This window comes from Anaeromassilibacillus sp. 1001302B_160321_C8, assembly GCF_015554745.1.
Lineage (GTDB): Bacteria > Bacillota > Clostridia > Oscillospirales > Acutalibacteraceae > Anaeromassilibacillus > Anaeromassilibacillus stercoravium.
Genome location: NZ_JADNJD010000001.1, coordinates 230,687 through 331,119, shown reverse-complemented (window position 1 = coordinate 331,119; position 100,433 = coordinate 230,687). Strand labels below are relative to the sequence as shown.

The 100,433-nt window shown below is 54.1% G+C and carries 80 protein-coding genes, 1 tRNA gene and 1 CRISPR repeat array (1 of these 82 cut by a window edge); of the genes, 24 read left to right on the top strand and 57 right to left on the bottom strand.

What is annotated here, in order from left to right; translation table 11 throughout:
- Positions 1 to 105 precede the first annotated feature (105 nt).
- Positions 106 to 918 carry a histidinol-phosphatase HisJ family protein gene (locus tag I2E77_RS01395; RefSeq protein WP_191362237.1) on the bottom strand — a complete coding sequence of 271 codons (813 nt, stop codon included), beginning with the start codon at positions 916 to 918 and terminating at the stop codon, positions 106 to 108.
- A gap of 448 nt (positions 919 to 1,366) precedes the next feature.
- On the opposite strand from I2E77_RS01395, the gene I2E77_RS01390 reads away from it, so the two are divergent.
- The 11 genes from I2E77_RS01390 to I2E77_RS01340 all read left to right on the top strand — a co-directional run bounded on the left by I2E77_RS01390 (position 1,367) and on the right by I2E77_RS01340 (position 12,192).
- Positions 1,367 to 1,636 carry an ACT domain-containing protein gene (locus tag I2E77_RS01390; protein WP_087232801.1) on the top strand — a complete coding sequence of 90 codons (270 nt, stop codon included), beginning with the start codon at positions 1,367 to 1,369 and terminating at the stop codon, positions 1,634 to 1,636.
- A 115-nt stretch (positions 1,637 to 1,751) separates the two neighbouring features.
- The gene (locus I2E77_RS01385) at positions 1,752 to 3,110 is read left to right on the top strand and encodes a PFL family protein (protein WP_087232798.1); all 1,359 of its coding nucleotides are present in this window, start codon (positions 1,752 to 1,754) and stop codon (positions 3,108 to 3,110) included.
- A gap of 299 nt (positions 3,111 to 3,409) precedes the next feature.
- Complete coding sequence (locus tag I2E77_RS01380; protein WP_087232795.1) at positions 3,410 to 3,721, top strand: hypothetical protein; 312 nt, start codon at positions 3,410 to 3,412, stop codon at positions 3,719 to 3,721.
- 4 nt (positions 3,722 to 3,725) lie between these two features.
- A complete protein-coding gene (locus tag I2E77_RS01375) occupies positions 3,726 to 4,784 on the top strand; it encodes a V0D/AC39 family V-type ATPase subunit (RefSeq protein WP_195450461.1) in 1,059 nt (352 codons plus the stop codon).
- Between the two features lie 3 nt (positions 4,785 to 4,787).
- Positions 4,788 to 6,734, top strand: coding sequence for a V-type ATP synthase subunit I (locus tag I2E77_RS01370; RefSeq protein WP_087232788.1), 1,947 nt, complete (start codon positions 4,788 to 4,790; stop codon positions 6,732 to 6,734).
- Positions 6,735 to 6,840: 106 nt separating this feature from the next.
- Positions 6,841 to 7,293, top strand: coding sequence for an ATP synthase subunit C (locus tag I2E77_RS01365; RefSeq protein ID WP_087232785.1), 453 nt, complete (start codon positions 6,841 to 6,843; stop codon positions 7,291 to 7,293).
- 42 nt (positions 7,294 to 7,335) lie between these two features.
- The gene (locus I2E77_RS01360) at positions 7,336 to 7,644 is read left to right on the top strand and encodes a V-type ATP synthase subunit F (RefSeq protein ID WP_087232783.1); all 309 of its coding nucleotides are present in this window, start codon (positions 7,336 to 7,338) and stop codon (positions 7,642 to 7,644) included.
- A gap of 29 nt (positions 7,645 to 7,673) precedes the next feature.
- On the top strand, positions 7,674 to 8,279 hold the full coding sequence (locus tag I2E77_RS01355) for a V-type ATP synthase subunit E (protein WP_207738153.1): 606 nt from the start codon (positions 7,674 to 7,676) through the stop codon (positions 8,277 to 8,279).
- A gap of 37 nt (positions 8,280 to 8,316) precedes the next feature.
- Positions 8,317 to 10,077, top strand: coding sequence for a V-type ATP synthase subunit A (locus I2E77_RS01350; protein WP_195450460.1), 1,761 nt, complete (start codon positions 8,317 to 8,319; stop codon positions 10,075 to 10,077).
- Between the two features lie 16 nt (positions 10,078 to 10,093).
- Positions 10,094 to 11,533, top strand: coding sequence for a V-type ATP synthase subunit B (locus tag I2E77_RS01345; RefSeq protein WP_087232777.1), 1,440 nt, complete (start codon positions 10,094 to 10,096; stop codon positions 11,531 to 11,533).
- Positions 11,534 to 11,565: 32 nt separating this feature from the next.
- Positions 11,566 to 12,192 (top strand): V-type ATP synthase subunit D, encoded by a 627-nt coding sequence (locus I2E77_RS01340; RefSeq protein WP_087232774.1) that lies wholly within the window; start codon positions 11,566 to 11,568, stop codon positions 12,190 to 12,192.
- Between the two features lie 172 nt (positions 12,193 to 12,364).
- On the opposite strand, the gene I2E77_RS01335 is transcribed toward I2E77_RS01340, so the two are convergent.
- Positions 12,365 to 13,621, bottom strand: coding sequence for an acetate/propionate family kinase (locus I2E77_RS01335; protein WP_087232769.1), 1,257 nt, complete (start codon positions 13,619 to 13,621; stop codon positions 12,365 to 12,367).
- Positions 13,622 to 13,834: 213 nt separating this feature from the next.
- Between I2E77_RS01335 and I2E77_RS01330 the strand changes: the two genes are divergently transcribed.
- Together I2E77_RS01330 and I2E77_RS01325 are read left to right on the top strand one after the other, a co-directional pair.
- Positions 13,835 to 15,034: a tRNA(Met) cytidine acetate ligase gene (locus tag I2E77_RS01330; protein ID WP_195450459.1), complete on the top strand. Its 1,200-nt coding sequence runs from the start codon at positions 13,835 to 13,837 to the stop codon at positions 15,032 to 15,034.
- Between the two features lie 78 nt (positions 15,035 to 15,112).
- Positions 15,113 to 16,042 carry a hypothetical protein gene (locus tag I2E77_RS01325; protein ID WP_087232763.1) on the top strand — a complete coding sequence of 310 codons (930 nt, stop codon included), beginning with the start codon at positions 15,113 to 15,115 and terminating at the stop codon, positions 16,040 to 16,042.
- Positions 16,043 to 16,111: 69 nt separating this feature from the next.
- Here the strand turns inward: I2E77_RS01325 and upp are convergent, their stop codons facing one another.
- The 6 genes from upp to I2E77_RS01295 form a co-directional block, all read right to left on the bottom strand.
- On the bottom strand, positions 16,112 to 16,744 hold the full coding sequence (gene upp / locus I2E77_RS01320; protein ID WP_087232760.1) for a uracil phosphoribosyltransferase: 633 nt from the start codon (positions 16,742 to 16,744) through the stop codon (positions 16,112 to 16,114).
- A gap of 95 nt (positions 16,745 to 16,839) precedes the next feature.
- Complete coding sequence (gene rpiB / locus I2E77_RS01315) at positions 16,840 to 17,283, bottom strand: ribose 5-phosphate isomerase B (protein WP_195450458.1); 444 nt, start codon at positions 17,281 to 17,283, stop codon at positions 16,840 to 16,842.
- Between the two features lie 24 nt (positions 17,284 to 17,307).
- A complete protein-coding gene (locus I2E77_RS01310) occupies positions 17,308 to 18,738 on the bottom strand; it encodes a transglutaminase domain-containing protein (RefSeq protein ID WP_191395251.1) in 1,431 nt (476 codons plus the stop codon).
- Positions 18,739 to 18,755: 17 nt separating this feature from the next.
- Positions 18,756 to 19,469 carry a tRNA (adenosine(37)-N6)-threonylcarbamoyltransferase complex dimerization subunit type 1 TsaB gene (gene tsaB, locus I2E77_RS01305; protein WP_087232751.1) on the bottom strand — a complete coding sequence of 238 codons (714 nt, stop codon included), beginning with the start codon at positions 19,467 to 19,469 and terminating at the stop codon, positions 18,756 to 18,758.
- Entirely contained in the window at positions 19,466 to 19,903 is a 438-nt protein-coding gene (gene tsaE, locus I2E77_RS01300) for a tRNA (adenosine(37)-N6)-threonylcarbamoyltransferase complex ATPase subunit type 1 TsaE (RefSeq protein ID WP_087233061.1), read from the bottom strand. The genes tsaB and tsaE overlap by 4 nt, the downstream gene beginning before the upstream one ends.
- Before the next feature lie 10 nt (positions 19,904 to 19,913).
- Positions 19,914 to 21,581, bottom strand: a complete 1,668-nt coding sequence (locus I2E77_RS01295; RefSeq protein WP_195450457.1) for a formate--tetrahydrofolate ligase — start codon at positions 21,579 to 21,581, stop codon at positions 19,914 to 19,916.
- A gap of 240 nt (positions 21,582 to 21,821) precedes the next feature.
- On the opposite strand from I2E77_RS01295, the gene I2E77_RS01290 reads away from it, so the two are divergent.
- The 4 genes from I2E77_RS01290 to I2E77_RS01275 all read left to right on the top strand — a co-directional run bounded on the left by I2E77_RS01290 (position 21,822) and on the right by I2E77_RS01275 (position 26,706).
- On the top strand, positions 21,822 to 22,442 hold the full coding sequence (locus I2E77_RS01290; RefSeq protein ID WP_195450456.1) for a stage II sporulation protein M: 621 nt from the start codon (positions 21,822 to 21,824) through the stop codon (positions 22,440 to 22,442).
- A 122-nt stretch (positions 22,443 to 22,564) separates the two neighbouring features.
- A complete protein-coding gene (locus I2E77_RS01285) occupies positions 22,565 to 23,266 on the top strand; it encodes a response regulator transcription factor (RefSeq protein ID WP_195450455.1) in 702 nt (233 codons plus the stop codon).
- Positions 23,241 to 25,334 (top strand): sensor histidine kinase, encoded by a 2,094-nt coding sequence (locus I2E77_RS01280; protein WP_195450454.1) that lies wholly within the window; start codon positions 23,241 to 23,243, stop codon positions 25,332 to 25,334. The genes I2E77_RS01285 and I2E77_RS01280 overlap by 26 nt, the downstream gene beginning before the upstream one ends.
- 214 nt (positions 25,335 to 25,548) lie before the next feature.
- Entirely contained in the window at positions 25,549 to 26,706 is a 1,158-nt protein-coding gene (locus I2E77_RS01275; RefSeq protein WP_087232737.1) for an FtsW/RodA/SpoVE family cell cycle protein, read from the top strand.
- 182 nt (positions 26,707 to 26,888) lie between these two features.
- On the opposite strand, the gene I2E77_RS01270 is transcribed toward I2E77_RS01275, so the two are convergent.
- The 19 genes from I2E77_RS01270 to thyX form a co-directional block, all read right to left on the bottom strand.
- On the bottom strand, positions 26,889 to 32,225 hold the full coding sequence (locus I2E77_RS01270; RefSeq protein ID WP_195450453.1) for an alpha-L-fucosidase: 5,337 nt from the start codon (positions 32,223 to 32,225) through the stop codon (positions 26,889 to 26,891).
- 231 nt (positions 32,226 to 32,456) lie between these two features.
- Complete coding sequence (locus I2E77_RS01265) at positions 32,457 to 33,080, bottom strand: DUF6514 family protein (protein ID WP_195450452.1); 624 nt, start codon at positions 33,078 to 33,080, stop codon at positions 32,457 to 32,459.
- 421 nt (positions 33,081 to 33,501) lie between these two features.
- Positions 33,502 to 33,585: transfer RNA gene (locus I2E77_RS01255), tRNA-Leu, on the bottom strand.
- 94 nt (positions 33,586 to 33,679) lie between these two features.
- On the bottom strand, positions 33,680 to 34,270 hold the full coding sequence (locus I2E77_RS01250) for a toprim domain-containing protein (protein ID WP_191362249.1): 591 nt from the start codon (positions 34,268 to 34,270) through the stop codon (positions 33,680 to 33,682).
- Between the two features lie 10 nt (positions 34,271 to 34,280).
- Positions 34,281 to 35,339, bottom strand: coding sequence for a DNA polymerase III subunit delta (gene holA, locus I2E77_RS01245; RefSeq protein WP_195450450.1), 1,059 nt, complete (start codon positions 35,337 to 35,339; stop codon positions 34,281 to 34,283).
- The gene (locus tag I2E77_RS01240; protein ID WP_195450449.1) at positions 35,339 to 37,528 is read right to left on the bottom strand and encodes a ComEC/Rec2 family competence protein; all 2,190 of its coding nucleotides are present in this window, start codon (positions 37,526 to 37,528) and stop codon (positions 35,339 to 35,341) included. Before I2E77_RS01240 ends, holA begins: the two co-directional genes overlap by 1 nt.
- A 59-nt stretch (positions 37,529 to 37,587) precedes the next feature.
- Positions 37,588 to 38,109, bottom strand: coding sequence for a phosphoribosyltransferase family protein (locus I2E77_RS01235; RefSeq protein ID WP_191362275.1), 522 nt, complete (start codon positions 38,107 to 38,109; stop codon positions 37,588 to 37,590).
- Between the two features lie 90 nt (positions 38,110 to 38,199).
- Complete coding sequence (locus I2E77_RS01230; protein WP_087230257.1) at positions 38,200 to 38,538, bottom strand: histidine triad nucleotide-binding protein; 339 nt, start codon at positions 38,536 to 38,538, stop codon at positions 38,200 to 38,202.
- A gap of 99 nt (positions 38,539 to 38,637) precedes the next feature.
- Entirely contained in the window at positions 38,638 to 41,268 is a 2,631-nt protein-coding gene (alaS, locus tag I2E77_RS01225) for an alanine--tRNA ligase (protein WP_191405613.1), read from the bottom strand.
- Between the two features lie 349 nt (positions 41,269 to 41,617).
- Entirely contained in the window at positions 41,618 to 43,219 is a 1,602-nt protein-coding gene (locus I2E77_RS01220) for a peptidoglycan D,D-transpeptidase FtsI family protein (protein ID WP_207738152.1), read from the bottom strand.
- Between the two features lie 72 nt (positions 43,220 to 43,291).
- Positions 43,292 to 44,356 carry an acyltransferase family protein gene (locus tag I2E77_RS01215; protein ID WP_191521056.1) on the bottom strand — a complete coding sequence of 355 codons (1,065 nt, stop codon included), beginning with the start codon at positions 44,354 to 44,356 and terminating at the stop codon, positions 43,292 to 43,294.
- Between the two features lie 21 nt (positions 44,357 to 44,377).
- The gene (locus I2E77_RS01210) at positions 44,378 to 45,613 is read right to left on the bottom strand and encodes a peptidase U32 family protein (RefSeq protein ID WP_195450448.1); all 1,236 of its coding nucleotides are present in this window, start codon (positions 45,611 to 45,613) and stop codon (positions 44,378 to 44,380) included.
- On the bottom strand, positions 45,610 to 46,899 hold the full coding sequence (gene mltG, locus I2E77_RS01205; protein ID WP_195450447.1) for an endolytic transglycosylase MltG: 1,290 nt from the start codon (positions 46,897 to 46,899) through the stop codon (positions 45,610 to 45,612). Before mltG ends, I2E77_RS01210 begins: the two co-directional genes overlap by 4 nt.
- Entirely contained in the window at positions 46,896 to 47,501 is a 606-nt protein-coding gene (locus I2E77_RS01200) for a 5-formyltetrahydrofolate cyclo-ligase (RefSeq protein WP_087230244.1), read from the bottom strand. Before I2E77_RS01200 ends, mltG begins: the two co-directional genes overlap by 4 nt.
- Positions 47,502 to 47,523: 22 nt before the next feature.
- Positions 47,524 to 48,066 (bottom strand): DJ-1 family glyoxalase III, encoded by a 543-nt coding sequence (locus tag I2E77_RS01195; protein WP_191362255.1) that lies wholly within the window; start codon positions 48,064 to 48,066, stop codon positions 47,524 to 47,526.
- 31 nt (positions 48,067 to 48,097) lie between these two features.
- Positions 48,098 to 48,991, bottom strand: coding sequence for a GNAT family N-acetyltransferase (locus tag I2E77_RS01190; protein WP_195450446.1), 894 nt, complete (start codon positions 48,989 to 48,991; stop codon positions 48,098 to 48,100).
- Positions 48,992 to 49,008: 17 nt separating this feature from the next.
- Positions 49,009 to 49,938: a DUF2156 domain-containing protein gene (locus tag I2E77_RS01185; protein ID WP_195450445.1), complete on the bottom strand. Its 930-nt coding sequence runs from the start codon at positions 49,936 to 49,938 to the stop codon at positions 49,009 to 49,011.
- Positions 49,931 to 50,608: a dTMP kinase gene (locus I2E77_RS01180; RefSeq protein WP_191362257.1), complete on the bottom strand. Its 678-nt coding sequence runs from the start codon at positions 50,606 to 50,608 to the stop codon at positions 49,931 to 49,933. Before I2E77_RS01180 ends, I2E77_RS01185 begins: the two co-directional genes overlap by 8 nt.
- Entirely contained in the window at positions 50,605 to 51,375 is a 771-nt protein-coding gene (gene thyX / locus I2E77_RS01175; RefSeq protein WP_087230230.1) for an FAD-dependent thymidylate synthase, read from the bottom strand. Before thyX ends, I2E77_RS01180 begins: the two co-directional genes overlap by 4 nt.
- Before the next feature lie 457 nt (positions 51,376 to 51,832).
- Between thyX and I2E77_RS01170 the strand changes: the two genes are divergently transcribed.
- Entirely contained in the window at positions 51,833 to 52,705 is an 873-nt protein-coding gene (locus I2E77_RS01170) for a YitT family protein (protein ID WP_087230227.1), read from the top strand.
- A gap of 150 nt (positions 52,706 to 52,855) precedes the next feature.
- On the opposite strand, the gene I2E77_RS01165 is transcribed toward I2E77_RS01170, so the two are convergent.
- The 14 genes from I2E77_RS01165 to cas10 all read right to left on the bottom strand — a co-directional run bounded on the left by I2E77_RS01165 (position 52,856) and on the right by cas10 (position 69,561).
- On the bottom strand, positions 52,856 to 53,155 hold the full coding sequence (locus tag I2E77_RS01165) for a Dabb family protein (protein ID WP_191405619.1): 300 nt from the start codon (positions 53,153 to 53,155) through the stop codon (positions 52,856 to 52,858).
- Positions 53,156 to 53,168: 13 nt separating this feature from the next.
- Positions 53,169 to 53,588, bottom strand: a complete 420-nt coding sequence (locus I2E77_RS01160; protein WP_087230221.1) for a PPC domain-containing DNA-binding protein — start codon at positions 53,586 to 53,588, stop codon at positions 53,169 to 53,171.
- Between the two features lie 90 nt (positions 53,589 to 53,678).
- Positions 53,679 to 54,896 (bottom strand): DNA polymerase IV, encoded by a 1,218-nt coding sequence (dinB, locus tag I2E77_RS01155; protein ID WP_191441869.1) that lies wholly within the window; start codon positions 54,894 to 54,896, stop codon positions 53,679 to 53,681.
- 143 nt (positions 54,897 to 55,039) lie between these two features.
- Positions 55,040 to 56,185: a toxic anion resistance protein gene (locus I2E77_RS01150; protein ID WP_191362260.1), complete on the bottom strand. Its 1,146-nt coding sequence runs from the start codon at positions 56,183 to 56,185 to the stop codon at positions 55,040 to 55,042.
- A gap of 20 nt (positions 56,186 to 56,205) precedes the next feature.
- Positions 56,206 to 57,375 (bottom strand): 5-bromo-4-chloroindolyl phosphate hydrolysis family protein, encoded by a 1,170-nt coding sequence (locus tag I2E77_RS01145; RefSeq protein WP_195450444.1) that lies wholly within the window; start codon positions 57,373 to 57,375, stop codon positions 56,206 to 56,208.
- A 201-nt stretch (positions 57,376 to 57,576) separates the two neighbouring features.
- A complete protein-coding gene (locus I2E77_RS01140) occupies positions 57,577 to 57,825 on the bottom strand; it encodes a hypothetical protein (RefSeq protein ID WP_195450443.1) in 249 nt (82 codons plus the stop codon).
- Between the two features lie 277 nt (positions 57,826 to 58,102).
- Positions 58,103 to 60,712 carry an ATP-dependent chaperone ClpB gene (clpB, locus tag I2E77_RS01135; RefSeq protein ID WP_195450442.1) on the bottom strand — a complete coding sequence of 870 codons (2,610 nt, stop codon included), beginning with the start codon at positions 60,710 to 60,712 and terminating at the stop codon, positions 58,103 to 58,105.
- Positions 60,713 to 61,256: 544 nt separating this feature from the next.
- A CRISPR array of direct repeats spans positions 61,257 to 61,560; the repeat unit is 33 nt; unit sequence GTTACAATCCACGCCCCGTTAGGGGACGGAAAC.
- Between the two features lie 847 nt (positions 61,561 to 62,407).
- Complete coding sequence (locus I2E77_RS01130; RefSeq protein WP_195450441.1) at positions 62,408 to 63,235, bottom strand: DUF6602 domain-containing protein; 828 nt, start codon at positions 63,233 to 63,235, stop codon at positions 62,408 to 62,410.
- Positions 63,223 to 64,008: a CRISPR system precrRNA processing endoribonuclease RAMP protein Cas6 gene (gene cas6 / locus I2E77_RS01125; RefSeq protein WP_191362263.1), complete on the bottom strand. Its 786-nt coding sequence runs from the start codon at positions 64,006 to 64,008 to the stop codon at positions 63,223 to 63,225. Before cas6 ends, I2E77_RS01130 begins: the two co-directional genes overlap by 13 nt.
- Positions 64,005 to 65,165 (bottom strand): type III-A CRISPR-associated RAMP protein Csm5, encoded by a 1,161-nt coding sequence (gene csm5, locus I2E77_RS01120; RefSeq protein WP_195450440.1) that lies wholly within the window; start codon positions 65,163 to 65,165, stop codon positions 64,005 to 64,007. The genes cas6 and csm5 overlap by 4 nt, the downstream gene beginning before the upstream one ends.
- Positions 65,162 to 66,133: a type III-A CRISPR-associated RAMP protein Csm4 gene (csm4, locus tag I2E77_RS01115; protein ID WP_195450439.1), complete on the bottom strand. Its 972-nt coding sequence runs from the start codon at positions 66,131 to 66,133 to the stop codon at positions 65,162 to 65,164. Before csm4 ends, csm5 begins: the two co-directional genes overlap by 4 nt.
- Entirely contained in the window at positions 66,111 to 66,791 is a 681-nt protein-coding gene (gene csm3, locus I2E77_RS01110; protein ID WP_195450438.1) for a type III-A CRISPR-associated RAMP protein Csm3, read from the bottom strand. The genes csm4 and csm3 overlap by 23 nt, the downstream gene beginning before the upstream one ends.
- Before the next feature lie 12 nt (positions 66,792 to 66,803).
- A complete protein-coding gene (gene csm2 / locus I2E77_RS01105) occupies positions 66,804 to 67,319 on the bottom strand; it encodes a type III-A CRISPR-associated protein Csm2 (RefSeq protein ID WP_087230194.1) in 516 nt (171 codons plus the stop codon).
- Positions 67,309 to 69,561: a type III-A CRISPR-associated protein Cas10/Csm1 gene (gene cas10, locus I2E77_RS01100; RefSeq protein WP_195450437.1), complete on the bottom strand. Its 2,253-nt coding sequence runs from the start codon at positions 69,559 to 69,561 to the stop codon at positions 67,309 to 67,311. Before cas10 ends, csm2 begins: the two co-directional genes overlap by 11 nt.
- A 1,226-nt stretch (positions 69,562 to 70,787) precedes the next feature.
- Between cas10 and I2E77_RS01095 the strand changes: the two genes are divergently transcribed.
- Positions 70,788 to 71,618 carry a hypothetical protein gene (locus tag I2E77_RS01095; RefSeq protein WP_237966629.1) on the top strand — a complete coding sequence of 277 codons (831 nt, stop codon included), beginning with the start codon at positions 70,788 to 70,790 and terminating at the stop codon, positions 71,616 to 71,618.
- Positions 71,619 to 71,851: 233 nt separating this feature from the next.
- On the opposite strand, the gene I2E77_RS01090 is transcribed toward I2E77_RS01095, so the two are convergent.
- From I2E77_RS01090 to I2E77_RS01080, 3 genes are all read right to left on the bottom strand, one after another.
- Entirely contained in the window at positions 71,852 to 74,257 is a 2,406-nt protein-coding gene (locus I2E77_RS01090; RefSeq protein WP_195450436.1) for an ATP-dependent helicase, read from the bottom strand.
- 117 nt (positions 74,258 to 74,374) lie between these two features.
- Complete coding sequence (locus I2E77_RS01085; protein WP_419761397.1) at positions 74,375 to 75,544, bottom strand: sodium ion-translocating decarboxylase subunit beta; 1,170 nt, start codon at positions 75,542 to 75,544, stop codon at positions 74,375 to 74,377.
- 89 nt (positions 75,545 to 75,633) lie between these two features.
- Complete coding sequence (locus I2E77_RS01080) at positions 75,634 to 76,005, bottom strand: OadG family protein (RefSeq protein WP_087230186.1); 372 nt, start codon at positions 76,003 to 76,005, stop codon at positions 75,634 to 75,636.
- Between the two features lie 294 nt (positions 76,006 to 76,299).
- Here I2E77_RS01080 and I2E77_RS01075 point away from each other — a divergent pair, with 294 nt between their 5' ends.
- Together I2E77_RS01075 and I2E77_RS01070 are read left to right on the top strand one after the other, a co-directional pair.
- Positions 76,300 to 77,142 carry an AraC family transcriptional regulator gene (locus tag I2E77_RS01075; RefSeq protein WP_191395226.1) on the top strand — a complete coding sequence of 281 codons (843 nt, stop codon included), beginning with the start codon at positions 76,300 to 76,302 and terminating at the stop codon, positions 77,140 to 77,142.
- A gap of 86 nt (positions 77,143 to 77,228) precedes the next feature.
- Positions 77,229 to 77,786: a DUF1836 domain-containing protein gene (locus I2E77_RS01070; RefSeq protein WP_191395225.1), complete on the top strand. Its 558-nt coding sequence runs from the start codon at positions 77,229 to 77,231 to the stop codon at positions 77,784 to 77,786.
- A gap of 99 nt (positions 77,787 to 77,885) precedes the next feature.
- On the opposite strand, the gene I2E77_RS01065 is transcribed toward I2E77_RS01070, so the two are convergent.
- On the bottom strand, positions 77,886 to 78,668 hold the full coding sequence (locus tag I2E77_RS01065; protein ID WP_087230339.1) for an exodeoxyribonuclease III: 783 nt from the start codon (positions 78,666 to 78,668) through the stop codon (positions 77,886 to 77,888).
- A gap of 506 nt (positions 78,669 to 79,174) precedes the next feature.
- On the opposite strand from I2E77_RS01065, the gene I2E77_RS01060 reads away from it, so the two are divergent.
- Together I2E77_RS01060 and I2E77_RS01055 are read left to right on the top strand one after the other, a co-directional pair.
- On the top strand, positions 79,175 to 79,690 hold the full coding sequence (locus I2E77_RS01060; protein ID WP_087230177.1) for a peptidylprolyl isomerase: 516 nt from the start codon (positions 79,175 to 79,177) through the stop codon (positions 79,688 to 79,690).
- A 139-nt stretch (positions 79,691 to 79,829) separates the two neighbouring features.
- Positions 79,830 to 81,569: an ABC transporter ATP-binding protein gene (locus I2E77_RS01055; RefSeq protein ID WP_191441352.1), complete on the top strand. Its 1,740-nt coding sequence runs from the start codon at positions 79,830 to 79,832 to the stop codon at positions 81,567 to 81,569.
- Between the two features lie 105 nt (positions 81,570 to 81,674).
- Here the strand turns inward: I2E77_RS01055 and I2E77_RS01050 are convergent, their stop codons facing one another.
- The 8 genes from I2E77_RS01050 to I2E77_RS01015 form a co-directional block, all read right to left on the bottom strand.
- Positions 81,675 to 83,030, bottom strand: a complete 1,356-nt coding sequence (locus I2E77_RS01050) for a sodium-dependent transporter (RefSeq protein WP_087230171.1) — start codon at positions 83,028 to 83,030, stop codon at positions 81,675 to 81,677.
- Between the two features lie 343 nt (positions 83,031 to 83,373).
- Entirely contained in the window at positions 83,374 to 83,796 is a 423-nt protein-coding gene (locus tag I2E77_RS01045; protein ID WP_087230168.1) for a MarR family winged helix-turn-helix transcriptional regulator, read from the bottom strand.
- A gap of 381 nt (positions 83,797 to 84,177) precedes the next feature.
- Positions 84,178 to 91,515 (bottom strand): Ig-like domain-containing protein, encoded by a 7,338-nt coding sequence (locus I2E77_RS01040; protein WP_195450435.1) that lies wholly within the window; start codon positions 91,513 to 91,515, stop codon positions 84,178 to 84,180.
- Positions 91,516 to 91,935: 420 nt separating this feature from the next.
- A complete protein-coding gene (locus I2E77_RS01035; RefSeq protein WP_087230162.1) occupies positions 91,936 to 93,006 on the bottom strand; it encodes a tetratricopeptide repeat-containing glycosyltransferase family 2 protein in 1,071 nt (356 codons plus the stop codon).
- A 111-nt stretch (positions 93,007 to 93,117) separates the two neighbouring features.
- The gene (locus I2E77_RS01030) at positions 93,118 to 94,794 is read right to left on the bottom strand and encodes an HD domain-containing phosphohydrolase (protein ID WP_195450434.1); all 1,677 of its coding nucleotides are present in this window, start codon (positions 94,792 to 94,794) and stop codon (positions 93,118 to 93,120) included.
- Positions 94,795 to 95,000: 206 nt separating this feature from the next.
- On the bottom strand, positions 95,001 to 96,551 hold the full coding sequence (locus I2E77_RS01025; protein ID WP_442858910.1) for an AMP-dependent synthetase/ligase: 1,551 nt from the start codon (positions 96,549 to 96,551) through the stop codon (positions 95,001 to 95,003).
- Entirely contained in the window at positions 96,511 to 96,903 is a 393-nt protein-coding gene (locus I2E77_RS01020) for a 4'-phosphopantetheinyl transferase family protein (protein ID WP_195450433.1), read from the bottom strand. The genes I2E77_RS01025 and I2E77_RS01020 overlap by 41 nt, the downstream gene beginning before the upstream one ends.
- Before the next feature lie 218 nt (positions 96,904 to 97,121).
- Positions 97,122 to 97,352 (bottom strand): acyl carrier protein, encoded by a 231-nt coding sequence (locus I2E77_RS01015; protein WP_087230153.1) that lies wholly within the window; start codon positions 97,350 to 97,352, stop codon positions 97,122 to 97,124.
- A gap of 341 nt (positions 97,353 to 97,693) precedes the next feature.
- Here I2E77_RS01015 and I2E77_RS01010 point away from each other — a divergent pair, with 341 nt between their 5' ends.
- A complete protein-coding gene (locus tag I2E77_RS01010) occupies positions 97,694 to 98,524 on the top strand; it encodes an undecaprenyl-diphosphate phosphatase (RefSeq protein ID WP_087230150.1) in 831 nt (276 codons plus the stop codon).
- Between the two features lie 186 nt (positions 98,525 to 98,710).
- On the opposite strand, the gene I2E77_RS01005 is transcribed toward I2E77_RS01010, so the two are convergent.
- The 4 genes from I2E77_RS01005 to I2E77_RS00990 all read right to left on the bottom strand — a co-directional run.
- Positions 98,711 to 99,055: a phenylpyruvate tautomerase MIF-related protein gene (locus I2E77_RS01005; RefSeq protein ID WP_087230148.1), complete on the bottom strand. Its 345-nt coding sequence runs from the start codon at positions 99,053 to 99,055 to the stop codon at positions 98,711 to 98,713.
- A gap of 59 nt (positions 99,056 to 99,114) precedes the next feature.
- The gene (locus I2E77_RS01000) at positions 99,115 to 99,384 is read right to left on the bottom strand and encodes a GIY-YIG nuclease family protein (RefSeq protein ID WP_087230145.1); all 270 of its coding nucleotides are present in this window, start codon (positions 99,382 to 99,384) and stop codon (positions 99,115 to 99,117) included.
- Between the two features lie 11 nt (positions 99,385 to 99,395).
- On the bottom strand, positions 99,396 to 99,962 hold the full coding sequence (gene thpR, locus I2E77_RS00995) for an RNA 2',3'-cyclic phosphodiesterase (RefSeq protein WP_087230142.1): 567 nt from the start codon (positions 99,960 to 99,962) through the stop codon (positions 99,396 to 99,398).
- Positions 99,963 to 100,162: 200 nt separating this feature from the next.
- A protein-coding gene (locus I2E77_RS00990; protein ID WP_191521067.1) for a hypothetical protein crosses the window boundary here: on the bottom strand, positions 100,163 to 100,433 show its 3' end. The gene runs 488 nt beyond the window's last position; 271 of the gene's 759 nt are visible here — the last part of the coding sequence; the start codon falls outside the window, past its right edge; the stop codon is at positions 100,163 to 100,165.

The following is a 100,433-nucleotide window of genomic DNA, read 5'->3' as shown; positions in this document are numbered from 1 at the left end:
CTTCACAGACAACAAGCCCTTTCGGTTGCTTGAGCAATTTCTTCAAAAATATTGTCTAACTTTTCGGGGTCACTTCAAATTGGGAAGGGCCCCCTGAAAATGTACTCATTCGATTGGAAGGAGCTTCGGCTCATGATGGGAATACAGGGCAAAATGGGTGAATCCAGCTTGGCGGATAAGCTTCATGCCCTCTTCCATCCCGGCGCCGACATCCGGCCAACGGTGTGCGTCTGAACCCAGCGTCACCAGTTTGCCTCCCAACTCATAATACCGCTTCACAATTTGCAAATTCGGCATGGTCTCCCCCAGCTTTTGGCGCAGGCCGCTCGTGTTGACCTCCAGCGCCTTTCCATTCTTAATCAGCGCTGTTAAGACCTCGTCAATCCGCCCCGATAACTGCACGTCGTCGATAGCCAAACCATGTTCGCCAACAATATACCGCCAAGGGTATGTCAAATGCGCAAGGGAATCAAACTTCCCCCACTCGATGGTTTCTAGAATCTCATCGAAATACTGATGCAGCGTCTTGGTAAGATCGACCTGGCTGTAGTCCAGCTCATAAAAATCCGGCATCCCTTGCACATTATGCACGGAGGCAAGCGTAAAGTCAAAATCGCAGGCATCGAGGATGTCCTCCGCCGCTTCTATGTTTTGCATGGGCTGCCCAAGCTCTATACCGGCGCGCACATGCAGCCGGCCATGGAAAACAGCCGAGGCCTTGCGTGCCTCGAAATACGATTGCCGGACAGAACGGTCGTATTCCTCTTCCTTGTATACGTTGCATTCACAGTGGTCTGTGATGGTCAAGGCATAAAGCCCCAACCGGCAGGCGCATTCACATAGCATCATGGTCGGGTCGGAAGCATCCGGGGAACAATCGCTATGGGTATGGCAGTCAGATAGGTACCGATATTTCATTGTCCAACTCACTTTCTAAACGATATTCTTATCTTTATGTTCACTAAGCAGAATCATCCGCCTTTTATTTGTATTCAGTCTATCATAGAACCGGCCTTATTTATAGATGAATCCTTCCCATTTTGCCGCTGGAAAACGCCGCCGATTTTAAACAGATTCCCCAAGGGTTGCACAAAAAAGTTGCTACAGCGTTAGATTTTACGCAGTTTTACCAGATATTCTGTTCAATGTTTCGATTTGTTTTGCCCCGCTTTCCATCCATGGATGTACCCCTTTGGCCCCTTTCCTGCACTCATACGCTCCTCGCAAAAAAGACAAACCGCCTTTCTTGACAGAAGATTTTTTTCCGTTCATAATGAGGACTGGAATTTGTATTATCCGGGCGATTTTATGCACCGGAGCATTTCTTAAAGACGGATCATAAAAATCAATGAGGAGGTTATCAGCAATGCGTGCAGTTATCACTGTAATTGGAAAGGATATGGTGGGCATTCTGGCCCGTGTTTCCTCCATCTGCGCAGAAAATAATGTCAACGTTGTGGAAGTGACCCAGTCCATCCTGCAAGACTTGTTTGCCATGATTATGATGGTGGACATTTCCAAGTGTTCGATCCCGTTCCAGGATCTGGTGGATGCGCTCACCGCGATTGGGGAAGGGATGGGCTTGACCATCCATGTCATGCACGAGGATATTTTCAATTCCATGCATCGGATTTGACCAGCATCGGGCATTTTACTTTTTACTAAATATATCGGTTTTCAAACCTGATGTTTTTTAAATCGGATTCATGATCATACGCCTTTTGAGAAAGAATAAGGAGTGATTCCCAAACATGCTCAATTCCCATGATATTCTCGAAACGATCAATATGATCGACAATGAAAATCTCGATGTGCGCACCATCACGATGGGGATTTCCCTCTTGGACTGCGCCGACAGCAACGTCACAGCCGCTTGTGACAAAATCTATGATAAGATCTGCCGCTATGCCGGGAACCTGGTCAAAACCGGCGAGGACATCAGCAAAGAATACGGGATCCCGATCATCCATAAGCGCATTTCCGTCACGCCGATCGCCATGTTGGCCGCCGCCTGCCCCGGAAGCAGTCCCGTGCATTTTGCAAAAGCGCTCGACCGTGCTGCAAAAACCACCGGGGTCAACTTTATCGGCGGTTATTCTGCCCTGGTACACAAAGGGTTTGGCCCTGGCGACTATGCTTTGATGACCAGCATTCCAGAGGCGCTCGCAGAGACTGAATTTGTCTGTTCCTCGGTCAATATCGGCACCACCAAAGCGGGCATCAATATGGATGCTGTGGAAAAAATGGGCGCCATCATCCGGGAAACAGCCGAGCGCACAGCGGACCATGACTGCATCGGCGCAGCCAAGCTGGTGGTATTCTGCAACGCCCCGGAGGACAATCCCTTTATGGCCGGCGCCTTCCACGGCCCCGGTGAACCGGACTGCGTCATTAACGTCGGTGTTTCCGGCCCCGGCGTGGTGCGCGCTGCGCTGGCCAAAGCCGGCGACTGCGACCTTTCCGGCGTGGCAGACATCGTAAAAAAGACTGCCTTCAAAATTACCCGCATGGGCCAGCTGGTTGCACAGGAGGCCTCCCGCCGCCTGTTTGTCCCCTTTGGCATTGTCGACCTATCCCTTGCCCCAACGCCGGCGGTGGGCGACTCGGTTGCACACATCCTGGAGGAAATGGGCCTGGAAAGCTGCGGCGCCCATGGCACAACCGCGGCGTTGGCGCTTCTGAACGACGCTGTGAAAAAGGGCGGCATCATGGCTTCTTCCCACGTGGGCGGCTTGTCCGGCGCGTTTATCCCTGTGACCGAGGACGCCGGTATGATCGATGCGGCCCGCTGCGGCGCGCTCTCCCTGGTCAAGCTTGAGGCCATGACGGCGGTTTGCTCTGTCGGCTTGGACATGATCGCTATTCCCGGCGATACCCCTGCCGAAGTGATCTCCGCCATTATCGCGGATGAAGCGGCCATCGGCATGGTCAACTCCAAGACAACCGCCGTGCGTCTGATCCCTGCGATCGGGAAAACGGCAGGCGACGAGCTCAATTTTGGCGGCCTATTGGGGGGCGGCCCCGTCATGGAAGTCAACCGGTATTCGCCTGCCAAATTTATCCATCGCGGCGGTCGGATTCCCGCGCCAATGCAAAGCTTAAAAAATTAAAAGTACCATGGGCAGTTTGAATAAAATAATTTGGAAACCTCGCTAAATCTTCCCCATCGGATTTGGCAAGATTACCGAAAATCATATTGAAAATGCAACTTGAAACGCTTATAATATAGCCGAAATCTTGCAGGAACCAAGTCGAAAATCTGCAAAATTTAAAGTGCTTTTGCCCGCAGTTCTGCCTATTTTGACAGCTTCGTACCGAGGGTGGCAAAGTAAGTGCAGAACTGTTTGTGCGTTTGTAGCCGGTTGATCCGGCTGAACAAATCAATCCGTTTGGAAGGAGGGGCACGGTCATGCAGGACATGATAAAAGAAATCGTCGATATGGACCGTAAGGCCAGGGAAATCACGGATGCCGCCCAATTGGAAAAAGTTAACTCCGAAAAAGAGGTGGCGGAACGCCGCGAACGGATCCGTGAAGAGTATCTTGCGCGCGCGCGTAAACGCATCGCTTTAAACGAACCGCAGGAACGCGCAGCTGCTGAGGAGGAATGGAAAAGCAAGGAGGCAAAAAACCGGGAATACTCGCAGCGCTTGGATGCGCTATATAAAGAAAAGGGCGACGAATGGGTGCGCACCCTCGTGGCCAGAGTGATTGGGGAGTGATTCCATGCTTTCCTCATTTGCTTCCAATGCCATCTTATCGAAGGCGCGCGCGATGTACGGCAAACGCCTCCGGGAAGAAAATTACCGGGATCTGCTGAACTGCAAAACGGTCAGCGAAGTAGCCGGCTATCTCAAAAACCGCACTTCCTACAGCGGCATTTTGGCAGGCATCAACGAGAACGAGGTCCATCGCGGCCAGTTGGAGGGCAAACTCCGGCAAAAGCTGTTCGAAGATTATGCTTCCCTCTGCCGTTATGAGCTCTCTGTTGGGGAACATTTTGCCGATTATCTGTTGGAACACGGCGAAATCGAACAGATTTTGCACAGCTTGATGTATCTTGACGCCGGGAACCCGGAGGAATACCTCTTCTCGCTCCCCGCTTTTTTGAACCGCCATACGCGCATCGACCTTTATGCGTTGGCCCATGTCAAGAACTATGAAGACCTGCTGAGCGCGCTCAGCCACACCCCTTACCGCAAGCTCATGGAACCTTTCCGGCCCGTTCCGGGCATACCGATGAACTACACAGGGATTGAGAACGCCCTGTATACCTATTTATACAACAGCGCGTTCGAGATCATCGACAAATACACCCATGGCCAAGCGGCCCGCCAGCTGCGGGAATTGTTCCAAACCTATATGGATTTGGTCAATGCAGCGCGTATTGTCCGGCTGAAGATGGTTTACCGCGAAAGCCCGGACTTTATCCGCAGCACGTTGCTTCCCTTTGGGACGCTCCATCCTCGCCTTCTGAATGAGATGCTAGAGGCAGAACCGGAAGCGGTCCTCGATGTCATGGCAAAAGCGCCCATTGGGAAACGCTGTAAAAAAGTGCCCCATACGTACATCGACCAGATGGCAGACCGGATGAAATATCTGACCTGCCGGCATGATATCCGTTTTTCTACGCATCCCTCCGTTGTGATGCTTTCGTATATCTTCCTGGCACAGATCGAGATACAGGATATCATCAATATTATCGAAGGTATCCGCTATCATTTGGCATCAGAAGAAATTCAAAAACTTCTCACGGTTGCTGATTTTTCAAGAAAGGAGGCGTGATGGTTGGCTGTACAAAAGATTAAGGTAGCGAGCATTATCGGGCGCATGGACGAATTAGACCATGTGACTATGATATGCGGCAAATCCTGCGTGTTCCATCCGGACAATTCCCTCTCTTTCTATTCGGACACATCCGGCTTTTCCCCTCTCAATGAGGAAAACCCGTACTCCACTCCTTTGCAGCAGTTGACGGACGCTGTAAAAGGCGCCCGCAAAAAGCTGGTGCTATTGGATGAGAAGGATATGGAGGGCATCCAGTACACGCGCGAGGAGTTGGACGCCTATGTTCGCCGCATAGCCACCTCCCTAGGCGACCTGCAAAAGGAACGCACCCAGGCGCAGCAAGAGGTGGAGCAATATACCCGTGAAATTGAACAGGTCAGCCATTTCGTCGGCATGGATTTAAACCTCGACGAAATCCGCAAATGCAAATTTATCAAAGTGCGTTTTGGATCTCTCCCGAAAGAGGGCTACGAAAAATTACAGGCCTATAAGCAGAATCCCTATGTCATCTTTTTCCCATGTACCAATGACAACCTTCATTATTGGGGCGTTTATTTCGCCCCGATTGACGTAGTCAGCGAAATAGACCGGATTTTTTCCAGCCTCTATTTCGAGCGCACCCGATTTATGGAATTTAAAGGCACGCCGGAGAGCAGCGCAGAAGCCCTGCGCGCCCTGCGCGACAAGGAGATCGAGCACATCCAGCGCGTGGATCAAAAAATTGACACGCTCTGGGCGCAGGAGGAAGCGGAGTGCCAGAAGGTCTTCTCCTTCCTAACGGAAAAATCCGTTTACTTTGGTATCCGCCGTTATGCCGCACGGTATAATGACAATTTCATTCTGACCGGCTGGGTCCCTGCAGACCACGAGGAGGACTTCCGGCATGCGCTCGACGGGTTAAGATCTGTGGAGTATACCTTTGAAGATGCGGAAGAGGAATTGAGCCACTCTCCGCCGGTCGCCTTGAAGAATAGGAAAGTCTTCAAGCCGTTTGAGTTCTTTGTGGATATGTACGGTCTTCCTGCCTATGACGAGGTGGACCCCACCCCCTTTGTGGCGATCACGTATGTGCTTTTATTCGGCATTATGTTCGGCGATCTCGGGCAGGGGCTGTGCGTGTCCATCGTAGGATGGCTAATGTGGAAATGGAAAAAGATGAAGCTCGGCAAGGCGTTGATCCCATGCGGCATCTCATCCGCCATTTTCGGGACCTTGTTCGGCTCGGTCTTTGGGTTCGAGCACGCATTGGACCCCCTCTACAAGGCGGTATTCGGCCTTGACGAAAAGCCCATCGAGGTTATGGAACCCAATACTACCAACCTGATTATCTATTCGGCTGTGGGCATCGGCATGTTGCTGGTGGTTGTCGCCATGCTCATCAACATCTATTCGAGCTTGCGCAGGCATCACTGGGAGAACGCGCTCTTCGGCCCCAATGGTTTGGCTGGACTGGTCTTTTACACAGCGCTGGTCGCCGGCTTTGGCGGGCAGCTTGTATTTGGCTGGCAGATTGTCAATACTGCTTATGTGCTCGGGCTGATCGTCCTGCCGATCGCGGTCATTTTCTTCCGCGAGATCCTCGGCGGCTTGGTGGAGCGCCGCTCCGATTGGAAGCCGGAAAGCTGGGGAAACTTCATCATGCAGAATTTCTTCGAGGTGTTTGAATATCTGCTCAGCTATGCGACCAACACCATGTCCTTCCTGCGCGTCGGCGCGTTTGTCCTGGTCCATGCGGGCATGATGCTGGTGGTGTTCACACTGGCGGAAATGACCAGCGGCATCGGCTATGTGCTGATCGCCATCATCGGCAATGTGTTCGTGATGGGCCTGGAGGGATTGCTGGTCGGCATCCAAGTGCTCAGACTTGAATTCTATGAGATGTTCAGCCGTTTCTTCGACGGGGACGGCCGTCCATTCAACCCGGTTGTGGTCCGCAGGGACGCCTAACGCGCACAGATTGCGTGTTCCCTCCCTGTTCGCCGAACGCCGTTCCTTTGCGGTCCGGCAAACATAAATTCCAAATCTACGAAAATTTCATTTGGAGGTATTTGTCATGACTATTCTGTTCTGTGTTCCGATTGTATTTCTGATTGTTTCCGTTGCATTTTCCATCCGTGCGGTCAAGCGCGGTAAAAAAACAAGCCGGGCGGTCGCTACGCAGCTCATTGCGTTCCTCGCCGTTTGCATCGTCACCTTTGCAGCGCCGATGATCGCTTCCGCTGCCCCAGAAGACAGCGAACCGGCGGCAGCCCCTGTTACTACCTCTGACACGGCCGCGGCCCCTGTGGACAACTCCAAGGGCTTGGGCCTGATTGCAGCGGCTCTGGTTACCGGTCTTGCCGGCATCGGCGGCGGCGTTGCCGTTGCAGCGGCAGCTCCGGCAGCAATCGGCGCGACCAGCGAAGACCCGAAGGCGTTCGGTAAATCCCTGATCTTTGTGGCTTTGGGCGAAGGTATTGCCCTGTACGGCCTGTTGATTTCCATCCTGATCCTGAACAAGGTCTAAGCGAAAAGCGCCCGATGCCATCGATAGAAGGAAGGGATTTACATGCGCTTTTATCTCATCAGCGATAACGTGGACACCCAAGTGGGCATGCGCCTGGCGGGGATCGAAGGCGTGGTGGTCCATGAGCCGGAGGAGGTCAAAAAGTCGTTGACCGAAGCAATGGCCATGGACGACGTGGCGGTCATCCTGATTACCGAGCGCCTGCTCCAATTGTGTCCGGAGATGATCTATGACCTGAAGCTCAAGGCCAAGCGCCCGCTGATTGTGGAAATCCCCGACCGGCATGGCAATGGCCGCACCAAAGATTCCATTACCCGCTATGTCCGCGAGGCCATCGGGATTAAAATTTAGGCCGCTTCCAGGCGAAATGGGGGTTTGACATGGCTATCAATTATAACGACGAAAAGATTGGAAAATTTTATCAGGCGATCCTCCATTATGGCGAAGAACAGCGCAAAAAAATTGAGGAAGAGGTCGCCGCTTTTAAGCAAAAGGAGCTCGACGAAGCAGAGATCGGCGTGCTCACCGAGGCTTACCACTTGATTCAAAAGGAAATGGCGCAGATGCGCAGCGGCATCGCCCGCGAATTGGCGCAGCGGGAGATGGACGGCCGCCGCGCTCTTCTGGAGCAGCGCCGCAAAATTATGGAGCAGGTGTTTTCCCGCGCGGCGGAGGAACTCCGCGCTTACACGCAAAAGCCGGAGTATGCAGCCCTGCTGCAAACCTATGCGCGCAATCTCTCCTCTGCGTTCCAAAAGGAAGGGACCGTCATCCTTCTGCGGAAGGAAGACACCCCCTATCAGCAGCAGATTGCCGAAGCCTTTGGGCAGCCCTGCCGCTTTGAAACCGATCCCACCATCCGGATCGGCGGCCTGCGCGCTTACAACAGCGCGATGGGGATCATGGCGGACGAAACGTTGGACGCCATGCTGGAGGACCAGCGCGGCTGGTTCGAAGAAAACTCTGGATTGACGCTGGCCGGATAACCGTTGCAGCTACAAGACGGAAAGGAATGATCCAAACATGAAAAATGAAACGGTCATATATGGCATCAATGGGCCGGTCGTCACCGTCAAAGCCGCGCAAAGCTTTTCCATGATGGAAATGGTCTATGTAGGAAAAGAACGTCTGGTGGGAGAGGTCATCGGAATCACCAGCGACTTCACCACCATCCAGGTCTATGAGGAGACGACGGGCCTCCGCCCGGGCGAACCTGTTGTAGGGACGGGAAGCCCGATGAACGTCACCCTGGGCCCGGGCATCCTCGACAATATTTTTGACGGCATCGAGCGCCCGCTGAAGGCGATTGAAGAGGAAAGCGGCGCGTTTATTTCGCGCGGCAGCTCTGTCCCCTCCCTGGATACCCAGCGCCAGTGGGATGTGACCCTCTCGGTCAAGCCGGGCGACCGGCTCAAGGGAGGCGACGTCTATGCCGAGTGCCCCGAGACGCCCATTATACGCCATAAATGTATGGTCCCGCCGCAGATCAGCGGCGTTGTTCAAAAGGTCGTGCCAAACGGGGCGTACCGTGTGAACGATACGATTGTCACCCTGCAGGACGACCAGGGAGCGCTCCATGAGCTCTCCCTGTGCCAGAAATGGCCGATCCGTGTTCCGCGCCCCGTTGCAGAGCGCCTGCGCACCGACGTCCCGCTGATCACCGGGCAGCGTGTCATCGACACCCTGTTCCCCATCGCCAAGGGCGGCACCGCGGCGATTCCCGGCGGGTTCGGTACGGGCAAGACGATGACGCAGCACCAGCTTGCCAAATGGTGCGACGCAGACATCATCATCTATGTGGGCTGCGGCGAACGCGGAAACGAGATGAGCCAGGTTCTGGACGAATTCTCCGAACTGGTGGACCCGAAGTCGGGCCGCCCGATGACGGACCGCACGGTGTTGATCGCCAACACGAGCAACATGCCGGTGGCAGCCCGTGAAGCCTCCATCTACACGGGCATCACGCTGGCGGAATATTACCGCGATATGGGCTATCACGTTGCAATCATGGCCGACTCCACCTCCCGTTGGGCGGAAGCCCTGCGCGAAATCAGCGGCCGTTTGGAGGAAATGCCCGCGGAGGAAGGCTTCCCCGCCTACCTGCCCAGCCGCTTGTCGGAATTCTACGAGCGCGCCGGTATGGCCAAGAACCTCAATGGGACCGACGGTTCCGTCACCATCATCGGCGCCGTATCCCCCCAGGGTTCCGACTTCTCGGAACCGGTCACCCAGAATACCAAGCGTTTCACCCGCTGCTTCTGGGCGCTCGACAAGGCGTTGGCCTACGCGCGCCACTATCCGGCCATCAATTGGACCCAGAGCTACAGCGAGTATTTCGGCGATCTGGACCAATGGTACACGGACCACGTGGGGGCGGACTTTGTCAAATACCGCAGGCGCATCTCCCATATCCTCCAGGAGGAAAGCCAGCTGATGGAGATCGTCAAGCTGATCGGTTCGGACGTCCTTCCGGACGACCAGAAGCTGATTATCGAGACGGCCCGCGTCATCCGCGTGGGATTCCTCCAGCAGAACGCCTTCCATGCGGACGATACGTTCGTCCCCCTGGAAAAGCAAATGCTGATGATGAAGGTCATCCTGCATCTCTACAAAAAGGCGAAACAGCTGGTCGCGGCCAGCGTGCCGATCTCCGGCATCCTTGCGAGCGGCTTGTTCGATAAGCTGGTCAAAATGAAATACGATATTCCAAACAACAAGCCGGAGATGTTCGACGATTATATCAAAGAAATCGACAAAACTCTTTCCAACATTGTAAACGCATAAGGAAGCAGGTGATAATATGATACTAGATTATATCGGTGTAAAGGAGATCAACGGCTCCTTGATCGTCCTGGACGATGTAGAAAATGCTTCCTTTGAAGAGGTGGTCGACATCCGCATGGATGACGGCACCATGCGGCAGGGCCGAATCGTACAGATGGAGGGCAAGCGCGTCGTCATCCAGGTATTTGAAGGGACGCGCGGCATTTCCCTCCAGAACACCCGCACACGGCTTCTGGGCCACCCGATGGAAATGCCCCTCTCCCCGGAAATTTTGGGGCGTGTGTTCGACGGCGCAGGCCGTCCGATCGACGGTTTGGGCGATATTTTCCCGCTCAAGCGCGCCAATATCAACGGCACCCCCATCAACCCGGTTTCCCGTATCTATCCGAAGAACTACATCAACACCGGCATCTCCACCATCGATGTGCTGATGACGTTGATCCGCGGGCAGAAGCTGCCCATCTTCTCCGGTTCCGGCATGAAGCACAATGAGCTTGCTGTCCAGATTGCACGCCAGGCGAAGATTAAAGACGCAAATGAGAACAACTTTGCCATCGTGTTTGCCGCTATGGGCGCCAAGAACGACGTGGCCGAATATTTCCGCCGCTCCTTCGATGAATCCGGCGTGCTGCAAAAGGTCGTTATGTTTTTGAACCTCTCCAACGACCCGATCATCGAACGTATCCTGACGCCGCGCTGCGCCTTGACCGTCGCGGAATACCTCGCCTTTGAGCTCGGCATGCACGTGCTGGTCATCATGACGGATATGACCTCCTATGCGGAGGCGCTGCGTGAATTCAGCTCCAGCAAGGGCGAAATTCCCGGAAGAAAGGGCTACCCGGGCTACTTATATTCCGACCTCGCCTCCCTGTATGAACGCGCGGGCATGGTGCGCGGCAAAGAGGGGTCCGTCACACAGATCCCGATTTTGACCATGCCAAACGACGACGTCACACACCCGGTCCCCGACTTGACCGGTTATATCACCGAAGGACAGATCGTTCTGGACCGCGCCTTGGACAACAGCGGCATCTATCCGCCGGTTTCCGTGCTGCCCTCCCTCTCCCGTCTGATGAAGGACGGCATCGGCGCCGGATATACGCGCGAGGACCACTCGGCGCTCTCCAACCAGCTCTTCGCCGCCTATGCCAAGGTGATGGACGCGCGCTCGCTGGCCTCCGTCATCGGCGAAGAGGAACTCTCCCCGACGGACAAAAAGTATCTGGAATTTGGCAAACGCTTCGAGGAGCAATATGTCAACCAGGGCTTTAACGAGAACCGCAGCATTGAGCAAAGCCTGGATCTCGGCTGGACGCTGCTTGCCACGCTTCCACGCGAGGAGTTGGACCGTGTGGACGATGAACTGCTCGACAAATACTATGAAAAGGCCAAAAAGCAGCTTGAAACAGAGGGAGAACGGGCGTCCCAGCCAGCGGCTGCGGGGCAAACCCCGTGATGCGGGGCTGATAAGGAAAAGAGGGCACCATTATGGCAAATCAAGTTGTACCAACCAAGGGAAACCTTCTGGCGACCAAAAAATCCTTAGAGCTCTCCCGCACCGGGTTTGAACTGTTGGACCGCAAGCGCAACATCCTCATCCGCGAAATGATGGCACTGATCGACCGTGCCAATGCCATTCAAGGGAAAATCGACCAGACCTATGAGGATGCTTATGCGGCCCTACAGAGGGCCAACATCACCCTGGGTATCTGCGGCGAACTTTCCCAGACGGTCCCGCTGGACGACGGGTTGAACGTCGCCTACCGTAGCGTCATGGGCGTGGAAATCCCCATGGTCTCCCTGACGCCACGCGAAATCCCGATCCCGTTTGGCCTGAACACCACCAACATCATGCTGGACGACGCTTACAGCAAATTTAACGAGGTCAAGCGGCTGACGGCAGAGCTGGCTGAGGTGGAAAACAGCGTCTACCGGTTGGCAGACGCCATTAAAAAGACACAGAAGCGCGCCAACGCCCTCAAGAACATCATGATCCCCCGCTTTGAGGAGACCGTGAAATTCATCACAGATGCGTTGGAGGAAAAGGAACGCGAGGAGTTTTCCCGCCTGAAAGTCATCAAAAAGCAGAAGGCCGGAAAAACCGAATCCGCATAAAAGAATGGCTGTCCCGGCGGTTTTTACCGGGGCAGCCGTTTTTGCATATTTCTGCGGCGAAGCAGCCATAGGGCCAAAGGAATTCGATAAAAAGCGGCGGTGTGATTCTCTCACGCCGCCGCTTTGCTGTATTTCTCATAAAAACGAATGGAACATTGCGCTTCAAACCGCTTTAGATGTCCTCTAGGTCAACAATGGTCTTGTCTTCTGTGGACGCATAGTTCAGCTTTTCCACGATCACCTTGGTATCGCGCGCAATGACCAGCTCCTCGTTGGTCGGGATGACGTAGACGGCAACCTGGGAATCAAACGTAGAGATCTTGCCTTCCTTGCCGCCGACCATCTCTTCGTTGCGCTCCGCATCGATCTTCAGGCCGAGATAACGCAGACCGCGGCAGATCGCATAACGGTGGTGCGGCTGGTTCTCGCCCAGGCCGGCGGTGAACACGATGGCATCCAAGCCGTTCATGGCCGCCGCATACGCGCCGATCTGCTTGATGATCTGATAGGCCAGCATATCATGCGCCAGAATCGCGCGCGGGTTGCCCTCAATTGCCGCCTTCGTCACGTCGCGGTCATCGCTGGAGATCCCGGAAATACCCAATAGGCCGGACTTCTTATTCAAGACTTCGTCCATCTGCTGAGGGGTCAAATTCTCTTTCTCCATGAGGAATGTGACGATGGACGGGTCCAAAGAACCGCAGCGCGTGCCCATCATAAAGCCGTCCAACGGCGTCAAGCCCATGCTGGTGTCGATAACACGGCCATCCTGGATTGCGGCAATCGAAGAGCCGTTTCCGATATGGCAGGTCACCATTTTGATGTCCTCCAGCGGCTGGTGCATCAAATGCGCGCAATGACGGCTGACATACCGGTGGGAGGTTCCGTGGAAACCGTACCGGCGGATACCGTATTTCTCATAGTACTCATAGGGGATGGCATACATATATGCCTTGGGCGGCATGGTGGAATGGAAGGAAGTATCAAATACCACGACTTCCGGAACATCTTCCCCAAATACCTTTTCGCAGGCAAGGATACCATCCAATTCCGGGCCGTTGTGCAGCGGCGCCAACGGAATCAGGCTGCGGATTCCCTGGATCACCTCGTCGTTGACCAAAACGGATTTGCGGAATTTGGAACCGCCCTGTGCAACGCGATGTCCAATGGCGCTGACTTCGTCCAAATTCTTGATGACGCCCACCTTGGGGTCGGTCAATGCCTGCGTAACATGCATAAATGCATCCGTGTGATCCTTCATGGGCACCTGCATCCGCTTGCCGCGGCCGTCGGACGTTTTATGAATAAAGATGCTGCCGTCCATACCGATTCTTTCGCAATTGCCCTTGGCCAGCATCCGCTCGCTGTCCATGTCGATCAGCTGGTACTTCAAAGAAGAACTACCGGCGTTAATAACCAAAACTTTCATTGGAAACCTCTCCTCCTGTTTTACAGCACACCGTCCCCAATGACAAGGGAGCTCCCTCCCGGACCGGCAGCGCTGCTCTTTTCATCCGATATTGTCGTTTGGATAAAACAGAAAAAAACGCTCTTCAACCAATTTTATGTTCAAATAACCTGACAATATGGTATTATTATAATAGTACAAGAATCGAACAAATTCAAGGAGTTTTCCAAGGAAATGCAGATTGCTGGAATGATTTGTGAATACAACCCCTTTCATTTGGGGCATCTTGCCCTCGTCGAGGAAACGCGCCGGCAGGGGGCCACGCATATTGTCGCCGTTATGAGCGGAAACTACGTGCAGCGCGGGGAACCGGCCCTGCTGGAAAAGCGTATGCGGGCCAAGCAAGCGCTGCGCTGCGGCGTGGACCTTGTGGTGGAACTCCCGCTTCCCTGGGCCATGAGCACTGCGGAAACATTTGCACGGGGCGGCGTCTTTTTATTGGATTGCCTGGGAGCAGACGTCATCAGCTTTGGAAGTGAATGCGGAAACGCAGCCCTTCTGATAAAAGCGGCAAAAGATTTGCTTTCTTCAGAATTTCCGCCGCTTTTGCGGGAAGAACTACAGAACGGATGTACCTTTGCACGCGCGCGGGAACGCGCCTTAGCGCGCTTGTCCGGCCCAGAAACCGCCGCAGTCCTGCAAACCCCCAACAACACTCTGGGGGTGGAGTATTGCAAGGCGCTCCTGTCCCAGTCCTCCCCCATGCGTGTGTTTACCATGCAGCGGGTTGGCGCTTCGCACGATTCCTTCACTAGCGACGCCGAAACCGCCAGCGCCAGTTATATCCGTTCCCTCGCAGCGGGAGGCATGGATTTTGCCCCCTATATGCCCGTCCCCGCAGCGGAAATCCTTCAAGCAGAATTGGATGCCGGCCATGCGCCCGCCTCCTTGGAGCGGATGGAACGCGCCATTCTGGCCAAACTAAGAACCATGGAACCGGAAGCTTTTGTCTGCCTTCCCGATATCAGCGAAGGGCTGGAAAACCGGTTGTATGCCGCGGCTCGAAAGGCCGCTTCCCTGGAAGAGCTCTATGCTTTGGTGAAGACCAAGCGCTATCCCCTGGCGCGGATCCGCCGGTTGGTTCTTTCCGCCTTTTTGGGGGTCACTAACGCGCTCACCCAGAGCTTTCCCCCTTATGTGCGGATTCTTGGCATGAATCCCCGTGGGGCGGAAATTTTACATGTATCAAAAATGACGACAAAACGCCCGATCATCGCCAATTCATCGGACATTTTATCTCTTGACAATATTGCGCAAAATGTGATTGAATTAGAGAGCCAATCCACGGATGTGTATTCCCTCTTTTTTCCAAACCCTTCCCCATGCGGGTTGGAATGGACTGCGGGAATATGCAAAGTGTGGGACAACATGTAGCTTCCTTTCCAGCATGATTCCGTCTCTTTTGTGGAGCTACCGCAAGAAGAAATTCCAATTTGAAGGACGTGTCATTCTTTGGATCTTAAGGAAATTGATTTCGAAAACTATGGAAAGTGCGTGCAGCTGTCCAATGGGGTCATTGATCTTGTGGTAACCATCGATTGTGGACCGCGCGTTGTACGCTTTGGATTTATTGGGAACGAAAATATTCTGTACAACGACTTGGATCGCAAATTTAAAGTGCAGAACGAATTTATGGACGATTACTATTCAGAAGGCGCTGCCTGTTATTTTTATGGCGGCCACCGGCTGTGGCTCGCCCCAGAACGGATGCCGGAATCCTACTTTCCAGACAACGACCCCGTCATCTACGCCCTGCTTCCCGACGGTGTGACATTTTCCTCTGCCAAACAGAAAAATAACGACGTGCAAACCCGTCTGGAAATTGTGATGGGGGATAATACCTCGGACGTCATGCTGGTCCACAGTGTAAAGAATTTTTCGAAAGAACGGCAGATGCTGTCTCTCTGGCCGATCACCATGGTGCGCGGCGGCGGCCTGGAAATCATCCCGCAGAACCGTGCCGATGAGGACGACGAACTCCTGCCAAACCGGGTGCTGACATTTTGGCCCTATACGGACCCGCGCGACGAGCGCCTCTATGTTGGCAACCGCTTCCTCACCCTACGGCACGACCCCTCGAACGGCCGGCCGCTCAAACTGGGCACAAACAATACGCTGGGCTGGGCCGCCTATGTTGACCGGACGTACACGCTTATCAAGCACTTCGTATACTCGGATGCCGCCTATCCCGATTACGGCAGCTCCTTCGAGACCTATTGCAATGGGGACTATCTTTCGATGGAAACCATGAGCCCGCTCTATCAGATCGAAGCGGGCGGCGCGCTCCGGCACGTGGAAAACCTTTCCCTGTTCCGCACCTACAGCGATGTGCATCCCACCGATGAAGACAGCATCCAGCACTATATTGAAAATTTGAAATAAAATACATTTCCATATAAAAACACCGGCAAGCTTATTGCTTGCCGGTGTTTCTTCATTTCTTCCTAAATATCAAAGCGTTCCAAAAATACGGTCGCCCGCGTCGCCCAAGCCAGGAACGATATAGCCGATCTCATTGAGATGATCGTCCACCGCTGCGCAATAAATCTGTACATCCGGATGCGCCTCAGACAGCGCCTTGACGCCCTCGGGCGCCGCAATAATGCACATGAATTTGATGCTCTTGGGATTGCTGCGCTTGACAATGCTGATCGCATCAATCGCAGATCCACCGGTCGCAAGCATGGGATCGAGGACGATCACATCGCGTTCCGTGATGTCCTGCGGCAGTTTGTTGTAGTATTCCACCGGCTGGAGCGTCTTGTGGTCGCGGTAGAGGCCGATATGGCCCACCTTAGCGGCTGGCACCATTTCCAACACGCCCTCCACCATGCCGAGGCCTGCGCGCAGGATCGGCACAAACGCCAATTTCCGGCCAGCGATCACTTTGGTGGTCGCCTCGCCCATCGGCGTCTCAATGTGTACTTCCTGGAGCGGAAGATCGCGCGTCGCCTCGTAGCACATCAGCATAGCGATCTCGCCCACCAGCTCGCGGAACTCTTTGGAACCCGTATTCTTATCGCGCAGGAAGGTAAGCTTGTGTTGAATCAACGGATGGTCCATGACAAAAACCTGATTTTCCATTTGTTTTCCCCCATTTATATTCTGTAATGAATAACGTCCTATAATTTTGCAAAGGGAAATTTTGCCGCAGGACGGCCCCTTTCCCTGCTATCCGTTTACAGCTCTCCGCGTTCCACCGCAGCGATCTGATCGACCCTTCTCTGGTGGCGGCCCCCTTCAAATCCGGTCGACAGGAAAATCTTTACAAACTCTACCGCCTTTTGCTCGTCGATCACCCGTCCCCCCATACAGAGGACATTTGCGTTGTTATGGCGGCGGGTCATCTCCACACAATAAGGATCTGCGCACACCGCCGCACGAACGCCCTGCACCTTGTTGGCCGCCATACTCATGCCAATGCCCGTACCGCAGCACAAGATCCCGAACTCGCCCTCGCCGTTTGCAACCCCATGCGCCACCTTGGAGGCGATGGGTACATAGTCGACCGACTCCGTATCAAACGTGCCAAAGTCCTTGCAGGCGATGTGATTCTGCTCCAAATAGTTTTTGATTGCGTCTTTCAATCCGACGCCGCCGTGATCGGCTCCTAATAAAATCATCAAATTCCTTCTTTCTATCGTTTCTCAGGCAACCCGGACCGAAAATTGCGGCACAGGCGTTCCCCCGTTTGGGGTCGCGTAAATGTAAGTCTGCGTCCCGGAAGCGTTTGCCGTAGCCGCAGCCGTAACCGCATAGATCGCATAGTTGCCGGAGGTTTTGGCCAATTTCACACCCACAATGCCATTCCCCGAACTGACATAGGGCAACACCAGGGGGCCAGAGCCATTATAGGTCAGTTTAAAATAGTAGGTCTGGCCGGGGTTCAAGGTAAGCTGTCCGGTGGTATCGCTCTGATAAAGGTCTCCCTGGACTGTCAATGGGAACCGCGTGCTTCTTCCGCTTTCAGCAATGATTTCAATCTCCGTGTTTCCCTGCTGGAGCCCCTCCAACAGGAAATAATACGAGCCGTCCGTCTCTGCGCGCAATAACTTCACGCGCGCAACATTGCTGTCCACCGGGCGGGCGACCACAATCTGGTTGGGCGAAGCGTTCACCTTGAACACATAGGTTGAACCCTTTTTACAAGTATACGAAGAGGTATCCACCGTCAACGCCGTATTCGAACGGTATTTTGTCTCCATCTGGGAGATGAACTGCCTCCAATCCATGTTATCCAAGATGGTGCTATAGGCCGGCGATGGCATGTGCTCCCAATTCCTGTGCTGGTTTTGGTTGTTTCCTGCCTTCATGTCGCTCGTCAACAGCATATCGACCGAATACCTGCCCGGCCGGTCCGGCGCGCTATCGTCCCAAGTGACGTCCACATGGTACCAGGTCCCGTCGAGCTGCACCGCGTTCCAGGCGTGGTTCATGGGGTCGCTCTCCACAATCGCACACGGGATCCCCAGCTGCTGCATCAGCAGCTCAAACGCCAGAGAGTATCCCTGGCAAACCGCCCGGCGGCTCACCAGCGCGCCGTAAGCGGTATAAGAACTTCTCGGAATAGTATCTGTCTGATAGTTTTCATAATCATAGGCACAAGTCAAAGCAAGATAATTATGTACCTGCACCACCTTTTCGGTCGCCGTCATATTCGGGTCGATACAGGAGAGCGCAGCCTGCATGGATTGGGTCAGCTCTTCCCGCATCGTCTGGACGGTCGCCGGGTCGTATGTATTGCGTGGGATCATATCGACAACAATCCCGCTCCGGTTGACATGGAACGTACATCCCTCAACATAGAAAAGCCAGGGGTCTTCCCGCAAGATCGCGTCGTACAGATCGGAAAACTCCTGCTCCGTCAGCCCGTATTGTCCTAACTGAACGGACTCGCTCATATTGGACAGGGCCTGATGGATCGCATCCTTTGCCTGATCCAGATTGCTTATAGAAACCTGTTGCACAACAGATTGTGGGGCAGCGGCCGGTATAGTTGCTGCGAACGCTGCTGGACTCCAGCTGGAGGTCAAAAGGACGGCGGCCAAAAGGGCGCTAACAATTGGCCTTTTCTTCATCTTTATCCCCTTTCCGGCTACATTTGGGCAGCCTGCCGTTTTTTCAGTTCCCGTTCGGCCTGCGGCATCCGCAGGTAAACAGGGGCCAAAGCCGCAGCAGTTAGGGTTTCTCCTCGCTCGAACAAGTCCTTTGCAACCTCTGCAACCCCCCAAGCGCGTTGGTACAAAAGGGGTTCCGGCGGCAATTTTGCGCCTAAAGCCTGCAATCGTTCTTTATTATAGCACAATTTTGCGCCGTCACCAACCAGAAACAGCGATTTTCCTCTTTGCATCTCCTCTAACTCTGCAGCAAGATCCTCAATCGAAATCGCGCGGTCCTCTGTCAGACGCGTGAGCGTTCCTCTTTCTGCCAGGAACAGCGCGTTATATACCTGCCCACACCGGGCATCCATCACCGCACAAACCAACCCCTCCAGGTGCGCTAGGTTGCGCGCCATGGCCTCCAACGTGGAAACCCCTGCACAGGGCTTCCCTTGGGCCATGGCAAGTCCCTTGATGCTGGCCACGCCGATCCGGACCCCGGTAAATGACCCGGGGCCCGCCGAAACAGCAAACAGGTCGATGCTTTCCAAGGGCACACGCGCACAGTCCAATACGCCGCCGATCATCGGCATTAACGTCTGGCTATGGGTCAAGCGTGTATTGGTGAAAAACTCCCCCAGTAGGCTGCCATCCTCCCAAATTGCTGCGGAGGCAGCCCCTGCCGAGGAATCAATTGCAAGAATCCTCAAAGAATCATCCCTTCCATGTTCAGTCCGTCGATCTGGAACACCCGCTCGTCTTCCGCCGCACCGCGCGAAATCGCAATGCGCACCGCGTTTTCCGGCAGGGCGTTTTCAATGTTTTCACTCCACTCAATCACCAACACGCCGCCGCATTCCAGATAGTCAAAAAAGCCGGTGGAATAGAGATCGTCCCAGCCGTCCACACGGAACATGTCAAAGTGATAGATGGGCAAGCGCCCGTGGTATTCATGTACCAGCGCGAAGGTGGGGCTGGAAACGCCCGCCTCCACGCCGAGTCCCCGCGCCAGGCCGCGCGTCAGGGCGGTTTTTCCCATGCCCATGCCGCCAAACAGCGCCAGCACCTCTCCCCCGGAAAGCCGTTGGGCGATGGCCTCGCCCAGCTTCTCCGTTTCCTCTGGGGAATGGGTCGTATAGGTCAAATTTCTCACCTCAGAATAAACCAGATATTTTTCCGGATGCATCCACATCGATCCGCTCCGCCGCAGGACGCTTCGGCAGGCCGGGCATCGTCATGATGTCCCCCGCATAAGCGACCACGAAGCCCGCGCCGTTGGAGAGGCGCAGGTCCCGGATGGTAATTTGGAACCCAGCCGGGCGGCCCAACAGCGCTGCGTTGTCCGAAAGCGAATACTGTGTCTTGGCGATGCAGACCGGCAGCGCATCGCCGCCGAGCGCTGCAATCTCCTTGAGCGCTTTCTCCGCCTGGGCTGTATAGGTAACCCCATCGGCGCCGTAGATTTCCTTTGCGATGGTTGCAATCTTTTCGCGCACGGGCAGATCGCCCGCATAAATGGGGTGGAAATTGGAGGGCTGCTCTGCGGCGGCGCACACCTTGCGCGCCAGTTCCATGCCGCCCTCGCCGCCCTTGGCAAACACCTCGCTGAGGGCAAAATCCGCGCCATTTTCCTTGCAATACTGCTCAATATATGCAAGTTCCGCATCCGTGTCCGAGTCAAAGCGGTTGATCGCCACGACCACGGGCACGCCATACTTGCGCATATTCTGGATATGCGCGCCCAGATTGACAATCCCCTTCTTCAGGGCTTCCAGGTTTTCGTTCCCGGTCTCCGCCTTGGGGACCCCGCCGTTGTATTTGAGTGCGCGGGCGGTGGCAACCACCACAACCGCGTTCGGGCGCAGCCCCGCCAAACGGCATTTGATGTCAAAGAACTTTTCCGCGCCGAGATCAGAACCAAACCCCGCCTCAGTGATGCAATAATCCGCCAGTTTCAACGCCAGGCGTGTCGCGCGCACGGAATTGCATCCATGGGCAATGTTCGCAAACGGACCGCCGTGCATAATCACCGGCGTTCCTTCCAGCGTCTGCACCAAATTGGGGTTGATCGCGTCGCGCAGCAACGCCGCCATGGCGCCCTCCGCTTTCAAGTCCTTCGCATATACCGGTTCGCCGTCCAGATTATACGCCACCAAAATGTTCCCTAGGCGTTCCTTCAAATCCGAGCTGTCGGCAGCCAGGCAGAGGATCGCCATCACCTCGCTGGCCACCGTGATGATAAAGCCATCCTCGCGCGGAATCCCATTCATCTTTCCGCCGAGCCCCACCACCACGTTGCGCAGGGCGCGGTCGTTCATATCGAGGCAGCGTTTGATCAGCACACGGCGCTGGTCGATGCGCAGCTCGTTCCCCTGCTGCATGTGATTGTCGAGCATGGCGCACAGCAGGTTGTTTGCCGAAGTCAATGCGTGCATATCACCGGTAAAGTGGAGGTTGATATCCTCCATCGGCACCACCTGTGCATAACCGCCGCCGGCCGCGCCGCCCTTGACGCCGAACACCGGCCCGAGGGACGGCTCGCGCAGGGCGATGACCGCATTCTTCCCGATCTTTGCCATTGCTTCGCCCAGCCCCGCCGTTGTGGTGGTCTTTCCCTCTCCCGCAGGGGTCGGGTTGATCGCGGTCACCAGGATCAGCTTTCCATCCTTTCGATCCTTGAGGCGGTTGTAAAGCGAGTCGTTCAGCTTCGCCTTAAACCGGCCGTACGGTTCCAGCTCTTCTTCCCGGATCCCAAGGGAAGCGGCGATCTCTGTGATGGGTGTCATCTTGGTCTGTTGAGCAATTTCAATATCCGTCAGCATTCCCATTCTCCCTTCAAATGACGCGGTATCTTCCGTTCAACCGCGCCTCCAAATCATAGAATTATCAAAATTATACCACAACCATGCAAGGGAGAAAAGGGATTCGCGAATTGTTTCGTGCGTCGACTTCTTTTTGGGATTATGTTATAATAAAACCTCGTACCGTCCGCGTAAGTTGCTGTTTCTTTTATTTTGGGTGGTACCTTCCCGTTCCAAACAACCAAAAGGAGGAGTTTTACGATGTGGATCGTCAGACAATACCAGGAAACCGGGCGGTTTTTCCGGAAAAAGCTGTTAAAGCTCTTTTTGATCCTGTGCATCTGCTTCGCCGGCCTTTGTGTGCTTTCCGGCATTTGGCTGGCCAGCGAAGAAGCGTTGTTAAACGAATTCGTCCAGCAAATCGCCGCTGGTTTTGAAGAAAAAGGACTTTTTGATGAAGGCGGTATCTCGTTCTTTACCCTCTTGCTCAACAATCTTTATGCAGCTGGGATCTCTATTTTAATCGGCTGCATTCCGTTTTTCTTTCTCACCATCCTCCCGCTTTTTTCCAACGCGGTGGTGTTGGGTGCGATGGGAGCACTTTACCAGACCACCGGCATCGGGATGGGGGCGTTTTTGATTGGGATCTTGCCTCACGGCATTTTGGAACTTCCGGCCCTTCTGGTTTCCTTTGCCCTTGGCCTGTATCTATGTTGGACGCTCTCCTACAAAATCTGCCTACAACGGGAGCGCTCGTTCCGGCTAGCGCTCAAAGAGGTGGGGCGTGCCTATCTGCTGATCGTCGTGCCGCTTCTCCTGGCGGCGGCGGTGACCGAAACCTATGTGACCCCTGTACTGATGGGGCTATGTTTAGGCGCATAGGAAAGTATTTTCGAAATGGTTATCCGTAAGATTTCTTTAAGAAATCCATTCCGTTTTTTGTAAGGATTCTCCCTTATCATGATAGACACGGAACATACTTTGGGTGAAAAGGATCTGAGATTATGAATGAAGGCAGTATTTTGGTTGTGGACGACGATCGGGAAATTGTCCGCTCCATCGCCATCCACCTGGAAAAAGAAGGATATTCGGTGCTATGTGCATACAACGGCTTGGAAGCGCTGGACATGGTGATGAGCCAGCCGGTCTGTCTGATTATCATCGACGTGATGATGCCCAAAATGGACGGCCTGTCCGCCATCATGAAGATTCGTGAAAAGCGCAACCTGCCCATCATCGTGCTCTCTGCCAAAAGTGAAGATACCGATAAAATTTTGGGGTTGTCCATGGGCGCGGACGATTATGTGACGAAGCCGTTCAACCCTATGGAATTGGTCGCACGCGTGCGTTCCCAGCTCCGGCGCTATACCAGCTTAGGGGACATCCATGCACAGCAGGGCAATCACGTGATTGTAAACGGGCGCCTGCGCTACAACACCGAGGAGCATATCCTCACCGCGGACGGCGAGCCGGTCAAGCTGACCGCCACCGAAACTAAGATCATCGACTTGTTTATGCGCAATCTCGGCCGAATCTTCCCCGCGGAGGAAATCTACCGCCGCGTTTGGAACGAACCTGCTTTTTCTGCCGAAAACACGGTGATGGTTCATATCCGGCGCATCCGCGAAAAGATCGAACTCAACCCGAAGGAACCCGAATATCTAAAGGTGGTATGGGGAATTGGATACAAAATTGAAAAAAAGTAAAGCAATCGTCAGCCTCATCAGTTTTTTCCTCAGTATGGGGATCTTGATCGCCACCGCCATATTCGGCATCTCTTTTCTGATGAACTATGATTATGCCATGCAGCAAATGAGCGATCTCAAACAAGAGGATTATCAGAATACCAATGCATTCCGGGCCGAACTTTCCCAGATGCTCAACCATATCCTGCACGTTATGGATACGCTGTCCTCTTCCGACACCGCCGCAGAGACGGAGCTGCAGGATTCCGTCTATTCCGATTCCGATGGAAATCGCTACTACTATTTTTCCGATGCCGACGATCCGTTCGGCCTGAACGCGGATACAGCGCGGAACCTGCTATATCAAATCGGAACAGCTTCCAATCGAACCGCCTATTCTAACGACACGGAGCACGAGAACCTCTATGAAGGCGATCTGCCGGAGGGATACAATTTCCGATTGATTTTCGACGGTAAAACCGTCTCCATCGAAAAGGACGGGGGCGCCGTCGATGTCTACGGGGACGGTTTTTACCGCAGCGACTCCGGCATGTGGAATGTGCCCGGATACGAAAACATGGCGGCCAACCCGGATTACGAGAATTTCCGCGTCTGCCTGGTCGCGCGCCAAATCCCTGTGGAGCCGGTGGACGGTTCCAGCGCGCTTTACGACATTCCCCAGCAGGGAAGGGAAACGCTTTTGTTCCTGCGCATCTGGTCTTGCATCATTGCTTTCTCTGCTATCCTGTTGGTTTTGGCGTTCCTTTGGCGAAAAGAGCGTCGGGAGCTGAGCCGCCGGATTGCCGCGCACACGGCCAACCTCTATTTCGAATGGAAGCTGGCGTTCGCCATCCTTGTGTTGTTCCTCACTACGGGGTTTGTCAGCGGTAGCATCCCGGGCAACGTGGTCTGTTTCCTGCTCTCCCTGCCCGGCTATTATCTGATTGCCATCGATCTACGCTATAACCGCGGGAGTTGGAGGCGCAATGTCATCAGCACCATGTTGCGTCGCCGGGCCGAGTACCGAAAAACGTTCGAGCAAAAGCTGCCCCTGGAACGCCGCCTGCTCGAACGCTGGGACGATTTTATCAAGTGTGAGGCGATCACGTTCAGCGTAGGATTGGTCCTCAGCATTTTTACGGTAGGGCTGCTGGCTCCGGTCACCATTGCACTCATGGTATATTTTGCATATCGTTATGGGAAGCTGCACCGCCAACTGGCGCAGGACCTTGGCCGCCTGACCACACAGATCACCTCTGTTCAGCAAGGCAAAAATACCGCATCCTTGCTGCTCCCGCAGGATTCCGATCTGCGGGAGGCCGCCCATGCCCTAAACGATATTGAGCACGGCGTAAACACCGCTGTGGAGGAACGTGTAAAGAGCGAGCGCATGAAGGTGGAGCTCATCACCAACGTTTCCCATGACATTAAGACGCCGCTTACCTCTATTATCAGCTACGTAGATCTGTTGAAACAGGAGGAGACGCTTCCCGACCATGTAAAGGATTACATCAAAGTTTTGGACGAAAAATCCCTCCGCCTGAAAAATATGATCCAGGATATTTTCGACGTCAGCAAGGCGGCCAGCGGCAACATGGAACTCCAAATGGAGCCGTTGGACCTTGGCAAGCTGGTGCGCCAAACGCTGGCCGATATGGACGAAGCGGTCCAGGCTTCCCAGCTCCTGTTCCGGGTGGATATTCCCGACCAACCGGTGACGATCACCGCGGACGGCGGGCGCCTCTACCGCGTATTCCAAAACCTGATTTCCAACGCACTGTGCTATTCGTTGGAAGGGACGCGGGTCTTTGTCTCCCTCACCGAGGCGGACGGCTTCGCCTGCGTCGCATTGAAAAACATCTCCCGGTATGAGCTCGATCCCAATGTGGATATTACAGAGCGCTTCGTGCGGGGGGACGCCGCCCGTACGACCGCAGGCAGCGGGCTGGGCCTCTCGATTGCCAAGAGCTTTACCGAAGCCTGCGGAGGGGAGTTTTCCATCCAAATCGACGCGGACCTTTTCACCGCACGAGTGACGTTTCCCCTCACGCCTCCCTCTATCGCATTACAAAAGCCATCCGAAGCCTAACCCAATCGGTTTCGGACGATCGTTTGCTGTATACGATGGATTTTCTGTAACGATTTGTTTATTGTGGATTCAAAAATGCTATGCTATAATAAACGCATAGCATTTTTATTTGCCGACTGCCAGAAGGATTCGCGGCTATGCCGCGATTTCTTTATATACGGGCCTCGCAGCTATGTACACGGGGCTATAGAGACATAATATAAGGGGTACACAAATGGAACGATTGGGAAAATCCTTTTTGGATTATTTTAAGCGGGCGGACAAGTTCCTTTGGCTGGTGATGCTCGCAATTTCTGCATATAGCTTATTGCTTTTGAAAACCGTCCCTTCCCCTGCGGGAAGGCGTTCGTACTTCGCCACCCAGCTGATTGCCATTCTGATCGGCTATATCGGCGCCTGGTTGATTACCCTCATCGATTACCGGGATTTATCAAACCTATGGTATATCATCGCGGGCTTCTGTATTTTCCTGCTGATCTATACGCACTTTTTCGGGATCGCGGTGCAAAATTCTGGCGGCATCAATGCACGCGCCTGGATCAGCATCCCCGGATTGGGGACCTTCCAGCCGTCCGAGCTGGTGAAAATCGGGTTTATCCTCACCTTTTCCAAGCATTTATCCGTATTAAAGGACCGCGGTTTATTGGAGCGCCCATTGCATGTAGTTCTCCTGGGCTTCCACGCTTTGATTCCGGTCGCGGTGATGTTCCAGCTGCAGGGAGACGCCGGTTCCGCCGCCATCTTTTTCTGCATGTTCCTGGCGATGAGCTTTGGGGCTGGCGTGCAGCTCCGCTATTTCATCGGGCTGTTTGCCGCCATCGGCGTGGCCTTTCCATTCGTCTGGAGATACCTGTTGGACGACTACCAGCGGGACCGCTTCACGATCTTCCTGCATCCGGAGAGCGACCCCACGGGCAAGGGCTTACAGCAGTTGCAGGGAAAAATTTCGATCGGCAGCGGGCAGTTGTGGGGTCGTGGCCTCTTCTCGCCGGATTCGCGCGTACAAAAGGGCAGCGTCCCTGTCCAACAGAGCGACTATATCTTCTCCGTGGCAGGCGAACAGCTTGGTTTTATCGGCTGCATGCTGATTATCGTACTGCTCTTTCTGTTGCTGGTGCGCACGATCCACATCGCGCGCCATGCCACGGAACCGCTCGGCAGCAGCATCTGCTATGGATTCTTTGGGATGATCGCTTCCCAGATGGCGTTTAATTTGGGCATGTGCCTCAACCTTTTCCCCGTGATGGGCGTCACCCTCCCCTTTTTCAGCGCAGGCGGTTCTTCCGCCGCATGCCTCTACTTTGGATTTGGCTTGGTGCAATGTGTCGCCATGCATAAGATCAATATGGACATTGTAAAGATCCACACATAACAATCGATCCAACGATACAAATCGAATTTACACCCGCACGATCCCCTATAACAAACAGAATCCCTGGTCCGGATATTGGACCAGGGATTTTGTTTTTATGCCCGGCTATCTGAAAGGATCGCCGTTAGAGCATGGAAATGAAACCATCAAAAGCACTTGTGGGAGTACCTGTATGCTGCGCTTTATCCAACGTGTACCACACAATGCATCTGCGGGTTCTGCCCCGGCAGCGTAGTATACACGCCGGTGCTACTTCCCGGGGCACCGGTCGCCCACACGCGGAAGTAGTAATCGTTGCCAATCTTTGCAACAAACTGCGTTTTCAACACATCTCCGTTGCCTACGGTAAAGCTGGGAACGGCTGTTGCACTTCCCATCACGGTCATCTTGAAGCAGTACGCGCTGCCTCTCTTTACCGTAAACGGAAGCGTTGTGTCAGAAACCACATACACTTGCGTCTGTGCCACTGGGATATTCGGGATAACAGGAGACGTTGTGGCTGTAGCCGTACCAGTTCCAGAGGTGCTGCCGGACGAAGAACCGCCGCTGGAGCCTCCCGAATGGGAACCATCGTGCTTTTTCGTCTCCAACTGCCCAACTTTCTCCTCGACGTCGTCATAAGCGCCGGCCACCTGTTGGGGCGTTGCTTCCGGATCGTCCAAAACTTGCTTTGCTGCATGCACGGACGCGTTCAACGCCTGGACGGAAGCCGCTGTATAGTCGCTCAAGTCCATCCCTTCCACCTGTGCGATCAGGTCCTTCAGCGCGTCCCGATCCGGGATTTTGCGCAGATCCTTGATTGCCTGGGTGAGCGCCAAAGCCGCCTCGTCGACCGCCTCCTGTGTGACATCGCCCGCTCCCTGTTCCAGGATCGCCTCCGCTGCGGCAAGCGCTTCTTGGAAAGCCTCCTGCCCTTCCGGACGATACTCGTCCATATGGAGGGAATTCGCATAATCGACCAGGGACTGCAAGCTGCTCAGGTCTGCCCGGAAGACCAGCCGATTCAGGGCGTCTTCCAAAGCCTGGTACGCTTCCTCGACGTCCGCTTTCAGAGCGTCTCCACCCTGTGCATAGACGTCCTGTGCGCTCTGGTACGCTTCTTCAAAGCCTTCGTAGCTGCTTTCGGTAAAGAGCTCGGGGTCAATCTCGGATGCAATCTCCAAGAGCTTTCCGAGGGAATCCACATCGCCCTTTTCAAATTCGAGATACTGAATCGCTTCGATCAGGCGTTTCCATGCCTCATTGACCTGCGCCTGCGTCGCCGCATCATCCTCATATACCTCTTGCGCCGCAGCCCGTGCCTCCAGGAAATTCTCCCTTGCCGTATCCGCAAGGCCAGCCAACTCTTCTTCCGTAACTGCATTTGCTACATCCAAAGCGGCCTTCAAAATGGTCTTATTGACCACCACAAATTGGAAATACAGCTTGGTATTTTCATTAGGCATGGTGACGGAGTACGTGAAACCGTCCGCCTCGAAGGGGACCGCTTCTCCATTGCAGGTAACCGCGCTGAATACACGGTCCACCGGCGTGAAGTGCAGCTGCAACGCTTCGTTCGCCATCACCTTTGCGCTGTAAACGCTGTCGCTATCTAGGATAACGCTTTCGACATTGCCCTCCACTTCCAATTCCGCGTTCTCATTCCACTGGACAAAGAAGAGGTGAGCGGATGGCTCCTGCTCAGGCTCCACAACCACGGTTGCCTCTGCCTGCAAATTTTCCGGGTTTTGCACGCCTTCCGGAAGCGTCAGGACGCCCGGAATCGTATAGGTGCCCGCCTCCGGCTGATAGCCGTCCTCTTCCCAGGCGACCGCCGCATCCGCCGTTGATCCATCGCTCAATGCAACTTCTACGGTTTCCGGCAGGTTCAGCTCTGCAAAGGGAGTCCCATAGGCGACGGTCTGCGGTTCCGGATTCGTCACAGAAATGACGGACAATTCCGGTTGTACAGCCGTAATCGTAAACTTGTCCAAATTGGCGGTGGACGTTTCATCGTTGTAGAATTTCAGACGGTCCACGCCCTTCTTGAGCTCGACCTGGATGGTCTGTTCGGCAAAGTTCGGATAGGTGTTTTCGCACGAAATACTGCCGGCGATGGTCTTGTCGAGGTTCTCATAATAGAGGACGTTCGGCGCTCCCGCCATGCAAGACAGCGTGATGTCATAAACGCCATCCGCGGGTACCTCCACCCAGAGGTTCAGCCATGCGTTGCCATGGTCGCCGCAATTGCCCAGCCAGCCGACGGCCTTCCCGCCGCTTGCATAGGAATTTTCCTCTACAAGGGCGCCCTCGCCGCCAAATTCCAGAAGCTCTGCTTCTACATGGACCGGTGTCACGTCCTGATTCAGGACAACGGGATTGTTCTCCCCGTAATGGTCCATCGCGCGGAAGGAAACTACAATCGTATGGTCTCCTGCAACGTCCTCAAACGTATAGGAGGAAACGGCACCGGCCGATTGGCCATCCACCAGGACGTCCGCCACCTCATAGCCGCGGTCCGCTGTCATCGCAAAGGTCTGCGAATCGCCTTCCTCCACAGAAACAGCCCCGGACGGAGTGATGGTCCCGTGCTCTTCCGCGGAAGCGGTGATGGTATAGGTGTTCGCCACCAGATCCTTGGCCGTGAATTCGAATTTATCCAGGTTCGGGCCCGCATGGGAGTCCGCTGTAATCACCAGTTCGCCGGCCCCGGGCTCCGTGATGACCAAATCAAATTGGATCTCCTTATAGGGTGCGCTGCTGTCGCCATAGACGCTCACCGAACCGCTTTGGATGTGTTCGCCGCTCCAATTGATGGTGTTCGCCGTCGCTTCGCTGAGGCGGCCGCTTTGGTAACGGCAGTTCACCGTATACGTGCCGGCATTGGGCGCCACATAGGGCAGCTTGATAACGTTGCCCGGCTCCATCCAGCCGACTTTCTTGCCGTTGCTCGCCCCGTCATCCTCTTCGATCCGCACATACTTATCCCCGGAGATGGGAACCAGCGTAAAGAACTCCGCCTCGGCCAATTTGGTGCCTTCGCTTGTTCTCGGCAGCACAAACGGGTCTTCCGCGGTATAGGCCGTGCGCGGCTCCAGCGCTTCCTGGGCATTCTGGAGGTTCGTCAAAGCCGTGCCGACCTGCTCGCCCGTCGCGTCCGGATTGTCATATACAGCCTGCGCTTCCTCGCGGGCCTGTGCAAAGGCCTCCCAAGTGGCGGGCGTATACCAGCCTTCGTTTTCTGCATTTGCGGCGTCAAGCGCCGTCTTGAGCGCATTCTTGTCGACAAGGTCGTTGTCCTTGATGATGACGTCTGCGCGGGTATTAAAGCCCAGAATGGCGCCGCCGCCCGGGTTGACGATCTCCGCATAGAAGCGAAGGTCCCCAGTCACTTCGGTGTTTTCGATGGCTTCCACCGTTACGGTCGCTGTATCCTGGCCGTCTTCAAAAGTGACAGTTTTGCTCACATCGTTGTAATGCCGTCCGTGGACAGCGGTGTCCGGTGCGGTTTGGAAATCGACGGTCACTTCCCCGTCCGTTCCGCCCACGCGCTTGATGGTGACGTCCTGTGTCCCAGCCTCGTTTACCGTATAGCTGGCCGGGTCAATCTCAAACATCCCTGCGCCCTGGTTGTCCAATACAAATGCAGCGTCCAAACCGGTCGCCTTATTCTTGCAGACCATGCGCACCGTATGCTCGCCATAGGGCAGGTCGTCCGTCGTATAAAGGATCTGTTTCAACGCCCGGTTGGGCTGGTATGCGTCGGGCGTAGCCACCAAATCCCCATCCACGTACACATCCATGGTCCCGTGGTTCGGGTCCTTCGTGCCGACGATCCATGCCTTGGTGCCGGTAAAGGTGAAGCTGGCTTCCGCACCGGGATTTGCCCACATACCGGTTTCGTTGACGCCGTCAATGGTCTCCAGATTCCAGTTGCCGCTCCGCGCAAATTCGCGGTCGTCGATCATCGACAACCCCTCGGGCATAACGGATTCCTGTTCAAACGCGCCCTCCGCTTTGAACACACCCACGTTTTCAATCAGCGGGACCGCCTGGGAACCGGTGATATTGATGCGCACCTGGTCGGCACGGACCGGTGTGCTGCGCACCAGGCGTTTTGCGCCGATGGTATAGCCGGAGCCAAACTCTTTCCAACCGGAATCGGTGTGTACGTCTACAGTAAATTCGGAGATTCGCTGTCCCAGCTTGATGTACTCCTCAATGGAGACGATGTCGAACAGCTTGGTCCCGCCCAGATCGATGGTAATGCTGCCGGTCGTCTGACCGTCATCCATGGTCCAATAGGTGTCTGCATCGTCGTCCAGGACATTGGACGCGGCGTAGTCCGGGCTATTCCCGCGCACAGCGGTGGCCTCTGCGGTTACGCCGTCCTGTTTGGTCAGATCGGTGCGGAACGTATCCCGGATGGTCTCCCCCAGTTCCGCCACGCGGTCGACGAAGTCCTGCGGCAGGACGCCCGTTGTATCCGGGGGCACATTGAGCAGCAGCGGCTGGCCGCGTCCCACCGATTTAAAGTAGATGTCGGTCAGCTCCTCCATGCTCTTTGGCTGTTTGCCGGATTTCCAGAACCAGCCGGAGGTCAGGGAGACGTCGCATTCGCCGATGCTCCAAATATCGCCGTTGGGGTCGCCGCTGTTCAAATAGGCCGCTTCATCGCCGCCGTACGTATCGTAGTAGTTCCTCTGGCGCTGCTGATCCAGCTTTGACCAGCAGGGGTCCCCCGCCTTGCCGGATTCATTGCCGATCCAGCGGATGGTGGAGCCGTACGGGCTGAACACCACTGCGCCGGGCTGGAGTTCCTCGATGAGGTCAAACCACTCCTGGAATTTGTAATGCTGGGCGGCGGCGCCGCTTCCCTTGGCGCCATCCATCCAAACCTCTACAAATTTGCCGTTGTTTCCATACTTCGGGTTTCCAAGCACTTCCCGGAGCTGATTCATGTAGTATTCGTTGTAATCGCCATTTGAATCCGTTTCCTCGTCCGTGCCGCTCCCGTATCCATAGGTGGGATTGTTGGCATCCCACGGGGAGAGATAGAAGCCCATGTCCATATCATACTTGGTGCATGACTTGGAGAGCTCTTCCAAAACATCCCCGGACTGTCCTCTGGCAGCCTGCGTTGCCTGGAAGTCGGTGCTGCTGGCAACGTCCTGCGTGGTGTAGTCGCTGTTCCAAAGGCAGAACCCATCGTGATGGCGGCCGATCATGATGATCCGCTCAAACCCCGCATCCTTCAGGGCCTTCACCCACTGGTCCGTGTCCAAGCCTGTTGGATGGAATACGTTTGGATTCTCCCGGCCGTTTCCCCATTCCACACCGGTAAACGTATTCACGCCGAAGTGGATGAACGCGGAAAGCTCTTCCTCATGGTACTGCAACTGCGTTTCCGTGGGGACGGGCCCCCAGGCCTCCGGGGGAGCCACATCATCCGCCGGCGCTGCCGATACAGGAAACGCCAACGGCTGCAAAGCCAGCATTGTGGCTACCAAGAGCGCCAGCCATTTCTTTACGTTTCTCACTCTTTCTCATTCCTTCCTTTTAAACGTTTAGCCTTTCGAATTTGCCATGCTGCCAAAAAGCTAACAAGTTGATTATAACATTTTCTATAATTTTCATCAAATAGTTCTCAAACAATTGTGTATATTATTGTATTTGTTTCTTGTACTTTTGCGGATTTTTCTCAATGATATAGTATGTTCGATATATGTGATTTTTTGAATAATGGAAGGATGAGAAATGTATTAGACTTTTTACCATTCATCGCCGCCCATAAAGTCCTCAAGAAGATCCATAAAGTTGTCATAGGAGACGAAATTCCGGTTCAATTGCGCCACGAAGCGTTCAACGGCCTTTCGGTCCGTTGAGAGGTCGGGGATCACTTTGACCCGTTCGGCACGCCCCATCGCGTAAAATGTAGCCTTTATCCCGTAAACCCGAAGCCCGCGATACATCGTATCTTGACACCTGGAAGAAATCACCTCATAAAAGCTGTGGCGGATCAAACGAAGAACCTGCGCCACCAGGGATTGGACATAACTGCTGTCCAATTCGATATTTACAACATCGTTCAGAACCTGTAGCAGCGCCCGGGCGGCAGAACGGTTCGGCTCCGGAAGCGCTGGCAAATAGACATTGTGCAGATACCCGTTCATCCTCTCTGAGGATGGAGCTGCCAACAATTCCGGCAAATCCATTTCCAACGCATCCGCAACGCGCAGGAGGGTATTTAGATTTGGATTGGCCTGGGCCCGCTCGATTTTTCCTACGGAGGAAGGCTGCATCCCCGTCAGATCCGCCAAGTCCTCCTGCGTCATGTGGCGGCGTTTGCGCTGCCGTCGAATATTCTCCCCAATAATGGCTCGGTAATCTTCCATACAATCTCCTCTTTCCTGAACGTATCGTAATCATACTATAAATCTGGAAGTTTCACAAAGTCATAAAAAACCTATTTGTGTCGAAAAGATTGTTTTTATGGAATGATTTCGGGTGCAGAAGGAGCATATGGGCGGGGCATTCGCATCGTTCGGTTCAATCTGGTGGATTTGCCCTTCGCTGGAGAATGGCATTCAGTAAAGGGACTGGTATTAAGAAAAATACATCGATCTGCTGTTTGAACAAATTGGCAATGAAAAAGCCGCCGGTAAACCCGGCGGCCTTTGGAGTTCCTATGACAAAATGGAAAGCCCATTTCTCTCTGTTGATCAAGTTTGCAAAATTGTTGATCAAAATGTTGATCGAACATAAAAAAAGAAACCTTAAAACCCAGCATTCATGCGGGTTTCAAGGTTTCAAACTTGGTGCGCGAGACGAGACTTGAACTCGTACGTCATAGACACACGCCCCTCAAACGTGCCTGTCTGCCAGTTCCAGCACTCGCGCATTCAGCGAAAATGATTATAGCATAGGTAACAAGAAAATGTCAAGACAAAATATCAATTTTTTTGCATTTTTTGGTCAATAGAATTCAGACACTCTACAATTCCTGCACCAGCTTATAGAATTCTTCATACCCCATCAAGCTGTTCAACACTTTGACCAGGGCATTGGGGGCCAAATGCTCCGGCAGCTTCAAGCGTTTCAACAGCGCCCGGCGCTTTTGTGCGCTGTTCTCCCCGCCGGAGAGCCCTGCCTCAAATAGGTCGGTCTTGGTAATCATCCGTTTGGGGCACGCCACTGGTTCCTGGCCGCAGGTGGCTCCCGCACGCTGCAACGCCTCCAAAATCACTTGGGCCGGCACGCCCTCCACGCCGAGCTTCCCCTCTTTGGAGGGTTTCTCTTTGCGTTTCTCCTTGCCGAACATATCCGGCACATAGGCATGTTTGATCTGTTCCGCCGGGATGGAACTGGAAAGATAATTGCGGATGACAAAGCCGGCCCCGTCGCTGTCTGTCAGGACCAAAATCCCGCGTGTCTCCGCCAACCGGCGGATCATGGCCATCTGCTCCGGATCTTTAAAAATCTGAAATCCATTGGTCTCGATAATGACACCGTCAATTAGGGAAGACAGTTTGATCTTGTCATACTTTCCCTCCACAATCACGGCCTCTTTGACTTTCAGACGCACTGCGTTCCCCTCACTCTGCAAATTTTTCCCGTTCCGCGATCAAAAGCAACCGCGCAATCAACGTTTCCATCACGGTGCGGCGATTTCCCCGCGCACTTTTTAACGCGACATCGGCATTTAAAAGCGCATCCAAACTTTCGCGCAACATCTCTATGGAAAATCTTCCGCCGTCGCGTTCCGCATTGCGCAGGCGGAACTCCTTTCCCTTATAGTCGAAATACTTTGCCGGTTCCAAGGCGCTTTCCCCACTCTGTACGGCCGCGCGCACGCGATACAGATCCAGGTAAGCCGTGGAAAGCACTGCCAGGACGGAAACCGGCTCCTCATTCTGATAAAAGAGCAGGTCCAAAATGGAATAGGCTTTGTCATATTGCCTTGCTAAAATGGCGCGGGAAAGCATAAAGACGGTGGTTTCAAAATTTTTGGTGACCAACTGATCGATCTCCCGGCGGGTGATCTCCTTTCCCGGCCCGACATAGGCGCAGAGCTTTTCCAATTCGTGAAAAAGCGCCTGCAGATCGTTCCCCGTATATTCGATGATCTTCCCCGCATCCGCGCGCGACAGTTCGCAATGGCGCTTTGCAGCGGCTGCACAGAGCATTTTTTCTGCGTCGGCTTGGGTTTTCCGCTTAAAGCAAACCGTATTTCCCGCTTTTTGCACCGCAGTCAAAAGTTTCTTCCACTTCGCGGATTTTTTATAATCGATCTCGACGGACGGCAGATAAAACACCAAAACGGTACTATCCGGAACCATCCCGATCAATTCATAGAGCTTCGAAAGGTCCGACGCGCTGCGCGCCTCTACGTCGAGGTCGGAGACCGCCACGCATTTTCGCTCGGACAACAACGGCACCGCCTCTACCGCAGCCGCCATGTCGTCGATGGACACGCTTCCGCCGTCTATCCGTTGCAGGTTAAAGTCCTGAAATGCACCCCCGCAGGCTTTTTCGATCAGGCGGTTTGCATAGAGCTTGAGCAGGTATTTTTCCTCTCCGTGCAACAGATAAAGCGAGCCGAAGGTTCCCCGCTCGATCTGCTTCTTGAATTCGGTTTCTGTGATTTCCGGCATCATGCATCCCTCCTGATCCGGCAAGTTTGTCCGTCCGTGATTTCGATGGCCACCGTGCCAAGTCCCGCTGTGGCCGTTACCTGTTGTCTTCCGGCAACCGCATCGCCCACATCCGATTCGTCCATGGATAGCACCGTATATTCCGCTTCGATTCCCGCAACATCCTGCGCCAGCACCGCAAAATGGGGCGAGCGCCACGCCTCCGGCAAATTCTCCGCCTGCACACCGGCTGGGCAGAATAAAACGGTCACGCCGTTCGCGTTCAACAAGGCCGCCCCGTTGACCATCTCCACAGAGATCGCGCTTCCAAGGGTCAGCTTTGCAGCCTCGCGGTACGGGTGTGTTTCTCCGATTGCCTCCGCTTTCGCTTGCAAAAAGTCGTCCATGTAGCCGGACGGCAATACCAGCCGGTCGGCCGGATAGTCCTCCAACACCTCGGCAGCGTTATGCGCTTCCTCTCCAAAATGGGTAAACAGGAGCAACCCATCCAGGGATTGCACCCCTCGCCCCTGTAATTCGTTCTCGAGGGACTGTGTGGAATATCCTTCGCAGCCGACCACCAGGGCATGCCCGTTGCGTGTCACCGCTACCGACAGCCCGCTCCCCACATCCGCCACTGCAATGCGTGTGATGTCCCGCCGGGAGACTTGATACGAAAAGATTCCCGCCAACAAAAGAATGCAGGATAGCCAAGCGGCGGTACGCAAAAGCGGTTTGGAAGGCCCCATCCACACACATACCGCCAGCAGGATCAGCACAGCTGCAATCCATAGAAGCACAAAGCCCATCGAGACCGGCAAACTGGCATAGGGAACCTGCGCAAGCAGATGGACAATTGCTTTCACAAGCTTTGCCAACCATCCCGCTGGAATGGCCAACGGCATCGCCGCCAACGTTCCCGGCAACAAAAGCTGGAGGAATGCCGCCCCCAATCCCAATTGGAGCAGCAATGTTGTCGGCCACAAAGCCAACAGGTTTGCCAGCAGCCCTACCGCGGATACGCTGCGGAACGTCAGCGCAATCACGGGCAGGGTAAAGAGGGTTGCGCTGACGCTCGTCGCCAAAACCAGGTGGACGGCATGGAACAGGCGCTTCCCATATTGGAAACTGGATACACGCGCGTCAAGCCAAGCTGTGAGTGGGTTGGAACACAGGATCAACCCCAGGGTGGCGGAGTAGGAGAGCAGCAACCCGACGTCCGCACCGGCGTAAGGGCTGGCCAGGCACAGCACCCAAACCGCCAATCCCAGCGAGTTTAGGGAATCCGCCCGGCGGGAGAGCAGTGTCCCCGCTAAGTACAGCAGGCACATGATGCCGCTCCGGGCCGCGGAGGGGACAAAGTCCGCCACCACCATAAAGAGCAGGACCCCAACGGAAGCGATGGCCGCGCTTCCCTTCCGAGGGACCCGCAGGGCCAGCAGGCTGGCCAGAAGCAAATTCGCCACGGTGGTCATGTGCAGCCCGGAGACCGACATCACATGGGAAAGGCCGACGGTCCGAAAGTCCGCCGTAAGCTCCGGTGAAATACCGGAGGAATCGCCCATGAGGATTCCCTTTAAAAGGCCGGCTTCCTCCTCCGGCAAGATCGCCTCGACTGCTTTTCCAAGGGAAGCGCGCAACTCCTGCATCCAATGGGAAAAAGAGGCTGGCTCCTGTGGGACAACCGTATAGGGTTCATAGCTATACAGATAGGCACATGCGGCGATCCCCTGCGACGCATAGTAGTTCCGGCTGGAAAAGCCGTCCCCACCGCGCGGAAGATACACATGCACCTTTCCCTCCAAGCGGTCCCCGGCCTTTCCGACCACACTTTCCGGAAGGGAGAGGCGGATTCGGAAGTCCACGGGCTTCCCGTCCACGTTGTCCACCTGCACCGTACAATAGCGGTTGTCATAGGAGCGGTATGGCGCCTCGACAAAGGTGCCGGAAATCGCAGCGTCCGTATTGTCCAACGCCTCCCCGGGCGCAGTGACCACCGGGGCCAAAGCTGCAAACCCGCCAAAGGCCAGGGAAGCCGCGCAGAGCGCCACCGGAAAGATGCTCAAGCGCAAGCGCGGAAGAAGCAATGTGACCCCCATGAGAAGCAACAGCACACAAGCCACCGGCAAAGCCCAAGCGGTCCCCAGAAAAACGGCGGCCACCTGCGCCAGCAGATACGTGAATCCAACCAGCGCAAATGGCCGCCGCATGTCCATTCCTCCTCAAAGAGGTTCCTTTTGTCCGCAGGGGACGTATTCTTTTGCCGTCCTTATTTCGTAAAGAGCGGCAGAGGCTCCAAATAGATGATATCCTTGCGGTCCGCCGCATCGCCTTCAGCGAGCACACAAGCGCGTCCCACAATATTGCCGCCGAACTGTTTGACCAGGTCTTCCATTGCGGCCAGGGATTCTCCCGTGCTGATGACGTCGTCCACAATCAGGACGCGCTTCCCATTCAGGCCCTTGTAGTCGTCCTCAGCCAAATAGAGCTTCTGCACATGATCCGTTGTGATGGACTTGACCTCCACATGGATGGGATTGCGCATATACGCCTTTACGCTCTTGCGTGCGACGATATAACGGCGGCAGCCCTGGCGCGCCATCTCATAGCACAGCGGGATTCCCTTGGTCTCTGCGGTCACCACCACATCGTGCTCCGGGCATTTCTCCAAAAGCGCCTTTGCAGTCTTTTCCGTGATTTCCACATCGCCCAGCATCACAAAACCCGCGATGTCCAAATGCTCGTCGATGGGGCAAATGGGCAGGTCGCGTTCACAGCCCGCGATCGTCATATGGTAATACTTGTTTTCACTCAAAATAATCCGCCTCTCTCCTACACGCCGCAGCGCGTAATCCATTCCATTTCCGCTTCAAACCGGCCATCAGCCCGGAGGCCATGCCATGGAGCGTCCGCCCAACAGGTGGAAATGCATATGCATCACGGTTTGGCCGCCGTCCTTGCCCACGTTGGTCACAACGCGCCATCCCTGCGCAAGGTCCAATTCCTTGGCGAGTTTTGCCGCCACCGCAAAGATATGCGCCACAATCGCGCTGTTTTCTTCTGTAATGTCCGCTGCCGACTCGATGTGCTCCTTCGGGATCAGCAAAATATGTACAGGCGCCTGGGGGTCCAGGTCGTAGAACGCCAGGATGCGGTCGTCCTCATAGGCTTTTTTGCTCGGGATCTCGCCCGCCGCAATTTTACAAAAAACGCAATCCAACGATTTTTCCTCCTTTCGCCGTCTTTTGGTCCAAAAAGACGTTTTTATGCGATTTTTAACGGAACCATTATACCATACGGGGAAAGCCCCCGCAAGAAATTACTGCATCATCCCACTGACAACGCCCTCTGCGGCTGCAAGCGCCTCGTCCAGCTTGGTGAGGTCCTTGGCGCCCGCCATGGCGAACTCCGCCTTGCCGCCGCCGTTGCCCCCGGCAACCTTGGCGACCTCGCGCACGATCTTGCCCGCATTGAGGCCCTTTTGCTGCGCTTCCTTGCCCACCGCTACGGCAATATTCGCCTTGCCGTCCTGCGTGGCAGCCAACACTGCCACCACGTTTGGCGCGTTGTCGCGGATCTTATCGCACATGGTGCGCAGGGCATTGGACGGAGTCGCGGAGAAGAGCGCTGTAATCACGCGGACACCGTTGATGTCCTTCGCACCCTCAAACAGGCCGTTGATGCGCATATCGGCCATCTTTGCGTTGAGCGATTCAATCTCGCGGTCCTTCTCCTTCAGCTCCGCGGTCATCTGCTCCGCACGCTGTGCCAAACCGGAAACGGACGTCACCTTCAGGGCGGAAGCAACCGCGCCGAGCTGGGCGAGCGTATCGTTCAAATACTGCAACGCATTCAACCCGGTGACCGCCTCGATACGGCGCACGCCGGCCGCTACAGAGCTCTCCGAGAGGATTTTAAACAGGCCGATTTTGCCCGTATTGTCCACATGGGTGCCGCCGCAGAACTCTTTGGAGAAATCCCCTACGGAGACAACCCGGACAATGGAACCGTACTTTTCGCCAAACAGCGCCATTGCGCCCAGCTTCTTGGCCTCTTCAATCGGCATCTCACGGCATTCGACCGGCGTACCGCTGAGGATCACCCCGTTGACGATCGTCTCCACGCGATGGAGTTCCTCCGGTGTGAGAGCGGCAAAATGGGTAAAGTCGAAGCGCACATATTTTTCATCCACCAGCTGGCCAGCCTGCTCCACATGGTCGCCCAGCACGGTGCGCAGCGCCGCCTGCAACAGGTGTGCCGCTGTGTGGTTGCGCATGATGGCGCGGTGGTTCTCCGGATCGCCCTCGGTCTGGACCCGGTCGCCGACCGAAATCGTCCCGGCGTTGATGACGCCGTGGTGGATAAAGTTCTTCGCATGGTTCTTGGTGGTATTGTCAATGGCAATCAGCGCGTCCGCAGAGGAAATCGGGCCGACGTCTCCCACCTGGCCGCCGCTCTCCGCATAGAAGGTCGTGCGGTCCAATACCAGGGCGATTTCGTCGCCCGCCGTTGCATGATCGACGCGCTCCCCGTCCTTCAGGATTGCCAGCACCGTCGCCTCGGTCTGGGATTTCTCATACCCCAGGAACTCCGTCGGCGGCACATCCGCCAGGACGTCGTTTTCGCCCGCCCAAGCGTCCGCACCGGCGTTTTTCCGGGCATTGCGGGCGCGCTCGCGCTGCTCCTGCATGAGCTGGTGGAAGCGCTCTTCGTCGACCGTCATCCCGCGCTCCGCAACGATCTCTTTGGTGAGGTCGAGCGGGAAGCCATAGGTATCGTTCAAACGGAATGCATCCTCACCGGACAGGCAGGCATTGAAGTCCTTGTCGATCAGGCTGTTCAACATCTGCATTCCCTGGTCAATCGTCTTGGCAAAGCTCTCCTCTTCCACATGGATCAGCTTTGTAATCATCGCTCGCTTCTCGTCGAGCTCCGGATAGGCATTCTTGTTCTCGTCGATCACCGTGTTCGCGACGTCCGCCAGGAAGGTGTGGTTGATTCCCAACAGACGGCCATGGCGTGCCGCACGGCGGAGCAAGCGGCGCAATACGTAGCCGCGCCCTTCGTTGGAAGGCATGACGCCGTCGCCGATCATAAAGGTGGTGCTGCGGATATGGTCGGTAATCACGCGCAGCGAGATGTCCTTTTTCTCGTCCTCGCCGTACTGAATGCCGGCAATCCGGCAGATATGCTTCATGATATTCTGCACGGTGTCCACCAGGAAGAGGTTGTCTACGCCCTGCATGATGCAGGCCAGGCGCTCCAGACCCATGCCCGTATCGATGTTCGGATGCTCCATCGGCGGGTAGTTGCCCTTGCCGTCGCTGTCAAACTGGGAGAACACCACGTTCCAAAATTCGACATAGCGGTCGCACTCGCAGCCCACGCCGCAATCCGGCTTGCCGCAGCCGTACTTTTCCCCGCGGTCAAAATAGATTTCCGAGCAGGGACCGCAGGGGCCGGAACCGTGCTCCCAGAAGTTGTCCTCCTTGCCCATGCGCACAATGCGCTCCGGCGCAACGCCGACTTCTTTCGTCCAGATGTCAAACGCCTCGTCGTCATCCTGGTAGATCGTCACCCAAAGCTTGTCCACCGGCAACTCCAACACCTTGGTGCAGAATTCCCACGCCCAGGCCGTCGCCTCATGCTTAAAATAATCGCCAAACGAGAAATTGCCCAGCATCTCAAAGAAGGTGCCGTGGCGCGCCGTGATGCCCACGCGCTCGATGTCCGGCGTGCGGATGCACTTCTGGCATGTGGTGACGCGCTTGCTCGGCGGCGTAACCTCGCCGGTAAAATACTTCTTCATCGGCGCCATGCCGGAGTTGATGAGGAGCAAGCTGTTGTCGTCCTTCGGAATCAGCGAAAAGCTGGGAAGGCGCATATGCCCTTTGCTCTCAAAGAAGGATAAAAATTTTTCGCGCAACTCATTAAGTCCTGTCCACTGCATGTTTGAAACTCCCATCCTCTACAAAAAAATAGAGCTTCCCCGTCCACATGGGACGGGAAAACCCGTGGTACCACCCAAATTGCGCCAAACGGCGCCGCTCTTATCCCTATAACGCGGGAAACGCCGCGGTTCCTCGCCGCGGGGCTGGGGGCTGGCTTGCCGCACGCCGCTTCCGGCAGGTCCCTTTCAGCCAGGAAGATTCCTCCCCTGGAGACCCTCTCTTTTGCCGTGCAGACAGGGGCATCGGCCCGTCATCGCCTGTTTTTTATTACAGATTGATTATAAACGTCCACAGCCGGAATGTCAAGAATCCATCCCGGCAAAAGGTAGCCTTCCTGCCCGATTTCTGCTATTCCAGCGGCAGCGCGTCCGCGATCTCCTTAAACACCGGGCCACAGGTGGCCCCGCCGCCCGTTCCATCCTCGCCCATTACGGTGATGACATAGCGCGGCTCCTCCTGAGGATAATACCCCGCCACCCAGGAGATGACCTTTTCCACGCCGTCCTCGTATTTTCCCGTCTGCGCAGTGGCCGTCTTTGCACCCGCACCGCCGGAGGCAGGTGCAAATTTTTCGCTGGTCCCTTCTTTGACCGATTCTTCCATAAACGACCGCAGCAGGGACGCCGTGTGTTCCGTCATCACGCGCCGGGTCGCCGGTGTCTTGGCCCGGTCCAGATATTGCAGGTTTTCGTTGACAAACCCTTCGTAGATCGTCGGGGCGGTGTATTCCCCGCCGCTGGCGATCGCATTGACCATGCCCGCAATCTGCACCGGGGTAGCGGTCAAATCGCCCTGCCCAAAGGAGAAATTGGCCAGGGCCTTCGGGATGTTCAGGCTGTCCAGTGTGGGGAGGTCGCCCGCCGCAGACGAAAAGCCCGGCGCGATCTCCACGCTGCTGCCAAAGCCGAGATTTTGCGCCATCAACAGGAATTGCGCCTGCGGCACCTGCTGCATCACATGCACAAAGTAGGTGTTGCAAGACTGCGCAATCGCGCGGCTCATGTCCTCCTCGCCGTGGCTTTCCCCGTTATAGCAATGGAAGATCCCATCGGAAACCTGGATGCCGCCTGTGCAGGTGTAGCGCGTCTCCGGAGGGATGCCATATTCTAGGGCGGACGCCGCGGAAACCAGCTTAAAGACCGATCCCACGCTGTAGGCGGACAGCGCGCGGTTCAGCAAGGGGGCGTCCTCGTCCTCCAACACGGAGGCCACATCGTTCGGGTTGAAATCCGGGAGGCTCACAATGGCGCGGATTTTGCATGTGGGGATCTCCGTCACCACCACAGCGCCCTTTTTGAGGTGCTTTTTGGCCGCCTGTTCCGCAATGGTTTGAATCTCCTGGTCGAGCGTCAAAACCACCCCACGGCGGCTGAGGAAGGAGGTGTCGTTGATGGCCTTTTCCTCGCCGGCAAGCACCCGGTTGGTCGCGTCCACCTGATACGTGACGCTGATCTCCCCCTGCCCCTGGGAGAGCTGTTGGTCAAAGAGCTTTTCGATCCCGGAGACGCCCACCCCCGCGCCGTCCAGGTAGCCGATCACATGCACGGCGGACTGCTCGTCCGTATACCGCTTTTCCACAGGAAAGACATCCGCCCCCTCCGCGGTAAAGGAATCCTTTACCCGCAGGGCGAACGGTTTTCCCGCAGTCAGGGAGGGGTATATGTCTGCCATCTCCTGCTGGGTTAGGATACGGCTCAGGGCCGCTGCATCCTCAATGGTGGGCACAATCGCCGCCGCGTATTCGGTCTGCTGCCCTGTGAAGCTGCGCATCTTGCAGTCGTAAATCGTCCCGCGCGTCTGCGCCACCTCCAGCCGGTAGCTCCGCTGCTGGTCGGCGGTCTGGGCAAGGGTGGTCCCGCTGGCCACTGTGAAAACGCTCAAAACCGCGACCAGCATCCCCAGCATCAGAAGCAGGAAAAAGGCGATGGTCCGTTTACAGATCCGCTCCATACCGCTCCTCCTCTCCATAAAATAGAAAATGTCCTCTTGTCAGTATGGCCTGGCAAGAGGACATTTAAACCATCAGGATTCCCCGAACCGGAATGTCCCGGAAAGGATTTTGGAATGGTCCCGGATCAGCGGGATTACCGTCCGGCTGGAAAGATATAGAATGAAAAATGCATAGACGAAAGCGGCAAAATGGGAGGAGATTTCCAGCTTCAACCCGGTCAGGGAGACCAAAGCCGCGAGAATCTCTTTCATAATATTTTCTGTGCCGCACAGAATCAGCGTATTGCGGCCGATTTCCGTAAATGCGTGTACATGCGCGAGCAGTTTTGCCCCGATAAAATTCAGGAAGACAAGCGATAGCGCCAAGCCAGCGGAATAAAACACGCTGATAGCCCTTGGCAGTTCGAACGGCAGCGCGTCAATCGGGAACGACGGCCCCTTAAAATAAACCACACATGCGACAAATGCACACGCCAGCGTCACAGCCCAAAAGAGCGCCTTTGCCCATGGCTTCAACGAACGAAAATGGAAGTCCTTCAAATAGGGAAAAAGCGCCGCGCCCAAAGCATAGTAGAGGATATAGCACATCGCGCTGTCGATGCCGAAGAACATGCGCGGCTCTCCCACCGGCCGGTAGGGAATGCCGATCTCTGTCGCCACATAAAAGCCGAGGCCCACCAAAACAACCAGCCATTCCCACCGCAGAAGTTTCTTCAGCAGGTAGTGCCCAATCGAAATCACGAACAGGCACGGAAGGAACCACAGGGCCGCCGCCGCTGTCTTTGTCCGCACGCCCATGAAGACCGCAACCACCAGGTCTACAAATTCGGTAAACGAGCAGCCCCAGGTGAGCACATTCACCACCACGTTGATGGCGCTGAACGCAAAGTACGGCAATACGATGGCGCAAAACTTCTTCTTGAGAAACGGCCAAAAGGCCTGCTGTTCGGTGTGTGGGGCGAAAAAGCCCGACGCCAAGAAGAACAAGGCCACACAGTACTGAAACGTAAACGGATACAGCGCGCCGGCCGCTTCCCCCATATGGCCGACATAGATGGACGAAATACCAAGAAATTTCAGCGCGTCCACCCAATCGTAGCGCACCTTCTGCGTTGGAGTGGTCTGTACAGCTTCCAAATGGATTGCCTCCTCTTACTCTTAGGAATCCTCTGTGCGGCGGTGCCGCAGGATCGCCCCGCGTTTGAGCGGCCGTTCTGTTTTTAACAGAACCGTCATGGTCGCATGCGGCGCGGACTCGATCGGCTGCCCATCCTGATCGAACAGTTCGTCGAGCGGCAGGTCGAAGGGCTGTTCCCCGACCTCCAACACGTCCGCCGTCTCCCCGCGGAAAAAGCGGTTCCTCTGTGATAAAATCGCAATGCCGTCGTGGTAGTCCTCGCAAACGGCGATCACCTCGTAATTGCGCACATACCCGCCCTGGACGGTCTCCTGGCCCGGCTCGCCGCCGAGATAAAAGCCCGTGCTATAGGGCCTATGGCTGATCTTATCCAACTCTTCCACAATCCAAGGCGAAACAGGGGTGTCCGGATGCTGCTCCAGCTCGTCCAGCGCCCAGCGATAGGCGTTCGTCGTCACCGCCACGTAATACGACGACTTTGCACGTCCCTCGATCTTTAGGCTGGTAACTCCTGCCCGGAGCAGCTCCGGCAGATGGCGCACCATGCACATGTCTTTGGAGTTCAGGATATAGGAACCCTCCCCTTCCTGATAGATGGGCATATATTGGCCGGGGCGCTTTTCCTCGACCAACGCATACTTCCACCGGCACGGCTGCGCGCAGGCGCCCCGATTGGCATCACGGCCCGCCATATAGTTGGACAGTAAGCACCGCCCCGAGAACGACATGCACATCGCGCCGTGCACAAACGCCTCGATTTCCAAATCCTTCGGCGTTTTCGCCCGGATCTCTGCGATCTCCTCCATGGTCGTTTCGCGCGCCAACACCACGCGCTTGGCGCCGAGCTGGTAAAAGGCGTTCGCCGCCGCGTAATTGGTGATACCGGCCTGGGTGGAGACATGCAATTCCACCTTCGGCGCATAGCGCTTGGCAAGGTCGATCACCCCTAAGTCGGTGACGATCAGCGCATCTACCCCTGCCGCCTGTAAAAAGGCAAGATAGTCCGGGAGCAGGTCGATCTCCTTGTTGCGCGGCACCGTGTTGCAGGTTATATACACCCGTACCCCGCGCACATGCGCCAGGGCGACCGCTGTTTGCAGCTCTTCACGGGTAAAATTGGAGGGCGCCGTACGCATGCCAAACATCTGGCCCGCCAGATAAACCGCATCCGCCCCGAAGTCCAGCGCCGCACACAGGCATTCCATATCCCCGGCCGGCGCCAACAACTCCGGCCGGTTGTCTCTGATATCGCTCATCGCAACCCCGCCTTCTGTAGATTCTGCTGATGCTGCTCCAGGGTTTCCGCATAGTACGCATTGCGGTCCGCATCGTGGCAGAAGTAATAGTAGTTGGTATCCGCCGGATGTAAGGCCGCGTCAATCGCCTTGGAGCCGGGATTGCAAATCGGCCCCGCCGGGAGGCCCTCGATTTCATACGTGTTGTATTTACTCGAATACGTCTCCCGGATGTCCTCTGGAATGGCATCCTTTGTACGGTACGGATAGTACATGGTCGGGTCGGATTGCAGGCGGCGGAGCCCATTCGACCCGTCGCTGTTCAAACGGTTGTGGAAGACGGAGGAAATCATATACATATCGTCTTCATCCGCGGCCTCAGCTTGGATCATGGAGGCCAGCGTCATCACCTGGTCGATGGTCATGCCGCTCGCCGTGATCTCCTGACGGATCTCGTCGGTCAATTTCCGGTCGCAGTTGTTCACCAGCTTCAAAATCGCATCCTCCGGGGATTCGTCCTTGAAAAACTCGTACGTGTCCGGGAAGAGGTAGCCCTCCATATGATAGTAACGGTCGCCGGTGAGCTGCTGGAGAAAATCGTACTTCGAATCCAATGCGTTGGAGTTGATGTAGTTCAATGCGTCCTCCTGGGAGCAAACGCCGTTCTCTTCCAGAAGTTGGGCAACCTCCAATGCGTTCATACCCTCTGTGAACGTGATCTTGACGATGTCCACACGGTTGGCATTGGACTGCAAATTGTTGATAATCGCCTCATAATCCATGCTGGTGTTCAGCTTATAAGTACCGTTGTTGTAGTGGCCGTCGGCCTTCGTCATCGCTGAATAGAGCTTAAAAAAGTCTGAGCGCTGGATGACGCCGGCCTCCTGCAGCACCTGGGCGATCTGGTCAGTGCTGGCCCCTTTAGGGATATCAACCGTGACATTGACTGCATCGCGTCCAATCGCCAACATATCGTTGATACCGGTGACTGCATACTGCGCCAGCGCAACCCCGATGAACAGCACCATCATCAGCCACACCAGGCGGAAAAAGAGCTTGTTCTTGCCACGCTTTTGTTTATTGCGCTTCTTATGGGCCTTTGCCGCCCGCCGTGCCGCCTTACGCTCCGCCATACGGACATCCGCCGCTCGGTGGTTTTTCTCCGGACGGCTATAACTATTGATCGCCGGCGGCTCCTCCCGCGGGGATCTGCCTGATTCCTGCGGGAATGAATCCTCGGGAATCTGCACCCGGAAATTTTCAATTTTCCTCCGGCGCAATTCCTCGTTGCGCTTATCGTCATTCATGGCGTATCCTCCTGCCTCGCAATTCTGCGGACATACTTCTCTGTGATCAGAATATCGACGGGCCGGTCGTAATACCCATGGGGCAAATTCCATTGGATGCACCCCAGATAGCATATGCCCACCGTGATCCCGCGGAACTGCGCAAGGTAACGGTCGTAATATCCTTTCCCATATCCCAGGCGGTACCCCTGTGCATCAAAACTCAAGCCCGGAACGACGCACAGTGCCCGCCCATAAGAATCCCCCACGCGCTCGCATTTGTCCACAATGGGTTCGAGCACGCCGAACGTTCCCTTTTCCAGGTCGCTCAGGGAGGTGATGTAATAAAACTCCATTTCAAAGGTATCCGGCACACAGCGCGGCACGGCCACCCGTTTGTGATTGGCGAGCGCAGCATTAATCACCGCCAGAGTGTCCACCTCGATGGGCTTGCTGACATAAATAAAGAGGGTTTCTGCATGCAGGTATTCCTCCAACGTCAGGAGGCGGCATTGGATCGAGGCGTCCAGGCGGATCTTTTGCTCCGCGTTCATCTTCTCCCGATAGCGGCGGTATCGCGCGCGCAAATTCTTTTTCAGTTCCTTGATGTTCTTGATATACATGCGATCTTCCTTTATAGGAGGGTCAGTTCTGACACTGGATGGATTTCTTTATCGCGGCCGACTTCTGCGAACCGCAGAGCTCCGCCACAATGCGTAGGGCAAAGTCCACCGCTACCCCTGCGCCCTTGCCGGTGATGATGCGCCCGCTGACGCAGACCGGCTGGGAGGAAAGGCTTGCCCCCTCCAATTCTTTTTCAAACCCCGGGAAACACGTCGCGGTACAGCCTTTCAGCGCGCCGATATGCCCCAGGATGGAGGGTGCCGCGCAGATGGCCGCCACATAGATGCTGTTGTCCAGGCAATAGCGCACGGACGCCATCACAATCGGGGACTTCTCCAGGTTCAGCGTGCCCGGCATGCCGCCCGGCAAAACGACCAATTCCATGTCGTCCGTCGTGACATCCTTTTCCTCGATATCCGCAGTCACCGGGATTCCATGCGAACCCGTGACGGTCTTGCCGCCCACGCCCACGGTTTTGACATCCAGTTCCGCGCGGCGGAGGATATCCACGGTCGCCAGCGCTTCAATTTCTTCAAATCCATTTGCCAAAAATACATAGATCATTGTGTAACGCTCCTTTCCTTGCGGATGATCTTTAATCTTTTCCTAAGCCAAGATACGGCTTTTGATCCCCAACATGAATTTGCTCCAAGGAGGCGCCGTCCAACGGCCGGAGCATCCCGCAAAAGGCGGGTTCCGGGGCCGAAAGGGAGGGCACGCCCGCCGCAGCAAAAAGGCCGCTTCCCTTCGGAAGCCGGATGTGGTAATCCTGCGCAGGCATTTCCTGAAGCAGCGCCGCAAAGAGGGCAGGCAGGTGCTCCGGCGCGCTCATGAATTCGGTAATCTCACAGACATCCGGTTGTTCCCACCGGCATACCGCATAAGAGGGTCCTTCCGCGCACACCAGCTTGCCGCCATAAATGCGGTTGTCCTCCACCGCAAACCAGAACGCGCTGTCTCCCCAAAGGACGGACCCTTCCCGGTCCCGCAGCAGCGCGCTGCGCATCCGGTTCAACGTGGCAGGCGTAAACGCCCTGCGTCCTCCCCGAACGGCCGCCTTTTCCCGCAGCTGTTCTGCCGAAAGCCGGTATTCGTCCCGTTCAAAAAAAGTGACGTAATCGGACTTTGCATAATAGTCATATAGTCCCGGGCTGGCGGGCAGGATCGCGGAAAACTGCTCCTCCCTCTGGGAACCCACCAGCGCGGCATAGGCCAGCAGCGCATTCATGTATCCGTGGGAACGGTGCTCCGGCGCGGTCGCACAGGCAAACACATAGTGGATGCGCACCGGCTTCCCGCCGCAGACGATCTTCGCCGGCAACAGATGCAGCATCGCCGCCGGCCGGCCCGCAACGCGGTAGACCAGGCAGTTCTCCGGGCGGAACGCGTTGTTGAAAAAGAAATTGGCGTACCGCCGCTCCTCTTCAAAACAGACCTGCCAGAGTTCCGCCAAAGCCGGACGGTCCTCCCATTTTGCAAAACCGATCACCGCCGCACCGCCTCCACTCAGTCGCCTTGTTCCAATTCCGTGATTTCCTCCGTCTCCGAAAGCAGAGTCGCGGAGTATTTTTCCAAAAGGATGGCCGGGTTGTAAGAGAGCTTTGCTTTCCGCAAGCCCTCAATCCCCAAATCCTCTTCCCGATTGATATAACGGTAGTTCTCCAGATGGTTCGCCGCATATTCGTGATTAATGGCGGCATAGAGCCCCTCATAACCGCTGAGGGCCTTTTCAAAGTGAAGGAGGTAGACCTCCGGGTTGATCTCCTCGCCAACGGTAAATGCCACCGGTTTGCCGTCCACGCGCAGCAGGCCGCCGGAGAGCTTCAGCTCCTCAAAGGAGCGGAAGGCCATATTGATGGCGCAGGTCTCGTCGTCCGTGCCATCCTCCTTGCCGCATCCGCCGTTTTGGACACACCATTCGTGGGCAATCTTCTTGCAATCCGCGTAGTTTTCCGGCGTGATATCCTCATAGGACCAATTGTAAGAACGCTGGAACCGCGCCAGATGGTTCCGCTTCCCGTGGAACTTGCGGCCCGCCAGATGGATCAGGTCCTGCGACGCATAGATATAGTCCGACGCATCCCGGTCCAATTGGAACCGGAACATCCCCGGCATCGCTTCTTCCAGATGTTCCGTCTCCTGTTTGGTCAACCCCCACAGGCGGAATTTGCATCCGGCTTCCTTTGCGTCGGCGAGCAACAGCTCCACCTTGCTGCGCAGATCCCCCGGTCCCAACGGCAACTGATAGAACCGGTTCCCCTCGGTCCCGGAACACCGCAGCACCAACCCGTCGTGCTGGCACACACGCGTGCCATACGCACAGGACCAAAGGTATAGGGTGCCAAAGGCAAATTCGCTGCCCATTCCGCCGGACGCGGAAAGCGCCGGCTGCATCCATTCTCGGTCTGAAACTTCTGGAATTTTCCAATTAAACATATAAGTTGATCTCTCCTGCCAATTCTTTCATCAATTCCCTGTGAATCTGTTCCATAGGTTTAGCATTGTCGCCCTCTGCGCAATTTATAACCAGCCAGCCGAGCATTTTTGCAGCGTAAGCCGCACTTTCCCGGCAAGCGCGCAGATAAGCCGTATTGCGCTCGTGGATATCCTTCTTTCGCTCGTCGCCGTGATAGCGCCCGCTCAGAAGCTTTTGACTCACAGAGGGGGGCATGTCCAGATAAACCGTGCAATCCGGTTGTGGAAGCCCCAGTTTGTTGTATTCGTAATCCTGCACCCACTGGATGAATGCATCCCATTCGTCCCTGGGCAGCTTCGACATCTGAAACACGATGTTAGAGGTGGAATAACGGTCCGCAACAATCACTGCGCCGCTCTGGTAGTCTTCCTTCCAAAACTGCGCGTAGCTGGCAAAACGGTCCACCGCATAAAAAGAAGAGGCCGCATAAGCGGACACATCCTCCGGATTTTCTCCAAATTTCCCGTCCAAATACATCTTTGCCAAAGCGGAAGAAGGCTGCCCATAGTCCGGGAACGAAATCTTCCGCACACGTATGCCCTTTCCGGCCAGTTCCTTACACAGGAGCTCCGTCTGCGTCGCTTTCCCGCTTCCATCCAGCCCTTCCAGGGTAATCAGTTTCCCGCTCATGCGTCTTCCCCCGAATGGAAGAATGCGCGCACTTCATTTGCCTTTCCGCAGGACATCTTCCCTTCCGGACAGATGCCGCGCAGACAGCCAGGGCCGGCGTTTGCAAAGAGATGCGGCGCAACCTTTCGCACCAAAAACAGCATCTGTGTTGCAACGTCCCGGATCTCCCACTGCGCACGGTTGCAGCAGCGCAATGCAAAGAAGTTTTGGAGCGACCGTGCGTTGAACGTGCAGACCATTTTTGTCTCGCAGGCGTTCGGCAGCACGAAGCGCGCATCTTCAATCGCACGTTTCTCCGCAGCACGCGCGGCCTCCTTTTCGCTCTTTCCCTCGTCCAGCAGAGCCTTTCGATGTTTTTCCATTAAAAGCGCCGTCAAGCGCTCATAGTGCCGGCGATCCTCTTCCATGGCCGCCAGAAATTCTGCTTTCGCCTCCGGGATCGCTTCGATCTCCGGCGGGACCACATAGGCAAAATCGCTCTCCGCGACATAACGCTGGCTCTGCACGCTGAACGATGCAATGCGGTGTCGCGTGATCTGCGCCAACAGCGAGCGGGAAACGCCCTCGATCCCAAAGGTAAACGAGGCGTGCTCGATCGGGCTTTCGTGTCCGATTTCCGCCAACATCTGTACAAAAGAAGCCGTCTTTTCCTCCGTCAATCCCTCGCCGATCTGGTCGATGGAGGACGGCGAATAGCAGAGCTTCGCCGCCATCGCGACCGTCTTTTCCGGCTGCGGGGTATACGTTAGAAGGGTAACCTTCGCCATAAGTACTCCATTCCCCGCCGGTTTCCATGCACGGGCAGCGGCCGGCGGCGCCCGCATCCCCATCTTTTGGGCACATTTTTCGCCCTGTTTTTCGGCAATAATTGATTGTATTATAACAAATTCTTCCTATTGATTCAAGGTATACCGGCCGCGCGCCATCCGAATCGGCAGATTCCCTATCTTCCATTCGTAGAATTCTTGAAAATACGTGAACCATATAGTAAGATAAAGATAGAAAGGGGAATTTTTTCCTGGAAAGATGAGAACCCCACACAGCGTTGAAAACACGGAGAAATCCTTCGGACCGATTTTTCACTGTCCGGCTTTCCATCAATATTTCTGAAGCGGTACCACGAACCTTTTCCAAGGGATGGCCAAAACGCCGCAACTGCTAAAACTACCATTTTGCTGCTCTTCTAACATAAAAGAAACGACACCGTTTTACGGAGGGATCGCGATGAAATTCGCTCTGCCAAGCCAAGAAACTATTCTAAAAGCCGCCAAAGAGTATACGCTCATCACTCTCAGCACCCTATTGATGGCTGTGGGCATCTATTTCTTCAAGTTTCCAAACAATTTCACGTTTGGTGGGGTGACCGGTCTGGCAGTGGTTGTCAGCCAGGTGATGCCCATCTCCCCCAGTACGGTCAACTTTATTGTAAACCTCGTCTTATTGCTCTTAGGATTCCTCTTTTTGGGCAAGGGATTCGGCGTACGCACTGTCTATTCCAGTATGCTGCTGTCGGTGGCGCTTTCGGGGATGGAATATCTCTGGCCGCTGGACAAGCCTCTGACGGACGATCCCCTTCTGGAACTGATCTTCGCCATTGTGCTGCCGGGCCTTGGTTCCGCCATTCTGTTCAACATCGGCGCTTCGAGCGGCGGCACGGACGTCGTGGCGATGATCCTAAAGAAATTCACCAGCGTCAACATCGGCAACGCACTCCTGCTGAGCGACCTGCTGATTACGCTATCCGCGTTCTTCATTTTCGATATTAAAACATTCCTGTTCTCGATGCTGGGATTGTTCTCCAAATCCCTGGTGATTGACAACGTGATTGAGAGCATCAACCTGTGCAAATATTTCAATGTGGTTTGTAGCAGCCCGGAGCCCATCTGCGACTACATTGTGCATAAGCTTGGCCGCAGCGCCACCGTCTGTGAAGCGGAAGGCGCCTTCTCCCATGATAAGAAATACATCATCTTTACGGTTCTCAAGCGGTATCAGGCTGTGCAGTTGCGGCAGTATATCAAGCAGGTGGAGCCCGGTGCGTTCATCCTCATTTCCAATACCAGCGAGATCATCGGCAAAGGGTTTCACAGCGTCTAATCTGCTTAGATACCCGTGAAAAAAAGGAACATCTGGTACAGCAACACCAGGTGTTCCTTTTTGATTTCTAAAAAAGTTCTTCACAAATATTTATCAAACATTGGAAAGTATCCTTCCCAACAAAGCAGGCGAACGGTTTTTCAACGCCGTTTATGCGATTTCGTAATCGACGCAGGCGCGTCCACAGGTGGAGGCGCGCACTGTTTCCGCCACGGCCAGATGCGCCGGATTGGTCTGATAGGCGTCCTGGTCCTCCTTAGTTGCAAACGCGCAATACAGGGCGATGTCATATTCCCCGCCGTTGTAATTCGCGCCGAATTCAATCTCTTTCAGGCCCGGCACCACGCCCAACAGCGCCTTGAAGCGCTCCTGCAGGGAAGCAACCAGTGCTTCCGGGTGATCCTGCTTTACCTCGTCCTTCCATTTCCACATGACAATATGCTTGACCATTGGTAGATCCTCCTTAAAAATCAAAGATATTCAGCCCCGTCTCCGGGTCCAACCTGCGCCCTACATGGCCCTCGACCTTCCGGACAAACAGCTCACAGGTGGCGCTGACCACCGCCTCGTTGAGGTGCCCGCCGATCACCTTTCCGGTGAGGTCCCCGAAGGTGGCGTGCAGGTGCAGATAGGGTTCTCCGTCTTTTTCCGTGATGTTCCCCATCAGGGAGGTCAATTCCATCACGCCGTCAAAGGTGTTGGCAACATATTTCTGTTCATCCACCCGGTACACGCCCACCACCACATGGTTGACCGCACCGATGGCTGAAACCGTCCCCAGCGAGATGGATTCCTTCTCACATAACTCCCGCAGGCAGGCGAGCACCTCCTCGCCCCTTTGCAGGCGCACAACATACGTATCTCCAAACACACGGTATTGCATGGTATCGCGATCCTTTCCATCCGTCCGGCGAACACACCGGCCGAACGCTGATTTGTCCTCATTTTAGCAAGACCTTGGCCGGAATGCAAGTCAATCCGCGCCGATGTCGTTTTGCAGCACCCCGCAGATGGACACCGCATCCTTGCCAAACTTTTCCCGGATGGCGTCCAAGGTGGTCTCCAGTTTCTCCTGCTTTTTGCGCTCCTCCTGCCGGGAGTGTTCAAATAAACTGAGCTGCTCCCCCGGCGCTTCATCCGCGGGCACCAGGTTGGTCCCGGTAAGCGTCAACATGCGGATCGGCGCATTGGGATTCCACGAATCCGCCAATATCTCCATAGCTGCACGGGCCAGCTCCTTTGACAAAAAGGTCGGCACCGCGAGCGGCTTTTGCCTCGAGATGGTTTTAAAGCTTGGATTGCGGATATTGAGCTGTACCGTATAACATTTCACCCCACTGCGGCGCATACGCGCTGCAACGGTATCGGCCAGGACTGTAACGCCGAGCCGGATGTCGTCCCACCCGACCAGGTTCCTTTTAAAAGTCAGCCCATTTCCCACTGACTTGACCTCTTTCGGCTCATAAATGCTCTTCACGGGGCTCTTGTCAAGCCCGTTTGCGTAGTCGTAGAGCTCGCCGCCGGCCTTTCCAAGGCTTGCCACCAGCGCCTTACGGTCTGCATGGGCCAGGTCGCCGATGGTGCGGATGCGCATGTTTTGCAGGGTTTCCCGCGCGCTTTTCCCCACATAGAGCAGGGCGCTCACCGAAAGAGGATACACAATGTCCCTGTAATTTTCCCGCGAGATCACCGTGGTCGCATCGGGCTTTTTATAGTCGCTGCCCAGCTTGGCAAAAATCTTATTGAAGGAAACCCCAACCGAAATTGTCAGGCCGGTCTCCCGCTGGACCTCGGCGCGCAGGCGGTCCGCGATCTCCGGCCCGGAACCGAACAGCCTCTGGCTCCCGGTGACGTCCAGCCAGCTTTCATCGATGCCGAAGGGCTCCACCAAATCCGTATAGCGCTGATAGATCGCGTTGACCCGCTTGGAATATATGGCATACTGGTCACGATGCGGCGGGGCGAGCACCAGGTCGGGGCATTTGCGCCGCGCTTGCCAGATGGTCTCCGCGGTTTGGACGCCGAACCGCTTGGCCCGCTCATTTTTTGCCAATATGATCCCGTGCCGGTTCTCGGGGTCCCCACAGACCGCCATCGGCACATCCCGGTAAGCCGGATGCAGCAGGCATTCCACTGATGCGTAAAATGCATTGCAGTCACAGTGCAGAATCACACGGTCCGGGCCCTCCATACGCTCATCTCCAATCAAATGTTCTACCTTATTATAGAACGCTGCCGCACAAAAATCCAGTGACTCTCAAATGGTTTGTATTGGAAAAACAGAAAGCCGCCCGGTGTCCATGCACCGGAGCGGCCGATCTGCTATCTTTCGCATTATCCGCGGATTTCCAGCAGCTTCTGTTTGAGTTCGTTTTCCAAGCGGCCCAGCTCCACCTCCGCCTCGCGGCGCTTCTGCCGGCCTTCCTCCTGTATATGCATCACTTCGTCCAGGGTGGAGATCAAATTTTGGTTGGTTTCGCGCAGGGTTTCCATATCCACGATGCCGCGCTCGGTCTCCCTGGCTGTCTCCACAGTCGCCATTTTCAGCGTCGCGGCATTCTTTCGCAGCAGCTCGTTCGTCATGTCCGTAACCTCGCGCTGTGCCTGCGCCGCCTGCTGCGAATGGGCGATCCCCAAGGCCAGGGCCATCTGGCTCTTCCAAAGCGGGATGGTATTCACCAGCGTGGACTGAATCTTTTCCGACATCTGCGTGTCGTTGCTCTGCACCAGCCGGATCTCCGGCGCCATCTGGATGGACACCATGCGGGTCAACTCCAGGTCATGCAGCTTTTTGTCGAAGCGGTTGCACAGGGCGTTCAGATCGTTGGCGGCCTGCGCATCCTCCGGCAGGCCAGACTGCTTAGCCTTTTCCACGAGCTTGGGGAGTTCTTCCTGCTGCACCTGCGCCAGTTTCTTTTTTCCTGCCAAAATGTACATGGACAGCTCTTTAAAATAGACCTTGTTCATCTCGTACATCTTGTCCATCATGGCGACATCCTTGAGCAACTGCACCTGATGGCGCTCCAAAACCGCGCAAATCTTTTCGACATTGGCTTCCACCTTGTCGTATTTCGCTTTTAACGCGGTCATCTTATTGGCTCCCCGTTTAAAGAATCCGAAGAATCCTTTCTCCTCTTCCTCCACGTCAAAGCTTTTCAGCTCCGTTACCACACTGGACAGCATATCCCCGACCGCGCCGAGATCCTTTGTGCGCACATTGTTCAGCGCATCCGCCGAGAAGTCCGCCATCTTTTTCTGGGCGCCCGCGCCGTATTGCAAGATCATATTGGAATTGCTCAATTCGATCTTTGCGGCAAAATCGTCCACCATTTTGCGCTCTTCCGGCGACAGGCTGCTCTCGTCGAACACCGGCGCTTCGGTGGGCGCCTGCGCAGGTTCTGCCTTTTGCAGTGAGGCGGACGGCTCATCCGCAAAGGGCTCAAAGGTCAATACGGGTTGCTCCTGAAAAGTCTCGTCCATAGCAATTTCCTCCGATTCATTTACGGTTTCTTCTTGCGGAACGCATCCTCGGTCAGGCCCTCCTGCGCGAGCATGGTTTCCAACACGGAGATATCCGTCGAAATATCCATCACATCATCCTGGAACAGGCTGTCCAGGAGATTCTCAAAGGCGGTGTTGATCGTATCCAACGTATCGCTGATCTCAGCCTTCACTTTGGTGACATTTTCTCCCTGCACCGGCTGTCCGTCAAACTCGCGATAGGCCTTGAGCAATTTTAAAGTGGTCGGCAAATAGTATTGCATAAATTTGCGGATGTCCGGCAATTTCTGCGGATGGGCCTCTACATGATCGAAAATCTTCGCGCAGATCTCTTCCAATCGGGACAGCTTCCGCGAAAATTCTTCTCCCGGAATCGCACGGTTTTCCTCGCGAATCTGCCAGAGATAATCGCGCCCCTCGGCAATCGCCCGCTCACATTCGCCGGCCTCATCCGCCTCCGGCTGTTGCTTTTTCCGTTCTTCTTCCAACTGCCGGCGGCGTGCGCTCTCTTGGGCTTGCAGATACTGCCGATAGGTCTCGTTCGTGACAATAAAGCAGGTCTCCTGCTCATCGATATGCCCCTCTGGGAACAAGCCGTCCCGGATCATCTTCTGCAAATCGCGAATGACAAAGGATTTTGATTCACCCACAGAGGCCGCCAAAAGGTCGAGCGAGCAAAAGGTATCGCCATTCAACTGCGCCTGATACCGTTGGAACCGGCGTTTCCGGCGGACTTTGCGCACGCCGCAAATAGCCAATACGGTAAACCCCACACAAAGCGGAACCAGCACCACACTGGAGATCGCAAACGCGGCCCAGGGCATTCCCGCCAGCAGAGAAGCGAGCGCAAGGATCACAAACGCCAGACCGGTTGGGATTGCCCCAGCCAACCCGACGATCTCCATGACGGTACCCGCAATCGAGGTTCCCGGGTTCCTACGGACACGCAATTGGGTATTTGAGCGGGGAACAGGCCGCCCCGGATATACATAAGGCTTCGGAGGGGCGGGCCTGCGAGGTGGAACCGGTCTTTGGGGCGGGACCGGACCTCGATGGGCATCCACATTTTCCCGCACTGTGCGGACCACAGTCTCTTTCAGATCCAGGGCGTCCTGGACTGTCTGGTGGATTTGCTCCTCCAAATGATCTATAAAATCTTTATCAATCATACGGTGTTCCTCCACACCAGGGAATCTTCCCAGAATATAACCGGTTTCATTATATCGCATTCCTTATAAAATAACAATATTTCGTGCGATGAACCGAAGGCAATTTTGACATCGACTGATCGTCCGTTTATCCGATAATAAATATCCTCCCCGAAAAGGCTCGGAGAGGATATTTGTTTATTCTTTATGCTTTTTTGAGAGCTAGGACTGAGCATCCGTAGAATTGAAATACAGCCAGTCCAAATTTCCCTCTGCGGTAAGATCGACCGGATATGCCCCCACTTGGCTGACGGTCAACGCTTCCTCTGATGCTTCTAAGATTGCGCCCTGGTTTGCCGCCGTTGCGCCGGCTGTTTGCCCTTGTCCATCCGACGCAAACGCTAGATTGCCAATTGGATCTGTCAAAGCCATGCAGAATGCCAGCAGGAAGGCAACCCATCTCTTTTTCAATGCAATCACCCTTTCTTTTTCATCAAACCCCGAATATTTATCTAAAATATGTGCTTTTATACACGCTCTTTTCGTTTAATCCTTTCATTTATATATTTCATTTCATATTTTATATTATTGATTTTATAAAATCAACGCATGTTTTATACAATAATGCTCCATTTATTTTATTACATTTTACAGTCCTAAAACAGACTATTTTGTTGTTATTCCAATAAAAAATGCAGTGCACTGTGATACACACATTGCACTGCATCCATTCTTTAATAAGGTTCCATTATGCCTCGTCTTTTATAACAAGCTGATTGCCGTCATAATCCACGAGGAGCGTCTCACGCGGCTTGATGTTCCCTTGGATGATCTTCTTCGCAATCAGGGTTTCGACCTTGCTTTGGAGGAAACGCTTCAACGGGCGCGCACCGTAGACCGGGTCATAACCGCTGTCTACAATGAACGTCTTGGCTTCAGGCGTCAGCTTCACGCCGAGCTGCTTATCCGCCAGACGGCGCTGTAAGTCCACCATCTGTAAGTCCACAATATGGCCTATTTCGTCGCGCGTCAACGGCTTGTAGAAGACAATCTCGTCAAGACGGTTCAGGAATTCCGGCCGGAACTGCTGCTTCAACAGCGCGTTCACCTGCTCCTTCGCCTGTTCGCTGATCTGGCCGTCTGCACCGATCCCTTCCAGGATGGCGCTGGAGCCGAGGTTGGAGGTCAGGATGATAATCGTATTCTTGAAGTCCACGGTACGGCCCTGCGAATCTGTGATACGGCCGTCGTCCAACACCTGCAACAGGATATTGAATACATCCGGGTGCGCTTTCTCCACCTCGTCAAAGAGGATGACGGAGTACGGCTTCCGGCGGACCGCCTCGGTCAACTGGCCGCCCTCCTCGTACCCGACATATCCCGGAGGCGCGCCGATCAGACGCGACACGGAGAATTTCTCCATATATTCGGTCATGTCGATGCGGATCATGTTGCGCTCGTCGTCGAACAGCGCCTGCGCCAGGGCCTTTGCAAGCTCTGTTTTGCCCACACCTGTGGGGCCCAGGAAGAGGAACGAACCGATCGGGCGGTTCGGGTCCTGAATGCCTGCACGGGAACGCAGAATCGCTTCGCTGACCTTCTCCACCGCTTCGTCCTGTCCGACCACCCGCTCATGCAGGATGTCGTCCAGGTGCAGCAGCTTCTCGCGCTCGCTCTCCATCAGCTTGGAGACCGGGATGCCCGTCCAGCGGGCCACGATCTTCGCGATCTCCTCCTCCGTGACCTTGTCGCGCAGAAGGTTTGTCTCCGAGGACTGGCTCTTTTCCGCGATCTGCTCTTCCTCTGCCAGCTGCTTTTGCAGCTCTGGCAGCTTGCCATACTTATATTCGGCGGCCTTGTTCAAATCATAGGCGCGTTCGGCCTTTTCGATCTCTGCATTGACCTGCTCAATTTCCTCGCGCAGCTTCTGCACTTTGCCGATGGCCTGCTTTTCGTTTTCCCACTTTGCCTTCATTTCCTTGAACTGGGCGCGCAGGTCCGCCAGTTCCTTCTGGATGTCCTTCAAATGCTCCTGCGTCAGCGGGTCGGTGTCCTTTTTCAGGGCAGCTTCCTCGATTTCATGCTGCATGATCTTGCGGGAAATCTCATCCAGCTCGGTCGGCATGGAGTCGATCTCTGTGCGGACCATGGCGCACGCTTCGTCCACCAGGTCGATGGCCTTATCCGGCAGGAAACGGTCGGAAATATAGCGGTTGGAGAGCGTCGCCGCGGCAATCAACGCCTGATCCTGGATCTTGACGCCGTGGAACACCTCATAACGTTCCTTTAAGCCGCGCAGGATGGAGATGGTGTCCTCCACGCTCGGCTCATCCACCATGACCGGCTGGAAGCGGCGCTCCAAAGCCGGGTCCTTTTCGATGTATTGATGGTACTCGTTGAGCGTCGTCGCGCCGATGCAGTGCAGCTCGCCGCGCGCCAACATCGGCTTGAGCAGGTTGCCTGCGTCCATGGAGCCCTCGGTTTTGCCCGCGCCCACAATGGTGTGCAGCTCATCGATAAACAGGATAATCCTGCCCTCGCTCTTCTTGACCTCGTTCAGCACCGCCTTGAGGCGTTCCTCAAATTCGCCGCGGAATTTCGCGCCGGCAATCAGCGCGCCCATATCCAGGGAGAAAATTTTGCGGTCTTTGAGGTTGTTCGGCACGTCCCCGCGCACAATGCGCAGCGCCAGGCCTTCCGCAATAGCGGTTTTGCCGACGCCGGGTTCGCCGATCAGCACCGGATTGTTCTTCGTCTTGCGGGACAGAATACGGATGACGTTTCGAATCTCGTCGTCGCGGCCGATCACCGGGTCGAGCTTATGGTTCTTTGCAAGTTCAACCAGATCCTGGCCGTATTTGGAGAGCGCGTCATAGGTTTCCTCCGGCGTGTCGCTGGTCACGCGGGTGTTGCCGCGCACGCTGGACAGCGCGGTCAGGAAGGCGTTCTTCTCAATGCCAAAGCGCTGGAAGACGTCCTTCATGGCGTTGTTGGGCCGGTTCAAAATCGCAAGCATGATATGCTCGACGGAAACATACTCGTCCTTCATCCGGTCGGCTTCTTTTTCCGCCGCAGTCAGGACTGCATCCACGTCTGCGGAAACATAGATTTTCCCCGCCTCACGGCCCGGGCCGGTCACGCCCGGGATGCGGGAAATCTTTTCCGCCACTGCGCGCTGGACGGCGTCGCAGTCTACATGCATCTTTTTCAGCAGCTGCGGGATCAGCCCGTCGCGCTGTTGCAGCAGAGCCGCCACGAGGTGTTCTTCCTCGATCTGCATATTGTTGTTTTCAATGGCGAGGTTTTGGGCTTCCTGGATGGCTTCCAGGGATTTTTGGGTGAATTTCTGTGCATTCATGTTCAACCCCTCCTATCGTTTACACATTCAGTGTTCATGCGGGTTTGAGATGTATTTTTAGCACTCTTTTATCGAGTGTGCTAAAAGTATAACGCATATATATGAACAAATCATGAACAGATGAAATATTTTATGTAAACCGGAAAATTTGTTCCCCACGAGGGGAAGAATGCCCATTTTTTGCCTGGGATATGCGCAAATTAGAACGCCCTTTGGAGGAAAGAGCCACAATGGAACGCTGGTTTTGAACACAGCAATCCTCCATAAATCATACGACACAAGCGGCTGGGAAAAACATCTGCAAAAGAGTTTGGAAAATGCATCCGCCTCGAAATGCTGACCAGAAAAGCGGTTTCCCGGGCACAAAACCGCCTTTGTGCGAACCCCAAGCACACAGCCGTTTTCCGGGAAGTTCGCACCGCGCAGTGCGCCTGGGATGGAGCGGTATTTTTGCTAAAAGCTTGGCAAAATAGGGATTATTTTTATGAAGTTCGCACTTTGAGCCTTTACAACCCGCATGGTTTCTGGGTATAATAGGGGTGGAGTTACAATCCACGCCCCGTTAGGGGACGGAAACAACCTTTGAGCTGATAGGCATTTCTGAGGCGGATGTTACAATCCACGCCCCGTTAGGGGACGGAAACGCTCAATAACGCGGTCGGAATCCCGGAAGGGAGTAGTTACAATCCACGCCCCGTTAGGGGACGGAAACTACCATAAGGTATTCCGACAATGGTAATGCACCAAGTTACAACCCACGCCCCGTTAGGGGACGACAATCAGGAGTTTGCCGGCCGCAGGATGGGCCGGGAGGAGTTACAATCCACGCCCCGTCAGGGGACGACAATCCCGTATGATCCATATGATTATGAGTTACAATTTTTACCTCGCTAGGGGACGGAAAACTATGTTTACATAAGTTCATTTTGTTAAATCTTATGTTTAAATCCAACCCCCGCCAGGGGACGGCAATTCTGCCACATCCAACCAAACGCCATCTATTCCAAGGCAGAAATCTTCCCCCGTAAGGGGACGAAAGTCAGTCATAAATATAGCAGGCTACATCAATAGGACGAGGTATCACTTCCATCCCGCTAGGGGACGGAAACTTTCTAACAACTTGTGACACCAAGTTCCAAATTGTGTTACAATCCACGCCCCGTTAGGGGACGATAATCCCGTATGGTCCATATGGTTATGAGTTACAATCCTTACCCCGCCAGGGGACGGCTATGTGGTGTAGTCTAGCGAAATCCAGCCGGCACCGCAGTTACAACGCATTCCCCGTAAGGGGACGGAGAAACTTAGTCGTAAATATTACAGGCTACTTCTTACTTCGATAGGACAAGGTATCACTTCCACCTCGTTAGGGGACGAAAATAAAGTTGGTAGTAACCAAGAACTTTCTTATCTTCGCATTACACCCTATGCCTCGTAAGGGGGGCTATGGGATGTCATGGGATGTTAGGAATATTGGAGAACCATCACAACCACACCCCGCCAGGGGACGGAAATGCAAACCAACGATGTACCGTCATCACCATCTCCCGTTACAGCTCACACCTCGTAAGGGGACGGAAACATCAAACAATGGCTTGCCGCCTCACCCACAACGAAACAATCCCCGCCAGGGGACAAAACAAGGCGCCTACCCCACGCAAATGGGATAGGCGCCTTGTTTGATTTACATGTTATTTATTTTACAGCCGGTTCCTCTTGGCTTTCCTTCTCTTCCGCGGCAGAACCATCTGCCGCGGAAGTTTTTTCGGATAACTCCGTCTGCAAATTTTCTTCGTCCGTTTTTAAGCGGACGTTTGTCAATGTCGCGTTGGCATAATCGCGGATATCGATCGCCGGGACGGTCCCGAGCTTATAAAGCTCATCCAGAATCATATAAAAGAACGCGAGAACCGCTTCCTCCGGCTCGCTGTGCAGCATGGATAAGAAATTTCTCTCCGGATCGCGCTTTACTAAGAAAGAGCCGGATTTTACCGCGCATCCGATGTCAAGGTTCGGATTGTCCTTCACATAAGACTCCACTGTGCTCCAACCAGCGGATGCCGCGGCCAGAATCCCGCCGAGAATGGGCGGCAGGTCTCTGGGGGAAACCCCCCGACCGGCGACAACCATTCTACGCGATGTCCGGTGCAGGTTCACCACGCTTTCGATTTTCCGGTTTGTGTACTCCACCGTCTCCTTGTCGATCTTCTGCTTGGAGTCAAAGACCGCATAGACACTTTCCGCCGTGATGAATTTTTCGCCCGCATCGGTTCCAAAGATCAGCGGGGAATACAGGGCGTCATAGATGATAATATCAATCTGCTCGCTGACCGCCCCTTTGCTGTCGAATACGAACCCCTTATCCACCGCATATTTGCTGGGCAAAAAGCTCCGGAAAAAGTCGATCCAGGCCCCCTCGCAGTGGTCGCCCTTTGTGACCGGATGGTTGATCAACACATCTAGCTTGGATTCCAGCAGCGTCTGCTTGCTGCGAAGCAGGGACTTGATGTTCATCTGTTCCATGAAAAAACCTCCTCTGTTTTTGGGAAAGATTCTTCCACCGTACAGCCGCCCATCCCCAGCGCCGTCTTGATTCCAACGCCGGTATGGGGCAGCGCGCACATCAACAGCCAAAACAGCCGTTTCATGGAGGTTGGTCCATGGATGGCCAGCCGTATCCAACCGGTAAAGCCCGGTATCACGGCGCCTTTCATGCTGTATCTCTGCGTGTGGAGCGAATAGCCAATGATCCGCGCCGATTCGACGAGCTGCCGGAGCGCCTCTTCATCCTGTAGCGTCACACCGCTGTCCAGCAGCGCAAAGCGCGAGGCCGCACTCTTTACCACCAGCCCTGCGGTGGGGAACAGCGCATACTGGTTTTCGGTTTTAAACGTCGTGGGAGAAAGGAAGCGCAGCTGATAGGAAGATGGAAGCGCCGGCGCGGTAAAACAGCGCTCGACCGCCTCTTCAAAGCGGAACGTCTCTTTTTCCGCCCTTCGCACGCAGACCTGCTTCCCACCGCTGCGGAATGGAAAGGACGTGCTGTTCAGCAGGATGGGCGCGACCATCTGCACTGCGTCCTCCGAAAACAGCGTCCATTGATACACAGCCCGATGGCGTTCCTCCCTCGACGGGAGCAGATATTGGCAAAACGGCCGCTCGCCTTCCTCATGCAGATACGCGGCATAAGCGGGTGGAAGCTGCTCCATCAGCCAACCGTACAGGCAATAGGCGTCCTCCGCCACCAGGGGCGCGCGATGGGTTTCCTCCAATTCCAGGCGGATGCTCGTCGTCATGGAAACAGCACCTCACATTTCCCCATGGGGACCAGGCGGTCTTCCCATTTGGTGCATTTCAGCATGTGCGGGGAACCCCCGGCGGCCACGTCGGTTTCATGGTAGCCATCCGGGAACAAAAAGGTGAGCAGCTCTGCGGTGCAAGCAAGCGCTGCATCCCCATACAGGGACTGGAGGATCGTTTTGCTGGGGAACCCGCACCCGCCGCCCAAATAGAGCACGCACCCGCGTTCCTCCGCTTCATGTTCGAACCCATGGAATTTCGCGACGAACTGCCGGTTTTGCAGCGCATAGAATTCCTGGATTGCCTCGACCAAAAATTGCCGGTCCATCCCCGCCTCCCGCAGGAAGCAGTCGTCCAGGGTGAGGGCGGCGTGCAGCTCCGTGCCGGGCTTCAAACACTCGCGCATCATGGGCACGCGGGAGGAAATCCCGCCGCTGGGCCCCACGTCCAGCTTCTGGCACAGCGTCAGGCAGGATGCTTCCACCGGCAGGCTGTCCGAAACCGACAGCCCGCGCATGGCGGAGCAGACCGCATTATAGCTCGGAATTTCTTTCCCCTTTTGGTTGACCAGCCGCAATTTGTGGAACTGCCCTTCTTCGATGTTTCCGGCTTCCCGGCGAAAAAGGCTCTTGCTGGCACGGCCATGCGGTTCCTTCCCGGATTTTACACGCGCGTCCATCTCCTGCACGCCCTTGTGGAATGCATCTTCCGGAAACGGGCACGGCTTCTTGCCGGCGACCATCTTGTTCAGGAGCGCCGTCCGCATAGCGCCCTTAATGCTGCTGCCGGGAAGATAGGGTTTTCCGCCCGGCCCCTTTACCATGGAATGGATATCGTCCAGGCGGATCGGCTTTCCGTTGATGGTTCGATCCCCGCCGTGCGCCGTATACGCGGCCAATCCGCGAATCTCTTCCTTGGACGCCTTCTGGGACAGCAGCCATTGGTACAGGCTGTTGTCGCTGCTGAGAATGAAATCCGTATATGCGTCCACCAGATTCCGTTCCTGTAGCCAGGAGAAAAAGCGGTCCCGGTCCGGCACATAGACGCGGTTTTCGTTCGGGATATAGATGTACTCCTTCTTCAAGAGTTTTTGCCCGCATCCCACAAAGACCGGCGTCAAGACGCGCATCACCATATGGATGGTTTCTTTCATACATCCACCCCCAAAAACATCGGTTTTAACATGCGCAGCGCCGGTTGGCGTCCCTCCGGCGCAACATTCCGCACCTGGCCGGAAAACCGTTTGGAAAAGCAGGAACCGGACGCAAACGCATAGACCGTCCGCTTTTTGTAGCCCATTCCATGGACGAAGCCCCCTCTTCTGCAAAGGGAATATTCCGCGTGTTCCATCGCTTCCTCCAGCTCGTCCTCTGCCGGGAGCGAGGTATTCAGGGTCATCCAGTGGGCGGCGGGTTCTCCGGACAGGTATGTCCCCAGAACCCGGGCCGCTTCGCAGGCGCTTTGAGCCAATTCACCGCAGCGCTCCAATTGAAATTTTCCGAAGCCAACGCTCCGTTTTCCGCCGATCCCGCTAAAGGGCAGGGATTGCAAAAGGCCTTCCACAAGGGAGCGCACACGATCATCGTCAAAAGCCAGAATACAATATAGGCCGCAGTCCTTGTTCCATTGCAGCCCCCGCACGAGGTATGGGTCGGTCTCCTCCTTGCCGCGCACGGCGGCACAGGCGCGTTCATCCAAAAAGGACAGGTTTTCAAGCTGTTGCAGGCAGGCGGCCGCGTCGAATGGACGGCCCTCCCGCCAGAGGTCCAAGTACGCATCCCAAAGGGAGGCTGGCAGGTACGTCAATTTTTTGAACAGCTTCCGCTGTCCCGGGTCCTGCATCTGCCGGAGCCCTTGTTCTGTGCGGATCAGCGGCTTCGGGAGAAAGAGCTCGTCTGCCCGGTAGGGAAACGCGTCCGAAAGCAGGAACCGCCCTGCCTTTGCCTCTTCCAAGAGGCTGTTTCGCGCTGTTTCGTCCCGCAGCGCCTCAATACACAGGGCAGAAAACAGCGTATCGGAATGTAGCAGAATCCCAGACGACTGCAAGACATTCCGCCCATCGTCCGGCCCAATGTGGAGCGCCCCATAAAAATGAAATTTATAAAGGTAATACGTTCGCATCTTTCACACCCTCAAGCGTCTTTTGCAGGGTTTCGATCTTTTCCGTTTTGCCCGTCGCCTGGATGACCTTGAGCTCCTCAAAACGGATGCGTCCGCTGCCCCGGCTGCCATGGCCGCCCAGATAATCCAATTGCAGCAGCTGCATCCCCTTCGCGAGCGTTTGGAAATCTTCCTCTACTTCCGCCGGATTTTCCACATTATAGATCACCGCAAAGGAAAATTTTGCCCCCCGGATCACGCGCTCCAAAGGCCGCGGATTGGCAATCGACGTCAGCCGGTTAATGCTGTTTTCCGTTTTGACCTCTGTAAAGCCGGTGTCCATCAACTCGTCTGCATTGGCTAGGAAGCAATCCATAAATTGAAGCCGGGAAGCCACCGCCTTTGTTTCTGCACTGGAAGCTGGTTTTCCAAACAACCGGGCAATTGGGGGTGGATCGTCCTTCGGTTCCGGCAAGACATAGCCCTCCACGGCATCCCGCACCAGGAGCGTCCGGATTTTCCCTTTCAAGCTGCTGCCGGGAATGATGGGGTACTGCGTCTTTGGGTCCCGCACCACAGGGGAATTTGCCGCGCCGATGGCGGCATAGACGTCGGACGCGCCGATATGTAACCCGGTCAGCACTTCAATCTGCCCTTGAATCATCAATTTCTGATACATCGTTCCACCCCTTTAGTCCTTTTTATCGGTGTAATAATAGTGGTAGGCAACCAACGCTTCCATATAGCGCGCATACCGCAGGAAGCGCCCTTTATCCGTGCCGATAAAGTCGAGGCCCCTTAAAAGCCCCGACTCCTGCAAAAAGCTCTGCACATCCGCCTTCCGTCCCGCATCGTACACCATCCGCACCTTGATGCTCCCGATGTCCGCGGGGGTGATCTCCCCGCCGATGGTCACTCGGTTGTAGAGCCGCGTAACAAGCGCAAAGAGATTCCGCATCTGGCTGCTGGTCAGCTCCCCATAATTTCGTTTGATTTCATTTTCCTTATTCCATTTGTTTTTACTGGGCCTTCCCAGCCGCTGCATACATTGATCGGCCAAATCTACATAATCGTCCCTGCTGAAAAATGCCGGCGGTTCCTTGCCGGAGGACGCCTTCTGGCCGGCGGGCTGCCGCTGCGTCCGAGCGACCTCTTCAGGGGTCTTCCCGATCAAACCTCCCAGCGCGTCTTTCCAATCACTCGCCATATGGTTGCTCTTCCCCTTTCTCCTGTGATGTCCGGATCAAGCTCAAATACAGTTCCATCGCCGTCAGCAGCTGCCTGCGGCTCTCCGCATCCTTGATCCATTGATACAGCTTTGTCGAAAATTCATGATACAAATCGAACAGCTCACGCTTGTCCTTTTTTGGCTCCATCCGGGCCAGCAGATACGCAAAACGCGCCACGTTGATCGTTTGCCCTGGGGTTCGTTCCAACTGCTCCGCATAATTCTTCAGACGGTAAAGAAACGAACTCCCCCGGCCGTTCTGTTCCTTCCGGTCCATTTCAAAATAGCGCTCCAACAAATAGAGCTTTTCCGTGACAACCGCTTCGATAAAGGTATCCCAATGGTACAGGTGCCGCGCCACATGCCGCACCGTCCCACCGGCGTCCGGCAGCAGCTCCAAGCCAAACAGGGCGAGGCCGTTTTTCCCGGCGTCGATCCCCTTGGCTGCGTCCTCCAAGATCGCCGTATCCTCCGCCATCGCATAGAGCGGATAGTGCGGGGAAAACAGGCCAATCCCGGCGGAAAAGGTCAAGCGGCCCCCGGTAAAGCCCCGGAACGCGCGGTACAGGTCCACCGACAGTTCCACAATTTCATTCCAGGCGCCCACAATAAAGAGATCGTCCCCACCCGCATAGACCACGATGGCCTTGCGCGGGGAACGCTTGCCCGCTTCGTTCCACACAAGGTGGAACGGATCGACCGGTCCCTCCGTCCCCTGCAAAATCTTTTGCAAGTGGACCTTGAAAAACTGCGTCAACTGCTGCGAGAGCGACGCCGTCAGAGGGAGGCCGGAACCGGTTTCCCCGGACTGCAAACGCCGGTGGAACCCTCTGACGAATGCCCGTCCCAGGTTGTCCACATCCGCCCGCAGGACGCCCAAACGCCGGATGCCCTGGGAACACGCCGCAAGGCCCTCAAACGTCGCCATTTTTTCATCGATCGTATATGCATAAGCGCCGAGCGGGAGCGGAATATCCGCATTGCCCCCGCTGCCCGGCGCATAAACGCGGACGACGGTCCCCGGCTGTTCTGCACGGAGGCGGTCCGCCTGTGCCCGGTCCATCATATAGACAAACCAATCCTGCCCATCCAGCGAAGGAAGCGTCAGGGGCGTGCCGCCCTCTTCCCAAACCGCTCGGCAGACGGCCGCCACCTTTCCCGTGGCAGCCAGGCCGGAAGAGCTATCCCGGAATTCCCGGCAAACCGGGCAGAGGTCGTCCCCATCCAGCGGCAGGCTGCTGCCCGCGCAGACCCGGCATTCCCGCTCCGGGTCGCTCATCTTCTGGGAATTCAGCCATGTCAAGCCGCTGGCGTCAAACCGGCGGTTGCGCTTTTGGTTCAGCTTGTTTTCCAGCCGGGCAAAGATCTCCTGGTAAGCTGTCCCGCCCTCGTTTTTGAGCTGCGGCCTAGAACAGGGCTCCCAGGCATAGAGGAATTGCAGCGCGCCGGAAAAGCGCTTGAGCAGCCACTGGTTGACGCTGCGCAGGCAGGCTTCCAGGGTTTCCCGCGTGCGGTCCGTATTGGGCAGGACGGCATAGCTGCTCCCCCCGCCCACATACAGCCGGTGCGCCCGGCAGAGGTGCAGCCGGTCCAGCAATTCCGTCATCAGATGTTCTTCCAGCAAATCCAAATAAAACGACCGGCTCCGCAGGGATTTCAAAACCCCTTTGCCGGAAATCGTGTACAAAAACTTCTGAATCCCCGGCAAGCCGCAGGAGACCAGCAAGAACGGGGATTCCAGCCCCGCTTCGCGCATACAGCACGCCAGGCAGACCTCCAGGCGCGCCTTCTGATACAGGGATACCCCTGGGATGCCGGAAGGATAATAGGAAAGCTGCTGCCTGCAAACCTCCAGGGCGGGTTCGATGCGCCCGTCCGCCGCCTTCAGCTCGTCCAGGCAGCGCTGCATCCACTCCCGCTTTTCGGCTGGGCGGACAGCCTGTTCCGCCGGGCATTGGAAGCGCTCCACCGCATCCGGACGGAACATCCGGCACGGCGTCCCTCCGTCCAGCAAGTCGAAGATGGAAAGCAGGCCGCCCTCGGATGCATCCAGCTTGGCCGTGCCAACGACAATCCCGGACGCCCGGCGCAAAAGCGCCTGTTCTTCCTCCGAAAGCGCCGTCTCCATGTCCGGCCCAAACGACGACTGCCACACCTCCGGCGGGCCATACGGCCGCAGGGCATGCAGCAGGCATTTCCACGCAAACCGTTCTCGTTCCATAAGACCTCCTCCCCCGCTGAGCTTTCCACAAAAACGCATCGGCTCAAGCGTCTGTTTTTGTTATTTTAGCACAATTTGTCATCTTTTGCAATTCCTTAATAAAATTTTCCTAGTTGCATCCTTTTTTTGCAGCAATTTTGCACCTTGCACCACGCGGAACAAGGGGGATGCGCCAATGGGAAAGCTTGAACCCGGAGAGCGGAAGCCGCAAGCCGAGAGAGGGCTGCAAAGTGCGAAGCTGTCTGTTGGGAGGGGTAAGCGGCGCCCAGTTTCAGCCGCTTCGCACCGATGCCGTTACAAAAGAGCGATGGATTTCATGGATAATTTTATGCAAATTTGCTTTACTTGAAGCAAAACGCATGTTATAATAAAAATGTATTTGATTTGTTTGGCAAAAAGCATAGAGGAAATTTATGCACATTTGCTGAAACAATCAACGCCCCGTCAGGGGACGGAAATCGATTTTCATCGGGCATCCTCCTTTCTCGCATTCGCGAAACAATCAACGCCCCGTCAGGGGACGGAAATGGCAGCAACGGCATGATGACGCTGTTGACGATCGAAACAATCAACGCCCCGTCAGGGGACGGAAATGGGAGTGGATGTCTGCCTCATCTCTCATGGCATTGAAACAATCAACGCCCCGTCAGGGGACGGAAATATGCGAGGCATCTCGTTTAGACATTGCACCATGAAAAAATTACTGCCCCGCCAGGGGACGGAAACTAGCTCACACTGCCGAATTTTCATAACACGAAACAATCAACGCCCCGCCAGGGGACGAGAAATCATTGTAATACTGTCTTGCTACAGCAATTCTATTTTGAAACAATCCATACCCCGCCAGGGGACGGAAAGGACATCCCTGCGATCGCTTTCGGAATGTTCATGAAACACAACCAACACCCCGACAGGGGACAAAAAGAGCAGTCATTTTTGAATGACTGCTCTTTTTCTGTGTGCGGCTTTTCCTTGATATCCGCCCCACCTGATTTTGCCCGCCGCCTCCATCCCCTGCATCTGCGTGCCCGCTTGCCCATGGCGCTTGGCTCCGCGCGGCGCCTGCCTTCCGGCGCATCCGCCTTCTGTTTCTTTTGAAATATTCCAGTAGCAAAAAGAGCGGCCTGCCATAAACTGTTAGGGAGAAACAAGGTTGTGCGTGCGTCTGAAACGCCGCGCGCCGGGTTCTTTTTCCCGACTTTTCAGATGTAAGGAGGATTTTTACCATGGATGAGAACAATTGCAACTCCACGCCGCAGGAACCAGGCGGGAATTTCAAAGAAGCGGTGTGCATCGACGCTATGCGCATCTACGATAGTTGCAGCGATAAAGACTGCTTAGAGGACCTCCGCGTTTACTTCACGCCCGATAAGCACGACTTGATCGAACAAGCAACCAATGTACGTATCCGCAATGTGGAGGTTATCACGGTCTATCTCGACCTGGAGCCCGTGCCCTTTAACAAAGGCTTCTATTCGATCGACATGACCTTCTTCTTCAACGTCTGCCTGGACGTCTATTCCCTGCCGAGCGGCGGCCCGGTGATCGTCAGCGGCGTATCCGTCTTTAACAAGAAGGTCATCCTGTTCGGCAGCGAGGGCAACGTCAAGATGTTCAGCTCCGACTTGAATTGCGATGAGGTGGACGCCCAGCTCACCAGCGGCCGGGTCCTACCCAAGGCCACGGTGCAGGTCGCGGAGCCGATCGGCCTCTCTGCGCGCATCTGTGACCGTCCGATGGGCTGCTGCGACGCGTGCTGCCGCATCCCGGACAGCATCTGCCAGCGCTTTGGCGGCCAGTTCGAAACCAACACCTGCCGCAATGTCTATGTCACCATCGGCGTATTCACCATTGTGCAGATTGTGCGCAACGTCCAGATGCTGATCCCGGCCTATGACTTCTGCATCCCGGAAAAGGAGTGCGTCACCACCAGCGACAACCCGTGCGATATGTTCCGCCGCATTGAATTTCCGACGGATGAATTCTTCCCGCCCAAGGTGGGCGAAACCGGGTGTGGCTGCGACTGCCGCAACCGCAAACCCAGCTGTTCCGACTAAAACGTTTGCATCGCTCCGTATGTCGGAGCATAAAATACGAGCCTGTGGGGAAAAGACCTCACAGGCTCGTGTTTTTGACGCCCACCCCATCAAACGGCGGGTTTCTTTTATGGAAAGCACATCATCCGGCAGGTAGGGTTCCAACCCCCAAAGCCGCCGGAGCGCTTTGTTAAGAGAGGGAAGCCGCAGCCCCTCCCCGTTCTTTTCGCTGTGCAAAGCATCATAAAAGGGGCTCACTGGTTTCCACTCAATTTGGTCAGCCGGGCAAAATTGGCCATCAATTTCTTTGTTCCAACCTGTTCAAACGCAATCTCCAACAGCGTATCGTTGCCCATCGGCGTTGCGGTGAGGATGCATCCCTCGCCAAAGGTGCGGTGCGACACGCGGTCGCCCACGCGCAGGGGTTCCGACGGCGCATGGCCCTGTTCCAGGCTGGAAGGCCCAAAGTGGCGCGCTGCATTGGCGGACACCACCCGCGCCTCATAGGAAGAGGTGGGAAGCACCATCCCGGGCTTCGGCTTTTTCCATTCGCGCGTCCGCGAACGCTCGATCAGCTCCTCCGGGATCTCCGCAATGAACCGGGAGGGCTTATTGCGGGAGGTGCTGCCAAAGATCATACGGCTTTCCGCGTTGAGAATGTAGAGCTCCTCTTTGGCGCGCGTGATCGCCACATAAGCCAGGCGGCGCTCTTCCTCGATTTCATTCGGATTGTAAATCGCCTGCAACCCAGGGAAAATCCCCTCTTCAAACCCCGGGAGGAACACCACGGGGAATTCCAGGCCCTTCGCGGAATGCATGGTCATCATAACCACCGTATCCGCGGTTTCGTCGAAGTTGTCGATATCCGTCATCAGGGAGACCTCCTCGAGGAACCCGGAGAGGCTTGCCTCGTCCCCGTTGTCCTCCTCATACTTGATGATATTGGAAGACAATTCGTTGATGTTGTCGATGCGGTCCTGCGCGTCGTCGTTTTCGGCGGCCTTCAGCGCTTCGATGTAATTCGTCCGATCCAAGATGAGATGGTATAGATCGTTCAGGCTGACATCCGGGTCGTTGGAGGCCTCGATGAGCGACTGCATCAGCTCTGCAAATTGGAGCAGCTTCGGCGCCGTACGTTTGAGCGGTTCGTAGGAATCCGCGTGGCAAATCACATCAAACAGCGATTCGCCCAGGGTAGCCGCAATCTCGGAAGCCTGTGCAATGGTCTTGTCCCCGATGGAGCGCTTCGGCTGGTTGATAATCCGGCGCAAGCGCATTTCATCTGTGGGGTTGTTGATGACGCTCAAGTAGGCGATCATGTCGCGGATCTCCTTGCGCTCATAGAAGCGCAAGCCGCCGATAATCCGATACGGCACGCCGGACTTCACGAACATCTTTTCCAAAATGTTCGACTGCGAATTCATGCGGTAGAGCACGGCAAAATCGGAATATTTCCGGCCGGCGGCTACCTCCTCCAAAACCTTCTTGGCAATATAATCCGACTCATCCTGTTCGTTGTATCCCGTGTGTACCGCGATCTTTGCGCCCGCAGGGTTCTCCGTCCAGAGGGTCTTCCCCTTGCGCTCCGTATTGTTGGAGATCACCGCGTTTGCCGCGTCCAGGATATTCTGCGTGGAGCGGTAGTTCTGTTCGAGACGGATCACCGCCGCGCGCGGGAAGCTTTTTTCAAAGCTCATGATGTTTTCAATCGTCGCCCCGCGGAATTTATAGATGCTCTGGTCATCGTCGCCCACCACACAGAGGTTCTGCCGCTTTTGCGCCAACAGCTTCACAAACATATACTGTGCGTGATTCGTGTCCTGGTACTCATCCACCATCACATAGCGGAACTTGTCCTGGTAATATTCCAGCACATCCGGGCATTCCTCAAACAGCCGCACGGCATTGCAGATCAGGTCGTCAAAGTCCATGGCATCTGCCTCTTTGAGGCGCTGCTGGTACAGCTTGTACGCCTGCGCCAGCAGGATCAGCCGGTTGTCCCTGCCCGCCTGCTGTTCGTATTCCTTTGGGGAAATTAAATTGTCCTTCGCGCGGGAGATCGCCGCAAGGATGGATTTATAGGACAAAACCTTATCGTCGATGTTGAGCGCCTTTTGGCAATCCTTGATTAAGCGGCGGGAATCATCGGTGTCGTAAATCGTAAAGTGGCTGGTATAGCCGAGCCGCTCCCCATCCCGGCGCAGCATCCGGGCGCAGGTCGAGTGGAAGGTAGAGGCCCAGATGTCGCCCCCGGCCGGTCCCAACATCGTCTCCAAGCGGTTTTTCAATTCCCCGGCCGCTTTATTGGTAAAAGTGATGGCCAAAATCTGCCAAGGGCGGCAGGGTTCCACGGCCAAACGCTCGCGGATCGCATCGGGCAGAGCCCGTCCCTCTTCCGCTGCCGCTTGCAGCAGATCCAAATCCTCCTGCGAAAGTTCCGGAGGCAGCGCTGTACTGTGATATGCCCCGCCCCAGCGGATCAAATTGGCAATGCGGTTGACCAAAACCGTTGTCTTTCCGCTTCCCGCACCAGCCAGGATCAACAGGGGGCCGTCCGTATGGAACACCGCCTCTTTTTGGCGGCTGTTCATCCGGGAAAACTCCCGCTCCATGACCGCTTTCTTCCACTGTAAAATTGCATTTGCTGTCTGTTCCTTCATGATCTTTACTCCTAACGTCCTAGACAGAGCACAACTGTGCCCCTCAATGAAATACCCGCACGCTTTAAGAGTGTGCGGGTACAGTTCGTTCAACACCTATTTCGTTTTCAAATTTCATCAGCCGAGGATACTGATCAACACGCCTGCCGCAACCGCCGAACCGATTACGCCGGAAACGTTCGGCCCCATTGCATGCATCAGCAGGAAATTGCCCGGATTTTCCTCCTGGCCGACCTTTTGGCTGACACGCGCCGCCATCGGCACCGCCGAAACGCCTGCGGAACCAATCAACGGGTTTACCTTACCCTTTGTGGCGATAAACATCAGCTTGCCAAACAACACGCCGCCAGCTGTGCCGAAGCAGAACGCCAACAGGCCCAGGATAATAATGCCAATGGTTTGCGGGCTCAGGAAAACTTCACCGCTCGCCGTTGCACCAACCGTCACGCCCAAGAAAATCGTGATAATATTCATCAATTCATTCTGCGCAGTGTTAGCAATACGGGAAACAACGCCGCTCTCGCGCATCAAATTGCCCAGCATCAGCATGCCAACCAGCGTTGCCGCATCGGGCAGTAAGAGGGAAATCAGGATGGTAACGATGATCGGGAACAAAATCTTTTCCAGCTTCGAAACTGGGCGGAGCTGTTCCATAACCACCGCACGCTCTTTCTTGGTCGTCAACGCCTTCATAATCGGGGGTTGGATAATCGGGACCAAGGCCATGTAGGAATACGCCGCTACAGCGATCGGCCCCAAGAGCTGCGGGGCCAATTTGGATGTCACAAAGATTGCCGTCGGGCCGTCTGCGCCGCCGATAATCGCAATCGAACCAGCTTCTTGTGCCGTAAAGGACAAATTCGGGATACCAAGATTCCCAATAAAGATCGCGCCGATAAAGGTCAGGAAGATACCCAACTGCGCGGCAGCTCCAAGCAAAAAGCTCTTCGGGTTGGCGATCAGGGGGCCGAAATCTGTCATGGCGCCAATCCCCAGGAAAATCAAAGGCGGATAAATACCAAGTTTTACGCCCTGATATAAGTAGTAGAATAAGCCTCCGTTTGCCGTGGCTGTCGGTTCGGCCATAATCGCTGGATACAGGTTTACCATCATCATACCGAACGCAATTGGCAAAAGCAGAAGCGGTTCGAACTCTTTCTTAATCGCCAAGTAGATCAAGATACAGGCAATTCCGATCATGATATAGTTGCGCCAATCGTTGGTCATAAAACCGGAACTTCTCAAAATATCCAAAATGGAATTTACAAATTCATTGATAATTTGCACTGAAAATGTCAGCCCTTTCTTTTTCAAATTGTGTCAGGCTGAATGGCCTGTCCGTTACAAAAACATTCCTTACATAATCAATCATTGTTTTAGAAGGGGCGTGTATTTTCCAGCCTGCCCGCTTCCCCCCAAAGGGAACGCGGATTTGTGGCAGCACGCTTAACGGAACGGATCACGGGAGCGGAATCGCCGCATGTCATATAGACCGCTGCAGAAATGGCCGCAACCACCTCGCCGGGGATTCCCTCCTCTACCTCAATGGGAGCAGGTTCCGGTGCAGAAACAGGCGCACGAACATCTTCTGTTTTGTCTTTTCCTTTGTGCCGCTTTTGCGTTACCTTGTAAATGATATTGCCATAGACATTGATAATCAAGATCAAAAAGATCAATACGGCAAATACCACCACAAGGCCGGTCAACAGTATTGTTAATGAGAGCAATGCTTCATTTTGTGGATCCATTTGAATTTCCCCATTCTTCCTAAAGATAATATACAATAAGGTGGATCGAAAAACAAACCACCCTTTAAGTGCTTTACATCTGGCATATCTCAATTTTAAACAATATATTTACTATGTATTAAAAAATTCATAAATAACAATTCATATTATAACCGATAACAAGACCAATTTCAATGAATTTTTGGTATAATTTAGGTTTTCTTTTTCGATAATTGCCACAGAGTCATTGCACAAAAGCGCCCGAGGAATTATAATAGAAATACCCAACACCCGCGTTTCATTGGAGGGATTGGCATGACGAACGAAGAATTCCGGCGTTCCTTTAAGGTGCCCCACCACAACAATTTGGGGCTTGCGGTGTACAGTTGCGGTGTGCAGCGCTGCGCCGCGGGCCACAGCTGGGGACCCGCAATCCGCGATCATTATTTAATTCATTATATCGTTTCTGGATGCGGCGTTTTTTCTGTTAAAGGAAATGAATACAATCTTTCCGTCGGGGACGGCTTCTTGGTCGTACCGTCCTGTGTGGCCTCCTATGCCGCGGATACGGAAGAACCATGGGAATATTGCTGGGTGGGATTCAATGGCAGCGATGCCAAACAGCTGGTGGATCAAACGGGGTTAAACGAAGAAAATCCTGTCTTTCATTATGAACATGATGGCAAGCTAGAGGGCCTGTTAACCGATATTTGCAATGTATCCGGTTCCACCCCTGCTGCCGAAGCCCGCATGCTGGGAGGGCTCTACCTTTTCATGGCAGAGTTAATCGATCATTTAGGGAACGCCTCTACGCAGCGGACAACAGGGTACGAGTACGTACAAAAGGCCATCAAATTTATCGACTACAACTATTCGAGAGACATCGACATCGAGGACGTTGCAGAGAGCGCTGGTATTAGCCGCAGCCACCTATACCGCATTTTCATGCAGCATGTCTCCATGCCGCCGAACGAGTATTTAATGCGCTACCGAATCAACAAGGCGGCTGCGCTTCTCAAGGCAGGGAATCTCTCCGTGGGAGAGGTCGCCTATTCCACTGGTTTTTCCGATCAGCTGTATTTTTCGCGTGTTTTCAAACGGCACATGGGGGTTCCCCCCAGCCGTTACCTAAATCAAAAAAAGAACGAATCCACATAATTGTTTGTATATGGGATGCTTGCCCATTCGGGAAGGTCCTAAAGGACCCGCATTCCGTTACAAACATTTTTTAGAAAGGAGTTTCTATGAGCGAAGCTGCCGCCCGAGTCCAAGAATGGATCAAACAAATTCAACAATACCGTCCGGTGGATTGGGACCGCCTGCCGGAAATCTATCTGTATATGGATCAGGTCCTGACCTATATGAATAAGCAATTGGAGCCATTGGCACGCACGGAGGATACCAACCTGCTAACCTCCAGCATGATCAATAATTACGTCAAGGACGGCGTGCTTCCACGCCCGGAACAGAAGAAATATTCACGCGAACATTTGGCCATGCTGACGGTCATCTGCATGCTAAAACCGGTGCTTGCCATCCCCGACATTGATATGCTTCTAAAAGGGCTATTGGAGGACAACAGCAGCGCCAATATGTATGAGCGGTTCTGCTCTGCACAGAGTACCGCGTTGCAGGATGTCTGCAAGCGCGTAGAGTCCGCTTTACCAGAAGGGGAAGCGGGTCTTTCCCGCCTGGCAATTGAACTTTCCATTGAGGCGGATGCACGCCGCACCACCGTGGAACGAATTCTAAGTGAACTCGATGCGGCAAAAAAGAAAAAAGAAGATGGCAACGCCGAATAAATCCATCCGGCGTCAGCCGCTGTTCATCGATGAAACAGCCGGGACGGTCCTAAAATAAAGGGCCCCCGGCTATTTTTCTACCGATCTGCCATGAACTTGTTATACAGAGAGCCTTTTCCCACCGGATGCATCTTGCAGAAGGAGTTCCACGGGGCAATGGTCGCTTCCCATCACCTCGGCATGGATCTCGCTGGCCTGTACCCGGTCACGCAGCCGTTCCGAAACCAAGAAATAGTCAATGCGCCAACCGGCGTTCTTTTCCCTCGCGTGAAACATGTAACTCCACCACGTATAAGCTCCCGTGAGATCAGGGTGTAGCCACCGGAAGGTATCTATAAAACCACTGTCCAAAAGTTCGGTCATCTTACCGCGCTCCTGGTCGGAAAATCCTGCGTTCCCCCGGTTGGTCTTTGGATTCTTCAGGTCGATCTCCTGATGCGCTACGTTCATATCCCCGCAGATCACCACCGGCTTCTTCTCATCCAACCCTTTCACATAGGCGCGGAAGGCGTCCTCCCATTCCATGCGGTAATCAATGCGCGCCAATTCGCGCTGTGCATTGGGCGTGTACACGGTCACAAGATAAAAATCGGGGAATTCGAGGGTGATTGCGCGCCCTTCCCCTTCGTGCTCCTCCGCACCGATCCCATATTGTACCGAAAGCGGTTCCAGCCGGGTAAAGACTGCCGTGCCAGAGTACCCTTTCTTTAACGCAGAATTCCAGTACTGTTGGTAGCCTGGCAGGTCGATTTGCGCCTGGTCCGGCTGCATTTTCGTCTCTTGGAGGCAAAAGACGTCTGCGTCTGCCGCGTGGAAGTAATCCAAAAACCCTTTATTTAGACAAGCCCGCAGGCCATTGACATTCCAGGAGATCAATTTCAACATACATCTTCCCTTTCATTGATAGCATTTCGATTCCTATGATCCGTCCGCGTTAGAGGTATCTATTAACGCTATTAACGCGGAAAAACGATTTTTTACCATTCTCCAGCAAATTGAAAACCTCTGGGTTTGATACGGTCTTCCTAAAAAGGAAAGCCTCTTTCTCCTTGGTAGACAATCCCTAATCGGTCCTGTTTCCAAGTCATAGCTTTCCAAAAGCTTTTTCCATTATAGCATAGGGGCTCGAAAAAAGAAAATCCTTTTCTATATCGAAAAATAGTGGCGCCGCCTTGATGATTCCGGAAAAGCACGTTATAATATCTTCACGGTATCTCCTGGCACAAATGAAATCCGGCATCACAGAAAGTTCGCCGCCTTCCAACGCCTAGGAGAACATGAAACCATAACAGAAACCGCAAGGCGTTTTCTGTTCAAACGGGAGGCCATCCGGCCTCTCTATATGGTATAAAGAATCGTGCAAATGGTCAATGGAAGGAGAGAGCACTATGCAGCATCCCATTATCACAATTGAAACCAATGAAGGGGTTATCAAAGCCGAGTTGTATCCGGAAATTGCTCCAAATACGGTGAACAATTTCGTCTCCCTCGCTGGGAAGGGTTTTTACAACGGCACCATCTTCCATCGGGTCATCCCCGGTTTTATGATCCAGGGTGGCGACCCGCAGGGCACCGGAATGGGCGGGCCCGGCTACAGCATCAAAGGAGAGTTCTCCGGAAACGGTTTCCCAAACAACCTTAAGCATACGCGCGGCGTCCTTTCCATGGCGCGCGCCATGAATCCCAACTCCGCCGGTTCCCAGTTTTTTATCATGGTGGAAGACGCCCCACACCTGGACGGGCAGTATGCCGCCTTTGGCAAGGTGATTTCCGGCATGGAGGAAGCCGACCGCATTGTAAACGTCAGCCGGGATTACAGCGACCGGCCTTATGAAGAGCAGACCATCAAATCCATTACAGTGGAAACCTTTGGAGAGTCCTATCCTGAACCGGAAAAAGTTTAAGGGACGAAAAAACTATTTGATCGATTGCAAAGGGAAACATATCCTGAATCTGGAACAGATTTGGGATATGTTTCCCTTTTGAGGGAAGCTGTGCGGGAGTTTTCCCTCTGATCGTTTTCATTTGCATTGAGGAGGTACTATGCACGTTTTCAAAAAATTTGTCAAATACTATAAGCCGTATCAATCCGTCTTCTGGATGGACATGTTTTGCGCACTGCTGGTCAGCGCAGTTGACCTGGCATTCCCCCAAATTCTAAACTGGGCCACCAAGGATCTCTTTGCGCACGGCGCGCAGGCAATCTATCGGATTCTCCCCTGGATGGCGATTGGGCTGTTGGTGATGTATTTTCTCCGCTTCCTGGGCCGGTATTATATCACCTATCAGGGCCACGTCATGGGCGCGCGCATGGAGAGCGATATGCGCCAGGACCTGTTCGATCATTTCCAACGCCTTTCCTTTTCATACTACGACCGCAACAATACCGGCGAAATGATGAGCAAATTGGTCTCGGATCTGTTTGACATCTCGGAGCTGGCACACCATGGCCCGGAGAATATTTTCATCTCGCTGTTAAAGATTCTCGGCTCCTTTGCGCTCCTGCTCTGGATCAACGTGCCGATGACGCTGATTCTGGCCGCGGTTACGCTCATCATGCTGCTCTTTTGCATCGACCAAAACAAAAAGATGCGCGCGGTCTTTATGGACAATCGCCGGAAAATCGCCGGCGTCAACTCACGGGTCCAGGACAGCCTAGCTGGCATCCGCGTGGTAAAGTCCTTTGCCAACGAGGAATTGGAACAGAAAAAATTCGAAAAGAGCAACCTTGAATTCCTCGACTCCAAGGAGCGGAACTACCGGCGCATGGGCAGTTATCACGCGGGGAATAATTTCTTCCAGGGGATTCTATTTACCACCGTGCTTGTGTCCGGCGGCTACTTTGTCGCCCGCGGCGATATCCTCTTGACGGACCTGGCCGTTTATGCGCTCTACATCAACATCTTTATCAACCCCATCGATGTGCTCATTGAGTTCACGGAGATGTTCCAAAAGGGCTATTCCGGTTTCAAGCGCTTTTTAGAGGTGGTGGAAACACAGCCGGAAATTGTGGATGCCCCCGATGCACAGGAGCTTACCGATGTGCAGGGAACGATCGACTATCAGAATGTTTCGTTCAGCTATGACGATTCCAGCAATGTGCTGCAAAACATCCAGATCCATATCGAGGCGGGAAAAACCATCGCGTTGGTCGGGCCGTCCGGCGGCGGGAAGACCACCCTTTGTTCCCTGCTTCCCAGGTTTTATGATGTAACGGAGGGCTCTGTGTCCGTAGACGGAAAAGACGTGCGCAGTTTAACCCTCAAAAGCCTGCGCAGCGCGATTGGGATTGTCCAACAGGACGTCTATATGTTCGGCGGCACCATCCGGGAGAACATCGCCTATGGGAAGCCGGATGCAACCATGGAGGAAATCATCGAAGCTGCCAAAAATGCCAATATCCATGATTTTATTGTCAGCCTTCCGGATGGGTACGACACCGACGTTGGGGAACGCGGGACACGGCTTTCCGGCGGCCAAAAACAGCGCTTATCCATCGCACGGGTATTCTTAAAGAACCCCAAAATTTTGATCCTCGATGAGGCAACTTCCGCCTTGGACAATGAAAGTGAACAGCATATCCAACAAAGCCTGGAACGGCTCGCCAAAAACCGCACCACCATTGTCATTGCCCATCGCCTTTCCACGATCCGAAACGCGGATGAAATCCTCGTCCTGGACGACGATGGGATTCAGGAGCGCGGGGATCACAAAACGCTTCTCGCAAAAAATGGGATCTATGCAAAATATTACAACATGCAGTTTGAAGGTCTGGAAGCATAAACGTAGCTTCTTCCCTGCCTGCGCATTCCTGAATACAAACACAGGCCTTTTACACAGAAGGACGCCGCCCGGAGTCTATCCGGGCGGCGTCCCTTTTTCTTTCAATCAGATGGTTATAATCCCCAGCGAATTCAGCACGGAACTGACCAGAATTGCAACAATAAAAATTGGCGCGACATACTTAATCATCACTCGGAACAGTTTTTCCCTCTTAAATTTGGAAGATAGCCTTACTTCCTCCACTACAAGATCGGGCTTCACAACAAACCCAATAAAGATGCAGGTCAGGAAAGCCACGATGGGCATTAGAACGCTATTGCTGATAAAGTCAAAGAAATCCAAAATGGACATTCCCAAAGGCTGAATAAAGTCCCAAATGCCAAAGCCGAGCGACGTCGGAATTCCAATAAGCAGCATTCCAATGATCACGATCATACATGCCATACGGCGGCTCCATTGGAATTTATCCTGCAAAATGGAGACAACCGTCTCCATCAGGGAAATTGAAGAGGTCAGTGCTGCAAATAGGACCAGCAGGAAAAAAGCGCTGCCGATCAATCCGCCCAACGGCATGCTGGCGAATACTTTCGGAAGTGTGATAAACATCAAGCTTGGGCCGGCGCTTAACTGCGCTTGGTCCCCACCGGAGAAGACAAAGACCGCAGGGACAATCATTAGGCCCGCCAAAAAAGCAATTCCCGTGTCAAAGATCTCAATCTGTCCCACAGATTTTTCCATGTCCGCATCCTTTTTCATATAGGAGCCATAAGTAATCATAATTCCCATTGCTAAGGACATCGAATAAAACAGTTGTCCCAAAGCTGCCAGCACCGTTGTAGTAGAAAATTTGCTAAAATCCGGGAATAGATAATATTTTACGCCCTCTATAGCGCCGGGCATGCAAACTGTATACGCGGCAACGGCAATGGATAAAACGACCAGGAAGGGCATCAGAATCTTACTGACCTTTTCCACGCCTTTCTCCACTCCAAGCAACACGACGACTGCTGTTGCGATGGCATAAACACAGAACCAAACGATCGGCTGTGCCGTTTGAGCCGTAAAATTGGCAAAATAGGTTTCGCCTGCCGCCGCATTTCCCTGGCCACTCAGAAAAGCGGCAAAATACTTCACGACCCAACCGCCAATCACGCAATAATAGGGCAAAATAATCATCGGCACAACGGACGTTAACGTCCCTATAAAGGAATATTTTTTATTTAACGCTCGATATGCTCCAACTGCACTCAGCCCCGTTTTCCGCCCAAGTGCTATTTCTGCGATCATCAGGGAAAAACCAAATGTAATCGCCAAAATCACATAAACCAGGAGAAAAATACCTCCGCCATATTTTGCCGCTAAATATGGAAACCGCCAAATATTCCCTAAGCCAACGGCAGAACCCGCAGCTGCGAGCACAAAGCCAATCCTTCCAGAAAAACTACTCCTACTTTTTTCCACAAAAGCTCCTCCTCATTTCCTATTTATTTGTCATTCCGCCATTACAGTTCAACGGGACTCCATTATGACATATTTTGCACAATTTTTCAACTAAATTTACAAATTTCATATTTCTTTTTGCCAATTGGACGAGACCTCTTCCATTTGAAACGCCTCTCCCGGCGTCTCCTGTGGCAGAGGCGTTCCAAATGGCTTACAATTTTTCCCCATAGAAAATCCTGTTTCAAAGACCATGTTTGAAACAGGATTTTCTCATCATAGATTTTTCCTTTTGAAGCACATCTAAAAATATGCATCCGGGGCCGGTTTGCATGGGAGTTATGAATCCACCAATGGCCGCCCGTCACATCAATTCGTCCGCAATTACTCGCAGAATTTCTTCCAGCCGCTTCACATCTTCCGGGGCAAAACGTTTTCGGATGTTTTCCATCACTTCATGGATATAACTATCGTTTATACGGTAATAGTCCAAGAACTTCTGCGTGACCTCCAGATGGTATTCGCGCTTATCCGACGCGGAATTGACCTTGTTGATATAGCCTTTCCTCACAAGGGAATTGATCTTATACGTGGCGTTCGGCTGCGAAATATTGACAAAATCGGCAAACTCCCGGATCGTTGGCCCTTTCATTGCATAGATCACCTCTACAGAAAAGGCCTCCGTAGCACTCAGCCGATTGTTGGATTGATCCATCGTGTGGAAAATATTTTTATAAAAATTCAGCTTAAACTTCGTATAGATTTCACGAAAGGTTTGCTCCAACATGGCGATTCTCCTTATGGATTTCCGGCACAAAAGTCCAATTCCATTCTTCCTCCACAGCCTTTTGTAGCCAAGCATCCATCCCATATAATTAAAAAATTTTAAGTATTATTCTACCATACAATGCCGATTTGTCAATAGACGCGCGGCAAGCTTGTTGACAGCCACAAAAACAGGCCGAATCTTCCCCACGTTTTGCGCCTTTTGATTCCATTCTGGTTTTCACAATCGTTTTGGGGTATCCCCCTAACACTCTGCCCAAATGGAGATTGCTGGGTAGTTCACAAATTTTCAAGAAAAAGCGCCCCTGGCCAGTTCCTTCTGGCCAGGGGCGCCGCTGCCCGATTGGATGTTACAAACCCATTGGGAGCAAAAAACCGATTCTTATTTGACAGTCACAACACAGTGCAGCTGCGGGTTCTGTCCTGGCAGGGTCGTATAGACGCCTGTGCTGCTGCCCGGCGTGCCAATAGCCCATACGCGGAAGTAATAGTCGTTGCCAACCTTTGCAACGTACTGCGTCTTGAGCACATCGCCATTGCCAACGGTAAAGCTGGGAACAGCTGTCGTGCTGCCAACTACAGTCATCTTGAAGCAATAGGCGCTGCCTCTCTTGATCGCAAACGGCAATGTCGTATCCGAGACAACATAGATCTGCGTCTGGACATTCTGTGCCGCCGTGATGACCGGCGAGGTGACGGCAACCGTTGTACCGCTTCCGGAAGGCTTATTGGAGCTGCCCGAATGGCTTCCACCGGAGCTGCTGCCGGAATTCTTCTGTACAAGCTTGGTAAACAGAGCTCTTGCTTCGTTCACCGTGCTCTGAATCTCTGGCTCGTCGTCCACACTCAGCATCGGATCGTTGTACATGATTTCCGCTCTCTTGATCACTGCAGCGAACGGCGTATAGCTCTCTGCAGTATAATCGGCCGGGTCAATGCCCTGCATTTCCTTTAAGAGTTCTTCCAGCAGGGACTTATCTGCCTTCAGCCGGAGCGCCGCCATCTTATTGGAAAGATCCACAGCCGCTTCATCGACCGCTCTCTGTCCGCTCTCTTCCGTGAGGGACTTCGCAGTGGCAAGGGAACGCTTAAATGCCTCGTTCGCCTCTTCATCGGGGATGTAATCCTCGTCCAAGACCAACAGGATTTCTTCGGCCTTCGCAATGACGGTATTCAATACCGACAAGTCCGCCTTGCGGTCGAGGGCAAGCATCGCTTCGAGGAGCGTTTCCGCCGCCTCGTCGACCTCCGGCTGCAAAGCGCTTTCGTCCGCATAGACGCCCTTCGCGTTTGCAAGAGCTGCCTCCAATTCGGCCTTTCCTGCCTCTACAAACAGGTCCAGATCGAGCGCTTCCGCTGTGTCGATCAAGTCTTTCAAATAGGTCTTATCGCCAGACTTGAAGTCCAGGAAGTGCAGAACCATCATGAGGTCCATATGGGCCGCATCGATCTGCGCCTGGGTTGCCTCTTGATCTGCATAAACCTCTTTTGCACGCTGGAAGCGCGTATCAAACGCCTCCTGAACCGCCGGGATCAGGCCCTGCGTATTGCCCGCGTCCACTTCCTGCTGGGCCGCATCGATGGTTTGCTTCAGAAGCTCCTTATAGACGATATCAAACGTGAAGCTCAACGCCTGATCCATACCGTCCATGGTGCCGGTATACAGATACTCGGTTGTGTTGGTCACTTCCTGTGCTACATCATTGCAGAGGATCGCGCGGAACTCTCTGCCTTCGTTGCGCGGCTTAAAAGTCAGGGCAATGATTTCGCCCTTCTTCAGGTTGACACGGTACTGGTTGATCTTGTCTGCAAAGCTCTGCTGGACGCCGTCCACCCACAGGGAGACATCCTTACCGGAGTAAGAAACGGTCAAGAGATGTTCCTGATTCGGGTCGTTATCCTCCAAAACCACCTTGACGGTGACAGCGGAAGCCGGCATGGTGAAGGTATACTGTTCGCCAGCCACCACTTCGGTTGTATCAACAGGGTTATTGTCTGCATCCACAACCGTAATGGAGTGGAACTGCTTATCCGCAGCGATGTCCGCAATGTTTACCGTAACGGTCTGGCCTTCCTGCGCCTGCTGGAGGTCGGTCGTAACGGTTGCGCCTTCCACCGGCTCTGTCACTACAGGATAGGTGTCCGCCGTAGATTCGCTGTGGAACTGGATGGTATAGGTCTTTGTATTTGCAACACTGCCATCCTCCGGCGCGATAATCACTTTCGCTGTGCCGTTTGCACTGACGGCCGGGACAATCGTAACGGATGCATTGTTGGTCGCCTCTGCTGTTACGGCCGGGACCGCCGCGGAGGTGAGCTCTACGGTGTATTCCATCTTGGACGCATCAAAGTCTGCCAACGGTTCGCCGTCGATCTTGATGGCATTGACAGCAAAGTCCGACTTCGCGACGGCATCCTTGCCGAAGTACTGCAATTCCGTCACACCCAGGCAGGCAGTCCCTGTCGGGGTCATGTACACACGCAGCATGCAGGTCTCCACCGGGTCGAAGGTGATTTCCATCATCTCACCGGTCTTTACCGCGGGCTTGCCGCCCACATAGGATACTTCCTGCCAATTGCTGTCGTCGTTCAGCGGGCTGTCCGCCATGTCGCGGACATGGCCGCGCGGGTTGTTCGGGCCCAGTGCGGTTGTGGGGCCATCCGGCAGGGTAAAGTCGATCGGGCCGGTATAGTATTCCACTCGGTAATCGGAAGGCTTCTGCGTGCCGCCGGAAGAACCTTCGTCATAGAAGCCAACCTTCAGGGTATCCACAAAGCGGTTCACAACGGCGCCGCTGTTGCCGATGATAACAGCAACCCAGTTTTCCGTACCGCCAGCATTGCGCTGCCAGTCGCACCAGATATTCTTGCCCTCTGCATCCGAAGTTGCAAAGGAGATCTTTCCATCGTTCAGCTTATCCACACGGTCCGTCGATTCGGGGACGTCGTTGGTATAAGAAGCGATGGCAAACGGAAGCTCGTAGCCGTTCTGAAGCTCTGCATAGTTCTTGCTGACGACCACATCCTGGCTCGTCACACGGACGCTCGCAATAACCGGCAATTCCGTTCCGTCCAATTCCGCCACGCCGTTGACCAGCACGACGGTTCCTTCCTCGACCTTAAAGTCGTCTGCGGACATCGGCTCCCAGGTGACCGGGACTTCCGTGTTCGTCGTTCCATCGCTGTTGTAAACCGTAACAATTTCCGGCAGCGACGGGGTATTGCCATACGGCGTAGCTGCGGAAACCTGCTGTGCCGCAATCGCGTCTTTTACAAGGACGGTGGCCGTCGGTTTGAGCTCCTGTCCTTCGACGGTGCCCTCCACCGTAAATTGGCCATACGCTGCGTACTGGCTGGGATCAATCGCATCCCATTGCACGGAAAGCTCCCGTGCAAAGCTGTTCGCCACGTAAGCGGTAACCTTCTCCGGCAAAACCGGGGCGGTGTTCAACTTGGTCGTAACCGAAACAGCATCATAGAACTGTACGACAATCGGCTCGGTTGCCGCTGCAATCGTCAGGGCCAACGGCTCGGAAGCGACCGTCTTCCCGCGGTAAGTGACCTCTGCCACAGCTTCCACGGCGCCTGCCGTATGCGCTTCGATCTGTCCGTTGTTATTGAATTTCACCCAACCCTTTTGTTCCGCGTCGGTCGCCGTGACGGTGTATTCCACCGTATAGCTGCCGCTGGACAGGGTCGTGCCATCTTCCATGGTGGCGGTCAAGGTGAACGGAACCAGCTCGTTTTCCACCAGATCCGTCTTATCCGCAGAGAGTACCACGCTCTCCAACGTCGCGTCGCTGCGCTGGAACTGGATGGTGTAGCGGTTGGTTGTTCCATCTTCCGCGGAAACAATGATGCTCGCGGAACCGTCGTTGGTCAGCGGCGGGACAACAAACGCAGATGCATTTGCTGCGGGAACTGCCGTGATCTCCGGGATCGAATCGTTGTAGCCGAGCACATATGTATACGAATAGGTGGTCGGTGCAAACCCTTCCAGATCCTCGCCGTTCAGCTGCAATGCCGTCAAGGTGGCATCACTGCTCGGCACTGGCGCGGCTGTAATATCCGAGTACACTTTCAGTTCCGAAATACCCACCGGCTTGAAGGTGCTTGCATCGCGCACTTGCCCCTTCATGGACAGGCGGATAAACTTCGCATTCACTGCGTCAAATGTGATCGAATATTCGGTGTTCACATCTCCCTGTGCAACATTAAACCCAGAGGTTTTGCTCTGATTTTCTACATTGGTCCAATCGGCGCCGTCGTTGCTGTATTGGACGATCAGCTCTCTCGGCTCCTTGGTCTGTCCGTCTGTGAAGAAATGCACGCCAACCTTGCTGATCGTGTACGCTTCCTCAAATTCGACGCTTACCCAGGAATCCTCCAGGCCGACGCCGCCATTCTGCCAGTTGTTCCAAGAGGGACTAAAGGCGATGGTTCCATCGTTGATGCTGTCGGACATATTATGCCCGGTTCCAACGTTATAGGAAGCATTTGCCTTCGGATACGTCTCTCCTGCTGCACGGACGGCCACATTCGCGCCTGGGACCGACTGTTCCCCTACGCGGATATACGCAGTCGCCTTCATATCCTCCGGGATGCCCTCCACGGTGCCGAGCTTGGTGATGGTCCCCTCCTGGGCAACTTCCTCTTCGGTAATGGTCTCCCAGGCAACCGCCATGCTCTGTTCGGTGCCGTCGCTGTACACGACCTTGACCGTCTCCGGAAGCGTGGGAACCGTGCCGGTGCGGGTGACCATGCGGGTATCGCGCACGCCGAGGACGCTCTTCACAATGACCGTGATCTCGACCGTTGCGCCGTCCACATCGCCGCGGACCGTGATGGTGCCGGGCTGTGCCAGCTGCTCTTCCGGAATCTCATCCCATACAACCGGGACCTCTTCCTTGCTGCCGTCGCTGTAGATCGCCATAACGGTCTCCGGCAGATCCGGCCGCTCGTTGACATTGGTCACAACGGTTCCAGGATTGTCATAACCCAGGATATCCTTGCCCTCGCCTGCATTTTCCGTGGTATAGCAGGTGATCGAGTCGCTGGCAAGGCCATCGCCTGTCGCCGTCAAAGTGAAGGAACCGTTTTCCTTGGTGGACTGGACAATCACCAACGCCTTGCCGCTGAAAGCCTTGCGCTTCCACACGCCGTCGTAGTCCTTATAGCGCTCCCAGCTCGGGGAGTTGCCGTTGTCCACGCCGACGATCTTGCCGTCGCCGGTGATGTTGAAATACATCTGGTTGTCCGCCGTGGGCACAAAGTTTCCGTCTGCGTCCAGGACGTCCACCGTGATGTAAGAGAGGTCGCGTCCGTCGGACTCGATGACCTGGCGGTCTGCGGAGAGCGAAATCGCCGCTGGGTCGCCTGCGGTCGTCACAACGTCTTCCGCCACGATTTCATCGTTTTCATCGTATGCCACAGCCTTCAGGGTGCCGGGCTCGTACGGAATGCGCCATTCCAGATAGAGCTTGCTCTCATTGTCCGGGTTCACCTGATAGACGACATCCTCGCCCTTTTCATCCTGATACGGGGTGATGGTGGCAAAGGTCTGCTTGCCAAGGGATTCGCCGTCCTTGAACAATTCGACCGAGCGCGCATTGGAATAGATGCGGACCGGGATTTCCCCGTTCACCGTCACCTGGGCGCGCAGAGAAGCGTCGTCCCAATTCCAGTGCGGCATGATATGAACCATCGGATTCTCCTCAACGGAGGTCCATTGGCTCTCATAGAGATAGTAGTCGTCCTTTACAAAGCCTGCGGTATCTACAACGCCAAAGTAGGAATTCTTCGGCGGTGCATACGCATTCTGATTCCACGGGGTCGGCTCGCCGATGTAGTCGAAGCCGGTCCAGACAAATTCTCCCAAGACAAATTTCCGGTCGCGGTTTGCGGTCCAGCTCTGCGTCGCGGTGCTGCCCCAGCCCACGTGGTCGTTGTCATAGGAGGACTGCTGGTAATCCGGGTGGCTGCCGGAGTCTCCGGTACCCTCGCTATCTGGGTGCGCATAAACGCCGCGGCTCTTGGTTGCAGATGAGTTCTCCGAACCATAGATAATCCAATCCGGATGCGTCGCGCGGAGGGTATCGTATTTATACGGATAGCGGTCGATATAGTTCATACCGACGACGTCCATCTTGTCCGCTACTTGGATGTATGTAGAAGTGGTATCCGTTGCGTCTCTTTCGCGGAACTTGTCCTCGCCCATCGTGCAAGGACGGGTATCGTCGATTTCCTTCGTCCAATCATACAGCTTCTGCGCGGTCTCGGGACCTCTTGCATTGTCCGTGGCATAAATTTCATTGCCCAGGGACCACATGATGATGGAGGGGAAGTTCTTTCCACGGTTGACCATGGTCTTCAGGTCAAACTCCGCCCAGGTCTGGCCGGGCGTTGCCGTCGGGTCCGTCGCTTCCATTTCAAAGAAGCGGACGCCATAGTCGTAACTCTTCTTTCCAAGGAACCAGGAGTCAAATGCTTCCTCAATGACCATCAGGCCCAGCTCGTCGCAAACCTGCAACAACTCGTTGGACGCCGGGTTGTGGGTGACGCGGATAGCATTGACGCCCATCCCCTTGAGGATTTCCATCTGTCTCTGGACGGCACGGTAATTCGACACCGAGCCCAAAGCGCCCTGGTCGTGGTGCATACACATGCCGTTGAGCTTCATCCACTCGCCGTTGAGGAGGAAGCCGTCGTTGACGGTAAACTCCGTCCAACGGAATCCAAAGCGGCTCTCATAACGGTCGGTAACAACGCCGTCCACCAGAATCTCTGTCACCAAGTTGTAGAGGTTCGGGTCGTCCACAGACCACAGGGCCGGTTCTGCCGCGGAAAGCACCTGCTCCACCGTCTCGGTTTCACCGGCTGCTACAGCAACGGGTTCCGATTCCACCGGGTCAATGAGGACGCTCTCGTCTTCATAGCCCACCATGGAGGTCCGGACGGTGACCGTCGCTTCATCCTCCGAATCGTTCTGCACCTGGGTCGCCACATTCACGGTGACATCCTGGCCGGAGGTGTATTCCTCCTGCAGGTCCGGCGTGGTGATCTTCGTGCCATAGCGCGCTACATGCACCGGTTCCGTGACCGTCAGGTGGACGTCGCGGTAAATGCCGCTGCCGGAATACCAACGGCTGGTCGTGCCTTGCATGCTATCGATCCGGTTTTCCGCCCGTACCGCGATTACGTTCTCCGTCTCGCCGTCGCAGACTACCAGGTCCGTGATGTCATAGGAGAACGGCGTATAGCCGTACGGATGGCGGGAAACCAATTCCCCATTCACATAGGTATAACTGTCCATATAGACACCGCCGAAGTCGACGGTAATCCGCTTGTCCGCCATCTCCGGCGGGAGGGTAAACGTCTTGCGGTACCATCCGATACCACCTGCCAGGTGGCCGATCTCGGAAGTGGTTGCACCATTGGTAAAGTCAAGCTCGATGCTCCAGTCGTGCGGTAGGGTGACATCGCGCCAACTGGAATCGTTGAAATTCTTCTCCTGTGCGCCCGAAGCATCCCCGAGATAGAATTTCCAGTCATCGTTGAATAAAATCTGCCGGTCCATTTCTGTGGCGTCCTCCGCCACATTGGTCTGCGCGGCCGTGCTGTCCTTCACGTCCTCATCGGTGAGGGCCAGCGCGCCGGTGAAACTCCCCATGGCAATCGTGCTTGCCAGAAGCAATGCAAGAAGCCTTCTTCTCTGTTTCACTTGTGAACAAACCTCCTTTTCAAACGGTTTCTCTTCTTCATATCTTCGCTTCCAAAATTTTTTTAAAACATCTCCTCCTTCATAAAAATCCAAAAAGAGCGTCCGTGTCATATCCCTTAAAAAAGACCTCTGGGTCAAGATTCTGCGGATATGCATAATGATTTACAATAGACGCCCTAAGATATTGTATATAGTATCATTTTTCAAAAGGAACTACAAGGCTGAAACCACAATCCTGTAAAAAAATTCGCTATTTGTGCAAAAAAATAATTGTTTTTCTTTTTTCCTTTTTTCAAAAAATGTATCTGCCTGACAAATGCAATATTTGACTGCATTCGTCAGGCAGATCTTTACTTACATATAAAACAGGGCAAGAAACTTTATAGACTAGCTAATAAATATACAGATTGATATCTATTCTTATCGTATTTTTATAAAATAAATATGATTGTTTCTGCAAGCCTCTGATTCGGGCTTACAACGCCATGCCATGTCATTGTATTGGTTGGCTATATCGAATTCCCCCAGCCGGTCGTAGCAGACACATAGCTGCAAATACGGGATATAATCATAGCAATCCGGCTGGACAAACGCCCCCGATTGATCGTCCCGCGTCCTGCCCGCCGCGGTCTCGTACCAAAAGATCGCCTGCTGGTATTGCCCCCGGTCCAAAAAATGCTTGCCAATATCACAGCATACCTCCGCCCTGGGTGCATCCAGCTCCAGGCTGCGCAGCAGGGAACGCAAAGCGTCTTTTTCATTGCCGAGCGCATATTGGCAGTATGCCAACTGCCGGCATGCATCAATAGAATTTTCTATCCATCCCCGCCCGCCATCCAAAAAGTTCTGGAATATCTCTGCCGCCTCTTGAAATTTTCCATGGGCATACAGTTCCCTTCCATAATAGAACTGCTCCCGCGGCGAAAGTATTTTTCCCAACGCAAGCTGCTTTTCGTAGATCCGGAGGTTGCGGTCCGGGTCCCCAGGACCGATCTTCTGATGGGTGACGGCGGCCTTCCCATATGCAATCGGTTGGACCGGCGTGATGACCTCATGGACTGCCCCCTCCCATCGCATCCCCTGGCCATTCCGGATCAAACGCTCCCGATAGTAAGAAAACGTCGGTTTTCCTTGTGCATCAAACGCGATGTGATAGGGCAGCATAACCACCTGCACCGATGGGTCCAATGTCTCCTTCAATTCCAGAAGGGCCTTCGTATCCGCTTCCAATAGGACATCATCCGCATCCATCCACATGCAGTAGTCCATCGTCGCTTTGGAAAAGGAAAAATTCCGCGCCGCAGCAAAATCATCCGACCAGGCGAAGTCATAGATCCGGTCCGTATAGGACCGGGCGATTTCCTTGGTACGGTCCTCTGAACCGGTGTCCACCAGGATAATTTCATCCACGGCATTGCAAACAGAATGCAGGCATCTCTCCAAAACGGCCTCCTCATTGCGCACAATCATACACAGACTGATGGTCACCATCGCATTGTCCACCTTCCATTCGGTTGTCTGCTGGTATCCTATGCGTCAATCTCTTTTTATGTGTCTATAAAGAAAAAGGACGGGAATTCCCGTCCTACATTTGAAAATCAATCACTCATTCGAAAGCGTTACCAACGTCGGTGAATGCCCCGTATATGGAAGAAATACCTCAAAGATGTCCTTTGTGCGGATTTTCAAGCTCGACGTATTGCGGCACGGATGGCATCCGAACAAAGGTTCCTCTGCTACATCCCGGTCCACCAAGAGCTGCACTTGATGCCCTGGGTCGTTCATCAACGCAAGGATACTTACCGAGCCCGGCGTCACCCCCAACATCTCCTCCAGCGCCTCTGGCCCCGCAAAGGATAAGCGCGCACTTCCAATCTGGGAAGATAGCTCCTTTGTATGGAAAGCCTTATTCCCTGGCATGACCAACAAATAGAAATGGGTCTTTTGACGGTTGCAGAGAAACAGGTTTTTACAAATTTCCACCCCTAAAAGGTCTTTGACCTCTTCACAATCTGCAATGGTAGCTGCCGGGCTGTGATCCAGGCGTTCATAAGAAATCCCCAGTTGATCCAATAGGTTGTATGTAGCCATCTCCTCCGGGGATCGGTTTTCTCCGCTTGGTCCTCCCTGATAAATGTGCTTATCCTGTATTTCCATATACGCACCTCTATATGCAGGAAGGCTGCCATCCGAGCACTCCGCTGCATGGAAGGCAAACTGTTCACATAGCTGTTTTTCTACTTCCATAAAGCACTTCAAAAGCATCGGGTTGAATGCGCCACATTCCCCATCCTGGATCATTTGTACCGCTTGGCTATGTGAATAAGGGGGCTTATAGATCCGTCTGCTCACCAGGGCATCATATACATCGGCCAGGGAAACTACCTGCGCCGCCAAAGGGATCTGGTTTCCCACAAGGCCATCTGGATAGCCACACCCATCCCAACGTTCGTGATGGGAACGGCAGATTTCATAACAGCAGGTAGCCAGCGCGTCGTCCTGCTCATAGACAAAACTCTGCAAAAGCGCACACCCATAGAGCGTGTGCCTTTTCATAATGGCATATTCATACTCCGTCAATTTCCCAGGTTTGAGCAGCACAGAATCTGGGATCGCAATCTTCCCAATATCGTGCATTGCAGCGGCATAAATGATCGTTTCCACCTGTTCTTCACCCAGCCCCAGTTCCCGGTGGGTCACCGCCAGATGGCGCAAAAGCACCTCTGTAATCCCACGGATCCGGCGGATGTGCTGCCCAGATTCGCCGTTCCGGAATTCCACCGCTGTGCTGAGCGCATCGATGATGAAGGTATAGGTACGGCGTAGTTTACACTCTTGCTGGCGCAATTCCCGTGTCTGATAGGTGGCTATTTTATCCAAATAGAGGCGGTGCGCATAGAGTTCCATCATATTCTGTATGCGCCTCTGGGCAACCTCAGCAGGGCATGGCATACAAATGACGTCTGCCATTCCCAAACCATACCCACGTAAGATAACTTCATCTACTTTTTTCGAATGGCGGGAAACAATTGTGACAACAGGAATCCGATCCGTCCAATGCAATTCGGATAGAAGCTCTAGGACTTCAAATCCGTTCAACTGTGGGTCCTCCATACCCAAAAGTATGGCGGCAATCCGGTTATGGCCGGTTTCCAAGTCTTGCAATATTTGTTCCTGGCTCTGGGCTTCCAACATTTGATAGGAACATTCAAACCATTTGCGCAAATTGTCACGTTCTGCGCCCATGTTTCCTACAAGCAGAATCCCCCTTGTCCTCACTCTTACGCCGCCTCTCCTAATAGACTGAATCGCCAAAAGGCGATGGTTTTTGTAACCTATGCCTGTATATTATAACGTAAGTTTGAGGACTTTACAAGAGCAGTGCAACAAAAGAGACAAAGTTCTACAATCCCCTTTGCCAAACAGGCGGTTCCCCCCCCTGAAATCTCTGGAAAAGGGACCGCCTGATTCTTTTATATTGGCTTCTATTTGGAGGATGCCGTCCCGTAGTGCCGTTTGATCTTACGGGAGGTCGTTTTTTCAAACTCTGTCTCCCGCAGTTTGATCCTGCGTACCTGCTTAAACATCGGCAAAGCCCGGTTCATGGCATCCACACGTGCAGAAAGCTCTGCTTGGACATCTTTGATGCGTTTCTTGGCCACATATTCCTCGTTGGGGTAAATTTCCGCAGTAATCTGCCCGTCTTCTTCGTATACCAACACTTCGGCGACCAAAGGTTCTTCGCTGATCCGGTTTTCCAGCTCTTCCGGGGAAACATTTTCCCCATTGCTCAGAATAATCAGGTTCTTCTTGCGGCCTGTGATATACAGGAAATTGTCCTCATCGACATAGCCGAGATCGCCGGTACGCAGCCAACCGTCCACCAGTGTCTCCTTTGTGGCCTCTTCGTTCTTGTAATATCCTAACATCACCGAGCTGCTTTTGACCCAGATTTCTCCGTCCACGACCTTTGCTTCACAGCCAGGCAGCAATTTCCCCACGGATTCCTCTTTGACACATTGTTCCGAATTGCGGCTGATACAGGGAGCGCACTCCGTCATACCGTACCCTTGCACCAGGTTGATGTTCAACTCCCGGAATTTTTCGATCATCTCCGGATTGAGGTACGCGCCGCCGCAGTAGATCGTGCGTAAATTTCCGCCAAACGCCGCCTTCGCAATCACCTTTTTGGGGATCACCAGGGACTTTTTCGCTGCTTCACAGACTTGGTTGTACATAACCTGTGCGATCATTGGCACCACTAGCATGGTATTTGGCTTAAAGACCTGCAAATTTTTTGCAATACGCATCAGGGAATCGTTAATGCAGATGGTTGACCCCAACTGTAACCCTTTCAGGATATCGCAGGTAAAACAGTAGGCATGGTGAATTGGCAATACTGTCATCAATACGGCGGATCCAGGTTCGATGCCCATTTCCAAATGGACGACATTATCAATCAGGTTCCGATGATTGAGCATAACCCCCTTGCTCTTTCCAGTTGTTCCAGAAGTGTACATAATCACGCTGAGCTTTTCCCGATCCACAGGTTCGTCAAACGTCCCCGCCGTTTCTTCCAGGCACCGGTGAAAGGATAGCGTCCCCTCGCCATGTTCCGCACGCTGCATCTCAAAATAGGTCATAACCTGCGGGCAGCCGCTCCGCACCTGCTCGGCAATATCCTCATAGCTACTGTCATAGACCAACACTTCCACATCCGCACGATTCAGCTCGTCGCAGATGTCGGCAGCCGGCAGTTCCTTATCGATCGGTACAGCGACCCCACCGGAATTCACCGTTCCAAAATAGGCAACAATCCACTCATAGCTTGTAGGCCCCAACAGCGCCACATGCTTTCCGCGGAGATTTCTCTGCAACAGTGTCCGGCTAAACGCCTCGCTGTCCCGTTTGAGGTCCAGATAGGACCGGTCGATGATCTCCTTTTTCTTTTTATAGCGGATTGCAGTCTTCTCCCCATAGGTCTCAGCTGAAAAGTCAACCAAATCCTTCAGGTTTTGCAATTGATCCATCCTCATAAGTAATACCTCCTATCCGTTCTGGCAAATGCCGTAAGACGGTTACCGTTTGTTCTGGGGGAATTCCTTTTTTGCACACAGAAAGTATAAATTTCTTATTTATTACTTTTTGTATAAAGAAATAGCCGGGCACGTTGCTCTTTGGGGGGTCCCCCAGATGAAAAGAAACCTCCCGGAGAGGATACCCAAGCCCGGTCCCTAACGCTTTTCCATAGCTTTCTTTTAATGTCCAAAAGCGAAAGAATGCTTCTTCCCGCTCCCGGCTATCACCCAAAAGCTGTTCCCGCTCAACCGGAGCCAAACACCGGTATGTCAGGCGTTCGGAATATGGGCGGACCACTTCGATATCCACGCCCGTTTCCACGCAATCGACCGCGCAAGCAACCATCCCTGTGCAATGGCTAACGCTGAACCGGACTTTTGGGAAATCATGTAGGAACGGTTTCCCCTCTGGCGTCCGTGACAAAACCAACCTGCCAGAAAAGCCGTGTAGACGATGTAGCGCCCAGGCGAGCAAGGTATAGGCAGCCCGGTGCTCCTGCCCTTCCAAAGGAACTGGACAAGTACAAATCATTCTTCTGTCAAAGTGGCGATGTAATCCAGCGCTTCCTGCACCGTTTTGATCTTTGCCGCCTCGCGTTCCTCCACCTCGATGTCGAATTCATCCTCAACCTCTCCGACGAGACACATAAACTCATAAGAATTGAATCCCAAATCTTCCACAAATCGGGAATCCCTGTGGATATCCTCATCTGCCACCTGAACATAATTCCGTATCATTTCTTTTAATTGCTCAAACATTACGAAACCCTCCTCCTAGTTTTACAAGCCATCCACATTTTCAAAGGCATATTGAAAACTCTAGGCTATAATTGGATTATAGCCTTGCAGAATAAAGTTTTCAATAGACGAGGTAGCAAGCTTTTTTGATTTTGTTGTTTTCCGCTTTGTGAAAGAGGCACAGTTTCGACCTGTTTCGATGTTATTCGGATTTTTTATAAACGGGATCATCCTTTTAAGAAATCGCTAAATATCGTTTTATTTTTATGTCATCCATTGTATAATGGATAACGGCGGCCGGAGGCGCATCCAATCTGACGGCGCCCTCTGCCAGAACGACCAACCGTTTAGGAGGTATATCAATGGATTTACTGGAGCTCCTCAAAGCTGCCATTCTTGGCATCATTGAAGGTATCACGGAATGGCTACCCATCAGCAGCACGGGCCACATGATCCTTGCAGACGAATTCATCAAACTCAACACTTCGCAGGCCTTTAAGGATATGTTCCTGGTCGTTATCCAGCTAGGTGCGATTCTTGCCGTTGTGGTGCTGTATTTTCACAAGCTCAATCCCTTTTCACGAAAGAAGACGCCAACGGAAAGGCGTGATACATTCACCCTTTGGGGCAAGGTTATTGTTTCCTGTTTGCCTGCGGCGGTGATCGGGCTCCTTTTCGATGATATGATCGAAAGCATCTTTTTCAATTATGTAACGGTCTCCATCATGCTCATCCTCTATGGTGTCCTGTTTATCTTAGTGGAGAATTGGAACAAACGCCGTAGGCCAAAAGTACGCACGCTCTCGAATCTCTCCTACCGCACTGCCTTTTGTATCGGTCTGTTCCAAGTGCTGGCGCTGATCCCCGGGACTTCCCGTTCTGGGGCGACCATCCTCGGAGGAATCCTGCTTGGTGCATCCCGCACGGTCTCCGCAGAATTTACCTTTTTCCTAGCGATCCCCGTGATGTTCGGCGCAAGCTTTTTAAAAATGGTCAAGTTTGGCTTTACATATACCGGTATGGAAATCGCCATCCTTTTGACCGGCCTGATTGTAGCGTTTGTGGTTTCCGTCCTTGCTATCAAATTCTTGATGGGGTATATCAAAAAGCACGATTTTAAAGCATTTGGATATTATCGGATCATTCTGGGGGCACTCGTCCTACTCTATTTTTTGGTATTTGCCAACGGATAAAAGTACTATTTGTATATATTGTCCTTATTATTACAAATGGTCATTCACGTGCTATAAAGGGCGCTCTCCATTTCAAAAAATTCCTAGCGAAATTTCCCGGCCCTCTTTGGACTACGCAAAAAACGCCTCCGCAATCGCGATTTTAGCGAATTGCAGAGGCGTTTTTCTCTTATCGGATCTCTCTATTTAAAAATTATTTCCATTCCAACCCCAATAGGCAACTTCTTCATATTTCACATAGATACGGTTTGGGGCGATCTGTAGCTCCTTGCTCAAAATATCCGTAATGGCTGCTGTCATTTGGTTGTACACGCTACCATTGGCTTTCCCATAGATTTTGACCTCTACAAAGGCTGCCGGTTTGTCACAGTCCCCCTGGAAGTAGATCTTGCAACCGTCTTCGAACGTGAGCATCAGCCAGTTTTCACTTTTTCCCGGGATTAGGGAAATTGCCTGCCCCAATTTGGCCTTAATCGCTTTTTCCTGCTGTTCCGTCATTTTAACGCTGACTTTCGTCTGGATGCATGGCATGGTATAACTCCTCCTTCTATCGATCGTTGTTTTCAAAAGTATAGCACAATCCATCTCTCTTAATCAAGCGGCCTTCCGTGGATTAGCGCCAGCTTTTGCAGCCTGGTCAAACGCTTAATTTCCGCCTCCCTACGCAAGGCAGCCGAACGGTCCGGCTGCGCTTCCTGATAAACGAGGTGGACCGGCCTACGAGAACGTGTATATTTTGCCCCACGGCCTGCATTATGGGCGGCCAGCCGCTTTTCTAGATGGTTGGTCCATCCAGTATAGAGGGTCCCATCGATGCACTGAAGCATATAAACAACAATCCCGTTTTCTTTCTCCGGCATCTATCCGCCTCCTATTCGTCGGAATCGTATGAATGGCCTGGCAATCCCTCCAACTCTCTCTCATAAATTTCCGTATATGTAAGTATTCCCTGTGGAGAGTCGGAGCGCATCAGGTAAAACTTTCTAACCTCCATATCCACTGGGGGGATGGTGGCAGAAAACGCTGCTAAAGGAAACCCTTCACACAATTTTACCTTTCTTCCTAGGGTGATGTGCGGCTGAAACCCCCTCTGCTCAAGCGGGAACCCCTTGAGCCGCAAGGCACGCTCTAAAAAACTTTGCAGTTGGCGGAGCCCCTGGGACTCTCTGACTCCAGCCCAAAGGATATCCCCGCCCTTTTCTTGGCAAAAACAGCCTATCCCCTCTAATCGCAGAGGAAAAGCAGGCAATTTCACCTGATCCATCACCTGTAGAATGGCATCCACCTCTGTAACATCTCCCAAGAAGGACAAGGTCAAATGAAAATTCTCTTTCCGTGTAAAATTTCCAGATAACGCCTGCTGGCAAAGCTGGTTTTCTATATACCAGAGTGCTTCTAAGATAGCTTCACTGAAACGGATGGCAATAAAGAGCCGCATTTTGAAACTCCTTTATCATGCAGAAACCCATAAATCTTCAAATGCTGTGTTACCAGCATCGTTCCAAGCTCCTGCAATGAATCCAAAAGATTCTTACATAAAAAATAGCGCCTGCAACAGAGCGAGGCGCTATTAAAATGATTTGAGATGTGGCAATAAGCCGTTTACCGCTATGGATATTCCTGTTTTGTCTTGATCGGTTATTCGGATACCTCCAGGGTGCTGCTCTCTTCTCCTGCCGGTTCCGGTATGGTCGTATTGCCCTCTACCGGCCCATTCTGCCCTTCATCCAGCGCTGTATTCTCTTCCACGGATGTATTTTCACCTGCTGGCGCGCTCTCTTCTACCGATGTGTTTCCGCCTGCTGGCGCGCTTTCCTCCGCAGGCGTATTTTCGCCCACGGACGTGCTCTCTTCCGCTGGTGTATTTTGATCCGCTGGTATGCTTTCTTTCGCTGGTTCAGACACTTCT

Excerpts from the sequence above, each read along its gene's own strand:
- I2E77_RS01395 (WP_191362237.1), bottom strand. The coding sequence starts at position 918 with ATGAAATATCGGTACCTATCTGACTGCCATACCCATAGCGATTGTTCC.
- I2E77_RS01390 (WP_087232801.1), top strand. The coding sequence starts at position 1,367 with ATGCGTGCAGTTATCACTGTAATTGGAAAGGATATGGTGGGCATTCTG.
- I2E77_RS01385 (WP_087232798.1), top strand. The coding sequence starts at position 1,752 with ATGCTCAATTCCCATGATATTCTCGAAACGATCAATATGATCGACAAT.
- I2E77_RS01380 (WP_087232795.1), top strand. The coding sequence starts at position 3,410 with ATGCAGGACATGATAAAAGAAATCGTCGATATGGACCGTAAGGCCAGG.
- I2E77_RS01375 (WP_195450461.1), top strand. The coding sequence starts at position 3,726 with ATGCTTTCCTCATTTGCTTCCAATGCCATCTTATCGAAGGCGCGCGCG.
- I2E77_RS01365 (WP_087232785.1), top strand. The coding sequence starts at position 6,841 with ATGACTATTCTGTTCTGTGTTCCGATTGTATTTCTGATTGTTTCCGTT.
- I2E77_RS01360 (WP_087232783.1), top strand. The coding sequence starts at position 7,336 with ATGCGCTTTTATCTCATCAGCGATAACGTGGACACCCAAGTGGGCATG.
- I2E77_RS01355 (WP_207738153.1), top strand. The coding sequence starts at position 7,674 with ATGGCTATCAATTATAACGACGAAAAGATTGGAAAATTTTATCAGGCG.
- I2E77_RS01350 (WP_195450460.1), top strand. The coding sequence starts at position 8,317 with ATGAAAAATGAAACGGTCATATATGGCATCAATGGGCCGGTCGTCACC.
- I2E77_RS01345 (WP_087232777.1), top strand. The coding sequence starts at position 10,094 with ATGATACTAGATTATATCGGTGTAAAGGAGATCAACGGCTCCTTGATC.
- I2E77_RS01340 (WP_087232774.1), top strand. The coding sequence starts at position 11,566 with ATGGCAAATCAAGTTGTACCAACCAAGGGAAACCTTCTGGCGACCAAA.
- I2E77_RS01335 (WP_087232769.1), bottom strand. The coding sequence starts at position 13,621 with ATGAAAGTTTTGGTTATTAACGCCGGTAGTTCTTCTTTGAAGTACCAG.
- I2E77_RS01330 (WP_195450459.1), top strand. The coding sequence starts at position 13,835 with ATGCAGATTGCTGGAATGATTTGTGAATACAACCCCTTTCATTTGGGG.
- upp (WP_087232760.1), bottom strand. The coding sequence starts at position 16,744 with ATGGAAAATCAGGTTTTTGTCATGGACCATCCGTTGATTCAACACAAG.
- rpiB (WP_195450458.1), bottom strand. The coding sequence starts at position 17,283 with ATGATTTTATTAGGAGCCGATCACGGCGGCGTCGGATTGAAAGACGCA.
- I2E77_RS01310 (WP_191395251.1), bottom strand. The coding sequence starts at position 18,738 with ATGAAGAAAAGGCCAATTGTTAGCGCCCTTTTGGCCGCCGTCCTTTTG.
- I2E77_RS01295 (WP_195450457.1), bottom strand. The coding sequence starts at position 21,581 with ATGCTGACGGATATTGAAATTGCTCAACAGACCAAGATGACACCCATC.
- I2E77_RS01290 (WP_195450456.1), top strand. The coding sequence starts at position 21,822 with ATGTGGATCGTCAGACAATACCAGGAAACCGGGCGGTTTTTCCGGAAA.
- I2E77_RS01285 (WP_195450455.1), top strand. The coding sequence starts at position 22,565 with ATGAATGAAGGCAGTATTTTGGTTGTGGACGACGATCGGGAAATTGTC.
- I2E77_RS01275 (WP_087232737.1), top strand. The coding sequence starts at position 25,549 with ATGGAACGATTGGGAAAATCCTTTTTGGATTATTTTAAGCGGGCGGAC.
- I2E77_RS01265 (WP_195450452.1), bottom strand. The coding sequence starts at position 33,080 with ATGGAAGATTACCGAGCCATTATTGGGGAGAATATTCGACGGCAGCGC.
- holA (WP_195450450.1), bottom strand. The coding sequence starts at position 35,339 with ATGCCGGAAATCACAGAAACCGAATTCAAGAAGCAGATCGAGCGGGGA.
- I2E77_RS01240 (WP_195450449.1), bottom strand. The coding sequence starts at position 37,528 with ATGCGGCGGCCATTTGCGCTGGTTGGATTCACGTATCTGCTGGCGCAG.
- I2E77_RS01235 (WP_191362275.1), bottom strand. The coding sequence starts at position 38,109 with ATGACGATCGCGGGCTGTGAACGCGACCTGCCCATTTGCCCCATCGAC.
- alaS (WP_191405613.1), bottom strand. The coding sequence starts at position 41,268 with ATGCAGTGGACAGGACTTAATGAGTTGCGCGAAAAATTTTTATCCTTC.
- I2E77_RS01220 (WP_207738152.1), bottom strand. The coding sequence starts at position 43,219 with ATGGAGCGGATCTGTAAACGGACCATCGCCTTTTTCCTGCTTCTGATG.
- I2E77_RS01210 (WP_195450448.1), bottom strand. The coding sequence starts at position 45,613 with ATGAGCGATATCAGAGACAACCGGCCGGAGTTGTTGGCGCCGGCCGGG.
- mltG (WP_195450447.1), bottom strand. The coding sequence starts at position 46,899 with ATGAATGACGATAAGCGCAACGAGGAATTGCGCCGGAGGAAAATTGAA.
- I2E77_RS01200 (WP_087230244.1), bottom strand. The coding sequence starts at position 47,501 with ATGTATATCAAGAACATCAAGGAACTGAAAAAGAATTTGCGCGCGCGA.
- I2E77_RS01195 (WP_191362255.1), bottom strand. The coding sequence starts at position 48,066 with ATGATCTATGTATTTTTGGCAAATGGATTTGAAGAAATTGAAGCGCTG.
- I2E77_RS01185 (WP_195450445.1), bottom strand. The coding sequence starts at position 49,938 with ATGTTTAATTGGAAAATTCCAGAAGTTTCAGACCGAGAATGGATGCAG.
- I2E77_RS01180 (WP_191362257.1), bottom strand. The coding sequence starts at position 50,608 with ATGAGCGGGAAACTGATTACCCTGGAAGGGCTGGATGGAAGCGGGAAA.
- thyX (WP_087230230.1), bottom strand. The coding sequence starts at position 51,375 with ATGGCGAAGGTTACCCTTCTAACGTATACCCCGCAGCCGGAAAAGACG.
- I2E77_RS01170 (WP_087230227.1), top strand. The coding sequence starts at position 51,833 with ATGAAATTCGCTCTGCCAAGCCAAGAAACTATTCTAAAAGCCGCCAAA.
- I2E77_RS01165 (WP_191405619.1), bottom strand. The coding sequence starts at position 53,155 with ATGGTCAAGCATATTGTCATGTGGAAATGGAAGGACGAGGTAAAGCAG.
- I2E77_RS01160 (WP_087230221.1), bottom strand. The coding sequence starts at position 53,588 with ATGCAATACCGTGTGTTTGGAGATACGTATGTTGTGCGCCTGCAAAGG.
- dinB (WP_191441869.1), bottom strand. The coding sequence starts at position 54,896 with ATGGAGGGCCCGGACCGTGTGATTCTGCACTGTGACTGCAATGCATTT.
- I2E77_RS01150 (WP_191362260.1), bottom strand. The coding sequence starts at position 56,185 with ATGGACGAGACTTTTCAGGAGCAACCCGTATTGACCTTTGAGCCCTTT.
- I2E77_RS01145 (WP_195450444.1), bottom strand. The coding sequence starts at position 57,375 with ATGATTGATAAAGATTTTATAGATCATTTGGAGGAGCAAATCCACCAG.
- clpB (WP_195450442.1), bottom strand. The coding sequence starts at position 60,712 with ATGAATGCACAGAAATTCACCCAAAAATCCCTGGAAGCCATCCAGGAA.
- I2E77_RS01130 (WP_195450441.1), bottom strand. The coding sequence starts at position 63,235 with ATGGAACAGATGAACATCAAGTCCCTGCTTCGCAGCAAGCAGACGCTG.
- cas6 (WP_191362263.1), bottom strand. The coding sequence starts at position 64,008 with ATGACGACGAGCATCCGCCTGGAATTGGAGGAAACCCATCGCGCGCCC.
- csm5 (WP_195450440.1), bottom strand. The coding sequence starts at position 65,165 with ATGAAAGAAACCATCCATATGGTGATGCGCGTCTTGACGCCGGTCTTT.
- csm4 (WP_195450439.1), bottom strand. The coding sequence starts at position 66,133 with ATGCGAACGTATTACCTTTATAAATTTCATTTTTATGGGGCGCTCCAC.
- csm3 (WP_195450438.1), bottom strand. The coding sequence starts at position 66,791 with ATGTATCAGAAATTGATGATTCAAGGGCAGATTGAAGTGCTGACCGGG.
- csm2 (WP_087230194.1), bottom strand. The coding sequence starts at position 67,319 with ATGGCGAGTGATTGGAAAGACGCGCTGGGAGGTTTGATCGGGAAGACC.
- cas10 (WP_195450437.1), bottom strand. The coding sequence starts at position 69,561 with ATGGAACGAGAACGGTTTGCGTGGAAATGCCTGCTGCATGCCCTGCGG.
- I2E77_RS01095 (WP_237966629.1), top strand. The coding sequence starts at position 70,788 with ATGGATGAGAACAATTGCAACTCCACGCCGCAGGAACCAGGCGGGAAT.
- I2E77_RS01090 (WP_195450436.1), bottom strand. The coding sequence starts at position 74,257 with ATGAAGGAACAGACAGCAAATGCAATTTTACAGTGGAAGAAAGCGGTC.
- I2E77_RS01080 (WP_087230186.1), bottom strand. The coding sequence starts at position 76,005 with ATGGATCCACAAAATGAAGCATTGCTCTCATTAACAATACTGTTGACC.
- I2E77_RS01075 (WP_191395226.1), top strand. The coding sequence starts at position 76,300 with ATGACGAACGAAGAATTCCGGCGTTCCTTTAAGGTGCCCCACCACAAC.
- I2E77_RS01070 (WP_191395225.1), top strand. The coding sequence starts at position 77,229 with ATGAGCGAAGCTGCCGCCCGAGTCCAAGAATGGATCAAACAAATTCAA.
- I2E77_RS01060 (WP_087230177.1), top strand. The coding sequence starts at position 79,175 with ATGCAGCATCCCATTATCACAATTGAAACCAATGAAGGGGTTATCAAA.
- I2E77_RS01055 (WP_191441352.1), top strand. The coding sequence starts at position 79,830 with ATGCACGTTTTCAAAAAATTTGTCAAATACTATAAGCCGTATCAATCC.
- I2E77_RS01045 (WP_087230168.1), bottom strand. The coding sequence starts at position 83,796 with ATGTTGGAGCAAACCTTTCGTGAAATCTATACGAAGTTTAAGCTGAAT.
- I2E77_RS01035 (WP_087230162.1), bottom strand. The coding sequence starts at position 93,006 with ATGGTGACCATCAGTCTGTGTATGATTGTGCGCAATGAGGAGGCCGTT.
- I2E77_RS01025 (WP_442858910.1), bottom strand. The coding sequence starts at position 96,551 with ATGAGGATGGATCAATTGCAAAACCTGAAGGATTTGGTTGACTTTTCA.
- I2E77_RS01015 (WP_087230153.1), bottom strand. The coding sequence starts at position 97,352 with ATGTTTGAGCAATTAAAAGAAATGATACGGAATTATGTTCAGGTGGCA.
- I2E77_RS01010 (WP_087230150.1), top strand. The coding sequence starts at position 97,694 with ATGGATTTACTGGAGCTCCTCAAAGCTGCCATTCTTGGCATCATTGAA.
- I2E77_RS01005 (WP_087230148.1), bottom strand. The coding sequence starts at position 99,055 with ATGCCATGCATCCAGACGAAAGTCAGCGTTAAAATGACGGAACAGCAG.
- I2E77_RS01000 (WP_087230145.1), bottom strand. The coding sequence starts at position 99,384 with ATGCCGGAGAAAGAAAACGGGATTGTTGTTTATATGCTTCAGTGCATC.
- thpR (WP_087230142.1), bottom strand. The coding sequence starts at position 99,962 with ATGCGGCTCTTTATTGCCATCCGTTTCAGTGAAGCTATCTTAGAAGCA.